Raw genomic sequence first — 113,765 nt, 5'->3', positions numbered from 1 at the left:
GCGAAGCAGGTCGATAATGCGGGTGCGGGTCGTCAGGTCCAGCGCGCTCACCACCTCGTCGGCAATGATCAGGTCGGGATTGGCGACGATCGCCCGCGCAATCGCGATGCGCTGGCGCTGGCCGCCGGAAAACTCGTGCGGATAGCGCCGCGCCGCATCGGCCGGCAGGTCCACATCCCGCAACGCCTGTTCGACGGCGGCGGCGATATCGGTCTCGATCTTCAGGGAACGCAGCGGCTCGGCGATGATGTCGAACACGCGCTGGCGCGGATCGAGCGAGGAATAGGGATCCTGGAAGACCGCCTGCACGCTGCGGCGAAAGCCCCGCATGAAGCCGCGATTGGCGGCGTCCAGCCGCTCGCCGCGGAACGAAACCGCCCCGGAGGATGCGCGCTCCAGCCCGAGCAGCAGCTTCAGCATGGTGGTCTTGCCCGAACCGGACTCGCCGACAATGCCGAGATTGCTGCCGGCCTCGACGGCAAGGTTGATATCCTGCAGCACCCTGCTGCCCCTGCCATAGGAAAAGGCAACGTCGGACAAGGCGAGAAGCGTCATGGTGCAAACTCCAGCGCGGCATCGAAGGCGCGGGCAGCCGCGACCAGGCCCTCGGTATAGGGATGGGTAGGCCGGCCGAAGAGTGTGCCGACAGGCCCCTCCTCGATCAGCGCGCCATGGCGCATCACCAGCGCCCGCTCCGCCACGGTCGCCACCACCGGCAGGTCATGGCTGATGAAGAGCAGGCCCATGCCCTCGTCGCACACCACCGTCTCCAGCAGTTTCAGGATTTCGGCCTGCGTGGTCACGTCGAGTGCGGTGGTCGGTTCGTCGGCGATCAGCAGCTTCGGCCGGCAGGCGAGTGCCATGGCGATGGCCCCGCGCTGGCGCTGGCCGCCGGAAATCTCATGCGGATAGGCGCGGGCGATGCGCGCGGGCTCTGGCAGGGCGACACGCTCCAGGAGGGCAAGGACGCGCGACGTGACCTCCGCCCTGCCCGGCTTTGTGCCGTCCCGCGATGCCCGGCGGCGCACCACCTCCGCCACCTGGTCGCCGATCCGCATCAGGGGATCGAGCGCCGTCATCGGCTCCTGGAACACCGCCGCGACGCTGCGCCCGCGCAGGGGAACGAGGTCGCGGTCGCGCGCGCCAATGACCGGATGACCGTCGAGGGTAATCGAGCCGGTGACGCGCATGGTTTCCGGCAGGAGCCCCAGCACGGCGAGCGCGGTCAGCGACTTGCCCGAGCCGGATTCGCCAATGAGGCCGACCCTTTCGCCGGCGGCGATGGAGAAGGAAATGCCGGACACGAGCGGGCGCCCGGCGGTGCGGATGTGGAGGTCCTCGACGGACAGCAAGGTGCTCACCGGCTCCTCCTGCGGGTGGGGTCGGCGGCCTCGCGCAGGCCGTCGGCGAACAGGTTGAGGCCGATGACCAGCGACACCAGCGCAAGGCCAGGCGCAATGGCCCCGAACGGCGCCGTGTAGACGGAGGCCTGCGCTTCCTGGAGAAGCCTGCCCCAGGAGGCATTGGGCGGCGGCGCGCCAAGCCCGAGATAGGAAAGCGAGGCTTCGGCGATGACCGCAAGACCGAATTGCAGGGCGAAATTGACGATCAGCGTCGGCCAGATGTTCGGCAGCACATGGATGCGCACGATGCCCGGCGAGGTGGTGCCGGAAATGCGCGCCGCCGTGATGTAGTCCATGGACAGGATGCGCTTGGCGAGAATGCGCGTCAGCCGCGCCACGATGGCCGATCCGGCAATGCCGATGGCGAGGATCGCGGTCCACAGGCTGGCGCCATCGCTGGAGGCGACGATCAGCATGGCAAGCAGCAGCGTCGGGAAGGCGATCAGGATGTCGAGTGCTGCGGCCAGCACGTCGTCGAGCGTGCGCGTGGCGAAGGCGGCCAGCACCCCGATGGTGACGCCGATCAGCGCGCCGAGCACAACCGCCCCGCAGCCGACGACGAGCGCGATGCGCGAGCCGATCATGATCTGGGTCATCAGGTCGCGGCCGAGCCGGTCCGTACCGGCCCAATGGACGAACGAGGGCCCTTCGAGACGCCCGCCGACCATGTCGCCCACCGCATAGGGCGTCCAGACCAGCGAGAGCAGCGCGACCACCAGATGCAGGCCGACCAGCAGGCCGCCGACCATGAGCGGCCAGGGCATGGAGGATTTTGAATGTGCGCCATCACCGGCGGCAACGGGCGTGTCGCTCATGCGCCTCCCCCGGTCACCCGGCCGCGCAGGCGGGGATCGATCAGCCGCTGGATGAGATCGGCGGCAAAGCCGACCAGCAGCACCAGCAGCGTGGAGACGAAGAGCACGCCCTGCACATTGGGATAATCACGTTGCTCTATGCCGAGCAGCAGCATGGAGCCGAGGCCCGGCAGGGCGAACACCCGCTCCACCACCACGGCGCCGAGCAGCGTCGAGGCGAGCTCGATGCCGAGGACGGAAATGACCGGCACCGCGCCGTTGCGGATGCCGTGGCGCACCAGCGCTTCGGAAAAGGTGGCACCGAGCGCGCGGGCGGTGCGCAGGTAATCACTGCCGAGCACATCCTCTGTCGCCGAGCGCACGTAGCGGATGAGCGAGGCCGACATGACGATGGCGATGGTCGCGACCGGCAGCACAAGCGCCTGGAAGGCCGCACCCGCCGACTGCCAGCCGCGCGAGGGGAAGCCGCCGGAGGGAAACAGCCGCAGGTTGACCGCAAAGACCGTGGCCAGCAGGATGCCGATCCAGAACACCGGAATGGCGATGCCGAGCTGCGAGACGACGGAAATCAGCCCGCCATACCAACGGTTCTGGCGCACGATCGAGAGGATGCCGAGCGGCACGGCAATGGCGACGGCGACGAGGAAGGCGAGCAGCGTCAGCGGCACGGTGACGACGAGGCGCTTGCCGATCTCGTCAAGCACCGGCGCACCGCTGACGAAGGAATTGCCAAGATCGAAGCGCGCGAGGTTTCCGGCAAAACGCAGGAACTGTTCGTAGAGCGGCAGGTCCGAGCCAACCTGCTTGCGGGCGGCCTCGATCTGCGCCGCGTCAGCACCCACGGAGACCAGCGCATTGGCGGGATCGCCCGGCAGAAGGCGCAGCAGCACAAACAGGATGACGGCGGCAATGACGACCGACAGCGCCAGGATGGCGGAGCGGCGGAGTATGTAGGAACGTATGGTCTTGACCTCTCAAGCGCGGACGCCGCCGGACCATAGGTCAGGCGGCGTATCGTGTCGAGCATGCCCCTTGCGGGTGGTGGTTACTCGGCTGCCTTGGTGATGCCGTAGGCGAAGAACTGCGAGTTCAGGCCGTTGAGCGGATAGCCGCTGACCGTCGCCTTCGACACCACGATCTGCGGATAGAGGTAGAACCAGTTGCTGGCCGCATCCTCCGCGATGATCGTGTTGGCTTCCTTGAGCTTTTCGACCTGCTCGGCGTCCGTGGCGCTGGATTCCGCCTGCTTGATCAGGTCCACGACCTTCGGATTATTGTAGCCCCAGTAGAAATCGGGGTTGCCGTAGAACACGATGTCGCGGTGGTTGACGTGCTCCTGCAAGGTCGCCTGGAAGTCATGCGCCTTGTAGATCTTGGTGTACCATTCGTTGGCCGTGATGACGTTGATCTCGACCTTCACGCCGATCTTGGCCAGCTCGCTCTGGATGAACTGCGCGGCAATCGGATGCGGGTCGTAGTTCGGCGTATCGATGGTGAAGGTGAAACCGTCGGGATAACCCGCTTCCTTGAGCAGCGCCTTGGCGCTTTCCGGATCATAGGCGTCGACCTTCGTCAGGTCGGCATACCATGCATCGGTCGGCGGCACGAAGGAGCCGATCAGCGTGCCATAGTCGCCCCACACGGCCTTCAGCAGCTTCTCGTCGTCGATGGCGCGGGCGAGCGCCTTGCGGACCTTCACATTGTCGAAGGGCGCGACGCGGTCGTTATAGGCGAGCAGCAGCTTCGTCGTGGACTTGCCTTCGCTGACGGTGAATTCAGGATTGTCCTTGAACTGCGCCAGCGAATCCGGGCTCTGCACGGAGGTGATGATATCGACCGAGCCGGTGAGGAGCGCGTTGTTCAGCGCCGTCGCCTCGGTGAAATACTGGAAGACGACCTCGCCGTTCTTCGGCTTCTCGCCCCAGTATTTGTCGAAGCGGGCGATCGCCAGCGACGAGCCGCGACGCCATTCCTGGAGCGCATAGGGGCCGGTGCCGTCTTCCTTCGCCTGAAGGTCCGTCGCCTCGTCGTTGACCACCCAGACGTAGCTCAGATTGTAGGGCAGCGAGATCGAGCGCGCGGCAAGTTTCACGACCACCGTCGCATCATCCGGCGTCTCGATGCCGGCGATGGTTTTCAGGCTGTTCTTGCGCGAGCTTTTCGAGGCTTCGGCGGTGACCCGCTCGATCGAGAATTTCACGTCCTTAGCCGTCAGGGGCGCGCCGGAATGGAAGGTCACGCCCGGTTGCAGCGTGAACGTATAGGTCAGTCCGTCCTCGCTGACCTTGGTGTCCTTCGCGAGCACCGGCTCCACCGTGCCGGCATCCGTCAGGCGGAAGAGCGCCTCGTAGACATTGCCGTTGAAGGCCTCGTTGATGCCCTGGCCGGCGCCCGCGGTGTTGTCGAGGTTCTGCGGCTCGTAGAGCGAACCGATATTGACGGTCGCGTCCGGATCGCTCTCCGCGGCAAGCGCCGGGCCGAAGGCACCCATGGCGAGAACGGCGGCAAGTGCCGTCGTCACAGCCCGGTTGCTGCGCCCTGCCGCCTGGTTGCGGGTTTCAAAACCGCTCATCTCGTTCTCCTGTTTCAAGCGAGCCGATGCAAAGGCCCATCATGGGCGGGGATTGTACGTATCCTCGCTGCCATGCGATATCCGGTTCCACTCCAATTTGCGGAATTTAAAGGGAATTGTCTTTCAACGATCGCCAAATCCATGGATAGTTTTCGCGCCCGCGGCCGGGCAGCATTGGGATGGGAACGAGGAACGAATGGGCGACGTGGACCGCACGAGGGCCGAGGCCCTGCTGGCATCGGACGGGCTGGACGGCATGGTGCTGTTCCGGCCGGAAGCATTTCGCTATGCGACCGGCCTTCAGGCGGGCGTCGCCACCATGTGGGGCCGCGCTGGCTCGGCCATCGCCCTGGTGCCGGCGCAGGCGACGGCACGGCTTGCCGCCGTCATCAGCGACCATGCCGCGCAGAGTGCAAAAACCCTTGCCGGGACGATCGATATCCGCACCCACCGCATCTGGATCGATGGCGTGACCGTCGACGGCGCCGGCTTGATCACCGATATCGATGCGGCCTATCGCGACAGCGGCAATATCGGCCCGCGCCCGGAAACCTTCGACCAGGCGGCCTGCTTCCGGCTTCTGGCCGATCTCCTCGCAGAACGCGGGCTTTCCAAAGCCGTGCTCGGCGTCGATCTCGATTTCATGCCCGCGGCCGATTTCGTCCGGCTGAAGGCGGCAATCCCCGGCGTCGAGTGGCGCGATGCGTCCGACGTGCTGCGGCGCCTGCGCCTCATCAAGAACGCGCGGGAGATCGACCGGCTGCGCAAGGCGGCGCACTGCGCCGAGGCGGGGCTCGAAAGCTTGATGCGCGCGGCTCGGCCCGGCGTGCGCGTGGCGGAGCTTTCGGCGGCATGGCTTTCCGGGGCGCGCCAGGCCGCTGTGGAGGGCGGGCACGGGCTGTCCGGCCATTGGGACTACATTTCCATTGGCCCCGACCTGCAGGATGCCGGTGCATCTCTGGGCGAAGGCGACCTCATCAAGGCCGACGTCGGCACGCTGGTCGATGGCTATTCCTCCGACGGGGCACGAACCTTCGTCTGGGGCAAGGCCTCGCCGCTTGCCGAGGACATCTACAAGGCACTGCTGGAGACGTTCCTCGCCGGCGTCGAGGTGCTGAAACCCGGCCGCCGCTTCGAAGAGGTGCATGAAACCATGCTCTCGACCATGCGCCGGCATGGCTTCCGGGAATATTCCCGCGGCCATTTCGGCCATTCCGTCGGCGCCGCCGCCGGCATCGAGGAATGGCCTTTCCTCTCCCATGGCAACGGGATCGTCATCGAACCCGGCATGGTGCTTGCCCTCGAAGCGCCGTTCTATGCCAATGGCATCGGCGCGCTGATGATCGAGGAGCAGTTCCTCATCACGCCGGAGGGCGCGCAGACCATGAACAGGCTGCCGCGCGAACTCGTCTCGCTTGGGTGAAACGCTCCAGATGCCGGGGCCGCGACATTCTTTCAGGCTTCACCCCGAAGTCGGAATTATTTTCCTTCTTAATTGATAGAATACATATATTTTAGAACGCGATCACGATGGGAAGGAGATCGCATGAGCCTCGACGTCCGCGCGACCGCCCGCGAAACATCCCGCCAGAATCACGAGCCGGCCCCCGACCTTCCCCGACAGGTCGTGCTTCCCGGCGACCAGGCGCTTTTTCTCAGCGAGAGCGTCGAGGGGCTGGATGAAGGGGCGCATTTCCTCGATGCCCTCACGCCCGAGGAACGGGAAAGGCTGAGGGCGCACGGCCGCAGGCTCTCCTTCCTGCCGGGCAAGGCGATCTTCACCCAGGGCGACGCGCATGGCGGCATCTTCATCATAGAAGCCGGCCAAGTGCGGGTGTTCTACACCGCGCCGTCCGGCCGCGAAATCACGCTGGCCTATTGGACAACCGGGCACTTCATCGGCGGTCCGGAAATGACCGGCGGCGGGGCGCATATCTGGTCGGCCGAGGCCTTGAGCGACTGCCGCATTCTGTTCCTTCCGGCCCCGACACTGAAGAGCCTGCTCGTCGAGATGCCGACCTTCGCCCTCTGTCTTCTGCAAGGGCTGGCCGCCAAGGGGCGGTGTTATTCGGCAATGGCGCAGATGCTGGGCACCCGCTCCGTCATCGAGCGCCTGGCGCAGTTCCTGATCAACCTCGGCGACCTGCATGGCGTGCGCGACGGCCGGGCGATCATCATCAACGCCAAGGTCACCCATGACCAGATCGCCGCCATGGTCGGCTCGACGCGCCAATGGGTGACGATGATGATGAAGCGGTTCCAGAAGGACGGCCTGTTGACCGTGACCCCGCGCCACATTCGCATCGAGCGCCCTCAGGCCCTGCTGGACATGGTGTCGAAGACCGGCAGCTAACGCCGCCTTCTAGCCGATCCGCGTCAAGGCCCAGCGCACGGTCTTGCGCACGTCGGGATCGGCATCGGATATATAGCCCATCAGCGCGTCCCGCGTGGCGGGATCGGCGATTTCGCCGAGCGCGGCTGCCGCCTCCTTGCGGAGCGAAGGCATGTCGCTCGCCAGCAGGGCCGCAATCTGCCGCGCCGCCGGCTGCGCCTTGAGCTTTCCGAGCGCGTTCAGGCATTTCTGCCGAACCTGCCAGAAGTCGTCGGCGAGCCCGGCGACCAGGCCGTCGATGGCCGAAACATGGCCGATCCGACCGAGCGATTCCGCCGCCGCCGCCCTCACCTGCCAGCTCGCATCCTGCAAGGCCGCGACGACCGCGAATGCCGCCGCAAGCTGGCTGGTGAACGACAATGCATTGACCGCGACGGCGCGGACCACGGCTTCCGCGTCCCGGGTCGCAGCGATGAGCGACGGCAGCGTTTCCTCCAGCTTGAGATAGGCGACCACGCCGAGCGCTTCCGCCCGCACATCGGCGCTCTCGTCGCGCATGGCGGCGAGTGCTGCGCCGAGTGCCGCAGGCGCGCGCAAGGCCCGCAACCCGCGAAAGCCGGCCGCCCGGACGAAGGCGCTGCCATGGGCAACCAGCGGCAGAATGGCGTTCGCGGCGGCGGCGTCCTTCAGTTCGGCGAGGCTATCGGCCGCAGCCTGGGCCACCGTCGCGTCCGCATCCGCCACCAGCGTGCAAAGCCCGGCCGCCGCCTCGACCGTGTCGAAATCGGCGAGCACGATGGCCACTTGCAGGCGCACGCTCGCATCTCCATCGGCGACAACGGCGAGAAGATGCGGCAGCACATCCGGGCTTGCGGTTTCGGCAAGGTCGATGACGGCAAGGCGCCTGACGGCCGCGTCGGCATCGCCAAGGCGCGCCGCGATCTCCTCGGTGTCACCGAAGTCCTCGAATGGATCGAAGGCACTCATGTCAGCGCAACAGGTAGGGAATGTTGACGCTGACCGCGCCGGTCGGGCAGTCGGTCTCGCAGGGCATGCAGTACCAGCATTCGTCGAACTTCATATAGGCCTTGCCGGTGAGATCGCTGATGCGCAGCACATCGAGCGGACAGACGTCGACGCAGACGGTGCATCCCTTGTCCGCGATGCATTTCGCATCGTCCACGAGAACAGGAACGGCAGTGGGGGAAAAGGCAAGCGGCATGGTTTTCCTCGTCAGGCTTGAGTGGAGACGCGCAAGCGATCGTAGGCTTGGCGCTCTTCGGTCTCGATCGGCACGATGTAGGGCTGGATGGCGCGCTTCTCGGAGGTCATCCGGCCGTCGCGCTTGCTCAAAAGCGTGTGACAGAACCAGTTCTCGTCGTCCTTCTCTGGATGATCGACGCGATTGTGGTAGAGGCCCCAGCGGCTTTCCGTCCGGTAGAGGGAGGCATGGGCCGCCATGTCGGCACAGTCGATGATGGACGACACTTCGAGCGCCCGCATCAATTCATGCGCATTGCGCGCGACCATCGCCGTTTCGAGATCGTCCCTCACCTCAGCAAGCCGCGCCTGGCCGATCCGCATCCGCGCCGTCACCTTGGGTGGCTGGAGGTAGTCGTTGACGAGGCGGCGGGCCTTGTATTCGAGCTGGTTCGGCGGAATGCCGTCCTCGCGCCGCGTCGGGGCGAGAACCCGCTCGCGCTCCAGGCGCACGAAATCCGCGTCGAAGGCCGGCAGGTCAACCTCCTGCGCCACCTCGGCGGCATGCTCGCCAGCGACGGCACCGTTGGTGAAGGCGCCGAGCATATAGTTGTGCGGCACGCTGGCCATGTCGCCGGCGGCATAGAGGCCGGGCACGGTCGTTCGCGCGTAATCGTCGACAAAGACGCCGGAAGCGCTGTGCCCGGAGCAGAAGCCGATTTCGGAAATGTGCATCTCGATCATCGTCTCGCGGTAATCGGTGCCCCGCGCCTCATGGAACCGCCCGCGCGACGGGCGCTCGACCTTGTGGAGGATGCCCTCGATCTCGCCGACCGTATCGGGATGCAGGTGATTGAGCTTCAGGAAGACCGGCCCCTTGCCCGATTGCAGTTCGTTGTAGAACTCCTGCATCATCTGGCCCGACCAGTAGTCGCTTTCGATGAAGCGCTTTCCTTCGCTGTTGGCCGTGTAGGCGCCGAACGGGCCGGCGACATAGGCGCAGGCCGGGCCGTTATAGTCCTTGATCAGCGGGTTGATCTGGTAGCATTCCAGATTGGCGAGCGCGGCACCCGCGTGATAGGCCATCGCATAGCCGTCGCCCGAATTGGTGGGGTTCTCATAGGTGCCGAACAGGTAGCCGGAATGCGGCAGCCCCAGCCTGCCCGCCGCCCCCATGCAGAGGATCACGGTCTTGGCGCGCAGCACCAGGAATTCGGCGGTGCGCGTGTTGACGGCGACGGCGCCAGCGATGCGTCCGTCCGCGGCGGTGAGAAGGCGCGTCGCCATGAACCGGTTCGAGATCAGGATGCGTTCGCGTTTGAGCTGGCGATAGAGCGCCTTCTTGACGGTATCGCCGTTCGGCATCGGCAGCACGTAGGTGCCGAGGTGGTGGACCTTCTTGAGGTCGTAGTCGCCATTGGCATTCTTCTGGAAGCGGATGCCGAAACGATCGAGTTCCTGGATGATGTCATAACAGCGCGAGGCATATTTGAAGACCGCCGCCTGGTCGACGATGCCGTCGTTGGCGATGGTGATCTCCTTGGTATATTGCTCCGGCGTCGCATAGCCCGGCACGACGGCATTGTTCAGGCCGTCCATGCCCATCGAGATCGCGCCCGACCGCTTCACATTGGCCTTTTCCAAGAGAACGACATTGAGGGCGGGGTTCTTCTGCTTCGCCTTGAGTGCGGCCATCGGCCCGGCGGTTCCGCCGCCGATCACCAGCACGTCGCAGGTAACCTCGGAAAGCCCGTCGACAAAGGTATCCATTTCTGACCTCAAAGTTGGGCTTCGGCGATGGTGCGCAGATAGCTCCAGGGATAGATGCCGCGATCATGGCCATCGGAGAAAACCAGCCGGACGGCATAGGCGCCGATCGGCTCCGCGCCGGTCAGCGTGACATCGTCGAACGTGCCCGCGGGGCCGTAAAGATCGGCGCGCACCTGAGCGGCGGCCCGGCTGTGCGCCCGCAGCACCGGCGCCGGCAAATGAGACACGACGCCATCGTCCCAGGTGACGGCGAGACTGCTGCGGGCTGCGTTGACCTTGAGGCTGAGGGCTATCATGGCGTTTCCTGATGGTTCGCCCCATCCTAGGGATCACGCAGACCGGCACACGCAATAAATTGCCAAGACCCCCGCTTTGTCGGGCAATCGCATCAAGGCGAAACGAAACCGGCGCCGGGCATGGCACCCGGCGCCGGATCATTCGGCATTGTGATGTGCAAGGCGTCAGCGACGCTAAACGGCTTCGAGTATCCGTCGCTGGAGATCGACGGCCCGCGGATCGGCAAGCTCCTGCCGGGGACGATCAAGGTCGATGTCGATATCGAGCGCGATGGCGCCCTGCCGGAGCACGACCACCCGGTCGGCGAGCGCCACCGCCTCGGCAACGTCATGGGTGATCAGCACCGTGGTGAAGCCCCGGCCGATCCAGATCCGTTCCAGCAGGCGGTGCATCTCGATACGGGTCAGTGCATCCAGCGCGCCGAAAGGTTCGTCGAGCAGCAGGATCTGCGGCTCGCTGACCAGCGCGCGGGCCAGCGCCACGCGCTGCCGCTGGCCGCCGGAAAGCACGCTCGGCCAGTCGTTCTCGCGGCCTTCGAGCCCGACATCCGCGAGCGCCCGGCGGGCTGTTTCCTGCCAGTTCGGACCGCGCGCGATGCCGACATTCTCGATGACCCGCTGCCAGGGCACCAGCCGCGCTTCCTGGAACAGCAGGCGCACGGAGGGATGCAGGCGTTCGACCTTGCGCCCCTCGATCGCCACCCGGCCGCTGCTTGCGGTATCGAGACCGGCGATCAGCCGCATCAGCGTGGACTTGCCGCCCCCCGAGCGCCCGACCACCGCGAGGAACTGGCCGGCCGGGATATCGATGTTGAAATTGCCGAGCACGTTGAGCTTGCCGAATGATTTTTCGACCCGCGAGAGCGAGATCGGCAGGCCGCCGGTGTTTTCCAGCGTGTGGAGTTCGGCAACGCTCATTGCCCGCCCCCTTCCTTCACTTGATAGGCGGGGTGCCAGACGAGGACGCGTTTCTCGATCGCCCGGGTCGCCACGTCGGCAAGCTTGCCGAGAAGCGCATAGACGATGATGCCGAGCAGCACGATGTCGGTCTGCAGGAACTCGCGGGCGTTCATCGTCATGTAGCCGATGCCGTCGGTGGCCGAGATCGTCTCCGCGACGATGAGCGTCAGCCACATGAAACCGAGCGCATAACGCAGGCCGATGAGAATGGACGGAAGCGCGCCCGGCAGGATGATGCGCTGGATCAGGGCCCGGCGGTCGAGGCCGTAGACCGAGGCCATCTCGACGAGCTGGGGATCGATCGTGCGCACGCCGTAGAAGGTGTTGATGTAGATCGGGAAGAAGACGCCGATCGAGACCAGGAACATCTTGGCCGTCTCGTCGATACCGAACCAGAGAATGACGAGCGGGATCAGTGCCAGATGCGGGATGTTGCGCACCATCTGGATCGTGCTGTCGAGCAGCGTCTCGGCCGGTTTCCAGAGGCCGTTGACGACGCCCGCGACAAAGCCGAGCCCGCCGCCGATGGCGAGGCCGATGAAGGCGCGCCGCGTGGACGAGAGCGTGTGGAAGATGAGCGATCCATCCAGCAGCGACCGCCAGAAGGCGGCGGCGATCGTCGTGGGCGCCGGCATCAGGCGGGCCGTGACAAGACCGGTGCGGGCCGCGATTTCCCAGACGATCAGGAGGACGATGGGAAGAGCCCAGGGCGCAAGCGCGCTCCCCAGGCCCTTCAGATTCGGTTTACGAGTTTCGCCGGTAGCAAAACCGGCCACCGACGTGTCTGCCATCAGGCACCGCCCTTGTGCACGACATCCGCAATCGAGATCTTGTTGGGGATGAGGCCGAGATCGAAGAACGTATCCGCGATCACCTGCTGCTGCTTCACCACGCTCTCGTCGAGCGGCTTGATGCCGTAGGATTGGCGCTCCAGCGCGACGGCAAGCACGTCCTCCGGAATGCCGACGGACGGGGCGAGCTCCGCGGCCGCGGCTGCGGTATTCGACTTAGCCCATGTGTCCACTTCTGCGATGGCTTCGATCAGGACGCTGATAACGTCCGGATTTGCGTCCACGAAGGGCTTGGCGCCAAGGTAGAACTGGTGGTTGGGAACGATGCCTTCGCCGTTGCGCAGTTCACGCGCCTCGATCGCCACTTCCGCGGCCGCCTGGAAGGGATCCCAGATCACCCAGGCATCGACCGCGCCCTGCTCGAAGGCGGCGCGCGCGTCTGCCGGCGGCAGGAAGGAGGTCTTGACGTCGCTGTATTGGAGGCCCGCCTCTTCCAGCGCCTTGACCAGCAGGAAGTGAACATTCGAGCCCTTGTTGAGCGCAACCGTCTTGCCCTTGAGTTCGGCGACGGTCTTGATGGGGCTGTCCTTCGGCACGAGGATCGCCTCGCCGCGCGGCGCCGGCGGTTCGTGCGCGATGTAGACGAGCGGCGCGCCGGCAGCCTGCGCGAAGATCGGCGGCGTCTCGCCGGTCGTGCCGAAATCGACCGCGCCGATGTTCAGCGCTTCCAGCAGCTGCGGGCCACCGGGGAACTCCGCCCAGGTGACCGCGTAGCCGATCTTTTCAAGCTTGGGCTCCAGGAGACCCTTGCCCTTGAGCAGCACCAGCGTGCCGTACTTCTGGTAGCCGATACGCACCACCTTGTCGGCGGCCGCGGCCGGGCCGAGCTTGAGGAAAGGCAGCGCGACAGACGCGGCCAGGGTCGTGGAAAACAGGCGTCGAGAAATCTTCATGGCGCTCCCCTGCGGCACATTCTTAGATTAGAATATATAATCTATAGATTTTGCCACGGCTCTAGAGCACGCATTCCAACCTTGCGCCGGTCCGTAGTTTTTTCTCCTAATTCCGGGCGGCCTTCCTGCCGTTTCACCCGTATCCGGCAGTTCGGCGATGGTCAGGCCGCATCGCGGGCTGCGCGAAACGAGCGGATCGCATCGATGTGCTCCGGCCCGATGCCGCAGCAGCCACCGACGACGGAGGCCCCATCCGCAAGCCAGCGCTCGATCCATTTCAGGTAGTTTTCCGGGTCGAGATCGGCGCGGATATCGGAGATGCCGGCATAGGGCGTATCGGAGGGCGGCTCCGGGGCGAAGGCGTTGGCGTAGACGCCGATGTAAGTTGATGCTCCCGCTTCGCTCGTCGCCTTGCGCGCGGCGCGCACCGCCTCGCCCATCACCTCCGGCTGGCTGCAATTGAAGAAAATCCCGCTTGCTCCTGCGGCAAGCGTCTTGCGCACGGCCTCTGAGACCGGCTCGCCCGAGCGCAGCTCCGTCGGCCCGGTGCGACCATCCTCGTCCTTCAGCGTGTAGGAAACATAGACCGGCTTGCCATCGCCGATCACCGCGGACAGCGCGGTCAGCGCTTCGACCGTCGAACTCTGCGTCTCGACCAGCCAGAGATCGACATGCGGCCGCAAGCCGGCGACGAGGCTCTCGATGATACGCGGCGCCTCGCCGGCCTGGAACCGTTCCGGCCGATAGCTTTCGAAGGGCGGCGGCAGGGAACCGGCGACGAGAACGCGCCGGCCGGCGGCGTCCGCCACCGCGCGGGCAAGCCGGCCGGCGCGGTCGGCCAGCGCACGGCCGTCGGCGCTGAAGCGTTCCTCGCCCAGCATGTGCGGCACGAGCCCGTAGGAATTCGTGGTGATGATATCCGCGCCGCTGTCGACATAGGCCTGATGGGCGCGCGTGACGTAATCCGGCGCCTCGATCAGCGAGAGCGCGGACCATTCCGGCAGCCGGAACGGCGCGCCGAGACGCTCCAGAAGGCGCCCCATGCCGCCATCGAGGATCGTGAAGGATGGATGTTCAAGTGCCATTATGCTCCTCCTTGCCGGCCGGCGGCGAACCCGCGGCCGAACCGTTTTTCAAGACGATTCTGCACCAGTTCGAGGCCGATCGACAGAAACCAGTAGATTGCCGCCGCCGTCAGCAGCATTTCCATATAATGATAGGTGGCGCGCCCGTAGGATTGCGCCAGGAAGTTCAACTCCCATAGCCCCATGATCGAGACGAGGGACGAATCCTTCAGCATCGAGATGAAGTGGCCGCCGGCGGGCGGAATGATGATGCGCATCGCCTGCGGCGCGATGATCTTGAAGGCGATGACGCCGCGCCCGAGCCCGAGCGCCATGGCCGCCTCCCCCTGCCCGCGCGGAACCGAGAGAATGCCGGCCCGGATCGTTTCCGCCAGATAGGCGCCATAGTTCAGCGACAGCGCCAGGATGCCCGATGCGAGGCCGGACAGCACGATGCCGAACTGCGGCAGGGCGAGATAGATGATCAGCACCTGCACCAGCAGCGGCGTCCCGCGGAAGAAGGACGCGTAGAAGGTGGCGACCCCGAAGGCGAGCGCATTGGACGATAGCCGCCCGAGCGCCGTCAGGATCGCCACGACCAGCGAGATCACCATCGACACGACGGTGATCAGCAGCGTCAGCGCCACACCCTGGATGAAACCATCCGGCGAGAGGCGCAGCCCCAGCATGAAGGGCAGCTTTTCGCCGATCAGGCCGAAATCCAGCCCGAGATTGTAGAAAAGGCTCACCAGCAGCGTGAGCAGACCCAGCCAGGTAAGCTGGACGCGCAGGCGAAAGCCCGCAGGCCCAGCGACGGAAAACCGCGGCCGGGCCTCAGGCGCTTTTGGAAGAGCGGGAAGACCGATCTCAGAATGCATATTTCGTGATGTCGACCTTGAACCACTTCTGCGAGATCTTCTCGAGCGTGCCGTCGTCCTTGAGTTCCGTGATGACGCGCTTGACCTCGGCGTCCCACTCCGAATCGCCCTTGTCGGTGACGACCGCGTTCGGCTCGGCAAACAGCGGCTCGCCGGCGAGCTTCAGCTTGCCCGTCGCATCGATCTGGCCCTGCGCTGTTCCGAGCGAGGCGACGATCGCGTCCAAGCGAACGCCCGCGCCGAGCGCGAGGTTCTGGAAGTTGACGGTCTCGTCGTTGGGCACAGCCTGGACTTCGCCGAAGGGGAAGGTGATGGCCGCCTGGCCGGGGATCGAGAAGGTGCGGCTGATATAGGCCTCATAGGACGAGCCCGTGCCGACGCCGACCCGCTTTCCCGTGAGATCGGCGGCTGACTTGATGATCTGCTCGTCCTTGTTGACGACGAGTACCGCCGGAACGCTGTAATAGTTCACGGGGAAGTTCACCACCTTCGCCCGCTCCTCCGTCGGCGTGGACGAGGTGATCGCAATGTCCCACCGGCCGGCCCAGCGGCCGCTGATGATCGTCTCCCAGCCTGGCGTTTCCAGGCGGAGCTTGACGCCGAGCTTCTCGGCAAAGGCCTTGGCGACGTCGACGTCGAAACCGTCAAGCTCGTTCTTGTCGTTGATATAGGCGAAGGGCGGATAGTCGTTGACGACGGCGTTGACCACCTCGCCCTTCTCCTTGACGCGATCGAGCACTTCGCCGGCAAGAGCGGTCGTGGCAAGGGTCGCAAAGGCCAGGGCCGCGGTTAAGGCGGTTTTGAACGGTTTCGACATGGTGAGCCTCCAGCTGTGTCGGGATGACTGAACCATAGCGCGCCGGGCCGGCGCCAAGTAGATTATTAATTCTATAATATTTATGTATTTTGAGATTGCATACGGAATCTCAGGATGTTTGGCCAAAGGCATTCCCCGGCCCACGCGGGAAGCAGCCCGGCCCCGGCATTTCGCGTGAAGCCCCGCAAGGCGAAAACTTTTCCCGCCTCATCGCTCATTTTGAATGGCCCTGCCTGTCAATCGCAGGGAAAGCATATAATTCTTATAGACAATCACGCAGGGGAAATTCATGGCAGCCGAGAGTGCGAAGATTGTTGATTTCCAGGCCTACCGCAATGCCCGCCGCAAGGCGGCCGAGCCTGCTGCGCCAACGCCGGCCATGATGCCTTTCAACGGCATGCAGCCGATGATGATGTGGGTTCCGGTCTGGACCTTCTTCCCCGTCATGGCGAGCCCGTGGGTCCATGCGCAGTGACGCCTTGGCAAGCCTGGCGACCGAAGAATTCCACGATCCGTCGGAAGCGATCTGCATCCGCACCGGCCGCAACCTGCGCAGGCTGAGGACGCGTCGCGGCTATTCGCTGGACAGGCTTGCGAAAGTCTCCGGCGTCAGCCGCGCCATGCTGGGACAGATCGAAACCGGAAAGAGCAGCCCGACCCTCAACGTGCTGGCAAAGATCGCCGCAGCGCTGGAGGTTTCCTGCGGCTCGCTGATCATTGAGGAAGACGAACCGACGACGGTGCTGCTCACCCGCGCGGCCTCCAAGACGCTCTCCTCCAGCGACGGCCGGTTCGAAACGCGCGCACTTTTCCCCTATGACGGCGACCGCACGGTCGAGTTCTACGAATTGCGCATCGCGCCGCACCATGCCGAACGGGCCGAGGCACACAGGCATGGCACCGTCGAAAATCTCGTCGTCGCGGAGGGTACGGTGGAAGTGGTCGTGGACAAGCAGCCCTACATCCTCGGCGAGGGCGATGCGCTGGTCTTCGAGGCGGACGTGCCGCACACCTACCGCAACATGACGGGCGGCCCCGCGGTCGTCTATCTCGTCTCGACCTACCAGGAAGCCATCCACATATGAAAAAGGCCTCCCGAAGGAGGCCTTGAAAGCGTGATGTCGGAGGCCTCAGGCGGCCATCGTGCAGCACATGGTCATGCCGCCGCACATCATCATCATCGGCATGCCGCCGTTCATCATGGCCATCATGCGCTTGCAGCATTCCATGAACATGGCTTCGTCCATGCCTGCCATCGGCTTCATTTCGCACATCATGCCGGTGTCGGTCATCTTGCAGGTCATCATGCCCATCATCGGCATGGGCATCGGCATCATCATGGGCATGCCGCCCATCATCGGCATCATGCCATTCATGGGCATCATGCCGTTCATCATCATCGGCGACATCATCGGCTGACCCATGCCACCCATCATGGCGTTCATCATCGGCATCATGTTCATTGCAGTGTTCATGAAAGTCTCCCGGCCCGCGGCCCGTGTTTCGCGCTTCAATGGATTGGTAGGTAATAAGTGCTCGAAACAAGCTCAAGAAGATAAATCATTCCAAGAATCTTTCCTCCAATAGAACGAGTGGCCAGCCTCGCAGGAGGCGCAAATCTGCGCACTATCGCGGAAAAACCTCCGTTATCTGAGAGAAGCGGGCACGCGGAAAGGCACGACACGGCTGCCGAGCGGCGCGGGCGAGCTTAGGTTTAGAGGATTCGGTGATTCACCCGCATTGTGACGGTGCTCAAGGCCGCTGGGGCCTGCACGCATGAAACGGCCGGCTCTCGCCGGCCGCCATGCAAAGGGTTCCTACCCTTCGTTCCGACCGGCCGGAGGCCCGCCATTGCGCGTTTCTGCGTCCTGAAGCGATGCGGCCAGAGCCTCGGCAGCGGCATAGGCCTGCACGACGATTTCCGGCACGAGGTCGATATCCGGAAGGCTGCCGAGACCAAGCGGCCCCATGGCGAAAAGCCCTTCGAAGATTTCCGGCTCGACGATCACCCGGCCAGCACGGTCGACAAAGATGCCGAGGTCGAGTTCGTCGCGCTGCACCAGGTTTCCGGCGATCAGCGCGCGAAACAGCGGCGAATCCAGATCGGTCGGGCGGATGCGACAATCGATCGTCCGGTCCGCGGGCAAGACCTGAAGCCCCACGGCCGTCGAAAGCAGCACGCCATTCGTCGCGATGCGTTCGACCTTGCCCTTGCGCACCGTGATGGCGCCGCCGGCGATCGCCCGGTGCAGGCGCTCGTATTGGCCCGGCGGCAGGCGGTTGCGGTGGCTGTCGTAGATCGGCTTCACATGGCGCTTGAAGCGGCGGCGTTCATCCGGCGTCAGCCCCTGCCAGAGGGCGCGGGCGCGCTGGCGGAAATCGTTCATGATCCCCTGCCAGCCGGACCCCTCCGCGGCCGCCCTGTTGGCCGCCTCGCGCAGATAGCGGAACGCGCCGCGCAGCGTGTGCGGGAAAGGCCGGTCGGACGTTACGGCCCCGACGGCGGAAGAGGTATGCGGCTGCGGCAGGAAGCCCGAAGCAGATATCAGCGTGACATGGGATGCCTCGCCTGCCGCGAGCAGCCGCAGCGCCCGGTCGACGGCATGGACGCCGCCGCCGATCACCAGCGCCTCCCCGACGCTGCCCTGGGTGGAGGCACAGTCGGCGCCGTCGCGCAGGCCGTAGCCGGTCGCCAGGAAAACCGCATCGAACCGCGTCTGGCCGTCGCTGGACAGAACCGAAAAGCCGCCCCCCGAATGCCGGCCAATCGCCGTCACGCTGTCGGCACGGACCTGCACCATGACATCCGTCCGCTCGCGCAGGGCCTCGGAAAAGCGCTGGTATACATAGGCGCTGAAGACCTCCCCCGGAACGAAGGCATGGTCGACATTGCCGGCAGGCGACGACGCGCGCTCGCGCCAGACATCGTCGGCTTCGAGCCACCGCCGGAAATCCTCCCGCGCCGCCGGATCGATCGAGAGGTCACGGACACGGCTGTTGAGCAGCGTCGAGGCGGAGCGGCCGGCAGCCTCCCCGCCGTCGATCTTGGGATAGGGATCGTAGAGCACGAGGTGAAAAGGCCCCTGGAACGCCTTGAGGAGCGCAATCGCCGTCATGAGGCCGGTGAAACCGCGGCCGACGATGGCGATCCTGACAAGCGAGCCGGCCTGCGGCGAGGGCGATGAGAATTGGGCGGGCACAAGCGTCATTGGTCGGCTCCTTTCCTGCATTTGCACCAGGCGGTCTTCCATCGGCGCTTCCTGCGGGCGCGCCGTGACACGGCATATCTCTACCAAAACAATAGAATTAGGACGGCGAAAGCAAGGGTGATTTTCAAGATATCCGCGCAATTGCGGACCGCACGCCGCCGGCCGTCCGGCCCTGCCTAGGCGAAAAACCGGTTCTGCGGGCGGGAAAGCCCAAGGTGCTCGCGCAGCGTCGTGCCCTCGTAATCGCTGCGGAAAAGACCGCGCCGCTGCAGTTCGGGCACCAGCTTTTCGACAACGTCGTCAAGGCCCTGCGGCAGATAGGGGAAGACGACGTTGAAGCCGTCCGAGCCCTCTTCCCACAACCATGCGGCCATCTCGTCGGCCACGGTTTCGACCGTGCCGACAAAGGCCAGTCCGGCGTAACCGCCATGGCGCTGGGCGAGCTGGCGCACCGTCAGCCCATCTTCCTCGGCAAGTTTCAGCACCTGCGCGCGGCCGGTCTTGCTGGCATTGGTCTGCGGGATCGGCGGCAGCGGCGCGTCGGGTTCGAAGCCCGATGCATCATGGCCAAGTGCTATGGAGAGCGACGCGATCGCGCTCTCGTAGTGCACGAGGCTATCGAGCGCCAGGCGCTTTGCCCGCGCCTCCTCGACCGTATCGCCGATGACGACGAAGGCGGCCGGCAGGATCTTCAACGCGCCGGGCTCGCGGCCGACGGCGGCAAGCCGCCCCTTGATATCGGCGTAGAGGCTGCGGCCGGCGGCAAGATCGCGCGGCGAACAGAAGACGACCTCGGCCGTCTCCGCCGCAAGCTGCCGCCCCGGCTCCGACTGTCCCGCCTGCACGATCACCGGCCAGCCCTGCGGTGGCCGCGCAATGTTGAGCGGACCGCGAACCTTCAGTTCCGGCCCGGAATGGTCGAGAACGTGCAGGCGGTCGGGATCGAAGAACAGGCCGCTTTCGACATCGCGAATGAAGGCGTCATCGGCAAAACTGTCCCACAGGCCGGTCACGACGTCGAAAAACTCCCGCGCCCGCGTATAGCGCTCGCCATGTTCCACATGATCGTCCAGCCCGAAATTGCGCGCGGCATCCGGGTTCGAGGTCGTGACGATGTTCCACCCCGCACGGCCCCCGCTGATATGGTCGAGCGAGGCGAACCGCCGGGCGATATGATAGGGCTGCTCGAAGGTGGTGGACGCGGTCGCCACCAGGCCGATCCGCTCGGTCACCGAGGCGAGCGCCGAGAGCAGCGTGAACGGCTCGAACGACGTGACGGTATGGCTGCGGCGCAGCGCCTCGATGGGCATGTTCAGCACCGCCAGATGGTCCGCCATGAAAAAGGCGTCGAACTTCGCGGCCTCGAGCTTCAGCGCGAAGGATTTCAGGTGCTGGAAATTGAAATTGGCGTCCGGATAGGCACCCGGATAGCGCCAGGCGCCCGTATGGAGGCTGACCGGGCGCATGAAGGCACCAAGATGCAACCTCTTTTCAGGCCTCATGCGATGCACTCCAGCTCGTCCGCGCTCCCGATGGAGGTAATTCCTGCATCGTCAGGCCGCAAGCCGCTCACCCATCGAAAGATGAGAATGGACCGCCCCGCTCAACTGGCCAAGCGTCGCAAACCGGCGCTGATCCAGATCGAAGACGTGGAACTTGACGGCGATGAACCGAAACAGCCCGTCTTCCGGCACCGCTATCCCGACGGGCACGCCCGCATATTCAATGGTTTGCTTGTTCATGATGCAATACGTCCCGCTCTATCGCTGAAACGCCCGAAAGGGCTTTAAGAGGCACATTCAACGCGAAGGCAAGCACGACACGACCGGCGGACAACAGCGCCACGACTATCGGCCAAGGGCATCAAAACGGAAACAATCATCCTGTCTTCTCCCTGATCATCGGGCCAATACTCTATAATTTATATGTACTATTTCCACCGATTCCGCTCAAGAGGAAATGCCGGCGAGATGGAAGAAAAATCCAATATTCTCCGTTTTGCCATTCAGGATAGGAAGATATTTTTTCTGCAAGAGCTCATGCAGCGCGTTTTTTGCCGTGCTATCAGTCCGTCAATTGGAAACAGCAGACTGTCGAATCGGGCCGGGCTCGCGCCGCAGCGTGGCGCGCAGGCTTGCCGCATCGTCGCTTGGCGTGAGGTTGAACAGGCGGCGGTAGTCGCGGTTGAATTGTGAGATGCTCTCATAGCCTACATCGTAGGCCACCGCCGAGATGGTGCTGGCTCCGGAGAGATTGCGGCGGGCTTCCTGAAGCCGCACCCGTTTGTGGAACTGCACGGGCGTCATGGATGTCACGGCCTTGAAATGCCGGTGGAAACTGGGAACGCTCATGTTCGCCTTCGCGGCGAGATCGGGAATGCTCAATGACTCGGTAAAGTTCTCCCTCAGCCACGTCGTTGCCCTCCCGATTCGGGCGGCGTGACCGTTGGCGAAGGCAAGCTGGCTCAGGATCGGGCCATGTTCATTGTGGAGCAATCTCCAGACGATTTCCCGCCGGATCAACGGCGCCACGACCGGAATGTCGCGTGGCCGCTCCAGCAGGGCGAGCAATCGCATGAAGGGTTCAAACAGTTCCGGATCGAGCCCGTATTTTCCCGCCACCCGATTGTCCGGCGCTTTCGGGCGAAAGCCGGGTTGCTGGCGCAGAAGGTCGGCCACGATCGACGGTTCGATTTCGAGGTGAATGGCAAGATAAGGCGCAGACCGACTTGCCTCGGTCACCTGCGATGTCACCGGGACATCCACGGCACAGAGCAGGGATTCACCCGCCGCATAGTGAAACGGCTTTTCGCCGACCATCATTTCCTTCACGCCGCGCCCGACCAGTCCGAAGGATGGCTGGTATATCGAGTGCGTCACTTCCGAAGGCACATCCGCACGGCCCACTTTCAGCCAGCCGATCGGCGTCACGTAGTCGTGTCGTGCATGATCTTCGATGGCTTTTACGAGGTCGGTAAATGTCGGCTTCATCATCGGCATAAGACATCCACAAGCCGAGGGCGTTATTTTGTAGTGATTAGCACATAAATTTTAGGAAGAGCCAAATCAACTATTTGTGTACCGATCAACTCAGAAATATAGGGCTCAGCTTTCCTGGGCGATGATGCCTTCGTCGTATTGCGGCAGGTCGTCCGTGATATCGAACCACGGCGCTTTGGAGCCGACAAACACATGGGCGCTTGGCCGTATGGATGGAGTGTCGACCAAGGTACCCATAGCGACATGGGCAAACGCCCCGTCCCGTACGACGGCAAAGAGGAACGAGCCACACACCTTGCATCGTTCGTCATGCCACCCGCCGGCGTCAAAAATCTGAATCTTGTCCGCCCCATTCGTGATGCGCAGCTTGTCGCGCGCTATGCCGGCAAGGGGCTTGAACGCCGCGCCTGTCGCGCGTCGGCAGAGTGAGCAATGACAGTTTACGGCGAAGACGAACGCGTCCGCGACCTCATAGGTCACGGATCCGCACTGGCATGACCCAGCGAGCTTGCGGATTTTGGCAGGCGCCTCGACGGGCATTGGGTTCATCCTTGCCGCACGCCACCGGCAGGCCAGCTGGAAAGCGCCTGCTCGGCGACGGCTTCCAGCATGTCGCGGCTGAAGCCGGCCTTGGCCTGCACCGCCATGCCGTGAAGCACAGCCATCAGGAAGGCGGCAAGGGCTTCCGGTTTGGCCGTCTCCGGCAAGTCACCCTCGGCCTTTGCCCGCTCGAAACGTTCACGAAACTGCACTTCACCGGCCGCGCGAACATCTATCAATGCCTGCCGCACGGATTCCGCCTCGTCCGATACGGCCAGGGCGCCGTTGATATTGAGGCAACCCGTATGGCTCGGATAGCGGGTGTTGAGGTCGGCGGCCCTGTAGAGCATGCGCTCCGCAACTTCACGCGATGTCGGGAGCTGAAGGGCATCCGGAATGTAGTCCAGATACCGCTCGTAGTAGCGCTCCAGCGCTCGCCGGAAGAGCGCCTCCTTGTTGCCGAATGCGGAATAGAGGGCCGGCCTCTCCACGCCGGCGGCCTCCGTCAGGTCGGCGTAGGACGCACCCTCATAGCCCTTGCGCCAGAACACGCAGAGGGCTGCATCGAGCACTTTTTCGACGTCAAATTCGCGATGGCGTCCCATCAGTTTAATCCGGCCTTTTTCATAACGAGCATTAATAAACCACTTGACAGCGATCGTCAATATTTCATACCAATCGTTATCGTAATGACTGTTACTTTAACGGTTCACGTCAGGAAGGAATATGTTTTGACGAAGATATTTGAAGGCAAGGTCGTGCTCATCACGGGTGGCTCGCGCGGCCTCGGTGCCGCCACGGCGGAAGCGTTTGCCCGTCAGGGGGCAGATGTTGCGATCACCTATGCGGCTTCGGCCGAAAAGGCCGAGGCTGTCGTGGAGGCACTCAAGGCGAAGGGTGTTCGCGCGATTGCGATCAAGAGCGACCAGGCTAATCTTTCCTCCGCCAGGCCGCTGATTGACAAGGTGATCGCCGAATTCGGTAAACTCGACATCCTGGTCAACAATGCCGGCATCGCCACCCAGGGCCAGTTGGTGGACGATCCGAACCTTGACGATGAAAAATACAATCGACAGTGGCAGGTCAACGTCCTGGGCTCGATCGCCAACACCCGCGCCGCCGCGTCCAGGCTGACGGACGGTGGCCGGATCATCTTCATCGGCTCTCTCCTCGGCTCCTACGTACCGTTCAAGGGTGTCGCCGACTATGCCGGAACCAAGGCGGCGCTGATCGGATATGCAAAGGGCATCGCGCGCGACCTCGGCCCCCGCAATATCACGGTGAACGTCCTCCAGCCGGGCGCCATGCCCACGGACATGAACAAGGACGTGGCCGGGGAGCTTCCTCCCCTCGACGCCTTCCTGGACCTGCATCCGATCCGCCGCTTTGCAACCCTTGAAGAGGTGGCGGAGGCCGTCTGCTTCCTCGCCGGCCCCCATGCGGGCTACATCACCGGCGAGACGATAAACATGGCCGGCGGCCTTGGAATCTGAGCGTTCAAAGAGACGCACGAAGCAGATCCGAATTTTTACAAGCCCAATCGAAGGACAGGAAATGACTGAGAAATTTGGTGCAAAATCGACCGCCGACGAGGTGCTTTCCGGCGTCGACCTCAAGGGAAAGCGGTTCCTCGTGACGGGCGCATCGTCGGGCATCGGGCTGGAGACCGCCCGCTCGCTGGTAGCCCATGGCGCCAGCGTCGTCGCCGCAGTCAGAGACCTCGCCAAGGCCGAGGCGGCCGCCGCTGCGGTTCGCGATGCCGCGTCGCAGGGCGGTGGTAGCCTGGAGCTGATCGCGCTCGATCTGGCCTCCCTGCAAAGCGTTCGTGCCAGCGCGGACGCGCTGTTGGCGGACGGACGGCCGTTCGATGCCATCATCGCCAATGCCGGCGTCATGGCAACGCCGTTCGGTCATACGGTCGATGGCTTCGAAGTCCAGTTCGGGACCAACCATCTCGGTCATTTCGCCTTGATCAATCGGATCGAGCCACTGCTCGCCGATGGCGGACGCCTGGTGGTGCTGTCGTCGCAGGCGCATCGTGTCGCCGATATTGACCTGGACGATCCGAACTTCGCGCAACAGGCCTATGATCCTTTTGTCGCTTACGGACGGTCGAAGACGGCCAATGCCCTTTTCGCTGTGGAATTCGACAGGCGGCACCGCGGCCGTGGCGTCCGGGCCGCCTCTGTGATGCCGGGCAACAGCCTGACGGATCTCCCGCGCAACTTCTCGCAGGAAGAGTTGCAGGGCCTGCTCGCGACCGTTGGCAAAGCGCGTGCCGATGCAGGACTTGCACCGGCAGAGCTGAAGGAAATCGCGCAGGCGGCCGCAACGTCGGTCTGGGCCGCAGTCGTTGCCGACAAGGAAGAGATCGGCGGACACTATCTTGAGGATTGCGCGATCACGCCCGTCAATGACACGCCCAATCCGTTTGCCGACGGTGTCCGGTCTTATGCGCTTGACGCCGACAGGGCTAGGCAGCTTTGGGCGAAAAGCGAAGACTTGATCAGCGCCGCATGATCGAAATGGGTGGGATGACCGAGGCTTCCTTCGTCATCCCACCCCCACACATATACCGCAGATCGATCACATCAACCATGCCAGTTCCTGACGACGACCGTCGTGCGCCCTCCCCCGGCCCGAACACCCTCAGCAAAGGCATCCCGGTCGCGCACACTTTGGTAGTGATACGGATAGGCGAAATCCGGGTTGAACGACGCCACGGCGGAGACGCCTTGCTCCGGCGTCAAAGTCCAGGGCGATATCGACAGGAAGGCAATATGGATGTCTTTCAGCGCCCGCACTTCCGGCGTGGCGTCGGTATCGCCTGATATGAAGATGCGGCGGCCATCGACGGTCAGCAGGTAGCCGTTGTCGCGGCCCTGTGGGTGATAATGCATGTATTCCGGCACCAGATGATAGGCCGGAATCGCCTCGATATGGACCGGGCCGACCGTTGTGGTCTCACCATTCGCCAGTGCCGTCGCCCTGGCCTTGAGCTCCACCGGCAGCTTGTCGATCGTGGCCGGATTGGCCACCAGCCTTGTCTCGGGGCCGATGACCTCTTGCAAGGTGGCCAGGTCGAAATGGTCGATATGTTCATGGCACATCAACACTAGCCCCGGCGTCGGCTGGCCCGCGAACAACGCCCGCCCACCGGCCGGATCGTTGTAGATCACCAGGCCGGGCACGGTCAGGACGAAGCTTGCATCCTCGATCGGAACGACGACGATCTCGCCGTTGTCCGTCCTGTATCTGTCACCCGCTTCCTCGGCCCACGCCTTCGATGAAGACAGTCCAGCGACCGGCAGGGAGGCGAGACATGCAAGTCCGATTTGCAGGGAGCGACGTCGTGTCAAATCCATCTCAATCACCTGTTTCTCCGTGTTTTTCCAGCAAGACGCATGCGGAGGCGCGCAAGGCGTCTCCGCATGCTTCGCTCTTCAGGCGTTGTACCCGCCATCCACCGTGACGACCGAACCGGTCATGAAGCTCGAAGCCGGGCTTGCCAGGAAGGCCACGACGGCCGCTATATCTGCGGGCTCGCCGTAGCGACCGAGTGATGTCAGCCGGCGGTTCATGAGGGCCAGTTCACTGCCATTGTCCGGGTTGAGGTCGGTGTCCGTCGGTCCCGGCTGAACCAGATTGATGGTGATGCCTTGCGGGCCGAGCTCGCGGGCGAGGTGGCGCGTCAAGCCGAGCAGCGCGGACTTGGTCAGCGAATATCCTGCGATGCCGGCAAACGGCGCGCGCTCTGCGGCATTTGAACCCGTGGTGATGATGCGGCCGCCTTGCCCGAGATGCGGGATCGCCGCCTGTGTGGCCAGCACGGCCGCACGGACGTTAACGGCCAGAAGCGTATCGATGTCGGCAAGCGTCAGGTCGGTGAATGCCCCGAAGCGGGCGTTGCCAACATTGTTGACCAGGATGTCGAGGCCACCCAGCCCTGCAACCGTTTCCTCGACCGAGCGCTTTACGGCCGCCGGGTCGCCGCTGTCGGCCTGAATGGCCAGACCGCGCCCGCCCTTTTCCTCGATCGCCCGGACAACCGCGGCGGCTTTGTCGGTCGATTTCAGATAGGTGATAGCCACATCGGCGCCTTTGTCTGCGAGCGCCAATGCGATTGCGGCACCGATACCGCGCGAGGCGCCCGTCACAAGCGCGCGCTTGCCAGCCAATTCCCCCTTCATGTCTTGATTGTCGCGACGCGTTTCTTGAGCGGCCATGGCGCCCGAAGCGACTGCCATTGCGGCAATTCCGGCGGACGCTCCAAGCACAATATTGCGCCTGCTGATTCCCAATTCGTGTTCGGTATGCATGATTCACTCCACAAGAGCTGACGAGTTTTCAGGGCATGTCTGCCGCTGCAAACTCTGTCCCCTGCCCGCCCTCATGGATATGCAGATCCGATCAGAGACTGGTGGGATACTCTCAATGACGCCGTTATCGACCGGAACGCGCTGCTCCCATCCTGACCATCCAAAGGAACTTTCGACGTCTCACCCCATTCCCTGTTCGATCCGTCTCATCCATCATTCCTTTGCGAAGGTCACCGCCATGTCATCGACAACGCTTCCCGACATTGCCCGCAAACTCAAGAAGATCGATTTTTGCATGATGTCGACGCATGGCGCGTTCGGTGCGATTACCAACCGGCCGATGAGCACCAACGGTGACGTCGACTACGACGGCGAATCCTGGTTCTTCTCCTTTGAGGATACGAACAAGGTCGCCGATATCGGCCGCGATCCGCAGGTTTCCCTTTCCTTCACGGAACCGCCAAGCCTGCTCGGCAAACCCGGCATGTTCATTTCCATCGAAGGTGAAGCCCGCATCATCCGCGACAAGGCCGAATTCGAGCGGCACTGGGTACCCGACCTCGAACGCTGGTTCGCGCAGGGAGCGGAAACGCCGGGGCTGGTGCTGATCAATGTCCGGGGTACGCGTGTTCAATACTGGGACGGCGAGGAAAACGGCACGATCCCGTTATAAAAGAATATGAAAGCCGCGCGCTTCGTCTCCGCAGAGTTACGGCTTGCGTTCGAAAAAGCGCACCCATATACCTCAAGTAGGTTACTTTTGGTATATACAATGTCGAACGCACCTACAGAAACGCCGGCTGCCGCGAAGCGAGTACGGCTCAGCCGGGAGGAGCGGCTGCACCAGCTTCTGGACGTGGCATGGAGGATCGTGCGCGAGGAAGGTACTGACGCGCTGACTTTGCCGCGCATGGCTGCGGAGGCTGGCGTTACCAAGCCGGTGATCTATGACCATTTTGGCACGCGAAACGGTCTACTGACTGCGCTCTATCAGGATTTCGACCTGCGCCAGACCGCGGTGATCGATGCTGCGATTGAGGCCAGCGCGCCGACCTTGGAGGCGATCGCGAGGGTCATCGCCTCGTCTTATGTCGAATGCGTCCTGTCCCAGGGACGCGAGATTCCCGGCGTTCTTGCGGGACTGGCCGGGTCGCCTGAACTGGCAACCGTCAAGTGGGACTATCAACTGGCTTTCATCGAGAAGTGCCGAAAGATATTCGCGCCCTTTACCGGCCCCAAGGGCATCTCGCGTGCCGCTTTCTGGGCCATGCTCGGGGCGGCTGATGCCTTGTCCAATGCCGCCACGACGGGCGAGATCACGGCCGAACAGGCGCAGGCGGAGCTTTACGATACCATCATCGCGATGATCGCAAGAAGCGATCGCTGAAGGCAGCTTTTTCCATGACCGGAGCCGGCTGGAAGGGCCGGACGAAAGCAGCGGTTAGAACACCCCTATATTGGGCGAGCTTGGTGGCCGTAAGACATTGTCAGCACACGCCCTATCGGTGAATGTGACAAGAATTGTTCTTTCCCATGCAAGCAGAGAATTTATGTTTTCATCCGCATTCGACCTGAAAAACTTCAGGCTTCCTGCCGCACGCGTACGACGCAAACCTTCAGACATCGTCTATGCCAATTCCGATCCGCTGCCGCGCGGCGCGCTTCTGGCGCTGGCGGGCCAACACGCGGTCATGGCCATCGCGCTGTCGACCTACGCGTTGGCCGCCGCCAAGCTCGGCGGGCTGTCTGTGGCGGAGACCCAGACCTTTCTCACCTGCTCGATCCTGGGCATGGCGATTGCGACATTCCTGCAAGCGTGGGGCGGGCGCATCGGTGCGGGAGCGCTGATCGTGCATATCCCCGGCCCGATCATGGTGCCCTTCGTCGCCGTCGTGCTGCGAGATTACGGTGTCGGCGGCATGCTGATGCTGGGCCTCGCCACGGGCCTGCCGGCCATGGGGCTCAGCCGGCTTATCCCGCATCTGCGCGCGCTGTTTCCGCCGACAGTGCTCGGCGTCGTCGTCTGCATGGGCGGTTTGTCGCTCATTCAAGGGGCCGCGCGACAGTCTTTAGGCATCAGCGAAAGCTTCCAGGTCGATCCGCTCAGCGCCCTGATCGCCGGCGTCACGCTGACGACGGTCGTGGTGCTGTCGGTGTGGGGCAGCAGCAAGATGAAGCTTTTCGGCCTTGCGGCCGGCATCGTCGCCGGCGTTGTCGTTGCCGCCCTGTGCGGACGGCTGACCGGGCTCGAATTGTTCGCCACCGCGCCGGTGCTCGCATTGCCCGTGCTCCCGGCGCCCGTCTTCAACTTCGATTTTGCCTTGCTCGCCGTCATCGTGGTCGTCGGCCTTCTTGGCCAATTCGACACCTTCGCCAGCACCGTCATCGTTGACCGCATGGACGACGCCGACTGGCACCGGCCGGATATGAAGACGGCCGGTGGTGGCGTGATGGCGAACGGCATCGGAAACGTGCTGTCGGGATTGCTGGGCGCCATGCCGACCGGCGCTTCCTCCGCCAATATCGGCTTGAGCCACGCCACCCGCTCGACCTCCCGCTGGATCGGCATCGTCTCGGCCGCGGCCATCGCCATCGTCGGCTTGCTGCCGCAAGCCACGCTGGCGCTGACGATCATTCCCACCCCGGTGATCGGGGCCATCCAGGTCTACGCCGCCGCCTTCCTCATCGTCTCCGGCATCGAGCTCGCCACGTCGCGTGCGATCGACAGCCGAAGCATCTTCATGATCGGGCTGTCGCTTTTCGTCGGCCTGACGGTCATGCTCATCCCAGAGCTTGCCCAAAGCGTTCCGGCTTCGGCACGCCATTTCGTCGGCAGCGGCTTCGTCATGGCGGGCTTCGTGGCGATCGTGCTCAACCTCTTGTTTCGCATCGGCACATCGATGGTTGCCCAGCGCGAGCTGGGTCAAGAGGCCGACCTCATCACCCCGGTCACCGAATTCGTCGAGGAACAGGGCGGCATATGGGCTGCGCGTCGCGACGTGGTCAGCCGGGCGGCCCTGGCGGCCATCGAAGCCACGGAACTCATTGCGGCCGCCGGCCAGGACCGGCGGGCATTGGCCGTTCGCGCCCGTTTCGACGAGTTGAACTTCGACGTGGAGATCCTGCACAGCGGCCCGCCGCTGGTGCTCGCCGGCGTCGAGGCGCCGGAGATCGAGGATTGGCTCGAAGCGGACGACGACGCCGTGGCGCGTGCGATGGCGAACGTATCCGCGGTTCTCGTCCAACGCCTCGCCGATCGCACGAATGTCGGCACCCGGAACGGCCAGGCTTTCGTTTTGCTGCATTTCGATCACTAGGGAGCGGCTCTCAAGGCCGCATCGACGTGTTCATTCTTGACGATGGAGGCCGAGCGTCTGCGCCCGGTGGCGCAGCGCATGATCCCGGAAATCATGTCGGCACGCTGATCGACCCATCTCCTAAAATGTCCATCGCGACCGACCGAAGGGCTGCTCCGTCGATTGCCTCTTCGCATTTTTTCGGTTTCTATAGGCAGCCTGATGAGCGGACCGAGGTGGCGCGCCTGCGAACCGGGTGCGCGTAATGCGGAGCAGAAAGCATGCTGGGACGCCCCGAAAGACATGCAGGTCTCCACTTTATCATCGCGCTATTCCTGCTTCTGATTGCCGGCGCATCGACCTCCAGAGCGCAGGTGTCCGCCTCGCATGGCGCATTCGATGGTGTTGCCCTCGTTATCGGAAACGCCACGTACCAATCGGCAAGCCGGCTCGCCAACCCGGCCAATGATGCCAAGGCGATGGCCGAAAAACTCGGCGGCCTCGGTTTTCGCCTGCACACGGCGATCGACCAGCCGAAGGATGCCCTGCAGGAGACGATCCGCCGCTTTGCCGAGGACCTTTCCAGCGCCGACGTGATCTTCGTCTTCTATGCCGGCCACGGCCTCCAGCTGGATGGTCGCAATTTCATCGTGCCGGTCGACCTCGCCCGCAACGGACGGCGGGACGACCTCATAGCAGTCGATACGATCCTCGCGGCCATCGAGGCGAAGGCAAAGCCGGATGCGGCCAAGATCATCGTACTCGATGCCTGCCGCGACAATCCGTTCAGCGGCCTGGTGCACGGCGCCGGCGGATCGCGCGGACTTGCCCGGATCGATCTGCCCAAGCCGGTGGCCGGGGCAGCGAGTGCCGGATATTTCCGCGTCGTGGCCTTTGCCACGGCGGCGGGCCAGGTCGCCTCCGATGGCCGCGGCGAGCACAGCCCCTATACCGAAAGCCTGCTGCGCTTCATCGACCAGCCCGGGCTGGAAGTGTCGGAAATGTTCCGCCTTGCCGCGGGCGACGTGCTGGCCAGCACCAACGGCGTGCAGAAGCCCGAATATCTGGTGCAGACCAGCCGCACGCTGTTCTTCCGCCCGCCGAGCATTACGGAGTGCGACCGGCTTGCGGTCGACGCGCGCAATTTCGTCGGCCTCAAGGGCATCACCTTCGAAGATATCGACGCCGTGAAGGCCGTGCCCGCCTGCCTCGAAGCCGTTGCCGGCGAACCGCAAAGCGCCCGGCTCCAGCACAATCTCGCCCGCGCCCTGGAAAAGGCCGAGCGCCTGACCGAGGCGTTGGAGCACTATCAGGCAGCCGCCGACAAGGGCCACCCGGCCGCCATCAACGCGCTCGGCATCATGTATCTCGCCGGATGCGGCATGGCGAAGCCGGATGTGGCGCACGCGCTCCAGCTGATTTCGAGAGCCCGCGATCTCGGCGACCTCGAAGCCGGATCGACGCTCACCTCGCAGGACCTGATGCCCTACCTCTCCGACCACGGGAAAACCGCGCTGACCCAAGCGCTGACGCAGACGGGAATCAACGTCGCCAGCCCGGAACAACTGCCCGACGCGGTCGGGGCCTTCCAGCGGCAGGCGCGGCTCAAGTCAGGCGGGCTGACGCTCGAAACGATCCACGCGCTCAAGATCTATGACGCCGTGCCGGCGGGGTTCCGATGCCATTGACGGTCTGCGAAGGGAGAAGACGATGAAACGCCTTTTCATAGCTATGCTTCTCGGCGCGCTCGCGGAACCGGCAGCGGCCGGCGGGATCGTCGAGAATTTCGAGACGCCGGCGGAATGCAAGGATACCGGCAACCTGAAAATCGAAGCCTGCCTGGCGGCCATGGGCGGCGGGCTGGACGGCGAGGTGGAAAGCCGGCTTGCCGCCGTGCTCGCCGCCTCCTCGGAACCGGACGCAGTGCGCGCCGCGCAGGAAGCCTGGCTCGCCTATCGCAAGGCAACCTGCGATTACTTCGCCGGGCAAGAGGGCATCGTCGGGGTCATCCAGGGCCTGCAATGCCTGCGCTGGACATCCTGGCAGCGGATGAAGGAACTCGACGGGCTTCTCGGCATCGTGCCGCCGGAAGAAGGCGAGGCGCAGGCGGAGGGCGGGCTCGAACCGGATTTCGACACGCTCGCCGACTCGCAATATTCCCCCCGCGCCTTCGGCTTCGGCGATTACACCTGGTACATAAAGAAGCGTTACGGCGCGACGCTGGTCGAGAAGGCGCTGGCGGCGCGCGGCTTCGAAGCGGAGACCGCGAAGGCCATCGCCACGGATTGGGACGCCTGGCGATACCACCCGGAAAACGGACAGCCCCTCATCGAGAGCGCACCGATCAGCGCCAGCGACGCCGACCTGCAGGCGCTCGCCGCCAGCTTCCCCGAATGCATGCGCGACCTCGGCAAGGCCGACTGCCGCATCAACTACTCCATAGAGCTCGGCTGCCGGCTCGATCCGCCCGTCGCCAAGGCCTGCCAGAGCGTCTTCGATATCAAACGCACTATTGCCGCCGGCTATCAGCGCGACGGCCGCACGGCGTCGCTGTTCTCCAGCTTCCAGGCCCATTCGGTCTACGGCATGGCGGGCTGCATCGCGGAAGGCGGCAAGGGTGCGGGCCTTGCGGTCTTCGCGCCGGACAATGCGGAAACCGTCAGCAAGCTCACCTTCATCGCCCAGCCGGCGGGCGGCGATGCGCAGGTGAAGACGGTCGATATCGAGACGCTTCCCGAGCGCGAAACGGCACTTTGCAGCACGCTCGTCGGCTGGACGTTCGACGAAAACAACAATGCGATCGGCTCGGGGGACACCGAACTTTACGCCCTCTCCATGGAAAGCGCGTTCTCGCAATATCGCGAGGATGCGGCTGTCTCCGATCCGGCACGCGACCCGGACTATGCCGACCACCTGCAACGCGTCGTCAAAGCCCTTGAGGAGGCCGGCCTATGAAGCGTTTTGCAACCGGCCTGGCCGTCGCCATGGTCTCGATGGCTGCCCCGGCGCTCGCCCAGGAGGTATCCGACTGCGAGAAACACGCCTTGGCACCGGAGCGGTGCGCGGCCTGGCGATCCGCCGCTCAAGCCGAAGCACTCGCCCTCACCCTTCGCCAGCTCGATGCCCATGTCGCGGACCTCGCCGCCACCGGCAAGATCGCGCAGGAGAAAGCCGAGGCACAACGTGCAAGACTGGCCGCATCGCAGGCCGCCTGGGAAACCTTCAGAGAACGCCAATGCGCGCTTGCCGGCGCGAATCCCGCCGGTCCCGAGGCCTGCCGCCAGGCGATGGTCGAGGCGCGGCTCGACGAATTGCTGGATCCCGACGTTGCGGAAGCGGGCCTTGCGGACAAGAGCTGGTCCGAACGGCGCGTGCAGCAGAGCACGTTCCAGCGCGACGCATGGGTCATGCTGCGGCTCGGCGTCCCGCCGATGCGCACCGTTGCCGATCGTGTGGCGCTCGCCACCGGGCCGCGCAAGGTGCAGGACTGGAGCTTCCGCAAGGATGTCAGCGAATTCCAGGCGAAGATCCGGCAGGTGAGCGGGTTCGGGCCGCTGACATCCGGCTTCATCGCCGCCGAATGGGACATGCTGCGCTACGACCCCGAGACCGGCGCGCGGCTGCACCAGTATCCGGAAACGATCGAGGGCAGCCCCGCCGACAACAACTGGGACAAGAACGAGGCCGAAGCCTTCGCCGGGCGGCTGCCGGCGTGCCTCAAGAACCTCGCCGAACCGCAGTGCAACGTGCAATATTCGACCGAACTCGGCTGCCGTTACGACGCGGACATGGCGGCATTCTGCCAGGCAAAGCTCGATGGGCTGCGCAGCGTTTTCCAATCCTTCTCGGCAACCAACCCGGAGCATCGCGACCGTTTCTACAAGGCGGTCGCCTGCCTGACGCCCGCTCCCTTCGATGACGGCTTTTCGCAATCCTTCCTCACCGGCATGCACCAGCAAACATCAAACCCGTCAGGCGGCGAGAACAGGCTATGTTCGGAACTCGGCCTCACAGCGGATGGCGACGGCTGGTCGGCCCGCAATGTGCCGGTCTTCGGCACGGCGATGGACCTGGAAATCCGCTGAGTTCGATCACCTGCACCAGCGTTCGACGGCGAGCGCTATGGCTTTCGTGCAGTCGACCAGGTCGCGCACGGAGACGCGTTCGTTCGGCTGATGCGATTGTGCCGGGTCGCCCGGCCCGAAATTGACCGTGGGGGTGTTGCCGAGCCCGCTCGGCAGGCCGATGTCGCTGTGGGCGCCAAAACCTGACAGGGCCGGAGAAAGGTTTGCGGCCTTTACCGCCTCCTGGAACGTCTGCACGAAGGGATTGTCGGCCGGGATTTCCGCGCAATCGGCATCGAGGATCCATTCCACCCGCGCCGGGTGAAGGCGAAGATAGGGATCGGCCTGGCAGACGTTGGAAACGTGTTCCTCGATCTCCCGCTTGACGTTTCCGCCAAGGGCGAACTCGTCCTTCTCGCTCGGCAGATATTGGGCGTCGATGATGATTTCCGCCCGACCGGCCATGGAGGACGGGTGTTCTCCGGCGCTCACCTGCGTCACGATGATCTGGTTCGGCTGGTCCATCAGCGGATGGTTCTTCTTGGGGTCGAACATCCAGCGACGGTTGAGGATGTCGATGCCATCGAGCATCTGCCGGCAAAGCTGCACCGCGTCCACTGGCCCGCCTGAATACCAGGCGTTCGGCGTCAGTTCCGCATGGCCGCCAATGCCGTCGATGATGATCTTGCCCCAAAGGATGCCGTGACAAAGGGGGGCGATCTTGTTGGCGGTCGGTTCCGTCATGATACCGGCATCGGCATGAAATCCGCGGTCGACCATGGCGAGCGAGCCCATGCCGCCGATCTCCTCGTCCACCACGGTGGTGAAGACGATATCGCCGGAAAGCGGCACATCGAGGCCCTTCAGGATTTCGACCGCCATCAGCATGCAGGCGACGCCGCCCTTCATGTCGATTGTGCCGCGGCCATGCACAAAGCCGTCCTTCAGGACCGGTTCGAAGGGGTCGGTCGCCCAGTGTTGTGCGGCACCCGGAGGCACCACGTCGATGTGGCCCGTCAGCATGATCGAGCGGCCGCCGCCGGTGCCTTTGAGGACGCCGCCGAGATTGGGCCGGCCCTCGAAGGTGCGGCCCTTGTTGGCGCCGGGACGGCCCTGGTATTTGGCGTAGAGGGCTGGGCCATCCGGATCCCAGAGGTCGGTGGTGAAGCCCAGTGCCTCCAGCCGACCCTGGAGATAGAGCTGACAATCGCGCTCGCCGGGGCCGGCTTCCTTCGGGTTCGATTTGACGATCGAGGGGAAGGCGACGAGAGCGCTCAGGGTTTCGACGATACGGTCGGCCTGGGCTTCGACCCGCTCGGCGATGGTTTCTTCAAGGGACGCCATGAACTATCTCCAGTGTTGCGAAAGGCGATCGGCAAGGAGCACGAAAATCAGCAGGGTGCCGACGATACCCACCTGCCAGACCGTATTGACGTTGAGCTGCAGGAGCCCGGTCCTGAGCGTGACCAGAAGGATGACGGCCGCGAGCACGCCGCCGACACCGCCCCGCCCGCCGGTGATCGCGATCCCGCCGAGCATGGCCGCCGCCAGCGATTCCAGTTCCAGGTTCTGGCCGATATTCGCCCTGGCGCTGCCAAGCCAGGCGACGGAGACGAGGGCCGCAGCCCCGCCCAGCGCGCCGCTTGCGGCATAGAGGATGAGGCGCGCGCGATCGACCGGGATGCCGACGAGCCGCGCCGAGCGTTCGTTGAAGCCCATGGCGTAGATCCAGCGCCCCCAGGCGGTCCAGACGAGGACGATGCCCGTCATGGCGAAGGCCGGGAGGGCGATGGTCAGGAAGGTCAGGGGGATGCCGGCGAGCGTGCCGCGCCCCCAGCCAAGCAGCCAGGCCGGCACGCCGGACTGCGCCGCCCCACCCGTCAGCGCCAGCGCCAGTCCGGAATAGATGAAGAAGGTGCCGAGCGTCGCGATCAGCGGCAGGAGGGTGAGCTTCGTGACCAGGATGCCGTTCAAGGCGCCCAGAAACGTGCCGATGAGAATGCAGGCAACCGGCAGCAGCACCGGCGGAAGGCCGAGCTTGACGAACAGCATGGCAACGATCGCGGATAGCGAAACGATACCGCCGACCGAAAGATCGATGCCGGCGCCGCCCGCCATGATCACCAGCGCCTGCCCGAGCGAGACCAGCGCGAGAATGGTGGAGAACTGGATGATCGATGTCATCGTGCCGAGGCTGAAAACCGTAGGTTTCAGCGCGAGCAGCATGACGAGCACGACGACCCAGAGAAGTGCGAGCAGGCTCAGCGTGAGGGCCGGACCTTGAAGCGTGCGAAGGCGGGTCATTTGCGCACCCATCCGGTTTGCGGGAAGGACAGGCGGCCGGCGGCAACTTCGAGCACGAGCACGCCGATCAACAACCCGCCGGTCAGGACCGGTTGCCAGAGCGACGGCACGCCGACGAGGAGCAGGCCGTTTTGCAGGATGCGCAGCAGGAGCACGCCGAGCACGGTGCCGAGCAGGCTGCATTTGCCGCCGAGAATGCTCGTGCCGCCCAGCACGACCGCAGCAATCGCATCGAGCGCCAGCGTCGTGCCGATCGTCATTTCCACATTGCGATAATTGGCGACGTAGAAGGTGGCGGCGAGCCCCGTCAGCGCGCCGCTGACGATGAAGGTGGCAAAGCGCACGCGCACGACCGGAATACCGGAGAGGCGCGCCTTTTCCTCCGAATTGCCGATCGCCAGCAGGTGGAGCCCATAGGGTGTGCGCCGGAGCGCCAGCCAGACAGCGAGGTAAGCGAGCGCGATCAGGAAGGCTGCGACCGGGATGCCGAGGAAGGTGGCTGCCAGGACGTCGGTGAGGCCGGTCGGCAGGCCGGACAGCCATTGCCCGCCGAGCAGCACGAAGATCGCGGTGCGATAGACCCCCAGCAGGCCGAGCGTACCGACGATGGCCGGCACGCGCCCGAGCACCACGACGGCCGCAGTCACGAGGCCGAGGCCGGCGCCGATGACCGGTCCTGCGAGCGCGGTGACACCGACCGGCAGGTCCGCGCCGAGCGCCCGCCCGACGCCGATTGCCGCCAGCCCCATGACGATGCCGACCGAAACGTCGATGCCGCCCATGGCGAGGAGAAGGGTCATGCCGAGCCCCACCAGCAACAGTTCCACACTGTTGCGCAGCAGGGTCGCGGCATTGCCCGACGTCGCGAAATAGGGCGATGCGACGGAGAAGACGATGATCGCCACGATACAGGCGGCCAATAGCGACCACTCCCGACCGTTCCTTGTCAAAACACCGTTCATCACCGGTCGCATCCTCCCGTCACGCCGCTCAGAAGTCGAACTTGTCGACGTTTTCCGCAGTAAAGACGGCCGGCGGTCCAAGCAGCAGGATGCCCGTGGTGGCATCGTAGGTGACCGGCTGGGCGAAGCCCGGCACCGTGTTCTCCGCCTCGAAGGCCTTGCCATCGATGAGCTGTTTGCCAGCCCAGACGGTGAGGTAACCGAGCTGTGCCGGATCCCACAGGACGGTGAAGCCGAACGCGCCGCTCTTCAGATAGGAACGGGCCGTGTTCGGGCTGCAATAGCCGGCACCGATGACGCTGCCGATCTTGCCGGCAGTCTCGATCGCCTGCGCGACGCCCGGGCATGTGGTCGAGGCGACCGCGATGATCGCCTTGATATCGGGATTGGCCGCCATCAGGTCGCCGGAGATCTGCGCTGCGCGCTGCGCCGTGCCGCCGGCATATTGCGGTTCGAGCAGTTGCAGCTTGGGATATTTTGCGGAAGCCTGCTTCTGCATGAAGCCGATCCAGGCATTCAGGTTGGAGGCCGTCGCCTCACCGGAGACGATGCCGATCTTCGCATCCTCGCCGACACGCTTGACGAGTTCGTCGATGATGGCGCTGCCAAGCCCCTCGTCGGTCGCCTGGGCGACATAGACGGCGCGGCCGCTATCGGGCGCATCGCTATCGCTGGTGAAGAGCTTGATGCCCTTGGCCGTCGCCGCCTCCACGACGGGGGCGATACTGGAGGCATCCAGCACGCTGACCGAAATGGCGCCGACGCCTTGGTCGATCAGGTTCTGGACGATCTGCAACTGGTCGACCGGGTTGGTATCGACCGGGCCGCTATAGATGAACTCGACGCCGAGTTCCTCGGCCGCCTTCTTTCCACCGGCCTCCATGGCATTGAAGTAGGGAATGCCGATGAGCTGCGGGACGAAGGCGACTTTCGGCTTGTCCTGGGCAAAGGCGGCGGTTGCAACGGCGAGCGACAGCGCGGACACCGTCAGCATGGTCTTGATCTGTTTCAGCATGGCGATTTTGAACCTCTCTGGACGTATTGGACGTGCTTTTTAGTTTGTTCTTTCCAGCGCCCGCACGTCGGGATGGGCGCCCGTTATCAGCGAAACGATCTCTTCGGGATTGGTGTCGGCGCGCAGCCTTTCGGCGACTTTGCGCCCGCGGCGGAACACCACCATGCGGTCGGCGACCTCGAAGACATCGGAAATGTTGTGGCTGATCAGCACGACCGCGCAGCCGCGCTCGGCAAGCCGCCGCGTCAGCGACAGGACCTTGCGGGTTTCGGCTACCGCGAGTGCCGCCGTCGGCTCGTCCATGATGACCAGCTTGGCGTTCAGGTTCAGCGCCCGGCAGATGGCGACCGCCTGCCGCTGGCCGCCCGAAAGGCTGCCGACCGGCGCTTCCGGATCGGAGATATGGGCGTCCAGCTCGGTCAAGAGCGCATCCACCCGCTTGCGCATCTCCCCGCGCTTCAGGAACGGGATGCCGAGGACCGAGCGTTTCAGCTCACGGCCGAGAAAGACGTTTTCGGCAATCGACAGGTTTTCCGAAAGCGCCAGTTCCTGGAAGATCGTGGCGATGCCCGAGGAGGCCGCATCCTTCGGCGAGGCGAAGGAGACCGGCGCGCCTTCCACCAGCAACTCGCCGCTGCTCTGGGCATGCGCCCCGGCGAGGATCTTGATGAAGGTGGATTTGCCCGCGCCGTTGTCGCCGAGAAGCGCCAGCACCTCGCCGGCATTGATGTCGAGATCGACGCCGGACAGCGCCGTCAGGGCGCCGAAACGCTTGGCGATACCTCTTGCTGCGAGAAAGGGAGCGGTCATGTCGGCAGCCCCTTACGATACCTGCTGGGCGGCCCAGCCCAGCACGTTCTTCCAGAGCTTCGCGTAACCCGGCCATTCGACGAAGGTGTTCGGCAGCCAGTGCGGGCCGATATCGGACGTCCAGGCGACGGTGCGGCCCTTGCCGTAAGTTCCGGTAACGAGCAGCGGATGTCCGCCCTGATCGTCGGGAAGGGAGGCCAGAACTTCGACATCGTCACGCTCGCGCGCAACGACTTCGTTTGCGCCGAGAAGCACCGGCCATTCACCATCGATACCGGCAAAGATCGCGTGGTCGGCGTTGATGACGGGGCGGAAACCTTCGGGGATTTCGAGGCGGTCGTCGTAGGGAAGGCAGGTGACGGGGAGCGCGTCCTCGACTGCCGTGCGGTGCCAGCGCGCCTTGCCATCGATGCCCTGAAAGCTGAAATAGCCGCCGATCATGATCAGCCCGCCGCCGGCCGCCGTCCAGTCGCGCAGGAGCTTCAGCCGGTTGGGAATGGTCTTGCCGTGCAGCCAGACGTCGGGATGGAGCAGTAAAGAATTCGCGCCGATATCCGACAGGATGATCACCGAATACTCGGAAAGGCCTTCGAGCGTGAACGGCAGCTTTTCAACGGCCTCGTGGGCGGTCATGTAGTGAAGGTCGAAATCGCTGTCCTTCAGCGCCGCGACCAGCGGCTCGGCGCCGAGATGAAAGGTCACACTGCCGAACTGGTCGAAACCCTTGTAGTGGGTCGCCGAACTCACCCAGCTCTCCCCTACCAACAGCACCTTGGTCTTCGTCATATCCATTCTCCTGTTCTCGACAGAGCGCCGGTGTGTTTCACCGGGCCATCTTTTCCCGTTCGGGCGCGCGGGCCGCTTCCAGTTGCGCGAAGCTCGCGATGTATCCCTGGGCGCCTTCCACCGTCGTGGTGAGGCTGCCGCCGATGGCGGCGTAGCGCGCGGCGTCTTCCAGCGAGGCGCCATGCAGCCAGAGACTGAGGAAGATGCCGGCAAAACTGTCGCCCGCGCCGGTGGCGTCGACCCGGTCGACCGGCAGGGCCGGAACCTCGATCTGCGGCGCTCCGGTCTTGCGGAAAACGACCGCGCCGAACTCGCCGAGCGTCAGCACCACGTCGCCGCGCTTGCGGATCTGCGAGAGCATGGCGTGCGTCTGCTCGATCATCGTCGCCATCGGCGTGCGGAAACCGAAAATCTCGCGCAACGTCACGTCGTTGATGAAGGTCAGGTCGATGCACTGGATCATCGCGGTAAAGGCATCCGGTGTGCGCACGCTCGCCGGCAGGCCGGCCGAATGCAGGCTGACCTTCCACCCGGCCTCGTGAAAGCGGGCGATGGAGCCGGTCATGCTTTCGTAGTGGAAACCCTCGATATGGAGGCACGCGGGTCGTGTCTCCCGCTGGATATCCAGGTTGGCCGTCAGGTCGACCTCGCTCAGCTCGAACGGTTCGCTGATGATCGTGCGGCTGCCGTTGCGCTCGATGATGACCACGGCCTGCGAGAGGCGGCTGTTGAAGGTCCGCCGCAGCGGTAGCGCATGCACGCCGAGCTTCGAAAGGGAAGCCAGCGCCCAGTCGCTTTCGGGATCGTCGCCGACGGCCGTCGCAAGCTCCACGTCGAGCGCATAGGGCTCGCCGACCGCCGCGGCCGCCACGGCAAGGTTCGCTGCCGGCCCGCCGAGCGCCTTCTCGATATGCTGGGCGGTGATGCGATCGTCGCGGTGCGGTAGCACATCCACCCGGCACAGGAAATCGACGCTGACGCGGCCGACGACCAGCAGGCGCGGCAATGTTGCAAGGCCGGGCTTGCGCAGGGTCTGGCCGGGAAGCGACCGGGCGATCGCGCTCGGCCGGTACATCAGGTCGGAAATCGCCTTCTCGATCCGCTCGCGCGTCGCCTGCTTGATCGTCGCCGTATCGTTGATGAAATTCGACACCGTGCCGATGGAAACACCGGCGGCATGGGCGACATCAGCAATGGTTGGACGCTTGCGTTGCATGGCGGTCGATCCAATTGAAGCGCTTCAACGCTAGTGCTGGAGCAGACCGAGGACAACAGAATTCTATTCTAAATCCCTCGGAAAACCGGACTGAAGAATCGAATTTCAAGCAAAGAACAGGGAATATTATACGGCAAGAAGGGCGTTTTTGAATTTATTTCAAAATCCGATTTCCAGCGCCCAATTATCATCGCGAGCGCGTCAGGACGTCGCCGGACGCGCTCATATCCGGCAACGGTTCTTGCAAGCGGTCACGCCACGATCAGCGCGCCAGTCGGATCGGGGTCTCCGTCGAAGAACAGGTAGACGGCAGCAATCCGTCCGTCTCTGGCCACGACGAAATCGGTGCCCGCATAGGCAGGCGGCTGGCCGGGATGGCCGGCGACCCACCGCAGCCGCCCCGCCAGCCCATGCAACTCCTCGGCCGGAGCGATGGGCGAATATCGGAACGTCGGATGGGTGGCGCGTATCACGCCCGCAATGCGGGAGATTTCGTCGCGGCCGCGATAGATGCCGTGCGGCTCGACGAAGACGGCATCCTCATGGAAGATCTCGTCGACCACGGCCCGGCGGCGGGCGGCATCGCCCTCGCCGAACACGTCCATAAGATTGCGCATCAGCAGCGTGGCGATGTCGTGGGACATGGCAGCTCTCCTATCCTCGCCGTTCAGATCTGCACCTGCCCGCCGTCGACGAAGAGCTCGACGCCGTTGACGAAGGAGGCTTCGTCCGAGGCTAGGAACAGGACGGCCTTGGCGATCTCCTCGGGCTGGCCGATCCGGCCTGACGGGATGAGGCCGGCCAGGTAGGTCTTCGTGCCGTCCGCCTGGTCGCCGCCGCCGAAGAGTTCGTTGAGGCCGGCCGTTTCCGTCACGCCGGGGCTGATCGCGTTGACGCGGATGCGACGATCCTTGAGATCGAGGATCCAGTTGCGGGCGAAGTTGCGCACGGCCGCCTTGGTGGCGGAATAGACGCTGAATGCCGGCGTGCCGGAGACGCCGGTGGTGGACGACGTCAGCACGATCGAGCCGCCGTCGCGCAGCAGGGGAAGCGCCTTCTGCACGGTGAACAGCACGCCCTTCACGTTCGTGTCGAAGGTCTTCTGGTAGTGCTCTTCCGTGATGGCGCCGAGCGGGGCGAATTCCCCGCCGCCGGCATTGGCGAACACCACATCGATATGGCTGTGCTTCTGCTGGACGGCGTCATAAAGACGGTCGATGTCGGCGAGCTTGCTCATGTCGCCCTGGACGGCCGTGACCCGGCCGCCGATCTCCTTGACGGCAGCGTCCAGCGCTTCCCTGCGGCGACCGGTGATGAAGACCGAAGCGCCTTCGGCAGCAAATGCCTTCGCGGTGGCCAGACCGATGCCACTGGTGCCGCCGGTGACGACGACGGTCTTGTTTTCAAACCTGTTTGTCATTGTCTTGCTCCTTTGTTTCAGCCCGTTGCTGATGAAAACAAGGTGCGTGCAGAACGCTGATGCGAATAGTCGGCAAATATGATACTCATCGTTCCATAAAAGGAACGATGGCATGCGAACGGATCTGAACGACCTCGTGTATTTCGCCGAAGTTGTCGCCCATGGCGGGTTCGCCGCCGCCGGGCGCGCGCTGCGCGAGCCGAAGTCGAAGCTGAGCCGGCGGGTGGCCGGCCTGGAGGAGCGCCTTGGCGTCCGTCTCATCGAGCGCTCAAGCCGCCGGTTCCGCGTGACGGATGTCGGCCAGAAATATTACGAGCGATGCCGCGCAATGCTGGCCGAGGCCGAACGCGCCGAAACGATCGTCGCCGAGGCCCATTCCGAGCCGCACGGCCTGATCCGGATGAGCTGCCCGACCGGGCTGGTGGAATCGGTCAGCCCTGTCGTGTCCCAGTTTCTGGAACGCTACCCGAAGGTGCACCTTCAGCTCGTCGCCGTCGACAGGGCCGTGGACCTGATCGAGGAACGGATCGATGTCGCGCTGCGCGTCCGCACCGCGCTCGACAGCGACGCCTCGCTGACGATGCGTTCGCTCGGCAATTCCATGCGCATCCTCGTCGCCGCGCCCCAATTGGCGAGCCGGATCGCCGACCTCGATCAACTGTCCGCCCTTCCGACGCTTGCGACCAGCGACGAGCAGGTCGAGGTCGACTGGCATCTCGAAACCGACGATGGCCGGACGCATGTGATGCGCCACACGCCGCGCATGGGCTGCGCCGATTTTTCCGCTATCCGCGCGGCGGCCATCGCTGGCCTGGGCATTGCACTTCTGCCCGACCATACCTGCCGGGAGGCGCTCGCCGCAGGGTCTCTGGTGCGCGTCCTTCCCGTCTGGCGCGGCGTGCAGGGCCTGGTCCACCTCGTCTTCACGACACGCCGCGGCCTTCCCCCGGCCGTCCGCAGTTTCATCGACAGTCTCGCGGCCGGGTTCCCGCGCGACGCATTGGTCCGGCATCCGCGATGAGATCGGTTGCGCAAAGTTTGGGTTGACCGCTTTCGATGGCGAGGCGACACTTCAACCAGCAGTGAGGTAGGAGAAAAAACGATGGATGAGCCAGACCGTTGGCGCCACATGGCGGGCGCGCCGAGAGACGGCAGCCGGATCCTCGTCACGGTCCGCTCGTCCGAGCAGGGACCGGCGGAAGTCGACGTCGCCTATTGGTCGAACGGCGACCAGTTCGGCGCGGAAGGCTGGCGCGCCTCCGATTCCTCCCCCGGCCGCATCGTCGAATATGCCGAACCGGAGCTGAAGTGTTGGATGCCGATGCCCTCGGCCAATCCCAACCGCGCCTCCGCACCCTCTCCCTGGGAAGGCGACGACGCCCAGCAGCTCGACGGGTCGGGGATCTGACAAGCCCGCTCCGCCGTGGAACCAGGAAACCCGGGCGGCCTGAGACCAGCCACCTACCGGATCGCGGCTCGAATGTGATATCCCATGCCCCAGCGTTCGATCGGCTGAGAGGCATGGCATGAAATTTCCTACAACGAATTTTGCTCGGCCTTTCGGGCTGCTGACACTCGCGGCCGGCATCCTCGCCTTGAGCGCGCCGGTGGTTCTGGCAAGTCAAAACGAATGCGGCACGCGCAGCGCCAGCATCATCCAGAAAGCCTACCCAGCCGCGAAAAGCACGTCCGAAGGAGTTTTCGAGGTCGGCGGCGAGACCATCAAGCTTCCGACGGACAGCGGCGACGACACCCATGCGATGATCTGCCGGATCTGGCCGGCGCGGCCTGAACTCACGTTGGTCGCCGTGCCGCTCATGCGCGAACAATCGGACGACGGCAATGAAGGGGATATCGAACTGCTCGTTGTCGATAGCGACCGTCTTGATCTCAAGGCACGCCTGCGGCTTCCGAAGCTGATGTCCGACGATGCCGTTTTCGTCTCAAGTGTCGCCTTCGATACCGCGCGCTATCACCTCGCTCCCGGCAAGACAGCCTTCGGGCTGCGCCTTTCGCTGCAGGGCAGTTCGCGTCCGAATCCTTTTGGCGAAACGGCGCTGTGGCTCTTTCTGCTCGACGACGATGCGCTCAAACCCGTGCTGGACAATATCGTGGTCGCCGAGGGCCAGGGCGAATGGGATACCAACTGCGCAGGCGAGTTTCACGATACGGCGCGCACGCTCTCGATGCGGCCCTCTGCACAAAGGGCATTCGCCGACATCGTCGTCAGCGAGAAGAAGACGACGACCGTCAGCACGCCGGACAAGGATGGCGAATGCATCGACAAGAAGCAGACGACCGCCGGCGAATATCGCCTGCGGTATGAAGGGGCTTCCTATAGCGTTCCTAAAGAGTTCCAGCGGATGGAATAAATGTCGTTGGGCGATCAGAACTTGACGTTGAGACTGCCCGTGATGTTGCGCCGCTCGCCGTAGTAGCAACCCTCGCCCGTGTAGCACGTCGCGAAATACTTCTTGTCGAACAGATTGGTGACGTTGATCGCCGCCTCCCACTGGTCGCGCTTGTAGCGCAACGCCGCGTCGGCGACGGTATAGCTCGGCACGCGAATGGTGTTGTCCTCGTCGCCGAACGAGGCGCCGATGTAACGTACGCCCGCGCCGGCGCTGAAGCCGGCAAGTCCGCTGTCCTCGTCGAACGTGTAGTTCGCCCAAAGCGCCGCGGTGTTCCTGGGAACCAGCGACGGCCGGTTTCCGGCATAACCATCGTTGCTCTTGGTGATTTCAGCATCCAGATAGGTGTAGGCGGCCGTCAGAGACAGGCCGAAATCAAGTTCCGCCTTCGTTTCGAGCTCAAAGCCTCTGTGCAGAACCTCACCCGTCTGGACGGAGAAATTCGAATCCGCAGGATCGGTGGTCAGCACATTGGATTTGCGCAGGTCGAAGATCGCTGCCGTCACGGAACCCGTGAAGAAGGTCGGTTCGTATTTGACACCGGCCTCGTACTGCCTGCCTTCCGAGGGTGCGAAATTGTCTCCCGTCCGGGTCTGGCCGAGATTGACGATGAAAGATTCCGCGTAGCTCACATAGGGCGTGAAGCCGTTGTCGAAGAGGTAGGCGATGCCCGCCTGCTTCACCAGCGAATCGTCGCGTTGAACGGATTTCTCGCCCGCCAGGCGATCGTCGATCTTGTTCTCGATCCATGCCTGCCGGACACCCAGGGAAACGACGAGATGATCGGCGATCTTGCTCTGGTTCTGGATATAAAGGCCGAGCTGGCCGACGGTCTGCTCCAGGTCTTCGTCGATATCGGGCCGGGGAACCGGCAGGGAAAAGTCCGGATCGAGGATGTCGAGATCCGGCCCGGGGCCATACCGGTTCACGCCATCGACGTTCCAGCGATTGTAGTCCAGCCCGACGAGGAGCTTGTTGTCGATCAGGTTCGAGGAGGCATCGTATTGAAGCTGGTTGTCGATCGTGAACATCGACGCGGTTTCATCAACGGTGTAGGCGGTGCGAGCTATCGTGTGGCCGTCCGGCCGCACGGCATTGTCGCCCGCGTAGTCGCCGAAATAGAGCTGCCGGTAATCGGTTGTCTGGCGCGCATACCGCACATTCTGCCGGACAGTCCAGTTTTCGTTGAACTCATGGCTGAACTGATAGCCGATCGAGCCGTGATCGGCGTCGAAACGATCGAAGCCGCGCGAGCCGGTGAAGAAGTCCCGCGAGACTTCGGGACCGGTATAGCCGCTCATTCCCGGCACTGGGACGGAATAGCCGGGCATCATCCGGTCCGACTGGTAGTTTGCAAGAATCGTAAGGGAGGTCGTGTCGTCGGGCCGCCATGTCAGCGCGGGTGCGAGGTAAATCCGATCGTTTTCCGTGTAGTCGATCGGCGTGCCGCCGTCGCGATAAAGTCCCGTAAAGCGGTAGGTCCAAAGATCGTCATCGCCGATCGGCCCTCCGAAATCGACGCCTGTCTCGATCGTATTGAAGCTGCCGTAGCTGACGAACGCCTCCCGCAACGGTTCGCTTGTGGGGCGCTTGGTCACCGCATTGACGAGGCCACCGACATCATTCTCGCCGTAGAGAACCGAGGCCGGCCCCTTCAGGACCTCGATGCGCTCCATGCCATAGGGCTCGATCTTGAATCCGGAATAGCCGATCAGGCGCTGGTTCAATCCGTCGCGGTAGAGATTGGACGTGCACAGGTCGAAGCCGCGAATGAGGCACTCGTCGAAGCGGTCGTCCATGCCCCAGGGCGATGCCACGACGCCCGACGTGTAGGCTATGGCATCTTCCAGCTGGGCGGGCCTGCGGTCGTCCATTTCCTGCCGCGTGATGACGGAGACCGACTGCGGTATTTCCGTCAAAGGCGTGTCGGTCTTGCTGCCCGTCGTCGTGTTGGTCACGAAATAGCTGTCACCCGTTAAAATCGGGCTGCCGGATTGTCCCTCGATGACGATGGGCGTCAAGGCGGTCTCCTGCGCAAGCGCGTGCGGCGCCTGATACAGGCAGCCGATGAGCCCTGCACCGATCAAAACCCGCAACCGGGCTTTTGAAGAGGCTTTTTCCCGACGCAGCACCGCTTTGCTGCCACCCGTGCTCCAAACCATTTCACGATCCCCATCACGGCATTTCACATAAATGTGATAACTAGACTAAAACTCTCATCTTTGTCCATGCCGCCAGGAGGTTTGCGCTCTCATTTCTTGAGCAACGCATTCAACTTCTATCGTCAGCCAAGGCGTCGCCCGCGCAAACCATGCGCTAATCCACCAAAATGGAGGCGCGCCGACCCGCTAAAACTGTTTTCGCTTCCGCATGAAAAAAATTGGGAGGTTCGTCGTCTTACGATCTGTGCGCCGATGGCGAAGCGGTTTCAGTTAACAGCCGGAGGGAAGATGCGTTCACGCTCGACCGACCAAGAACCACGCGAAACGAATAGCCACGCCCGGGATTATCGCGTCTCCACGCGCGTCCACGTTCCCCATACGACCGCCCAGGGCCTTGCCGCGCCGCCTGCCTAGCCGATGAACCTTTCCGGCACCCTTCCCGCCATGGCCATCCTGTAAACAGACCAGGTGAAGCATGCATACCACCCAGTTGATCGCTGAAAGGGCAACCTTCCAGAGTTTTGCCAACTGCTATCTGCGCGAAATCAATCCCGGCATGGCCGTCCGCCATGTCGACGGCGACGGCCGCACCGTCGAGGGCATCGAGTGGACGCTGGCGGCGGCACGCATTATCCTGCGCGCCGAGATCACCTCGCGCTCGGCCTGCGGCCCCTGCCATTTCGGCACGCTGTGGACCCGGCCAGTGACCGATCCGCAATGGCGCAGCGTCGAACCGATGAGCGCCCTGCCCTGGCTGGTGCAGGACGCCTGCCGCCTTTTCGAGGGCAGCCAGCGCGAAAGCGCACGGGCCTATGAACTCGGCCTCATGCTGCGCGTGCTGCAAAGCTACCAGCACACGGCGGAGAACATCGAGGTCGCGCGGCCGCTTTCGGCCGATCGTTTCACCTTCCTGGAGGCCGAACAGTCCATCGTCTACGGCCACTGGCTGCACCCGACGCCGAAAAGCCGCCAAGGCATGACCTTCTGGCAGCAGGAGACCTATGCGCCGGAATATTCCGGACGTTTTCGCCTCAGCTATTTCGCCGCCTCCGATCATCTCGTCCGCCAGGACAGCGCGCGGGCGCAGACGGCCGCGGCCATCGTGCGCTCGCTGGTACCGGCCGGCCTTGCGGAGGAGCGGCTGCGACCGGGCGAAACGCTGGTGCCCATGCATCCGCTTCAGGCCGACGCGCTGATGCTCGATCCGGACATCCCGGGGCTGATCGAAAGCGGCAGCCTGCGGGCGCTGGGCAGTTTCGGGCCAGCTTTTTCCGCCACCTCGTCGGTGCGCACCGTCTATAGCCCGGACCATCCCTGGATGCTGAAATTCTCGTTGCCGGTGCGCATCACCAATTCGCTGCGCATCAACCGCCGGCACGAGCTGGAGGCGGGTGTCGCGATCGCCAAACTGGTCGACCGGGCCGGCATCGCGGCGCGCTACGGTACGTTCGGTATCATCCAGGATCCGGCCTATATCACGCTCGATTTGCCGGGCCGCGAGGAAAGCGGCTTCGAGATCATCCTGCGCGAAAACCCGTTCGTGCAAGGTCGCGACAAGGGCATCGCGACGATTGCGGCGCTGACCGCCGATCCCCTGCCCGGCCAGGCCTCGCTTCTCTCGCAAATCGTGCATCGGCTGGCGGACGCGACGACGCAAAGTCTCTCCCGCGTCGCCACGATCTGGTTCGAGCGCTACCTCGACCATGCCCTCGAACCGCTGCTGCGCCTCTATGACGACTTCGGCATCGCGCTCGAAGCGCACCAGCAGAACAGCCTTGTCGACGTCTCCACCGGCTTTCCCTCCGCCTTCTACTACCGCGATAACCAGGGCTTCTACCTCGCCGAAAGCCATCGTGCGTCCCTTGCCGCCCTGGTGCCCGAGACGGAGCGCATCGACGGCCTCTATTTCGACGAGGCCGAAATCCGCGACCGTTTCGCCTATTACGCCATCGTCAACCAGATCTTCTCCATCATCAGCCGCATGGGCCATGACGGGCTGGCGGACGAGGAAGCGCTGCTTTCGCTGCTGCGCCGTCGGCTCGCAACGCTTGCGCTGGTCATGACCGGCGCCGGGCGGCGCTTTGCCGAAAGCCTGCTCCACGCACCAACCATCGCCTCCAAAGCGAATCTCCGGGCGCGGCTCTTCGGCGTCGACGAGCTTCAGGCGCACGATACGAGCTCGCTCTACCGCCGTATCAGCAATCCATTGTGGGACGGCGAACAGGCCGCGATCGAGAGGCAGGTCCATGCCATTGCCTCTTGAGAACCCGGCTGCGCCACGCGACCGCGTGCTGCGCCAGCTTGTCGCTGCGCTGATTTTCGAACGGCTGGTGACGATCGAAGACGCAGGAAGCCGGCTGACGTGGCAGCTCGGCGGACGGGACTACCGTTGCCGCGGCCACATCGGCCCCTTCGGGCGTCCGCGCATCGCGCCGGCATCGGTCGAGATGCGCGGAGACGACGGCGCGTGGATGCCCGCCGCCATGGCCGTGCTGCTCGGCGCCCTGCCCGGGCCGGAACGCAACCGACAGAAACTCCTGTCGGAACTGGAGCTGACCGTCTCCTTCGCCACCTGGAACCGGGCCAACATTGCCGCTCGCGACCGCCGCGGCCTCTCCTTCGCCGGCATCGAGGCGGCACTCGACGAGGGTCACCCCTACCATCCCTGCTACAAGGCGCGTGCCGGCTTTTCCTTCGAGGACAACCGCGCCTACGGGCCGGAAGCAGCGCAATCCTTCCAACTTCTCTGGCTGCTCGTCGCCCGCAAGCACTTGCGCCACGCCCTGCCGACGGCGGAGGACGCCTTCTGGAGCCGGGAATTGGGAGAAGAGACGTTCCGCGATCTCCAGACGCGACGCACCGCCCTCGGCCTTTCGCAAGAGGGTTTCGGCCTCGTCCCCATCCACCCCTGGCAATGGCAGCACCTGAAGGACGACCTCCTGGCCGAATGGCTGGCCAAGGGCGAGGTGCATATGCTGGGGCCGGCGGGCGACCGCTATCTCGCCAGCCAGTCGATCCGCTCGTTGCACAATCTCGACGCCCCGCACCGGGCGAGCGTCAAGCTCTCGCTCGGCATCGTCAACACCTCGTCGCGCCGCATCCTGACGCCGCATTCTGTCTGCACCGCGCCGGTGATTTCGGACTGGATCGGCCGCGTCGTCGCGGGCGATCCGCTCTTCGCGGAGCGCTATCCGCTGACGATCCTGAAGGAATATGCCGGCCTCATCGCCGACCGGCACGGGCCGCTTGCCGGCGAGATCGCGACGATCTGGCGCGACAGCGCGGAGGCGACGCTTGCGCCCGGCGAGGCCATCGTGCCCTTCAATGCGCTTGCCGTCTTCGAGGCGGATGGCAAACCGTTCATCGCGCCGTGGCTTGCCCGATACGGCCTTTCTGCCTGGTTCGAACGGCTGGTCGAGGTCGCCGTGCTGCCGGTCTGGCATCTGCTCGTCTGCCACGGCATCGCCGTGGAGACCCATGCGCAGAACATGCTGCTCGTCCACCGCGACGGATGGCCGGTGCGCCTCATCCTGCGCGATTTCCACGAGAGCATGGAATATGCCCGGCATTTCCTGCGCGAGCCGCATCTGGAGCCTGACTTTCCGGCGATAGATGCGGAATATGCGACGGCCAAGCCCGACGATTTCTACTGGACCGAGCAGCTCGACATGCTGCGCATGCTGGTGACGGACACGCTCTTCGTCCACAACCTTACCGACCTCACGCATCTGGTCGAAACGGCCTTCGGCACGCCCGAAGCCGCGCTCTGGGACAAGATCGGCCGGCGGCTCGAAACCTATGCCACCGAACACGGCCTTGCCGCCCGGCAGGCCCGGCTTGGCCACGTCGCGGCAAGCATCCGCACGGAATCGCTCGTCACGCGAAAGCTCTTCGCCGCCGCGCCCGAATATCACCACGACATTCCCAATCCCTTCGCCCCCGCCCGGGCGAGGAAAGGAGACCTCATGCTGCAAATCGACGACCGCGCCTATGAGCGTAACGCGTTCGAGACCCTCGTCGACGCCATGGCCGAGGCTGCCGGGCTCGACCGCGAACCCATCGGCCGCCTCGCCGTCTGCTTCCCGGAAACGGCCGACTGGCTGGCGCTGTTCTTCGCGATCCGCGCCCGGGGCGGCAGCGTGCTGCCCATCCATCCCGGCACGCCCTATGCCGCCGCGCTGAAACTCGCGCAGAATGCCGGCTGCGACCGGCTCTACTATAACAGCGTGACGCCCGAGAAGCTTGCCGACACCGTCACCTCCGACGGCGAGCTCCTGCAAATGAGCTCCGGCACGACAGGCGCGCCAAAATGCATCGCGCGCAGCTGGGCGGAGATCGACGCCGAGGTGGAGACCTATGTGCGCGCATTCCGCGAGCCCGAGGACATGACGCCGGTCGTCGCCTGCCCGACCACCCATTCCTACGGCCTCATCTGCGGCATCCTCGTCGCGCTGAAGCGCGGCCAGGCGCCCGTCGTCGTCAACACGGCAAACCCGAAATACCTGCTGCGGCGCCTGCGCGAGACCGAGCGTCCGCTGCTCTATTCCTCCCCCGCGATCCTGCACACGCTGGCGCGGCTGACGCCGGAAGGTGAGAAGATGCATGCGCTGATGACCTCGGGCACGCTCTTGCCCGACGCCTGGTTCACGGCGATCCGGTCGAAGACCACGCATATGTTCCAGCAATATGGCTGCTCGGAATCAGGCTGCATCGCCATCAACCCCGACCTCACCGCCGCGGGCGACATGGGTTACGTGCTGCCGCATCTCGCCCTTGAAACCGGCACCGGCATCGACGCGCCCGGCGAGATCGTGGTCACCGGCGGCGGCAAGCGCATCGAGACGCGCGACCTCGGCTATCGCCGGGCCGACGGCATGCTCGTCTTCATCTCCCGCCTCGACGACATGATCAACGTGTCCGGCCTCAACGTCTATCCGAAGGATGTCGAGGATGCGGTGATGGTCATGCCCGACGTCACCGATGCCGTCGCCTTCCGCCGCGAGGATCGCTTTGCCGGCGAACGGGTCGGCCTGCTGTTTTCCGCCAGCAAGGACGTGGCACCGAATGCGGTGCGCGCCTGGTGCGCCGAGCGCCTCGCCGGCCACCAGCTGCCGACCGAAATCCTCCAGGTGCCCGCCGTGCCGCGCCAGGCGAACGGCAAGATCAGCCGCCGCGACGTGGCGGCACGTTTTGCGGCCGGCGAATTCACCCCGAACAAGGAGGCCGCCGAATGAGCGAGGCCGATATCATCGCCGCCATCCGCACGGTGCTTGCCGAGCACATGGCGCATCCGCACATGCAGGCCTTCGCGCCCGATGCCAGGCTCAACGAGGATCTCTATCTCGATTCCGTGCTGGTGCTGCAGATCTTCCTCAACCTCGAACTGGAATTCGGCGTCAGCGTGCCGGAGGAAATCATCAACCGGCAGGATATTTCGACCGTCGCCGATCTCGCCGCCCTGCTCGCCCGTGGTTCGGCGCCTGCCGCACCGACCGTCACCACCGGCGAAGGCGTGCATGGCGAGCTCGATTACGACATCAAGGTCCATTGCTTCGTGAGCTGCGTCTGCGACGGCCTGAAACGCCGCGGGATTGACCACCGGCCCTACTATTTCGGCATCTGGGATACGGAATTCGCCGTCAGCGACCGCCACCAGATCCTCTACCACGCCCCCGGCATCACCCAGGATTTCTTCCACCGCTGGTACGAACGCCTCTACGGCGTCACGGTCGAAGACTGGTACGACCATGCGAAATCCAAGGACGAGAACGTCGCGACCCTGCTGGACCGTATCGAGAACCGGCCAGTCGCCGGCAGCGTGATGGTGATGCTCGACATGTTCCACCTGCCGGAGCGCGAGAACAAGTTCAACCAGAACCCCTTCCCGCACTTCCTGATGTTGGAGAAACACGAGGACCCCTCGCTGTTCCGCGTGCTGGACCCGGATTATCGCTGGGAGGGCGAGATCGCCCGAGACACCGTGCTAAACGCCGTGCGCCAGCCGACGGCCGCCGGCGGTTACGCCTTTGATTCCAGCGCGGCCCGGCCGCCGGAAGACGCCGATGTGCGCGACTATTTCGAGGCCTGCTTCAAGCCGCACGCGAACCCGCTTGCCGATCGCCTGCGCGAGATCGTTCGCGCGCATCTGACGGGAAAGAGCGGCCTGACGCTCGCCGACCTGCCGCTTGCCGTGCGCGAACTGCCGATCATCACCATCCGCAAATATGCCTATGAGCACGGTTTCGCCTATTTCTGGCGCGCGCTGAAGCTGCCGGCGGCAGAATTCGACCCGTGGTGCGACGAGATCGAGACGCTGATCCAGCTCCTGAAGTCGCTGCACTATGATTGCATGAAGCTCGGCCAGACGGCCGACCCGGCGCTCTCCGCCGCCGTCCTCAAGCGCATCGACGAGGCCGACGCGCAGGAATTCAAGCTTAAGCACAAGCTCGCCGAAATCTTCGACCTCTGGCGCGCCGCGCGCTTTCCCGCCGATGTTCACCGCCAAGCCCTGAAGGTGGCCCAATGAGACTTTCGCTCTGCACGATCACCTTCCGTCACCACCTGATCTCGCTCGACGAAATCGCCGCCTTCGCCCGCACCAATGGTTTTGACGGCATCGAACTCTGGGGCGTGCACGCCCGCAGCCTGGAACACCGCACCGACCGCGACGGCGAGTGGCTGGCGGGGCTCGGGCTCAACGTGCCCATGCTCAGCGACTACCTGCCGCTGGAGGCCGATCCGGTCGAGCTGCGCCGGCGCATGTTCGCGCTCATCCGCCTCGCCCGCCGCTGGCAGGCACGAAAGATCCGCACCTTTGCCGGCAGCAAGGGCAGTGCCGCCACCAGCGAGGACGAACGCCGCCTGATCGCGACGAGGCTTCGCGAGCTTTCGGCACTCGCCGACGATCACGGCCTGTCGCTGCTGGCCGAGACCCATCCGAACACGATCGCCGATTGCGGCGCCTCGACCCTGCGGCTGATCGAGGAGGTCGGCCATGACGCCTTCGGCATCAATTTCGATACTTTGCATGTCTGGGAGGGCGGCGACGACCCCGTGGCCTTCCACCGCACGATCCGCCCGCATGTGCGCCACTACCACTTCAAGAACATTCGTGCGCGCAACGATCTCGCGGTCTTCGAGCCAGCCAATGTCTATTTCCCGGCGGGCCGGCGCGAGGGCATGACACGGCTTTTCGAAGGCACCGTCGACTACCAGCCCTTCCTGGAGGAGATTTCGGGCGACGACACCGTCGAGGCGTCGCTGGAATGGTTCGGCGCCGATTGCATGGAGGTGCTGCGCCATGACCGCCGGGTGCTGGCGGAAACCGCCGCCCCCGGCCTGAGATTGCGGGCAAGCTAGCCGATGCACCCTTATTCATGCGCCTCCGCCCAATGGGGATATGTCACATAGGCGGTGAGCGCGCCCTCTCCGTCTGTCGTGATGGTCACCGCCTCGCCCTTGGGCATGTAGACAATCTCCCCTGGCCCCGCCGTGACCGTGCCGGCGCCGGTGGAAACGGCAAGCCGCCCTTCCAGAACGATCATGACGTCATCGACGGCCATCGTCTCGGTGAGGGTCTGGCCGGGCGCATAGCGGCCATAGCCGACGGTGATCGGCCCGCCGTGCCTCTCATCCACCAGGTTCCCGACGAATATATCCGCATCCTGTCCCGGTGATCGAACCAGGGTCGCGTCGGCAATACTGAACTTCTGAACCTTCATCGTTCTCTCCCTTTGTCTCTTGGGAGGTAGTGCAGCTGATGAGCGCGCCAAGGCCATTGCCACAGGCACCGTTGCCGTCGCGGCGAAAACGCGACATAACTCGGGTTGCCAGACCTCCGCCCGTCAGGTTGCGGTGGCAAAGGGTGGAGGAACGTTGGAGAAGCCCGTCAGCGAGGCGCCGGCACCGGGCGCGCCGGGGATTGCCGCCCGATGGACGTCCAGCGCGAAGAGCGGCGTCGGCACGGCCCTTTCGGCTGCTTCGCGCACCTGGTTCACCGTCAGCCACGGCATCCTCAACGAAGTCTATCATCCGCGCCTGGATCATGCCTGCACGCGCGATCTCGGCCTGATCGTCACGCGGGACGATGGCTATTTCTCCGAGGAGAAGCGCCACACCACGCATGATGTCGCCTGGTTCCAGGATGGCGTTCCCGCCTTCCACCTGACCAATACCGCGCTCGACGGCGCCTACCGGATCGAAAAGCGCGTTCTCGTCGATCCGCAGCGGCCGACCGTTCTGCAAAAGACCCACTTCACGCCGCTGGCCGGAAAGGCTGGCGACTACCGGGTGTATGCGCTACTGGCGCCGCATCTCGTCAACGCAGGAATGGGCAACTCCGCCTGGATCGGCGCGTACAAAGGCGTGCGTATGCTCTTCGCATCCGGCCGCGGACAATCGCTCGCGCTCGCATGCTCCCTGCCGTGGCGGGAGGCCTCTGCCGACTATGTCGGCGTTTCGGACGGCTGGCGGCGACTGTCGGCGTCGGGACGGCTCGGTCCCCAATACCAAAATGCGACGGACGGGAATGTCGCGCTGACCGGCGAAATTGGCTTTACGGCGGATGACGACGTCGCGGTGGTCGCCCTGTCCTTCGGCCCAACACCGGAGGAAGCGGGCTACAACGCGCTTGCGAGCCTCAACGACGGCTACGAACATGCCGCAACCGCCTATGTGGCGGGGTGGCGCGAGTGGCAGAAGGGGCTTTTGCCGCTCGACGGGCCTGGCCATAAAGGCCCGAACCTCTATCGCACCAGCACCGCCGTGCTCGGCACTCATCGGTCGCTCAGCTTTCCGGGACCGGCCGTTGCAAGCCTCTCGATCCCCTGGGGCTCCAGCAAGGGCGATGACGACCTCGGCGGCTACCATCTCGTCTGGCCGCGGGACCTGGTCGAAACGGCAGGCGGCTTCCTGGCCGCCGGCCTGACGGACGATGCGCTCCAGATCCTCGCCTATCTGCGCACCATACAGGAAGCCGACGGCCACTGGCCGCAAAACGCCTGGCTAGACGGCACGACCTATTGGGACGGCATCCAGATGGACGAGTGCGGCTTCCCCCTGCTGCTTGCCGATGGGCTGCACCGCATGGGCTGCCTTTCGGGCGAAGCGCTGGCGTCCTATCTCCCCATGGTGGAACGCGCCACCGCCTATCTCGTCCGCAACGGGCCGGTCACCGGCGAAGACCGGTGGGAAGAGGACAGCGGCTACTCACCCTTCACGCTCGCCGTGGAAATTGCCGCATTGCTCGCCGCCGCGGACATTCTAGACACCTGCGGCAAGGGGGATGCCGCGCACTTTGCCCGGCAGACCGCCGATTGCTGGAACGACCAGATCGAGAAATGGACCTATGTCCGCGGCACCGGTACCTGCGCCGAACTCGGCGTCGACGGCTATTATGTCCGCATCGCGCCGGCCGATCTCGCGGATGCCGCCTCTCCCAAGGACGGTTTCGTGCCGATCAAGAACCGTCCGCCCGACGACACGGACCGGGCGCCCGACCTGATCGTCAGCCCCGATGTTCTGGCGCTGGTTCGTTTCGGGCTGCGGGCGGCGGATGACCCGCGGATCGTCAACACCGTGATGGTCATCGACGCCCATCTGCGCGCCGACCTCCCGCAGGGGCCGGTCTGGTATCGCTACACCGACGACGGCTACGGCGAGCATGCCAATGGCGACCCCTTCGACGGGACGGGCCAGGGCAGGCCGTGGCCGCTATTGACGGGCGAGCGGGCGCATTACGAACTCGCCGCTGGCCGCCAGCAATCCGCCCTGGACCTGCTGGGGACCTTCGCCGCATCGGCAGGCACCGGCGGGCTTCTGCCCGAGCAGGTCTGGGACGGCGCCGAGATGCCGGAACGGGAATTGCGGCGGGGCGGCCCCTCCGGCAGCGCCATGCCGCTGGTCTGGGCGCATGCGGAATATGTCAAGCTTCTGCGCTCGCTTCGCGACGGCAAGGTTTTCGACATGCCGCCGCAAGGACCGGAACGCTATATCCGGAACAGGACCACCGCGCCCTTCCGGTCCTGGCGCTTCAACAACAAAATCCGCACGATCCCTGAGGGCAAGCTGCTGCGGATCGAACTGCTGGCCGCCGCGAGCGTCCGCTGGAGCGCGGATGGCTGGGCGACCGTGACCGACAGCGCGACGAGCGGCAATGCCTTCGGCATCCATGTCGTCGAAATCCCCACCTCCGGGCTCGCGGAGGGTGCGAGCGTCGAATTCACCTTCCGTTGGGTCGAAACGAGGCGCTGGGAGGGCATGAATTTCGCCATCATCATCGCGCCAGATTAAGACAGACAGGCCTCCGGCGGACACGCCATCTCTTCCAGAAAGGACGTTGCTATGCAGATCGGCATGATGGGTTTGGGACGCATGGGCGCCAACATGGTGCGGCGATTGATGAAGGACGGCCATGAATGCGTGGTCTACGACATCAATCCGGCAGCCGTCGCGGCGCTCGCTTCGGAAGGGGCTATCGGCGCGAACGCGCTGGAAGACTTCGTTGCCAAGCTTTCCAAGCCCGCCTGTGTATGGCTGATGCTGCCCGCCGCGATCACCGGCAGGATCGCCGACCAGGTTGCAGGCCTGATGCAGCCCGGCGACATCATCATCGACGGCGGCAACTCCCACTACCAGGACGCCGTCGACATCGCCGGCAAGCTTGCACCGAAGGACATCAGCTTCGTCGACGTCGGCACCAGCGGCGGCGTCTGGGGTCTCGACCGCGGCTACTGCCTGATGATCGGCGGCCCGGTGGCGGCAGTGCGCCATCTGGACCCCATTTTCGCGAGCCTTGCCCCCGGCGCGGAGGATGGCACGGCGCCCTCGGCGGGCACTGCTGCCTCCGGCTATCTTCATTGCGGACCGAGCGGCGCCGGCCACTTCGTCAAGATGATCCACAACGGCATCGAATACGGCATGATGGCGGCCTATGCCGAAGGCCTCAACATCCTGAAAGCCGCCAATGCCGGCAAGCGCAAGCGCGAGGCGGACGCGGAGACGAGCCCGCTCAAGAACCCGGAATATTATCAGTTCGACATCGACCTCGCCGCCGTCACGGAAGTATGGCGGCATGGCAGCGTGATCGGTTCATGGCTGCTCGACCTGACGGCGGGCGTCCTGAAGGAAGACCCGGCGCTTGCCAAATTCGGCGGACGCGTCTCGGATTCCGGCGAGGGCCGCTGGACGCTGAAAGCGGCAATCGACACGGGCGTGCCGGCGCCGGTGCTCTCTTCGGCGCTTTTCGACCGCTTCAGTTCGCAGGGCGAATCCGAGTTCGCCGACAAGCTCCTGTCCGCCATGCGCTTCGCCTTCGGCGGCCATGTCGAGAAGAAGAAGGACTGATCGCATTGCCGGAGATGACCGAAGATCCGATCGTTCTGTCGATCGACGTCGGCGGATCGCATGTGAAGATCAGGACCAGCGTCGGAGATGAGGAGCGGCGCGTCGAATCCGGCGCCGCCATGACCGCGGTCCAGATGGTGGATGCGGTCAAATCCCTTGCCGAGGGTTGGTCCTATGACGTGGTGTCCATCGGCTATCCGGGGCCGGTCGCGGACAACAGGCCTCTCAAAGATCCGATACATTTGGGCGCCGGCTGGGCGGGCCACGATTTCGCACAGGCCTTCGGCAAGCCGACCAAGGTCATCAACGATGCGTTGATGCAGGCGATCGGCAGCTATGAGGGCGGCCGCATGCTTTTCCTGGGCCTGGGCACGGGGCTTGGAACCGCGATGATCATCGAAAACGTCTGCCATGCGATGGAGGTCGGCCACCTGCCCTATAAGAACGGGAAGACCTTCGAGGACCATGTCGGCGAGCCGGCATTGGAAAAGCGCGGCAAGAAGAAATGGCGCAAGGCGGTGTTCGCGGTAACGGAGCGCCTGCGGGCCGCTCTGCTGCCGGGCTACGTCGTCATCGGCGGCGGCAATGTCGACCATCTCCACGATCTGCCGCCAAATTGCCTGCGTGGTGACAACACCCGTGCCTTCACCGGCGGTTTCCGGATCTGGAAGGACCCTTCCCTGCGCGTGTAACGGTTTTTATTCTTCATTTTCAGGACAGGCTTTATGGACGGCGTGAGGTTACTTTCGGACGAGGCACTGGTCACCCGGCTTCAACGCGCCGCCTTTTCCTATCTGGTCGACTATGCCGACGAGGATACCGGCCTTGTCGCGGACACATCCCGCCCGGGATCGCCCTGCAGCATCGCCGTCGTAGGCTTTGCCCTGTCCTGTTATCCCGTCGCCGTCCGGAACGGGTGGATGTCGCGCGCCGAGGCCGCGGCCCGCACGCTCAAGGTGCTGCGGTTCTTTGCCCTGAGCACGCAAAGCGAGGCGCCCGACGCCACCGGCTACAAGGGGTTCTACTATCACTTTCTCGACATGAGGACGGGCAAGCGCGTGTGGCAATGCGAACTGTCGCTTGTCGACAGCGCACTGCTGATGGCGGGCATCCTCGTGGCAGGGGGCTATTTCGACGGCGGCAACACCGAGGAAAGCGAGATCCGCGACCATGCCGACGCGCTCTACCGCCGGGTCGACTGGCACTGGGCGCAGAATGGAACCGCCGGCCTCTCGCAGGGCTGGAAACCTGAATGCGGATTTCTCCACTATGGCTGGGAAGGCTACAACGAGGCGCTGATCCTGTACGTGCTTGGGTTCGGCTCGCCGACCTTCCCGTTGACGTCCGAGTGCTACGAGACATGGAGCCTGACCTATCAGTGGGAGAACCTCATGGACCGGAACGTGCTCTATTCCGGCCCGCTCTTCACGCATCTCTTTTCGCATGCCTGGATCGACTTTCGCGGTATCCGCGATGCCTTCATGCGCGAGAAGAACAGCGACTATTTCGAGAACACCAAAAGAACGATCGCCATCCATCGCGACTATGGCGAGCGCAATCCCTACGAATTCGCGGGCTATTGCCGTGATTTCTGGGGTGTCACGGCGGGCGATGGCCCATCGGTGCCGGCCTTGCGCCAGAGCGGCAGGGATCGCCGGTTCTACGGCTACATGTCACGCGGCGTGCCCTATGGCCCGGACGACGGCACGATCTCGCCCTGGGCGATGCTGGCAACGCTGCCCTTTGCCCCCGATGCCGCGCTCTCCGGCACCCGCCACCTCCTCGAAACCTATCCGCAGGTCTGCCGAGAAGACCGGTTTTCCAGCGGCTTCAACCCGACGCTGCGCTGCGGTCCGGACGGGTGGCTTTCGGAAGGATGGTACGGGCTCGACCAGGGCCTGCTCGCGATGACGATCGAAAATCACCGCACGGGTCTGATCTGGGAAATCATGCGGCGCTGCACATATGTGCGTGACGGCCTCGCGCGGGCCGGGTTCAAGGGCGGGTGGTTATAGACATGCAAGGCAATGCACCATGGGCAAAGCCCGACGACGGCCTCTTTCTCCGGCGCGTGCGGCCGCGGGACTGGACCAATCCCGAACCGAAAAGCGTCTACGATCTCGTCATCGTCGGCGCCGGGCCGGCGGGCCTGACGGCTGCCGAATGCGCGGCGCGGGGCGGTTTTTCCGTGGCTCTCGTCGAGCGGGAGCGCATGGGCGGAGACTCGCTGAACACGGGGTCCGTGCCGTCGAAGGCGATCATCCGCAGCGCGCTCGCCTATGACCTGATGCGGGAGACCGACGGGTTCGGCGTGCCCATCCCGACCGAACCCGTTCTCGATTTTGCAGCGGTGATGGGGCGCATGCGCCGGATCCGCACGCGGCTTGCGGAATATCATTCGGTCCATGAACTCGCTGCCCTTGGCGTGCATATCTTCTTCGGCGCCGCCCGGTTTGCGGGCGCGAATGCACTCCTCGTCAACGACACCCGCCTGACCTTCAGGAAGGCGCTCATCGCCACGGGTGCGCGACCCAGAATCCCCGATATTCCGGGCCTCGACCGGATGGATTACCGCACGAGCGCGACGATTTTCGACATGACGGCGCTGCCGAAACGTCTCATCGTCATCGGCGGAGGACCGCTCGGCTGCGAACTGGCGCAGGCCTTCTGCCGGCTGGGCTCGCATGTGACGATCGTGCAGAAAAGTCCGAAATTCCTGCCCCGGGAGGGACGCGACGCGGCCGAGATCCTGTCCTGGTCCATGGCGCGCGACGGCATGGACATCCGCCTGAACACCACCGTCGTCGGGGCACGGCGCGAGGGTGACGCCAAGGTGCTGGAGACCCTCAATTACGATTTGAAAGGCGAGATCGTGGCCGATGAAATCCTCGTCTGCGCCGGGCGGTTGCCCAATGTCGAGGACCTCGACCTGGCGGCGGCCGGCGTGGCACTCGATCCCGACTGCGGCATCCGGGTCGACGATTCCCTGTGCAGCAGCAATCCCGACATATACGCCGCCGGCGATGTTTGCCTGCCGCTGAAGTTCACCAATGCCGCGCAATCCTCCGCGCGCATGGCGGTGCAGAATGCGCTGATGCAGGGGCGGCAGCGGCACGACAACTCGGTCATTCCCTGGTGTACGTTCTGCGACCCCGAGATCGCCCATATCGGCCTGCATGTCTGGGAAGCCCGCCGGCAATCGATTCCGATCCGGAGTTACACCGTGATGATGACCGATGTCGACCGCGCCGTCACGGACGGGCAGGAGGCCGGGTTCGTCAAGATCCACGTCGCGGAGGGCAGCGATAAAATCCTTGGCGCGACCATCGTCGCCTCGCGGGCGAGCGAGATGATCAATGAAATGGCGGTCATCATGAGCGCCGGCATCGGCATGAAAGCGCTCGCCGCGGTGGTGCACACCTATCCGGCGCAGTCCGGGGCGATCATGCTCGCGGCGCAGGCCTACCGGCGCGAAGTCGACCGTATGGCCCGGCAGGCCGAGGCCGGAGAGGCATCGGCCTGATCCGCTGGCTTATCCTCCGGCCGTCACCGGCAGGAGCCGCAGGGTGCGCGAAAACAGGTCGACGCGCCCTTCTCCCGTGCCCATCGCGATGATCGCCGCGCTCGCCAGTTCGTCGCGGAAGATGGAGGCGACCCGCTCGCCATTGTCGCCATTGGTCAGGTCGCCGATATCGTCGATCACGATCCAATCTGGATGGTGAAGGAGCAGTTGAGCGATGCTTAGCATCCGGCGCTCATCGTTACCGAACTCGTGTTCCCAGCGGGCCGTGCGATCCAGCGATGGCGACAGGCGCTCAAGCCCCGCCCGTTGCAGGCTGGCCAGGATGTCCTCCGTCGAGTAGGCATCGGCGTCGCGCGGATAACAAAGCGCCGCGCGCAGCGTACCGGCCGGCATGTAGGGATCACGCACCACGAACGCGATGCCACCCTCGCGCGGCAGGCTGATGCTGCCCCTGCCCCAGAACCACAGCCCGGCAATCGTGTGCGTCAAAAGCGTCTTGCCGGCGCCGAGCGCTCCGGTGACGAGCACGCGGTCGCCGGGATGAACCTCGACATGCGGTTCGGACAGCCGCACCGGCCCCGACGGCACATCGATTTCCAGGCCGTCGAAGACAATGACGGGGTCGGGCGACGGGACGAAAGCGATGCGGTCCGCCGTTCCGTCGGCCGTCTCGGCATCCATCAGGGCGAGCCGGAAGGCTGCGACCCGCCCGAGCGTCGCGCGCCAGTCCGCGATCGAGCCGATATTGTCGACGAACCAGCGCAGCGAGGCATGGAACTGGTTGAACGCGCCGACGGCCATCATCAGCCCGCCGAAGGTCATGTCGCCGCCGAAATAGACCGGCGCGGCAATGATGATGGGCGCAACGATCGTCACCCAGCCATAACCCGACGTGACCCAGGCAAGGCGCGTCATCGCGAAGACGATGCGGCGGGTTGCGGCCATGACCGCGGCGAGGTCCCGCTGAAGGCGCCGCGCCTCGTCCACCTCGCCGGAGGCGACCGAGATGGCGGCGAGCTGTTCGTTTACCCGCATCAGCGAAGAGCGCAGGTCCGCCTCGCGCGCATAGCGATCGCCGTTGAGAGCGATCAGCGGGCGGCCGACCATCCAGCTCAGCCATGACGCCGTCCCTGAATAGAGGATCGCGGCCCAGACCATGTAGCCGGGGATCAGGAACGAGTCGCCCCACAGATGGAAGACGAAGCCCGAGGACAGCGCCCAAAGAACGCCGACGAAGCTCAAGAGCAGGACGCCCGCCTGCAACAGGCCGACGCCCAGATCGACCGAGAGATCGCTCAACCGGTGCGCATCCTCGTGCAGCCGCTGGTCGGGATTGATACCGATCTGCCCGCGGCGCGCCACGCGGAAAGCGCGCCCGGGACGAAGCCACTCGTCGATCATGTCGCGCGTCAGCGCTTCCCTGAGCTTCAGGTGCAGCATCTGGTTGAGCCAGAGTTGCGCGACGTTGAGAACGAGCAGCGCGCCGGCGATCTCGAAGAAGACCAGCAACTGGGCGAGGAAGGCCGGCATGTTGCGCTGTTGCAGAGCGTCGTAGAACGGCTGGTTCCAGCGATTGAGGACAATCTGCCCGTAAGCCGTGGCAAGAATGACCACTAGGATGACCGCGGCCAGCAGCACCAGAACGCCGCGAAGCGGCGAGCCGTGGAAGGCGGCCGCCATGGTCGCCAAATATTGCCGAAGACGCGGTTCCTGCGCCGCGTCACGCACCGGATTCAGATCAGCCATGCCTGTCACCGATGTGTCGAGGGGTCGCAAGACCCGCTCCCGCGCGGTTTGCGCCTGTCTCTAGCGAAAGGAAACCTGACTAGACCAAGCCTTGAACGAACCGCGAGGGCGCCACCGGCCTGGATCATCGTTCGAGCTCCTTAAAAACACTGCGGCTAACCTATAGGCCGACATAGGGAGCGTCCATTCAATCGGCAACGTGCCGATGCCGAATTGCCGTCATCTTGATGGAGTCGTGGCACAGCGCCGCGCTTGCCGTCGGCGGATCAACCTTTCGAAGGATTTTTCACAAAGCTGCCTGCCTATAACACATAATATCTATGGATTTTATGTGAAACCTGCAACTTTGACCCCAGACCAACAGGAGAGCTTGGCCATGGGGATTATCGAGAAGCAGCCTATCGACTATACGCAGCATCCGCGCGTGAATTCGGACGACCCGGTTCCGCCGCGGCCGAGGCCGCTGACGCCCGCCCATATCATCAAGAGCGATGACGAGGCTATCGCCGTCGCCAAGCGCCTTGCCGCCGATTTCGCGCCGGGGGCCGCGCTGCGCGACAGGGAAGGCCTGCTTCCGCTGGTGGAAATCGACGCCTATTCCCAGAGCGGGCTCTGGGGGATCAATGTTCCGAAGGCCTATGGCGGTCCGGGTGTGTCCTACAAGACGCTCGCCCGCGTCATCGCGATCCTCGCTGCCGCCGATCCTTCGATCGCCCAGATCACCCAGAACCATCTTGCCATCAACGGCCATATCGACCTCGACGGCACGGAAGAGCAGAAGAAGGAGTTCTTCGGCTGGGTCCTGTCCGGCCTGCGCTTCGGCAATGCCTTTTCGGAACTGAACAGCAAGACCGTCTCCGCCTTCGAGACCCGCGTGACCCATGACGGCGACGAGGCGGTGGTGAACGGAGAGAAGTTCTACACCACCGGCGCCCTGCTCTCGCACATCATCCCGATCGTCGCCGTCGACGCCGACGAGAAGGGCTATCTCGTTTTCACGGAGAGGGACGCGCCGGGCATCACGGTGACGAACAACTGGTCGAGCTTCGGCCAGCGGACCACCGCATCCGGATCGGTCAAGATCGAGAACGTGCGCGTGCCGAAGAGCCGCCTGCTTCCGGTCGCCGCCTTCGACCGGCCGACCATCGCCGGCCCCGTCTCGCAGATCATCCAGGCCGCGATCGACGCGGGCATCGCGCGCGGCGCCATCGAGGATGCGATCGCCTTCATCAAGACGCAAAGCCGGCCATGGATCGACAGCGGCAAGGAGACGGCGGGCGAAGACCCCTTCACGATCGCCGCCATCGGCGACCTGAAGATCAGGCTGCATGCGGCGGAAGCCCTGCTCGGCATTGCGGGCGAAGCCATCGACGTCGGCCTCGAAAACCCGACGGAGGAGACGATTGCCGATGCGACCGTCAAGACCGCCGAGGCCAAGGTGCTGACGACAGAGATCGCGATCCTCGCCACGAACAAGCTGTTCGAACTGGCCGGCACGCGCTCGACGCTCGCCAAGCACAATCTCGACCGCCACTGGCGCAATGCACGGGCGCACACGCTGCATGATCCCGTGCGCTGGAAGTTCTTCCATGTCGGCAATTTCTACCTGAACGGGATCAATCCGCCGCGCCATCCGTGGAGCTGACCATCGACGCGGATGCCGGCCCCTGCGCCGGCATCCGCCTTGCAAGACCCGGGGGATCCTGACCATGCCGACGCCACGCCGCTTCTTCGTCGCCGATGCCGCCCCGCCGCCCGAGACGGCGCGGTATGCCCATGCCGTCGAGGTGGGCGACACGCTCTATGTCACGGGCCAACTGCCGATCGATTCCGACAATCCGAAGGCGCTTCTGCCGCCATCGATCGAGGCCCAGACCGAGCTTGTCTTCCGCAATCTGCTTCGCATTCTCGATGCCGCCGGATACCGGCTGGAAGACACCGCCTTCGCCCGCATCTACCTGTCGCATTTCGAACGAGACTATGCCGGCCTCAATGCGGTCTATCACCGGCATTTCAACGACGAGCGCCTCCCTGCCCGCACCACCGTCGGCGTCGCCGTGCTCGGGCGCAATGCCCTGGTGGAGATCGATCTGGTCGTTGCCAGGGGCTGAAAACCACGAATGCCGACCGGGCGGCAGAACGCTCTTCCTCGCCCGGCACTCCAAATAGTACATATTTTCTATCTATTTTATATGATTTTGCGATGCTGCTGCGGCAACCCGTGAAACAGCTTCTGAGCATGGACCTAAAATGAGCGACTACAGCAACGCCCTTTCGAGCACCGCCCGCTTCTACGCGCTTCGGCTGAAACCCGGCCAGGACGTGGTCGAGGAGCTGCGGAAGTTCGTCAACGCGAACAATCTCAAGGCGGTATCGATCGTTTCGGTCGTCGGCAGCCTCACCAAGGCCCTGCTGCGCTACGCCAATACCGGCGTGTGGAGCGAAATCAGCGGCCATTTCGAGATCGTCTCCCTCGTCGGCACGATCGACGAGAAGGGCGAGCACCTGCACATCTCGCTCTCCGACCGCACAGGCAAGACGACCGGCGCGCACTTCGGCGTGGGCTCGTCCGTCTACACCACGGCCGAAATCACGCTTGCGGAATTCCCCGACCTCTCCTTCCGCCGCGAACTGTGTTCGCTGTCGGGCTGGGAAGAGCTGATCGTCGAAAGCCGGGCGGACGCCTGAACGCATCAAATTCAACCGCGCACCCGCCGGCGGACATCAATCGCGGGTGCGCCATCATCGGGGGATAACGATGACCACAGCAGTAAAGAGCAAATATCTGGACACGAAAGTCCTGGCGCTGATTGCCGTCGCGATCGTGATCAACATCGTCGGCGGGCAGGTGAACGACCTCCTGCACCTGCCGATCTTCCTGGATTCGATCGGCACGATCCTCGTGGCGGTTCTCGCCGGGCCGGTTGCCGGCGGCGTGACGGGCGTGCTCACCAACCTGGTGATCGGCCTGCTGTTCGCCCCGGTCGCGGCGGCCTTTGCGCCGGTGGCGCTGGTCATCGGCGTCGTTGCCGGCCTTCTCGCGCGTGCCGGCTGGTTCAAGGCCATCTGGCAGGCGGCACTTTCCGGCGTCGCCATCGCCGCGGCACTGACGATCGTCGCCGTGCCGATCCGCATCTACCTGTTCGGCGGCGTGACAGGCTCCGGCGCCGATTTCTTCGTTGCCTACCTTTCCAGCGTCGGCCAGACCCTGGTGAGCTCGGTGGCACTCACGGTGTTCGGATCGAACGTCGCAGACAAGGTGCTGTCGGCTCTCCTCGTCTGGGGCCTGGTGCGCCAGCTTCCCGAGCGCCTGACGGCAGGATATGACTACCTGCACTATAGCCGCACCGCCTGATGCAGGCCTTTTTTTCACTGCATAGCCCGGGGAAGAGCCATCTTCACCGGGCAAATCCCATGACGAAACTGCTGCTCGTCGTTTTCTGCGTCGTGACGTCCTTCGTGCCGTCATGGCCCGCACTGTGGCTCCTGACGCTGGGCATCCTGGCGGTTGGCGCCGCGTCCGGCATCGGCCGCACGGTCGTCGTGCGCTACCTCGTCCTGTCGCTGCCCTTCACCTTCGCCGTCTTCGCCTTCCACGGGCTGGTCATGCCGCGCCCGGACTTTCGCCCCGTCTTCGGCTGGCTGCCCTACAGCGCCGCCGGGCTGGACTATGCGGCCCTTGTCGGCGGGCGGATTTCGGTGATGCTGGCGGCCTCGCTTCTCTTCGTGGCGACCACCCATCCGGCCGCGCTGCTGCGGGCCTTCGACGCCGCGCGCTGGCCTCCCGCCCTCTCCTTCCTCCTTGCAAGCCCCCTTCTGCTGCTCGAACAGTTTTCCGCGCGTGCAAACGCCATTCGGGACGCGCAGCAGACACGCGGGCTCGCGATCGGCGGCTCGCTCGCAGCGCGCCTCCAGGCATTGCGCATCCTGCTCGTTCCCCTGCTGACGCTGGCGCTCAGCGACGCCCAGGAGCGGGCACATGTGCTCACCGCGCGGGGATTCCGGGCGCTGCCTTACCGCACCGTCATCGATCCGCCCGCCGACAACGGGTTCGAAAGAACAGTCCGCATCGCGCTTACAGGCACGATGATCCTCGAAATCGCCTATGTGATCCTGCGATGATAGAGGTCCGCGGCCTGCATTTTTCCCACGGCGCGCGAACCGTGCTCGACGACGTTTCGCTCAGCATCGGCACGGGCGAGCGCGTCGCCATTCTCGGCGCGAACGGATCCGGCAAGTCCACGCTCGGCCAGCTGCTCGCCGGGTGGCTGGCGCCCAAGGGCGGATCGGTGCTCTGGCATGGCCGGGCATGGCAGGATCATGCCATCCTCGAACGCGCGAGCGCCGTCCAGCTCGTCGGCCAGATACCGGCCCAGCATCTTTCCGGCCGTGCCTTCACGGTCAGCGAGGAGATCACCTTCGGCCCGGAAAATCTCGGACTGCCGGCCGCGGAGGTCATCGCGCGCCGGGACCGCGTGCTTGCCGCCTGCCGGCTCGAAGCGCTGGCGGACCGCGATCCCTTCACCCTGTCCGGCGGCGAACAGCAGCGCCTGGTGATCGCCGCCTGCCTCGCCTTGAACCCCTCGTTGCTGATCCTCGACGAACCCTTCACCAATCTCGATCCCGAGGCACGGGTGCATCTCAGCGCGGTTTTGGCCGACCTGGAGGAGACGGTGACCCTCGTGCTGCTCGATACGAATACCGACAACGCGCTCGCCATCGCGAAGCGGGTCCTTCTGCTTGCCGAGGGGCGGATCGTGCTCGACAGCGATCCCCGCGCCACCTTGCTGGCTCCCGCCACCACCGAGCTGCTCGGCCTTCCCGCAATCGCCCGCGCCTTCCAGCAAAGGGCGGCGGGCAAGGGCAATCCGGCAGACCTGCCGCTGACGCTGGCGGAAGCAGCGGTCTTGCTGGAGGCGACCGTCCCATGCTGACGCTGAACGACCTGTCTTTTGCCTATCCCTCGCAAGGCCCACTCTTCGCCGGTCTGAACGCCGAGGTCGCGGCCGGCGAGGTTCTTGCGGTCGTCGGGCGGAATGGCGCGGGAAAGAGCACGCTGCTGCGCCTCCTGAACGGCCTCCTGCGCCCGGATACAGGCGAGGTTGCGGTGCGCGGCCGTTCGACCGCCGGTCTGAAAGTCCACGAAAACGCCCGCGATATCGGGACATTGTTCCAGACACCGGAACAGCAGCTTTTCGCAGCCCGCGTCCACGAGGAAGTGGCCTTCGGTCCGAGACAATTGCGGCTCGCCGACGCCGAGGTGAAGAGCCGCGTCGACCAGGCCTTGCAGCAAACGTTCCTCAGCGACCAGGCACAGCGCCATCCGCTCGACCTGTCGATGGCCGAGCGGCGCTTTACCGCGCTTGCATCCATCCTGGCCATGCACCCGGCCGTCCTTTTGCTCGACGAGCCGCAACGCGGCCTCGATCGTCGCTGGACCGAGCGCCTCGAAGCGATCATCGCCAACGAAAGGGAGGCCGGAAAGGCCATCGTGCTGATCTGCCACGACATGGATTTCGTCGACCGCAACGCGCAGAGCGTGCTGGCACTGGGCACCGGCGAGACGCCCGTCGTGCAGGCCGCGGAGGATTTCTTCTCCGACCCCCACCTCCTGCGCCGCGCCCATGTGGATCCGCCCGGCCGCATCCGGCTGGCTTCCCTTGGTCATTTCAACGACATGTTGCGATGAAACCGGTGCGCAGTGATCGATGGCCGTCGAGACGCCATCGCTCGGATGAACTTTCTCCATGTATTATATAAATTAAATAGACATTTCTGTTCCGCGTTCCGAATGCGGGTATTTTCAAGGGAGAAATTTCTTTCTTTGAAGCTACCGACATGTCCTCGCGCAAAATCGTTCTCGGCACCATCCTCTACCCCAGCGGCCATCACGTCGCCGCCTGGCGGCATCCGGCTACACAGGTGGATGCCAATATCGATGTCACCCACTATATCGACGCCGCGCGCGCGGCGGAGGCGGCCGGGTTCGAGATCGCCTTCATCTCCGATCGCCTCGGCGTGCCCAAGAGCCGGGCGGAGGCGCTGCGGCGCGTCGATGAGTGGTCGCACGGCTTCGAGGCTCTGACGCTTGCGGCGGCCGTCGCGACGGCGACGAAGACCATCGGCGTGGTGGCAACGGCCTCGACGACCTTCAACGAACCCTACAATCTTGCCCGCCAGCTCGCCTCGCTCGACCTCATCAGCAATGGCCGCATCGGCTGGAACATCGTCACCTCATCGCTCCAGCCGGAGAGCGACAACTTCAATCCCGGTCCCGATTTCGACCATGCCGCCCGCTATGCCCGCGCCGACGAATTCGTCGAAGCCGTGCAGTCGCTCTGGCAGAGCTGGAACCCGGAGGGTTTTGTCCGAGACAAGGAAAGCGGCGTCTTCTTCGAAGCGGATGCGGTGAAAAGCGTCGACTATCAGGGCCAGTATTTTCGCAGCAAGGGTCCGCTGAACATCCTGCCTTCACGGCAGGGCCGGCCCTTGCTGGTGCAGGCCGGTTCGTCGGATGCCGGCAAGGCGCTTGCGGCCAAGACGGCCGATGTCGTCTTCACGGCGCAGACCGATATCGTGGCGGCCCGCGGCTTTTACCAGGACATCAGGAAACGCCGCGCCGCCGCCGGCCGGAACGCCGACGACGTGCTCATCCTGCCCGGCATCTTCCCCGTGATCGGCGAAACGAGGTCGCAGGCCGAAGACAAATATGCCGAATTGCAGAACCTCATCCAGCCGGATGTCGCGCTTGCGCTGCTGGAAACCTATCTCGGCGACGTCGATCTTTCCGGCGTCGATATCGACGGTCCGCTGCCGGATTTGCCGGTCTCGAACTCCATTCGCAGCCGCCAGGCGCTGTTGACCGACCTTGCCCGCAAGGAGGGCCTGTCAGTCGGCGCGCTGGCGCGGCGCGTCGCCGGCGCGCGCGGTCACTGGCAGGTCATCGGCACGCCGGAGGAGATCGCGGGCCAGATCGAGGACTGGGCGGCCAGCGGCGCGGCCGACGGCTTCATGCTGCTTCCTCCGACATTCCCCGACGGCCAGGACGATTTCATCCGGACCGTCGTGCCCCTGCTGCGGGAGCGCGGACTTCTCGACGCAGGCCCCGCGACCGGCTCGCTGCGCGCGCGTCTCGGACTGCCAGACCTTGCGCGCAACCGGCCCGACGCGACCCGGAACCGCGCCTGAAACCAGACGAACACCCAACCCGAACGGACCCCAAGATGCACATAACCGTCAAAACCCTTCTCGCAACCTCGGCGGCCCTCGCCGCGCTCTGGCCGGCGCTCGCGCTGGCGGCCCCCATCACCGTCGCCGATCCCGGCTATGCCACCGCACAGGGCACGGCCTATGTCGTCAAGGTGCTGCTCGAAGAGCAGCTCGGCAAGGAAATCGAGGTGGTCAAGGCCGGCTCCGTTCCCGTCATCTGGGAAGCACTGAACCGCAATGGCGGCGAAATCGACATCTGGACGGACGTCTGGCTGCCGAACCAGCAGGGGCTCGTCGATCAGTATGCCGGTGAAGGCGGCAAGGTGAAGCTCGCCGCCAGCTCCTATGCCGGCACGCAGGGCTACTGCACGACGAAGGCGACCGCCGAGAAACACGGCATCCACTCCGTCTTCGATCTCTCCGACCCGGCGAAGGCCGCGGTGTTCTCGGCGGATGGCAAGGGCAAGGGCCGCATCTGGCTCGGTGCTGCCGGCTGGCTTTCCACCAACATCGAAACGGTACGCGCCCGCGACTACGGCTTTGCCGATTTCTTCGAGTTGCAGACGACGGACGAGGCGGTCGCGACCGCCGATCTCGATGCCGCCGTGAAGGCCGGAACCGGCTGGGTCGGCTATTGCTACGGCCCGCACCAGAATTTCGCCCGCTACGAGCTGGAAGTGCTGGAAGAGCCGGCGCATGACGACGCCACCTGGACCTTCGTGGAACCCTCCGATCCGAACTGGCTGGAAAAATCCACGATCAAATCCGCCTACAAGGACGCGGCCATCCACATCGCCTATTCCAAGTCGCTTGCGGATAGCGCGCCGGACGTCGCCGCCATCCTCGAAAAGGTGACCTTCACCACCGACGCCGTCAGCAAGCTCGCCTTCGCCATCGCCGTCGAAGGCAAGACGCCGGACGATGCGGCCCGCGACTGGATCGCCGCCAATCCGGACGTCGTTGCCGGCTGGACCGGAAACTGACCCCATGATCGAGCTTGAGGACGTCTGGAAGGTTTTCGGCACGGATGAGCGGGCGGTTCTCGAAGAGGCCCGCCGCGCCGCGCCGGACGATGCCGTCCTCAAGCGCCTTCGCGCCGTCGTCGGTGTCGGCGGCGCGAGCCTTTCGGTCGACAGGGGCGAGCTGGTCTGCCTCATGGGCCTTTCCGGCAGCGGCAAGTCGACGCTCGTGCGCCTGATCAACCGCCTGCTCGAACCGAGCGCCGGCAGGGTGCGGATCGACGGTGCCGACATCCTGTCGCTGGGCGACAAGGCGTTACGCGAGCTGCGTTCCCGGCGGATCGGCATGGTCTTCCAGTCGCATGCGCTGCTGGCGCATCTCTCCGTTCGCGACAATGTCGCCCTGCCCCTCGAAATCCGCGGCGTCGCCCGCACGAAACGCGAGGACCGGGCGGATGAGCTGCTTGTGCGCGTCGGGCTGGAAGGCCTCGGCGACCGGCGGGTCGGGGCCTTGTCCGGCGGCATGCAGCAGCGCGTGGGCCTCGCCCGGGCGCTTGCCGCCGATCCGGATATCCTGCTGATGGACGAGCCCTTCAGCGCGCTCGATCCGCTGATCCGCTACGATCTCCAGACCCAGTTCATGGCGCTTTCGCGCGAGCTCGGAAAGACGACGGTCTTCGTGACGCATGATGTCGACGAGGCGTTCCGGATCGCCGATCGCGTCCTCCTCATGCGGGCCGGCCGCATCGTGCAGGCAGGCACCGCGGAAACCCTCCTCAGCCAGCCCGCCGACGATTACGTCCGCCGCTTCGTGCAGAATGCCCGCCTGCCCGCGCAGCCGCAAACCTCTACAGTCAAAGCAAGAGCCATCGCATGAGCCCGCATACCGCACGCGGCGAAGCCATCGACCGCTTCGCCGGCCTCAACAGCGCCTATTACCAGCGGGCGTTCCACCGGATCGGCGAACGCCGCGGCTATGTGCCGTCCTTCAACATCGCCGCCGCCCTGCTCGGCCCCGTCTGGCTCGGCGGGCGCCGCCTCTGGTCGGCGTTCTGGCCGTTTCTCATCGCCGACCTGCTGGCCGTGGTGCTGATCGCCTTTGCGCTTTCCGGCGGTGCGGGAACGGAGCAGGGTGCCCGCGCGGACCGGCTGGAGACGCTCGCCGCAACACGCCTTCTGGAAGCGAAGGCGGCGAACGACAAGGACGCAACCTCGTCCATGGCCAAATCGCTGACACGCTCCGCCACGGCGCTGGAGCAAGCGGCAAAGGACGCACGGCAGGTGGCGGAAGAGGCGAAGAGCGGGGCATTGCTGATTGCAGCAATCGGCGCGGGCCTTCTTATTGCCACCCGCCTCACGGTCGGTGGACTGGCGAACCATCTTGCGGAACGGCGGTTCCGGGCCTGGCGGCTGGAGGGCGACAGCGGCGCGGCAGGATTCAGCCTGCCGCATGCACTCGCCGCCGCCGTCCTGCTCGCGGTTTTCATACCGATCGTCTTCGTCCATTTCGCCGACCGCACGCTTTTCGACGCTTTTCCGAGCGATCCGGCCTGGAACTCCGACGCTGCCGCCTGGCTGGACGCACTTGTCGCCTCGGTCAGCGGCGCGGTGTCGCCCGCGGCCGGCGCGCTGACGCGGGCAATCAACGGCATGCTGGGCCTGATGGAGGGTGTCCTCACCCAGACGCCGTGGCCCGTGGTGATGGCGCTCATTCTTGCGCTCGCCTGGCAACTCGCGGGCTTCCGGGTCTTCCTGCTGACCTTCGTCGCGGTGAGCTACCTCGCGATCCTCGGCTATTGGGAAAAGAGCATGCAGACCGTTGCCCTCCTCGGCACGGCGGCGCTCATCTCGATTGCCATCGGCATCCCGCTCGGCGTGCTCTGCGGCTATAACAAGCGGATCGCGGCGATCGTGCGTCCACTGCTCGATTTCATGCAGACCATGCCGGCCTTCGTCTACCTGATCCCGGTGATCGCGCTCTTCGGCATCGGCAAGCCGTCCGGCATCATCGCGACCGTCATCTTCGGCATTCCGCCGGTCGTGCGGCTGACCGCGCTCGGCATCGCCTCCGTGCCGGCCTCCGTGCGCGAGGCAGCCGTCGCCTTCGGGGCGTCGCGCACCTTCATCCTCTTCAAGGTCGACCTGCCGACCGCGGCACCCTCCATCATGGCCGGCGTCAGCCAGACCATCCTCATGTGCCTCTCCATGGTGGTGATCGCCGCCCTCATCGGCGCCAAGGGACTGGGCGAAGACGTGCTGCACGCCCTGCAATATGCCGCGCAAGGCCAAGGCCTGCTCGCCGGCCTCGCCATCCTGCTCTGCGCGATCGTTCTCGACCGCGTCGTCCAGGGACGGTCGTCTCAGTAAACCTGGGCCGCGGCGGCAAATCCCCGTTCCAGGTCCGCCTGGAGATCCTCGATATCTTCCAGCCCGATCTGCAACCGAAGAACGGGACCGTCGGCCGGCACCTCCGTCACCTTGCGCTCATCGAGCGAGACGTGGAGCGCGAGGGAGGCAAACCCACCCCAGGAATAGCCCAGCCCGAAGATGGACAGGCCGTCCAGGAAGGCCTGCGCCTTCGCCTTGAACTGCTCTTCACGCTCCGCACGCAGGACGAAGGAGAAGACGCCGCTCGCTCCCTTGAAATCCCGCTTCCAGATGTCGTGACCCGGAAAACTCGCAAGGGCCGGATGCAGCACGCGCGCGACGTCGGGGCGGGCCTCCAGCCATGTGGCGATTGCCAGAGCGCTTGCCTGGTGCCGCTCAAGCCGAATGCCGAGCGTGCGCAGGCCGCGTAGCACCTGGTAGGCATCGTCAGGGGCGGCGCAGAGGCCAAGCAGGCCGTTCGCCTTCCTTAGGCGCGGCCAGTGCTCGGCATTGGCCGAGACCGTGCCGAACAGGATATCGGCATGGCCGGCAGGATATTTGGTGGAGGCCTGAATAGAAACGTCCGCGCCGAAATCGAGCGGCCTGAAATAGAGCGGCGTCGCCCATGTATTGTCCATCGTCACCACGGCGCCGTGCCGGTGGGCAACGGCCGCGATGGCGGGAATATCCTGCATCTCGAACGTGTTGGACCCCGGCGCCTCGGTATGCACGAGCCGCGTGTTCGGCTTGAACAGCGCCTCGATCCCGGCACCGATGGTCGGATCGTAATAATCGACCTCGATGCCGAAGCCGCGCAGCATCGTGTCGCAGAAATGGCGGACATTGCCATAGACGGAATCGACGATCAGCGCATGGTCGCCGGCGGAAAGATAGGCGAGCAGCGGAACCGTGACGGCGGCAAGCCCGGACGGGACAAGGATCGTGCCCGCGGCCCCTTCGAGCTCGTTGATCGCCTCGCAAAGCGCGTCCGTCGTCGGCGTGCCGCGCGTGCCGTAGGTGTATTTCTGGCCGTGCGTTTCCATCGTGCGGGCATCGGGGAAAAGCACGGTAGACCCGTGCACGACCGGCGGATTGATGAAGCCCTGGTGGCTGCTCGGGTCATAACCCGTCCTGATCAGCCGCGTCTGCACGCCCTGCTCTTTTGCAGCGTCTGCCTTGTCGTTCATGATTTCCGTGCTCCCTGGAAGGTTCGATAGTGCCACACGAAACTAGGGCCTGTCCCCGGCCAGATGGCGCTCCAGGAAGGCCAGGCTGTCCTGACCCCAATAAAGCTCTCCATCGAAGCTGTATGTCGGAAACCCGAAGACACCGCTTTGGACAGCGTGATCGCGATCGGCGGCCCACTTTGCCCGGACATCGTCATGCGTTTCCCGCGCAACAAGGGCCGTGCCGTCGAAACCCGCGGCATCGGCAATTGCCGCGCGCACATGGGGATCGCCGATGTCCTTCGCCTCGGCCCAGAAGGCATGCTGCAGGGCACGCGTCAGGCCGACCCAGTCCTGGTCGTCGAGAAAGGCGGCGATCACGATCAGCGATGCCGGTGTCGGATCGCCGAGCGCCGGCCTGTTTTCAAGCAGCAGGTGTTTGCCGCGCACGCGCGCCCAGCGTTGCAGGTCGCGCGTCCCGTAGGCGCGGCGCGGCTCCGGGCGGTTTCGCGAGAAGATGCCGCCGTTCTCTTCCACGACGGTGGTCAGGAAGGGCTCGATCCGGGTGCCGCTGCGGGCGGCAAGATCGACGAAGGCTTCGAAACCGATATGGGACCAGGGAGAACCGATGGAGAAGAAATAGTCGACGCTTTTCGTCACTTACGCTGTTCCTGTTGCGAAGGCTTGAGCCCGGGCGGCTCGTTGTTGTTCACCCCGCTTCCCGGCGGACGGCTGGACCAGCCGAGTTCCGGCGCGATGCGCGTGACGAAGTCGTGCACGATCTGGCGGTATTCCTCGTCCTCGAATTCGTAGGGAAGCTCGAGCCGCAGTTCGCTGACATGCGGCAGGATCGGATCGGCAAACAGCCGCTCAAGGATCTCCTCCGAGGTGCCGACGATGTCTCTGGCATAGAGCGTTCGCCGCTCGCCCTGCGGGGTCAGCGTGCGCTCGGTGCGCCCGGCCGCATAGTCGCGGTAGCGCTGCCGGGTTTTCGCATCGGCGCCGTCCAGCGGAACGATCACGCGGCCGAGCGCGACGCGCAGCCCACCCTCGCCTGCCGCCCTGTAGGTTTCGAGCTGGCGCAACTGCGCGACGAAGAAGTCGTCGGTCTCCTCCCCCGTCGTGACATTGCCGATCAGCAGATTAAAACCGTTCCGCCCTGCCCAGCCGGCAGACCGCAGCGAACCGCCGCCATACCAGATGCGATCCGTCAGCCCCTTGGCATGCGGCTGCAAATGGGGCCGCTGGGGGCCGAAGGGCGTCTTGATGAAGGTGGTCTCATCGCCGATGAGAGGACTGCGCAGGTTTTCGACGAAACGCAGCACCCGTTCGTGCGAGAAATCGTAGCTCTCCCAGTCGCCATCGAAGGCGAGCGGCCCGATGAGATCGGCATGCAATGGGCGACCGGCGCTCAGGCCGACATTGAGCCGCCCGCCGGAAAGCACATCGACGGTCGAGAGATCCTCGGCGAGCCGGTACGGGCTCTCATAGCCGATCGGAATGACCGCTGTTCCGAGCTGGATGCGGCTCGTGCGCTGCGTCGCGGCGGCGAGGAACGCCGTTGCGGACGATATGCCGGGCTCCAGATGCCGCTGACGGACCCAGGCACTTTCGAAACCCAGCGCCTCGCCATATTCGAGGAGTTGCAGCGTCTTTTCCAACCCCGACAGCGGATCGGCGGCGGGATAGTTGCCGGGCGAAAGAAAGCCGATATGGCGGATGGCAGGTCTTGGGAGGCTCATCTTGCTGTCTTTGGTTCTGGAATTCCGATCGGACCGGCGCTGCAAGCAGCGCCGGTCCTCAGGCTTGGGAGATCAGGAGCCGCTCTTCGGCAGGCCGGCCGGGTTGGTGAAGGACTGGTCGATGCCTTCGGCTTCGAGGTTCCAGCGCTTCAGCACCTCGCCATATTTGCCGTTCTTGACGAGGCCGTTGATCGCGACAGTCACCGCATCGGCAAGGCCGGCGCCCTTGCGGGTGGTGACGGCGATTTCGGCGGTCAGCGGCCAGCCGCCGCTGACGATGCCGACGAGCTTGGTCTGGCCCTTGATGGCCGAGCCATAGGCCAGCGTCGCGTTCGGGTTGAACTCGACATCCGCGCGGCCCGACGACAGCGCCAGCTCGGCCGCCGCACGATCATCGAAATACTGCACTTCGATCGGCTTCAGGCCGGCGGCGACGTTCTGGCGGTCCCATTCCAGGATGATCTTCTCCTGGTTGGTGCCGGCGCCGGTGATGACCTTCAGGCCGGCGACATCCTTCGGTTCCTTGATCTCGGTGATCGGGCTGTCAGCCTTCACGTAGAAGCCGAGCACGTCCTTGCGGTAGGTGGAGAAATCGAACTTCTCCTTGCGCTCTTCGGTGACCGTGACGTTGCTGATCACCGCGTCGTACTTGCCGGAAGACACGCCGAGCGGCCAGTCCGCCCAGGCGACCGAAACGATCTCGACTTCAAGCCCCAGCGAATCCGCCAGAAGCGTCGCGAGATCGGGATCGGCGCCGACGATGGTCGTCGCATCGTTTGCGAAGGTGGCGATCGGCGGATCCCACGCATTGATGGCGACCGTGAACTTGCCGGGCGTCACGAACTTGAAATCGGGCGAGATCGCCTTGATCGCTTCCTCGTTCTTTTCCGCGCGCACGCGGTTGGAGGTATCCGGGCTGAGGTCGAACTTTTCAGCCGCCTGTGCCGTCGCCAGACCAAGCGCCGTCACCGCGACCGCACCTGCCATCAGAAGTTTTGCCTTGTGAAGAAATGTCATGTCCCGTCTCCTTTTTTCATCCTGGGGTTGTGGTTGCAGTCAATTCCATTCCGTCCCCGTTTCCGGCCCTGGAATTTTGCTAGAGGACTTTTGCGAGGAACTCGCGCGTGCGCGGGTGGTCGGCCCGGCTGAAGATGTGCGCCGGCGAGCCGGTTTCGAGAACCTGCCCGTCTTCCATGAAGACGACGGTATCGGCGACTTCGCGGGCAAAGCCGACCTCGTGGGTGACGATGACGAGCGTCGTGCCGGTGCGCGCCAGTTCCTTGATGACATCGAGCACTTCGCCGACGAGTTCCGGATCGAGCGCCGAGGTCGGCTCGTCGAAGAGCAGCACCTTGGGCTTCAAGGCGAGCGCGCGGGCAATCGCGACGCGCTGCTGCTGGCCGCCGGAGAGCTGGCGCGGATAGGCGTTGATCTTGTCGCTGAGACCGACGCGGGCGAGAAGCTCGCCGGCAAAGCGGATCGCCTCCTCGCGGCTCGTCCCGCGCACCTGGATCGGCGCCTCGATGAGGTTTTCGAGCACGGTCAGGTGCGGGAAGAGGTTGAAGCTCTGGAACACCATGCCGATATCGGCGCGGCGCTTCAGGATGTCCTTTTCCTTCAGCTCATAGAGCGTGTCGCCCTTCTGGCTGTAGCCGACCAGCTCGCCGTCGATGGCGATGAAACCGCTGTCGACCCGTTCGAGATGGTTGATCGTGCGCAGCAGCGTGGACTTGCCGGACCCGGACGGACCGAGAATGGCCGTGACACTTCCGGCCGGCAGGAGGAGGTCGACATTGTCGAGCACTTTCAGCGGACCGAAGCTTTTCGAGATCTTCTGGATCCGCACGGCGCCGCCGGTGCGCAGTTGCGCCGCATCCTGGAAGCCGGCCTGGCGGATCGCCGGGACAGCCACGATCTCCGGCAGTGCCGGGCCGCGGAAGCGGGCGAGGAAGGACTGGAAGGGCAGCGGCACCGGATTGCGCACGGCACCCTTGGAGAAATGGCGCTCGATATAGTGCTGGGCGATCGACAGCACCGTCATGATGACGAGATACCAGGCGGTCGCGACCATCAGCAGCGGAATGACTTCGAGATTGCGGCGGTAGATCACCTGGACCGTGTAGAACAGCTCCGGCAGCGCGAGCACGTAGACCATCGACGTGCTCTTGGCCAGGCCGATGATCTCGTTGAAGCCGGTCGGAAGGATGGAGCGCATGGCCTGCGGCAGCACGATGCGGAATGCCTGCCGGTGGCGTGGCAGACCGAGAGCGGCGGCGGCCTCGTGCTGGCCCTGGTCGACGGACAGGATGCCGCCGCGCACGATCTCGGCAAAGAAAGCCGACTGGTTGAGCGTCAGCCCGAGGAAGGCGGCGCCGAACGGCGTCACGAGCTGCACCATCGGATAATCGACCAGCACGGTATCGCTGAACGGAACGCCGATGCGGATCGTCTCGTAGAGATAGCCGAGATTGTTGAGCACCAGCAGCAGCACGATCAGCGGGATGGAGCGCAGAAGCCAGATATAGCCCCAGGACAGGCTGGAGAGCAGCGGCGACTTGGACACCCGTGCGAGCGCCAGCGCCGTGCCGAGGATGGAGCCGGAGATCGTGGCAAGTGCGGTCAGGAGCAGCGTCCTGCCGAGCCCGGCAAGGACCGGCTCGGCGAAGAACCATTCGGCAAAGACACCCCAGCCCCAGCGCGGATTGGTGAAGGTGGAGTAGAGCACGGCGGCGATGACGACGGCGGCGAAGACCGTGCCCACCAGGCGGCCAGGATGGCGGGCCGGCACGATGCGGTAGCGCGAATAATCCTGCTTTGGATGTTCGGCCGATCGGTGGTCGGCCCCGATCCCGGCGAAATCTGTCGTGAGTGCCATGATCTTCCCCTTATGGTTTTTGTCGGGAGCCGGTCAGCGGTGATCCGCTGCAAGCTGCAGCGATGGCTGCGCGGGAATGACGGCGGCCGCATGCGTGCCGAGCTGTTTTTCGAAGGGCAGCGACTTGTAGATTTCCGGGTCGGCATCCACGTCGAAAAGGGCGGTGTAGCCATATTTCAGATAGAGGCCGACGGCCTCCGGCTGGCGGAAACCGGTCGTCAGGTAGATGCGCGAATAGCCCTGCCGCACCGCCTGCTGCTCCAGCTCGATCAGCACCTTGACCGCAAGCCCCTGGCGGCGCAGGTCGGAGCGCGTCCAGATGCGTTTGAACTCGGCGGTGTGATCGTCGTAGTGCTTGAAGGCGCCGCCGCCGACCGCCTCACCATTGCGCAGGAGAAGCAGGAAATTGCCATAGGGCGGCGCGAAGGCCTCGGCCGGGTAGCGGTTCATCTCCTCGACGGCGCCCGCCTCGCTGAAATAGGAACCGTAGCGCTTGTCATATTCGTAGGTCAGTTCGTCGATCAGCGGCTTGGCGCGGGGATCGAGGGGCGTGGTGTAGAGGAACGTATCGCTCATGTCGCCGGTCCTGTTGCTGACGTCACTGGAGGAAGGTTTCGGTGAGGCGCACCCAGTAGCGGGCGGCGGGCGCGATGATCGCGTCGTTGAAATCATAGCGGGCGCTGTGCAGCGGCGCCGTGTCGCCATTGCCGACGAAGACGTAGCTTCCCGTCTGCGCCTGCAACATGAAGGCAAAGTCTTCGCTTGCAGTGCGCGGCTTGAAGCCTTCCTCGACCTGCACCGGGCCGAACGTATCGAGCGCCACCTTGCGCGCCAGCGCCGTCGAGCCGGCATCGTTGATCAGGGCGGGGAAGCCGAGGCGGTAGTCCACCTCCGCCACCGCGCCGAAACTTTCCGCCTGCGCCCGGGCGAGCGACGGAATGCGCGCCCGGAGCTGCTCCCGCACGCCTTCGGTGAAAGCCCGCATCGTCAGCTTCAGCTCGACGCTTTCCGGGATCACGTTCGAGGCGGAGCCGGCATGGATGGAGCCGACCGTCACCACGGCCATCTCCTGCGGATCGACATTGCGGGAGACGACGCTCTGCAAAGCCGTGATGAGGGACGCGGTCGCCACCACCGGATCGACGGCGTTCTGCGGCTCGGCGCCATGGCCGCCCCTGCCGACGATGCGGATATTCGCCTGGTCGACCGAGGCCATCGCCGGGCCGGGGACGAAACCGAACTGCCCAGCCGGCACGCCCGGCCAGTTGTGCAGCCCGAAGACCGCATCGACCGGGAAGCGCTCGAACAGGCCTTCCGAAAGCATCTTCCGGGCGCCGGCGCCGATCTCTTCGGCGGGCTGGAAGATGAGATGCAGGGTGCCGTTGAACGCGCGGGTTTGCGCAAGATAGCGGGCGGCCGCGAGCAGGATCGCCGTATGTCCATCATGCCCGCAGGCATGCATGACGCCGGGATTGCTGCTGGCATAGGCGAGATCCGTCGCCTCCTCGATCGGCAGCGCGTCCATATCGGCGCGGATGCCGAGCCGCCGCTCGCCCTTTCCGTTCGAAAGCGTTGCCACAAGGCCCGTCCCGGCAATGCCGGTCGTCACCTCATAGCCCCAGGAGGAAAGCTGCGAGGCGATGAGCTTGCTGGTGCGGCGCTCCTGGAAGGCGAGCTCCGGATATTGGTGAAGGTCGCGACGCAGCGCGACGATCTCGTCGAGAAAGGCGGCGATGCCCTGTTCCACGGGATCGTTCAGACGTGGAGGAGGTGTGATAGCGTTCATGACTTTTCCCCGGCGCTCACGCGCCGACCGCCTTTCCGGGTTCGACGGCGTCCTCGCCGGCCGCATAGCGGCTTTCGCGGTAAGGCAGGCCCAGATGGTCGCGCAGCGTCTGGCCTTCGAGCAACGGGTTGAAATATCCGCGGGCCGCAAGGACGGGCAGGACATGCGCTGCGAAATCGTCGAGGCCTTCGGCGATCACCTGGAAGCCGAGGATGAAGCCGTCGGCGGCACCGCCATCGACCCAGCGGACGATCTCGTCGGCGATATGGTCGGCCGTTCCGATGAAGGCGGTGCGGGGCGTCGCGACGTCGAGCGCGATCTCGCGGAGCGTGAGGTTTTGCTCGCGCGCCGTCTTCTTGATACGGTCGGTCGTGGCGCGAAAACTGTTCTTGCCGATTTCGCCGAGGTCCGGAAAGGCCTCGTCGAGCGGATAGGCACTGAAATCATGGTGGTCGAAGAAGCGGCCGAGATAGAGCAGCGCCTCCTCGACGGTCACGAGATTGCGGATCGCCAGGTATTTCTGCTCCGCCTCCTCGGCCGTCGCGCCGACGATGGGCGCGATGCCGGGGAAGATGCGCACGTCGGCCGCGCGGCGGCCCTGCGCGATCGCGCTCCGCTTCACCTGCTTGTAAAAGACCGCCGCATCCTCGAAGGGGCCGCCATTGGTGAAAACGGCATCGGCGTGTTTGCCGGCCAGTTTCACGCCGGAATCCGAAGCGCCCGCCTGGAAGACGACCGGCTGCCCCTGTTTCGAGCGGCCGATGTTGAGCGGCCCCTCGACGCGGAAGAACCGCCCCTTGTGGCCGAGCCGGCGGAGCTTGGTCTTGTCGACATAGACGCCCGTCTCGCGGTTGCGGAGGAAGGCGTCGTCGTCCCAGGAATCCCACAGGCCCTTGACGACATCGAGATATTCGTCGGCGATCTCGTAGCGCAGCTCGTGTTCGGGATGCTCACGGCTATAGTTGCGGCCCGAGCCTTCGAGCGGCGTCGTCACGGCATTCCACCCTGCCCGGCCGCCGCTGATCAGATCGATCGTGGCGAACTGGCGCGCGACGGTGAAGGGATCGCTGTAGGAGGTCGAGACCGTGCCGACGAGGCCGATCTTCGAGGTCGATGCGGCCAGCGCCGAAAGGATCGAGATCGGCTCGAACCGGTTGAGGAAATGCGGGATGGACTGCTCGTTGATGTAGAGACCGTCGGCGACGAAGGCGAAGGCGATGCCGGCCTTCTCGGCCTTGCGGGCCGTTTCCACGAAGAAGGGGAAATTGACGCTCGCATCGGCCGGTCCGCTCGGATGTTTCCAGGCGTTCATGTGGCCGCCCGGCCCTTGCAGCATGATGCCGAAAGTGACGTTTTTCTGGGACATGAGATCATCCTTTCCGGAAAATTCAGGCTGCGAGCGACAAGCGTTCCTTGGCCAGCAGCTCGATGGACTGGAAGCGTTCGGCCGCCGTCAGCGCCGGCGTTTCGATGATGAATTCCGAGACGCCGTAGCGGCGGTGGAGATCGTCGAGTTCGGCGCGCACCTGCACCGGCGTGCCATGCAGGATGCTCGGCACCTTCTCCTCGACGCGGTAATCGGTGACGCCGGATTGCCGCGCGAACTCGGCCGCCTGCTCCTCGCTGCCGACATTGACGCTCTGGCCGGTCGAGAGGAAAACCTTGAAGATCCTGAGCCCCGAAACGCGCTCGCGCGCCTGCGCCTCGTCCTCCGCGACGAAGGCCGCGAGCGCTAGGATCGGCGCTTTGCCGCCGCTCGCTTCGCGATACGCATCGAAGGTCTTGCGCAGGTTTTCCGGGTCGCCGTTCAGATGACCGGCGAAGACCAGCTGCCAGCCCTTGTCTGCCGCAAGCTTGGCGCTTTCGACGCTTGCGCCGAGCAGGAAGCGCTCGGGTGCTACGGTCGGGAACGGCGTCGCGGCGAGATCCGTCGCATCGGGCGCAACCGACAGGTAGCGGTTGAGATCGGAAAGCTGCTCGTCGAATTTCGGCTTGCGCGCGGGATCGACGGCCGCCTGCAAGGCGTTGGTCGAAACCGGAAAGCCGCCGGGTGCCTTACCGACGCCGAGATCGACCCGCCCAGGCGCCAGGGAGGCCAGAAGATTGAAGGTTTCGGCGACCTTGTAGGCGCTGTAATGCTGCAACATGACGCCGCCGGAGCCGACGCGAATGCGCGAGGTCCGCGCCAGGAGATAGGCGATCAGCGCCTCCGGCGCCGAGCTGGCGAGGCCGGCCATATTGTGGTGTTCGGCCACCCAATACCTGTGATAGCCCAGCGCTTCGGCCCGCAAGGCCAGCTTCACCGTCGTCTGCAACGCCTCCGCCGTGGTCTGGCCGGTTTCGACCGGGCTTTTGTCGAGGAGGCTGAGATGATAGGACATGAACGCACCAGTGCTGGGACAGATGCATTAATAGTCTATAGTTTTTGTAGAAAATTAAGGAACGACATTCTCTTCGCGCACTCGGATGCGGAAAATCCTTGTCAATTCGAAGGGAAATCTGTCCGCTCAGGCCAGCCGCAGGCACCTAGATCGTGTCGCATCGGGCGAAACCTCACCTCAGCTCGACGCAGCGCCGTAACAATTTAGTGGCGAACTCGATCTCGTCCTCGTTCGATGCGGCAAAACCGATGAGAAGTGCTTTCCGGGGCGATTTTCGGTTGGCAAAATAATAGGATAGCTGCTCGACACCGAGATTGTGCTCCCGGCACCGGATCAGGACCGCATCTTCATCGATCGATTGGTCTCTGTAATAGCAGAGGTTGTAGAACCCCGCCGTGAACTCGGGCGGTTCGAAGACGTCGGCGAAGTCGGAGCGGAGGACCTGCAAGAGCCGGTTCTGGCGTTTGGCGTAGATCCGGCGCATCCGGTGAAGGTGCCGGGCATAGTGGCCATCCTCGATGAGGCGCGCGACGATCTGCTCGGTGAACTGGGGAAGCGCGCGGTAGCGAACCTGGATCAGCCGCCGGCATTTTTCGGCAAGCGCCCGCGGCATGATCATATAGCCGACGCGCAGGGATTGCAGCAGCGTCATGCTGAAAGCGCCGACATAGATGACCTGGCCGGCCTGATCCAGAGCCTTCAGCGGGGGAATGGGGCCGCCCTGATAGCGGAACTCGCTGCCCAGGTCGTCCTCGATGATCAGCGTGTCGCGGTCGGCCGCCCAATGCAGCATTTCCAGCTTGCGTTTCATCGGCATGGCGATCGTCATCGGCTGCTGCTTGGCAGCCGTGACGAAGGCCAGCTTGACGTCGCGACTGTCGATCGTGTGCGGGTTGGGACCGGAGGCATCGACATGCATCGGCTCGATCCTGCTGCCGTAGGATTGGAAAATCGACCGGATCGCCGCCATTCCCGGCTCCTCGAAGGCGACCGTATCACCCGGATCGAGCAGCAGTTCTGCAAGAAGGTTGACGGCATGATGGGCGCCGAGCGTGGTGACCACCTCTTCCGGCTCGCATCGAATGCCGCGGCTGACGGCGATGTGCCTGGCGATCTGCTCTTCAAGCAGGGAGGGGCGAAGGATCTCGCGATAATTGACGATGCGAAAGTCGCCCTCGGCAAAAACCTCCTTCGTCAGCCGCGACCAGATGTGCACCGGGAAGAGGCGGTGATCGGGCGTGGCCATGTGGAGATGCTGCGACCCGTCGTTGAGGGTCAGGGAATTGCGCCATGTCAACGCCTGGCCGCGATGCGAAACCAGCTTCTCGAACCGGTCGGAGAGCACAACGCCCTCCGGATGCGCCCTGGCCTTGCCGGCATCGCGCCTCGGCACGGTCTCCACATAGGTGCCGCTGCCACGCGCGGAATTGAGGTATCCTTCCGCCACGAGCTGATCGAGCGCCGTCACGACGGTGAAACGGGAAACCCCCAGGCTTTCCGACAGAACGCGCGACGAGGGTATGCGCGTACCGCCCGGTATTGCACCGGAGAGGATCATCTGTCGCAACCCGTCATAGAGTTGCAGGTACAATGGCCTCGCGCTGTCGGCGTCGAGGATCAATCCGTCCAGGCTGGACCCGTCGATCGTGCGTGCGATGATGCGCCTCCCCGGTATGTCACGGGCGTGACAAGTGGACTGGTCGAATTTGCGATTTCTGGCCATGTATACAGCACGCTTACCGGTTCATATCCATCCCGGATTTCACAAAGGCGCCACCGGACGGGCCAAGCCCGTCTCACCTGGCCGTATCGGGGGATTATCGATGGATGAACTTGCCTACCTCTCCAGCCTCGTTGCAAAGGGCCGGATGTCGCGTCGGGATTTTCTCGGACGCAGTGCTGTCCTGGGTCTCAGCGTCGCCGCCGCCGGCTCTCTGCTGTCGACTGCCGTGCGGGCCGAAGGCCCCGTGCGCGGCGGAACGATCAAGGTCGGCATGCAGGGCGGCGCATCGAGCGACAGCCTCGACCCCGGCCTCGCCACCAATCAGGTCACCGCAATGGTCGACCACCTGTGGGGCGAGACGCTTGTCTGGCTGGCGCCGGACGGCTCGCCCATTCCCGTCCTCGCCGAAGAATGGCGCTCGTCGCCCGACGCAAAGACGTGGACGTTCAAAATTCGCAAGGGCGTGCAGTTTCACGATGGCAAGACGCTGACGCCCGATGACGTGGTCGCAACGATCGAACGGCATTCGGACGAAAACGCAAAGTCCGGCGCGCTCGGCATTCTCAAGGGCATCGAGACAGTCAAGGCGGAAGGCGATAGCGTCGTCTTCACGCTGAAGGAAGGCAATGCCGACATGCCCTTCCTGATGATCGACTATCATCTGGTGATCCAGCCGAACGGCGGGAAGGACAATCCGGCCGCTGCGATCGGCACCGGCCCCTACAGGATTGTCGGCAGCGAGGCAGGCGTGCGCTACAACGCCGCCCGTTTCGACGGCTACTGGGACAACGGCAAGGTCGGTTTTGCCGAACAGGTGGAAATCGTCGTCATCAACGATGCGACGGCGCGTATCGCGGCCATGCAGAGCGGCCAGGTGCACATGATCAACCGCATCGAGCCGAAAACCGTTGCCCTGCTCAAGAACATGCAGAAGGTGACGATCAAGAACATTTCCGGTCGCGGCTTTTATCCCTTCAACATGTTCTGCGACACGGCGCCCTTCGACAATGCGGACCTGCGCCTCGCCCTGAAATATGCGATGGACCGCGAGACGATGATCGAGCGCATCCTGCAAGGCTACGGCTCGCTCGGCAACGACACGCCGATCAACAGGGCCTATCCGCTCTACGAGGAAATCGAGCAGCGCACCTACGATCCGGAAAAGGCCGCCTTCCATTTCAAGAAGTCGGGGCATGACGGCAGCATCCTGCTGCGCACGTCGGAGGTCGCCTTTCCGGGCGCGGTCGACGCCGCCGTCCTCTATCAGGAAAGCGCCAAGAAGGCCGGCATCGACATCGAGGTCAAGCGCGAGCCCGGCGACGGATATTGGTCGAATGTCTGGAACGTCCAGCCCTTCGCCACCTCCTATTGGGGTGGCCGGCCGACACAGGACCAGATGTATTCCACCGGCTATATCTCGACGGCGGACTGGAACGATACACGCTTCAAAAACGAGGCCTTCGACAAACTGGTGATTGCCGCGCGCGCAGAACTGGACGAGGCGAAGCGGCGCGCGATGTACCGCGACATGTCGGTGATGATGCGCGATGAAGGCGGACTGATCGTGCCGATGTTCAACGACTTCATCGATGGGGTCAGCGAGAGCATCCAGGGTTGGGTGGACAATCCCGCCGGCGAACTGATGAACGGTGACGCACCGCTGCGGTGCTGGCTCAGCGCCTGAACAGGCATGCAAAACACCGCCTCAATGCGCCGCCTTGCCTGGCGGCGCATCCTGCCAGCACCCTTCATGGACAGCCAATGCCCCTTCGCAACAAACTCCTGCTCATCATCCTCGACGGCCAGCCCTGGCGCAACGCCCGACGGCTGATGGGCAATCTGGAAGGCTGGGTGCAGGCCGGCGAGGCGCGCGTGTGGAAGATGCGCTCCGTGCTCCCGTCCACATCGGCATCCTGCTACGCCTCGATCCACACCGGCGTGCCGCCGCAGGTCCATGGTGTTCTTTCGAACGAAACGCTCTTTCGTGTCGAGCAGCCGGATATCTTTTCCGAAGTGACCAAAGCCGGCGGCAAAACCGGCGCGGTGACCCATTCCTTCTGGTCGACCTTCTTCCAGCGTGCGCCCTTCGACATGGTGCAGGACATCGAATACGACAATTCGGAAGGCCCGATCCACCACGGCCGTTTCCATACGATGGCGGGCTACAACCACCAGAACCAGATGACGCCGAGCGACCTCGATCTCTTCGCGACGCTCACCATGCTGACCGAGCGCCACGCCATCGACTACGGCATCCTGCATACCTGCACGCTCGACAGCATGGGCCATCGTTACGGCCAGGATTGTGGGCAGATGGACGTTGCCTGCTTCACCATCGATGCCCAGCTCGCCGCTTTCCTGCCGCGCTGGCGCAAGGCGGGTTACGAGGTGATCGTCACGGCCGACCACGGCCAGTCGAACCGCGGCCACCACGGCGGCCACGACGACGAGATGCAGGACGTCGCCTTCTACTGGTTCGGTGGCGGCGAAGGGCCGCCCGAAGATACGCTCCTCGACCAGCTGCAACTCGCGCCAACGGTGCTGTCACGGCTTGGCGTCCCGGTTCCGGCGAGCATGAAGGCGAAGCCGTTCCTGTTCTGAATTGCCTGGCAAATCTTCGAAACAGGCCCTAGCGAGCAACGCTATAGTCGATCGCCTTGCGGGTACCAGAAGCATCCGATTGTTCGATGGCGTCCATCAGACGGTGGCGGCGGAGGGCGACCTCGAAGTCCGGCGCGAGGTTTGTTCCGTTCGACAGATCGGCGGCAAACTGCATGTAGAGCGCGGCGACATTGTCCGCCGGCATCGCCACGTCCTCTGGAGCAAGCCGGTAGGCCGGCGGGATCGGCATGTCGGCAGGCGCCTCGCCCGCGCGCCGCGCGGTGACGGTGGCGGCGGTCATGTTTGCGAAACCGCCGTCTGACGAGACCAGGATATCGCCCGCCGTGCCATTGATCTCCCAGACGAAATCGGGACCGATCGCCGCGCCGCCGTGGAAATGGACCGTGGCAAGCGCGCCGTTTTCGAGGCTGCCCGCAAAGGCGATGGGATCTTTCGCGGTCGTCGGAATGCGCTTGCCGTCGCGCAGGCGCAGGACCTCGCCACGGCGCGCGACCATGGTCGCCGACACGTCGACGAAATCCCCCAGAACGAAGGCCAGCATGTCGAGCACATGGCCTGCCGGAATCGAGAGCAGGGTCGCCCCGTTGGCCGGCTCCGCATGAAATTCGTACCGACGATCCAGAACGCCGGCCCAGACCTCGTGGGGCGCCGAGCCGCGGATGTTGGAGCCGAGCAGCTTGCCCACAAAACCGTCGCCCACCAGATCGCGGACGTAGCGGATGGCCGGTCCGAAGCGGCCCTGAAGCCCTATCAAGGTTTTCACGCCTGCCTTGCGGGCGAGCGCCGCTATCTCCTCGGCCTCGGCGAGGTTGCGGCCGAGCGGCCATTCGCTGAACACCATCTTGCCGGCGGCGATCGTGGGGATGGCGATCTCGTGATGGTGCATGACGTTCACGGCGATGACGACAAGGTCGATATCGGGCAAGGCCAGAAGGTCGTGGTGATTGTCGAAAGCGTGCAAAGCGCCAATGGACCGGGCACAGTGTTCGGCACTCTCCCGGCGGGTCGTGCTGACCGCGCGGATTTCATAGTCCGGTAGCGCTTGCAGCGCGGGAATATGCGCCGCCTGCGCCCAGCCGCGCTCGCCCGCACCGATGATGCCGACCCTGATCCTGTCCGTCATGTCCGTCTCCGTCCCATCCCGTTTTAGGTTGATGAAACGTCGGAGGTTCGGCCTTGGCTTTCCATGACAGCCCGTCGGAAATGCTTGATCGTTCGTCCGAGTCTCGCCTTCTCTCCCGTCATGTTGACGCGGCGATGCGTTTTGCCACGAGAGCCGACCGCTCCTTGCCGGGGAACGATCAAGGATTTACAGTGCGGCCTCCTGGAACACGGTACTTTCTTTTGGCCAATCCCCCCGACACTGACGTCAAACCCGCGCCTCGAAGACAGGCGCGCGGTGAGCTTCGGATTGCCCAGATCCTGGAGGTGGCGGCCGAGGTGTTCGTGGCGCAGGGCTATTCGGCGGCGACGACGAACGGTATTGCCGCGCAGGCCGGCATCAGCCCCGGATCGCTTTATCGGTTCTTCCGGAACAAGGAAGAGATCGCCCAGGCCTTGGCCCGCCAATATGCGGCCGAGCTTGCCCGCGTTCACACCCTGGCCTTCGATCCCGCCTTCGCGACGGCGCCTGCCGCGCAGTTCATCGACAGCGCCATCGATCCCCTCGTCGCCTTCCTGTTGAAAAACCCTGCCTTCAAGCAGCTTCTCGGTGGGGCGGACGTGCCGCCTGGACTGCGGGAAGCGACGGCACCCCTGCATGACATCATCGTCAATCGCGCCCAGTCCCTTCTGGCCGCACGCTACCCCGATCGGTCAGCCGCCGAACTGCGCCTGAGTGCGGACCTTCTGGTGCACCTGTTTCGGGGCGGCATGCCACTGGTGGCCGCGGCAAAACCGCAGGCGCGCGCGGCGGTCGGCCGTCATCTGAAGATGGCGATGGCCGGCTATATCGAGATCCTCGATCGCACCTGACAGGCTTTTAGCAAAATCGCACTGGCGAATGTGCCGCTATAGCGAGCGAATGCTCGCGATCAGCGACTATTTCCTTCCACTTCAGTCGGTAATTTTATCGTTACCTCGCAGTGATTTTACGTTATAATGCGAGCATTGACTCGCATATATTCGTCGCGATAGCTTGGCGCACAGGCAAAGCCCCTCCGGCTATCCGCGCAGGCTCGGCAGCGTCGGATCGCCCATATCTTTTGCCAAAAATCGATCTTGAAGGAGACTTCCATGCGTGACGAAGAGCTTCAGAAACCGGGCCGCCGCGCCCTGATCACCTCGGGCGTTGTCGCCGTTGCAGGCGCGGGGCTTGCCACCGCGCTCGCCGCGGGCGTGGCGATCGGCCATGAGGCCACGCTGCCTGAGGCCGTACAGCCTTCCGGCGGCAAGCGGTTTGCGGGCAAGGCCATCCTGGTGACCGGCGGCACGTCCGGCATCGGCCGGGCCACCGTCATCGCCTTTGCCGACGAGGGCGCGCGCGTCGTTTTCTGCGGCCGGCGCGAGGCGCTCGGCCGCGAGGTCGAAGCGCTCGCGCGCTCGCGCGGCGGCGACGTCACCTACAGGCGGGCCGATGTCCGCAACGCCGGAGACGTCGAGGAGTTGACGGCTTTTGCGACACGCCATCTCGGCCGGCTCGATATCGCATTCAACAATGCTGGCGTTTCCGTGTCCCGGCCGTTCCACGAGATCACGCTGGACGACTTCGAGAATGTCCAGAGCACCAATGTACGCGGCACCTTCCTCTGCATGAAGGCGCAATTGCCGATCATGGCGGCGCAGGGCTCCGGCTCGATCGTCGTCACCTCCTCGGTGCAGTCGATCGCCACGCGCGCCGGCAGCGCCGCCTATTCCGCCAGCAAGCGCGCCTTGGTCGGGCTCGTCCAGGTGGCGGCGCTCGAATATGGCGCGCAGGGCATCCGGATCAACGCCCTCTGCCCCGGAACCGTCGACACCGAATTGGTGCGACGCCAGGCCGGCGCGGACAACCTGCCGGAAGAGGCCTGGGCCGTCGCTGCCCAGCGCTGGGGGCAGGCAAATGCCCACGGCATCCAGCGCATGGCGACACCCGGGGAAATGGCGCAAGCCGCCCTCTGGCTGGCGTCTGACGAGATGGTCTACCTCAACGGCGCCGCCATCGTCGTCGATGGCGGAATGACCGCGGCGCTGTAAAGCACCTGAGCAGACGGGAGCGCAAAATACCGGACGGGGTCTAGTAGATGCGCAAGATGTCGCCTGACGACCGTCGTGCGACCGCCCGGACATAGGCCGAGACCAGTTCATCGATCGGGACCGGCCGCATGCCGGGAAAAAGGTGTCCATATGCCTCGAACGACGAGGACACCATTCCCGGGCTGACGATATTGATCCGCAGCCTTCGCGGAAGCTCGATGGCGGCGGACAGACAAAAGCTGTGCAGCCCGCCGCTGATGACCGCACCGCTCGTGACATTCGGCCAGGCTTCGTCGGCGAAGATTCCGCTCGTCAGGACGAAGCATCCCCCGTCCCCCAGGAACCGCTGGCCGATCAGGACGACGTTCATCTGACCGAAGAGCTTTCCGCGCATATTCTCCAGCATGACAGCTTCGGTGAGCTCACCGAAGCTGTCCATCGGACCGGATGCCGCCACGCAAATACAGGCGTCGAGCCGGCCAGCCTGCTGGTACATGCGCTCGATCTGATCGGCATCGCGAATATCGACGCGAAGGTCGCCGCTGCGTCTTCCGGCGGTGACGACCTCGCCCAACGACGCCAGCCGATCACACAGCGGGCGGCCGATCGTCCCGTCTCCCCCGACAACCAAAATTCGCATCGATACCTCCAACAGTAAGAATTCCCTGCTGGAGGTGGCGGCTTTTCGCTGATAACTGAATACGCAATAATCTTATTGGCCTATTAAGATGAACGACATAATCGACGACGTGAATTTTGCCGATCTCAAGGCCTTCCTGCACATCGCCCGGCGCGAAAGCTTCGTTCAGGCCGCCCGCGACCTTTCCATTTCACCCCCGGCCTTGAGCCAGACCCTCAAGCGCCTCGAAAGCCGCCTGGGCGTCCGGCTCGTCAACCGGACGACCCGCAGCGTGGCGCTCACGGAAGCGGGGCGGCAGCTTTACGAGCGCGTGCTGCCGCTGATGAACGAACTCGGCGCCACATTGACGGATGTCACCGCATCGGCATCGCAACCGGCCGGGCTGCTGCGAGTGACCCTCTCCCGTGTCGCCGCGAAACATCTGATCCTGCCGAATATTTCATCCTTTGCAGCCCTCTACCCGCGCATCGTGATTGACCTGAACATAGAGGACCGGCTGACCGACATCGTGGCAGGCCGCTTCGACGCGGGCATCCGTCTTGGCGACCAGATCGAACCGGATCTCATTGCCTTGCGCCTCGGGCCGCAACGCAAATGCTGCGTCGTGGCGGCGCCGTCCCTGCTCGCGAGTGCGGGCGTGCCTGCGCACCCGCGCGAGCTGATGGACAAGCCTTGCCTGCGTTTTCGCTGGCCGGGCGGCGAGGATGTCTACAAATGGGAGTTTGAAAAGACCGATGAACAGTTCACGCTCGACCTGGCCGGTAGCCTGATCGTCAACGACACCGATGTGATGCTGAACCTGGCGGCGAAAGGCCTCGGCTTCGCCTATGCGCTGGATTGCGAGGCCGCGCCGTTGCTTCGTTCCGGAGACCTCGTCCCGGTGCTCGACGACTGGCTTGCCCCCTTCAACGGCTTTCACCTTTACCACTCCAGCCGGCGCCACGTGCCGATGCCGCTCCGTCTTTTCATCGACTTCATGAAGGCGCAGGCCTTTGATTGAGCTTGCCAGTGGCGTTGGCGCCAGTGCACTGGATCAACAGGGGAATTCGTTGCCGCGGCAATAGGGCTTCAACGTCTCGACCAGGGCGCCGAGATTCTCCTTCAGAAAGTAGCCAGCGACATTCTTCTCATAGGCTGCCTTTCGATCGGTCTCGTATCCCGACGTCGTCAGCATGAAGACGATGCTTTGCTTGAAGCTGTCGTCGCGGCGCAATTCGTCGAGCAGGGTAATGCCGTCCATCCGCGGCATGTTGATGTCCAGGAGGATGAGGCAGGGCTGGGGCAGCTTCGGCCGGCCATGGTTGCCCCGGAGCATGTCGAGGGCCTCCTCGCCATCGCAGGCGCTGTGGGTCGGGTTTGCGAAGTCCGCCCGTCGGAAGGCCCGTCTCACTGCTTCCGTGTCGATATCGTTGTCTTCGACAATGAGCACGTCGATGAGCCTGTCCGTCATTTCGTTTCTTGTCCTCGGTTTCGGGGCGCACCCTTGGGCCAGGTAAAACAGAATCGAGCCCCCTTACCGGGCTCCGATTCCACGGTAATCTGGCCACCGTGCGCGTCAATATGCTTCTTCGTCAACGCCAGACCCATCCCGCTTCCGTCTTTTTGCGACTCTGGTTTCAGCGTCTGAAACATCTCGAATATCTTTTGATGATACTTCGAATCGATGCCTGGTCCGTCGTCCTCCACCGTGAAGGCGAACCGGTCGCCGATGTCGAAGACGCCGACGTCGATGCGCCCGGAGGCTCCACGATGATGCTTGACGGCGTTTTGAATGAGGTTGTGGAAAATCTGCTGAAGCGGCATTCGCGGCAGCGCAATTCCCTTGAAGCGCTCATCGACGCTCACGACGAAGCCGGGCGGGGGATCGACCAGGTTGACCACGTCCTGCACGAGCGCCGTTGCGTCGACTTCCTGATCGCCGGCGGCCCCGTCGCCCTGGTCGATCCTGGCATAGTTGAGGATATCCTGGAGCAGCCTTTCCATACGGCGCGCCTGGGCACGCAGCTTCTGCAGGTGCTCCACGCTTTGCTGCGGCAATAGCCCTGCAGCGTCCTCGTGGATCCATTCGGCCAGGACATCGATGGACCGCAGGGGAGACCGAAGATCATGCGCGGTCGCATAGGCGAACCGTTCGAGGTCGCGGTTCGACCGCTGGAGTTTTTCGACGAGGACCGCCCGGTCTGCCGCCACCCTGCGCCGCTCCGCAATCAGCCGCTCGATCTTGATCTCAAGCTCCTGTGCGGAGAACGGCTTTGCAATATAGTCCCGAACGCCTTCCCGAAGGAGTTCCATTTTCAACGGGTCATCCATCTTCGCAGTCAGCATCAGGATGGGAATATCTTTCGTGGCGGGGTCGTCGAGCAGAGCGCGCGCCATCTCGTCGCCGGTCATGACCGGCATCATGACGTCGGTGATGATGAGATCGGGAATGAGGTCGCAGGCGGCGGCGAGGCCAGCGCCACCGTCGGCCGCCGTCTCGACGCGATAGCGTTCCGCAAGCAGGCTGGCGATATGGCCGCGCATATCCGCATTGTCATCCACGACGAGAATGCGGGCGCCGCTTCCAGGGTTTGGCACATTCACCGCATCGGCCGGGATTCTTGCCAATTCATGGCCAAACATATCGGGGCTGCCGATCTGCTGTGCCGGATCGTCGCTTTCAAGGACCGAAAATCCGGCAGGTGCGGCGAGCGGAATCGCAACGCTGAAGCGCGCGCCACCCTGCGCGCTGGCATCCACCCAAACGCGGCCCCGCAACAGCGCTGCGAATTCCTTGACGATGGCAAGACCCAATCCCGTTCCGCCCTTCATCCGCTGCTTGCCGGCCTCCAGTTGCCGGAAGCGCTCAAACACGACACCGCGATCCTCTTCGGGAATCCCCGGCCCGGTATCGTCGACGCGGAAGATTGCCTGATCGCCAGAGCGTTCGAGGGAAAGTTCCACGCCGCCGCCTGACGGCGTGAACTTGAAGGCGTTCGAAAGCAAGTTGAGCAGAATCCGCTGTAATTTGCCTGCATCGACCTCCATGTCGAGTTGGGCGGATTCACCCAATCGGAAGGAGATCCCCCGTTCGCGCGCCAGACCGTCGAAGTTCGATGCCAGCATCCTTGCGAACCGCGCAGCATCCAGCCGCGTGTAGACGAGATCGAACTTGCCGGCTTCGAGCTTCGCGACGTCGAGCAGGTCGTTGACCTGCCCGAGCAGGATCAACGCATTCCGCTCGACGAGTTCGAGATCCTGGCGATCGGCGGTTGACAATGATTCAGCCGAAAGAACCTTCCGGACCGGACCGAGGATAAGGGTCAGCGGCGTGCGCAGTTCATGGCTGATATTCGCGAAGAAATCGGTTCTGAGCCTGTCCAGATCACGCAGCTTGCGGTTCGCCTCGGCGACTTCCTGCGCGCGCTGAAATATTTCCAGCTCCATTTTCTGCGCGCGGCTGCGCAGCTGCTCGTTGGCCTCGACCTGGGCACTGTCCCTGTTTTTCAGGCCGATGAATTCGGTCACATCCTCGACCCGGTGAATGACGTAGGCGACCTTGCCGTCCTCATCCAGCACGGGCTTGTTGAAGGGGCTCCAGAAGCGTGCCTCGAAGCCGCTCCCATCGGGTCTCCGCACGTCGTACTTTTGGACAGCCATCGTGTCGCCGGCTCCGGTCTCGACAACCCGTTGCAGAGATTCCCTGAGATTTCTCACCCCGGTCGCGTCTGAATCGTCGGGATTGTCCGGGAAGACATCAAAGATACTGCGACCGACGATTGCGGCCCTGTCCGTCATGGTGGCGTTCAGATAGGCATCGCTTACCGCGACGATTACCAAGTTTCGGTCGAGAACGAGATACAGGCCGGGGGCAGATTCGAACAGCATCCGAAAGTCCGGCAGCATGACATGCACCCCCATCCAAACTGTGATTCGCTACGTTTAGCCTGTCCGTATTTCGGATATATTGGCGTAAGCGGCAGCTTGGCGGAAGAGCCTCTGGCGGTTCACAACAGGCGCGACCGGCAAGCTCAAACGGCCGGAAAGAACAATTCCACCGTCGTTCCCTTCCCGACTACGGAGTGAATGCGCGCGTCACCGCCGCTCTGGCGCATGAAGCCGTAGACGACCGCAAGGCCAAGACCCGCGCCACCTTCCTCGTCGCGCGTGGTGAAATAGGGCTCGAAGGCCTTGTCGACGGCGTCCGCCGACATGCCGATGCCGTCATCGATGACGCAAACCGCGATGCCCGTTTCGATGCCCATGCAACGGATGAGGATTGTCCCGCCCTCGGGCATGGCGGCGGCGGCGTTGAGGCAGAGATTGAGGATCGACTGCTCGAAGAGGGCGGCGTCGAGCTGCACCGTCGGCAGGTCGTCCGCGATGTCGAAGGCCAGGCGGCGGTGTTCGCCGATGGCGATCTCCAGCACATCGGCCATGCCGCGCAAGAGCGCGCCGATCTCCACCGCGCCGGGATGGATCGGTTGCTGGCTGCCAATGGACAGCATGCTGCCCGCAAGCGACCGGCCCCGGTCGGCCGCCTTGCGGATGCGGGCGAGATGGCGCTTCTGGCGGTCGTTGAAACCGGTTTCGCGTTCGAGAAGACCGAGACTGCCGGTGATGATGCCGATCATGTTGCCGACCTCATGGCTCACCTGGTGGGTCATGCGCATGATGCCATCGAGGCGCTGGATCCTGGCCGCTTCCGCCTCCTGCCGGTCGAGGTCGGTAATGTCGCGCGCCAGGAGCACGATGCCGCCATCCGGCTGGCGCGACAGCGACACTTCCGTCACCCGTCCCGCCTCGGAACGATGGCGCAGCACGGACCGCGCACCGAGCAGGCCGGCGTCGGTCTCGGCGGGCAGAAGTGCTGGATCGATCTCCGGCAAGGGCGCCACGAATTTGCGCAGCGGCAGTTTTCGCGCCGAGCCCGACCAGCCGACAAGCTCGATGACGCGCCGGTTCATGGTGATCGGCCGGCCGCGCGGGTCGAACAGCGCAATGCCTTCGTTCATGGTGCGGAAGGTGGAGCGGATGGTGCGGGCGGCGGCTTCCGCCGTGCGCCGGAGCCGCGAGACGCGTTCGACGCTTTCGCGAAATGCGCGGAAGGCTTCGAGCAGCCGCACCAGCTCCGTCTCCGTGCCGTTATAGGCCGGTGCATCCACATCCTTGCGCCCTTCCGCCAGCGCGTTCATGCCCGTGGAAAGCGCCACGATGCCGCGCGAGACGCGCATGACCGAGCGGATGGAGAAGATCGCCATCACAAGCACCAGCAGGGACGCGAAGGCGACGATGACGAGCAGGCGGCTCAGTGCGTCGGAGGTCGAGACGAGGTCCTCGTTGAGGCCGCGGGCGACGGCCTCGCTCTGGGTTTCGGTCGCATGGGACAGATCGCGGGAAACGGAATGCAACCGCGCCACGGCAGCGCGGATGGCGAACATTTCAAGCAGATAGCGGGTCTGCGCCTCGAAGACGCGCTCGTAAGGCATGAGTTCGGCAGCAGAAACCCGCGCATCCGGGGACGCACGGTCGAGGCGTGGCGCGGTTTCGGCGACATAGCGGCGGCGCAGCTCGCCCAGCTGGAAAAGGCTGTCGGAATTGGAGGCCGACTGCACGATGCCGTTGAGCCGCCGGCGGAAATCGGTTTCGGTTATGCCGCTGCCCGTCGCGATCTCGCCAAGCGCGGCCGCGGCTTCCGCCTTGTGCTGCTGGGCGGCTTCCGCGTCGGCTGCGAGCATCGTCGTCTGCGTGCGGATCGTCTCCAGCAGTTCGACGATGCGCGCGCCCGCAAACCCTTTCACGGCCGTGCCTTCGCGTTCCGGCTGCATGGTGCGCAGCAGCACGTCGACCTGCGCGACGACGGCGCGGCTCTCGCTGGAGACCCGGTAGGGAGACGTCGCGTTCATAAGAAAGGGCGCGCTCGACACGAGGTCGGAGACCTGTCGCGAGACCAGCGACGCCTTGGCGAGGCTGGAAAAGGCTTGCAGGCCATAGGCGGCCATCTCCTCGCGCGCCCGTTGCAGGCCGTAAACCGCGATGGTCGCCAGGCTGAACACGAGCACGCAGATGAAGGCGATAGCGAAGGGAAGGCGAAAGGCGATCGAGGAGAGGAAGGGACGATTGATCACGGCGAGAGCTCACCCTCGTCCGTGCTCAGCACGTACCCCTTGCCGCGCCGGGTCTGGATGTGGCGCGGCAGATCCGGATTGCGCTCGATCTTGCGGCGAAGGCGCAGCACGAGCACGTCCACATTGCGATCGATGTAGCGTTCGCTTTCCGCTCCGAGCCGGTCGAGAATATGCGCGCGGCTGACGGGTATGTTCGGGGTCTCGGCAAGGATTTCGAGCAGGGCGAATTCAGCGCTGGTGAGCGATTTGGCGGGATCGGTGAGGCAGACGGCCCGGCGGTTCTTCAGATCGACCGACCAGTCGCCCAGCTTCAGTGCCGCCGGTTCGTGCTCGCGCTCAGTCTCGCGTTCGGGCTTCAGCGAGGGGATCGTCCGGCGCAGCACGGCCTTGATGCGCGCCGTCAATTCGATCGGCTCGAAGGGCTTTACGACATAGTCGTCCGCCGCGGTCTCCAGCCCCAGCACCCGGTCCGCGGCACTGCCCGCCGCCGTCACCATGACGATGCCGACATTGGTCTGCGCGCGCAGGCGCTGCGCGAAGGTGCGGCCGGAGGTGCCGGGCAGGTTATGGTCGACGAGCACCAGATGCACCGTCTCGCGCGCCAGCACGCCCATGGCCGCCTCTGCCGATGGCGCGGTCAGGGGCGTCCAGCCCTCCGCCTCCACCAGATCGGAGATAAGCTCCGCCATGTCCGGATCGTCCTCGACGATCAGAATCCTGATCCTCTCATTCAACACATGCACGTCCTCCCGTGCGCATCATAGGCAGGCCTGTCACAATCTTCAAAGCGGGCTCGCGTTATGCGCCTTGTCACATTTGTAACCTTTGTCATTTTTGCCCGGCCGATGGCGCGCCAGGCTGTAAGAACGGTAACCATTCTTCGATTGCGGCGCGCGGCAGATATGACATCCTGACTGCGGAGATTGGGACGTTCGTCGTTCCAAAGGGAGGAACATCGTGAGAGGCATCACCGCTTTCAGCGCGGGCGTGGCTTTGTGGCTCATGAGCGCCACGGTCGGCACGGCAGCCCAATCGCTCACCGTCTTGTGCGGTGTCGACGAGGCGTGGTGCGCCGCGATGAAGACGGCTTATGAGGCAAAGACCGGCCTCGACATTTCGATGACCCGCAAGAGCACCGGCGACATCCTCAACCAGATCCGCGCAGAAAAGGCCGCCCCGACCGTCGATGTCTGGTGGGGCGGGACGGGTGATACCCATTTGCAGGGCGGATCGGAAGACCTGCTGGAACCCTACCAGCCGGCGCACGAGCGCGACATGCTGCCCTGGGCGCAGAACTTTTTCGCCATGTCCGGTGGCCGCTCCGCCGGCATCTATGCCGGGGCGCTCGGCTTTGCCTACAACTCCGATCTGCTGCGCGAACTGAAGCTGCCGGCCCCGACCTGCTGGAAGGACCTGACGGACATCGCCTATCGCGGCCGCATCCGCAGCGGCAATCCGAACTCTTCCGGCACCGCTTTCACGACGCTCGCGACGCTGGTGCAGCTCTTCGGCGAGGAGGAAGCCTTCCGCTATCTCGCCGCGCTCAACCGCAATATCGACCAGTACACGACCGCGGGTTCCGCCCCCGTCAAGGCGGCCGCGCGCGGCGAAACGCTGATCGGCATTTCCTTCATGCATGATGCCGTCACGCAGAAGCAGGCGGGCTCGCCCCTGATCATCGTCGCGCCCTGCGAAGGCACGGGGTATGAGATCGGCGCCGTTAGCATCGTCAAGGGTGCGCAGCATATCGAAGAGGCGAAACGCTTCGTCGATTTTGCGCTGAGCCCGGAAGGACAGGGCACGGGCGCGGCCTCGGGCCAGAACCAGGTGCCGTCCAATGCGAAATCGGCCCTGCCGCTCGCGGCGCCCGATATCTCGCTCATCAAGATGGTGGACTACGACTTCGCCACCTTCGGCTCTCCGGAGGAACGAAGTCGGCTGCTCGAACGGTTCGACGCGGTGATATCCGCGACGAACTAACCACCAACACAAACCACGATCCGAATTTCGTGAACGCGCCGCTCACAGGCAGGCCGATGGCCGCGCCGTGTCTCGTTCGCGCCAAAAATCCAAAACCAGGCAACAGGAGGATGCCCCATGAAACAGACCCTTTCCCTCATGCTCTTCGCTGGAACGGCGCTTGCCGCCCTGCCGGCACAGGCGGCCGGCGAACTCAACCTCATCTGCTCGGCGGATGTCGTCATCTGCGAGCAGATGAAGGGCGATTTCGAGAAGTCGCACAGCGACATCAAGGTGAACATGGTTCGCCTGTCCTCTGGCGAGACCTATGCCAAGGTGCGTGCCGAAGCCCGCAACCCGAAGACGGACATCTGGTGGGCCGGCACCGGCGACCCGCATCTTCAGGCCGCTTCTGAAAATCTGACGCTGGAATACAAGTCGCCGAAGCTCGACGAGTTGAACGACTGGGCGAAGAGCCAGGCGGAAAGCTCCGGCTACAAGACGGTCGGCGTCTATGCCGGTGCGCTCGGCTGGGGCTACAATACGGAGATCTTCAAGTCGAAGGGCTTCAAGGAGCCGGTCTGCTGGGCCGACCTGCTGGCGCCGGAACTAAAGGGCGAAATCCAGATCGCCAATCCGAATTCGTCGGGCACCGCCTATACGGCGCTCGCCTCCCTCGTGCAGATCATGGGCGAGGACCCGGCCTTCGACTACCTGAAGAAGCTCAACGACAATATCTCGCAATACACCAAGTCCGGCTCCGCACCCGTCAAGGCGGCGGCGCGCGGCGAGACGGCGCTTGGCATCGTCTTCGTGCACGATGCGGTGGCGCAGACCTCGGAAGGCTTCCCGGTCAAGTCGATCACGCCCTGCGAGGGCACCGGCTACGAAATCGGCTCCATGTCGATCATCAAGGGCGCCCGCAACCTCGACAATGCCAAGGTCTGGTACGACTGGGCGCTGACCGCGGAAGTCCAGTCGCGCATGAAGGATGCCAAGTCCTTCCAGCTTCCGTCCAACAAGAACGCTGAAATCCCCAAGGAAGCCCCGCGCTTCGAGGACATCAAGCTGATCGACTACGACTTCAAGACCTATGGCGACCCGGAAAAGCGCAAGGCGCTGCTGGAGCGCTGGGATCGTGAAGTCGGCGCTGTCGCCAACTGACGATGTCCTGAGCAGCGGCGCCCGTCTCCTCCGGGCGCCGCCTTTCCCCAAACACCAATGACAGCGAGGTCGGCCATGACGAATGGCAATCGCAGGCTGGACATGGTCCTGATCCTGGGCGCGGTCGCTTTGACCCTTCTGCCCTGGTATCGGATCGAGGGCGGCCTCTTCGGGTTCGGCTGGCTCGCCGGTTTTCCCCTTTCTTCCGAGGCGGCACCCAGTCTGCTGCAGATCGCCGTGCATGGCCGGCTTTGGCTTGCCGGTGCCGTGCTTCTCCTCCTCATCGCCGGTGTGGCGCGCGGCATGGCGGACCCGATGCGCCGCGGCGCCGTGCTGGCATGGGTGGGCGCCATCGGCGTGCTGTTCCTCTCGCTGCAAGGCCTCGCCATCAGCTTTACCGGCTGGACATGGACGATCAGCGAAACGCTCTTCGGGCCGCTTTCCGACGGCCAGTCATCGATGGGCGCAGGCGCTGTTCTTTCTGCCGTCTCCTTCGTGCTGCTCTTTGCCTTCGGTCTTGCCGAGCGCGGCGTGATGAAGGGCGATGCCTTCGTCGTCAGCGCGATCTCGCTGCTCGTCTTCCTCGTCGCCGTCTTCGTCTTCTACCCGATCGGCAGCATGTTCATCGGCGCTGTGCAGGACTTCGACGGCTCGTTCAACCCGGACAATTTCATCCGCAACATGCAGGACCCCGGCATCTGGAGCCTCGGCTGCCTTACCGGCGGCGCGCGTTGCGGCGTGGCGTGGCGCACGCTGTGGCTCGCCATCATGACCGGCCTCGGCTCGACCCTGCTCGGCCTCGCCTTCGCGCTCGTCGCCACCCGCACGCGGTTCCCCTACAAGAAGGGCCTGCGCCTTTTGACCATCCTGCCGATCATCACGCCGCCCTTCGTCATCGGGCTGGCTCTGACGCTGCTCTTCGGCCGCGCCGGTGTCATCACGCAGGGCCTTTCCGATCTCTTTGGCATCGAGCCGGGCCGCTGGCTCTATGGCCTCACCGGCATCTGGATCGCGCAGGTCCTGTCCTTCACGCCGATCTCCTTCCTCGTTCTGATCGGTGTGGTTGAAGGCGTCAGCCCGTCGATGGAGGAGGCTTCCCAGACGCTTCGCGCCGACCGCTGGCGCACCTTCTGGCGCGTCTCGCTGCCGCTGATGAAACCGGGCCTCGCCAACGCCTTCCTCATCGGCTTCATCGAGAGCATGGCCGACTTCGGCAATCCGCTGGTGCTCGGCGGCAGCCATGGCGTGCTCTCGACGGAAATCTTCTTCGCCGTCGTCGGCTCGCAGAACGATCCGTCGCGCGCCGCCGTGCTCGCAACCGTCCTCCTGTGCTTCACGCTTTCGGCCTTCCTTGCCCAGCGCCTGTGGCTCTCCGGCAAGAACTTCGCGACGGTGACGGGCAAGGGCGACAGCGGCGCGCACATCGCCCTGCCCCGCGGCGTCTCGATCGGCGTGCACGCTCTCGTCATTCCGTGGGGCCTCTTCACGCTCGTCATCTACGGCATGATCCTCGTCGGCGGCTTCGTGAAGACCTGGGGGCTCGACAATTCCCTGACCCTCGATCACTACGCAAAGGCCTTCTCGATCAGCTTCGACAACGGCATTGCCTGGACGGGCGTCGCCTGGAACTCCTTCTGGACGACGATGGAGATCGCGCTGATCTCCGCGCCGCTGACGGCCATCGTCGGCCTGCTGACGGCCTACATCATCGTGCGCCAGAAATTCGCCGGCAAGAATGCCTTCGAATTCGCCCTCATGATGAGCTTCGCCATTCCCGGCACGGTCATCGGCGTCAGCTACATCATGGCCTTCAACCTGCCGCCGCTCGAAATGACCGGCTCGGCGCTGATCCTGATCGCCTGCTTCGTCTTCCGCAACATGCCGGTCGGCGTGCGCGGCGGCATCGCGGCGATGAGCCAGCTCGACAAGAGCCTGGACGAGGCGTCGCTGACGCTACGCGCCAACAGCTTCCGCACGATCCGCAAGGTCATCCTGCCGCTGCTTCGCCCCGCGATCACAGCCGCACTCGTCTATTCGTTCGTGCGGGCCATCACCTCGATCAGCGCCGTCATCTTCCTCGTCAGCGCAGAATACAACATGGCGACCTCCTATATCGTCGGCCTCGTCGAGAATGGCGAATACGGCGTGGCGATCGCCTATTCCTCCATGCTGATCATTGTGATGATCACCGTCATCAGCGGCTTCCAGCTTCTCGTGGGCGAACGCCGCCTCCGGCGCGAAAACCGCGTCGCCGGCATCACCCCATCCGCTTCCTCCCATCAGGAGAAAATCGCATGATCACCCCGAAAGCCGGATCCGTCGTCTTCCAGAACGTGAAGAAGGTGTTTGGCGCCTTCACCGCCATTCCCGACCTGTCGCTCACCATCGAGCCCGGCACGCTCGTCACCCTGCTCGGGCCCTCCGGCTGCGGCAAGACGACGACACTCCGGATGCTCGCGGGCCTCGAACATCCGACGGCGGGAAAAATCCTCATCGGCGGCAAGGACGTCACCATGCTGCCGGCCAACGAGCGCGACGTTTCGATGGTGTTCCAGTCCTACGCGCTCTTTCCTCATATGAGTTCGCTCGAAAATGTCGCCTACGGCCTCGAATCGTCCGGCCTTTCGCGTAAGGAAGCGCGGGAGAGAGCGGAGGAAGGGCTGGCGCTCGTCGGCCTCGCCGGCATGGGCCAGCGCCTGCCGGCCGAGCTTTCCGGTGGCCAGCAGCAGCGCGTCGCCGTCGCCCGCGCGCTGGTGCTGGAGCCGCAGGTCCTGTTGCTCGACGAACCCCTCTCGAACCTCGATGCGCGGCTGCGCCGCCGGGTGCGCACGGAAATCCGCGAACTCCAGCAACGCCTCGGCTTCACCGCGGTCTATGTCACGCACGATCAGGACGAGGCGCTCGCCGTCTCCGACCGCATCATCATCATGAAGGACGGCGAGATCGCCCAGTCGGGCGCGCCGCGCGAACTCTACGAAACGCCGGCCTCCTCCTTCATCGCCGACTTCATGGGAGAGGCGAATGTGATTGCCTGCGAGGTGCTCGGCATCGATGGCAACGAGGCACAGATCCGCGTCGGCGGCGTCGAGCATCGCGTGCCCGCCGGCAGGGCCAAGCTTGGGGCCGCAAGCCTTGCCGTGCGCCCCGGCGCCGTGACGCTCGCCGAAGGGCGTGGACCAGGTCTTGCCGGCCGCATCCTTCATTCGGCCTATCTCGGCGACCATGTCGAATACGAGGTCGAAACCGACGTCGGCACGCTCTTCATCGTCGACCACGCCGTCGACCGCATCCTTCCCGCCGCCTCCGATGCCACGCTCGGCTTCAAGACCCGCGGCATTGCCCTCATCAACGCCTAATATTGCAAGGAATACGGAATGACATCGCAAGAAACCGGACTGGACAGACGCTACGTTCTCGCCAAGGCCATCGCCCAGGAGGCCGGCGCCATGGCGCTGGATTATTTCAACCGGCGCGATTCCCTGGTGATCGAGACCAAGCGCGATTTGCAGGACGTCGTCTCCATCGCCGATCGCAACGTCGAGAATCTGATCCGCCAGCGCGTCGAGGCGACGTTCCCGGAAGACGGCTTCCTCGGCGAGGAATTCGGCCATACGCCGGGAACCTCAGGCTACACCTGGGTCGTCGACCCGATCGACGGCACCGCGCCCTTCGTCAACGGCATGCCGAACTGGTGCGTCTCGATCGCCGTGCTGCATGACAATACGCCGGTCATCGGCGTCATCGGCGCGCCGTGCCACAACGAACTCTACACGGCAGCGAGCGGCAAGGGCGCCAAGCTTAATGGCAAGGTGCTGACGCTCGACCCCTCCCGCACGATCCAGAACGCCATGACCGGCATCGGCGCCAACAGCTACGTGACGCCGGAAAGGGTGGGCAACATCGTCAGCCAGCTGCTCCACGCCGGCGGCAATTTCGTGCGCAACGGCTCCGGCGCGCTGATGCTCGCCTATGTCGCCGCGGGCCGGCTGGTCGGCTATTACGAACCCTATATGCATGCCTGGGATTGCCTTGCAGGCTACTGCCTCGTGAAAGAGGCCGGCGGCTGGTATCACCCCTTCCCGACGCAAGGCGAGGGGCTGACCAAGGGCGCACCGGTCGTCGCCGCCGGACTGGGCGCGCGGGCCGAGCTCGAAAAATTGGCAGGACTGGCCTGACGCTTCCCATTTCTCGATAGGAATGCCTGCTGCAACTTGCGCGCCGCCGCGCCGTCGGCGGCGTAAGCGCGTGCCAACCAGCTGCGGCCGCGCGACGCCCTGAAAACAATCTGGCCATGCAGCAGCCCGATACCACCTCCTCGACTCCGTATAGGCTATATTGCCCGCTGGTAGGGGTGTGAAAATGTGGTACCCTTTTGCCATAATCGAGTGCGAAAATGCGCTTTGACTGAATCTGGGAGGGTTCATGGTCGAGATATTTTCGAAGCAGGACGGACCGCGTCGGGAGGACGCGCAAGTCAGACGGCTGATAGAGCAGAACCGCGGCGTCATCACGAAACTCGCCGATCACTTCAGCGGCGGCCTCTACTCGGAATCGAAAAAGCCGAAGATCGGCCCGCAGGCGGAAGGCCTGATCATCCATATCGGCGGCACGGCACCGGTCCACGCACCGGAGCCGAAAATCCGCGTGACCGCCAATGGCCGCGTGATCGCCGTCGATGTCGGCACCGGGCGGCAGCTGCACCACTTTGGCAATCTTCGCAGCCAGGACGGCGTGACAATGTTTGCCTTGGCGACGAAGGCCAATGGTTTCATTGCACCGCTCGATGACACGATGGCCGATGCGCTGTCGGATATGAATGACGTTCCGGTCGGGGCGTCCTACGGAACCGCAGACCTGGCGGCCGACATCGGCCTGCGGCTTGGCATTCCTCCCGAGACGTGAGGACGAGGCGCACGCCTCCATCCGCGTAGACCCGTTTTGGCGTCAAGTTCCCTCGAACGTGGAATGTGAACAGCCGTATGAACCGAGATGTAAACACGCCGCGACATTCCGCGAAGGGCCGCCTTCCCGCGGCCGGCGATGTGATGCTGATGTCCGCCTACGACGAGCGCGTCACGATGCGCGCGTGGGAATCGCTGCTGGAGGGCCGGAACCCTTCGAATCGGTCCTCGCTGCCCGTGCGTTCCACGATCAACGATTCCTGGCAGCGCTGCGCCACGGGCGGTATCGACGCCCAGCGAAACGAGGCGCCGATCGAAACGGACAAGGATGCGGTCGAAGCCCTCGCCAGAAGCAGGCCGGAACTGCTGGCCGCCGCACGCCGCCCCTTCCGGGCGATCGGCAAGCTGTTGGACGGCACGGGCGCGATGCTGATGCTCGCCGACGGCGAAGGCGTCCTGATCGACGTCATCGGCGACAAGAAGACCATTTCCGACGGGATGGACATTCATCTCGGCGTCGGCGGAAAATGGACGGAAGACGTCGTCGGAACCAACGGCATAGGGACGGCGCTTTGGACCGGGGAGCCGGTCTTCGTCCATGCCGCCGAACATTTTTGCGCCGGCATAAAAGCCTGGACCTGCGCCGGGGCGCCCATTCGCGATCCTTATGACGGCAAGGTCATCGGGGTCGTCGACCTGTCGGGCTATCCCGATATCTTCCGGCCGCACAACATCGCCCTCGTCACGGCGGCCGCGCGGGAAATCGAACAGGCGCTCGCCGACGCGCAGAACGAAGAGCGGACGCGATTGCTCGAAGCCTTCATTGCATCGGCGAGCCGCTATCGCTCGAACGATGGCGTCATGATCATCGACCGCCATGGCCGCGCCATCTACAGCAGCAACGTGCCGGCCGCGGAAAGAAAGCGGTTCGGCGACATGATCCGCGGCGGCCCGGAGAGCTGTCGGTTGCCGGAGCTGAGCAACTCCGGCTTTCTCGACAGCATCGTCACCACGCTGCCCAAGGATATGCAATCCTGCCACATCTGCCCGCTGGAGCTGGACGGCGACGTGCGCGGCGCGGCCTTCGTGTTCCCTAAGAGCGATGACGGCAGGACCGTCGCGATCGGCAGCAGAATTGCGTCACAACAGGTCAAGGACGAAAGCGCGCTCATCATCGGGGAGAGCCCGGCCCTGCGCGCGGCCGTCGATATCGCCTGCAAGATCGGCGAGACGGAAGACGTCACATCGCTCTTGATCGAAGGGGAAACAGGCGTCGGCAAGGAACTCTTCGCCCGGCTCATTCACGCCGCAAGCCGCAAATCGGCGGGCAGTCCCTTCATCGCGCTCAACTGCGGCGCCGTCACCAAAGAGCTTTTCGGCAGCGAGCTGTTCGGCCATGTCGGCGGCGCTTTCACGGGCGCTTCCCGCGAGGGCAAGCCCGGCGTCTTCGAACTCGCCAGCGGCGGCGTCCTCAGCCTCGACGAAATCGGCGAGATGCCGCTCGACATGCAGCCCTTCCTGTTGCGCGTGCTCGAAGAGCGGGCGGTCAACCGGCTCGGCGACAGCCGGCTGCGGCCGGTCGACGTGCGGCTTGTCGCCTCCACGAACCGCGACCTCAAGGTGGAAGTCGCAAACGGCCGCTTCCGCAAGGATCTGTTCTACCGGATCAGCACGGTCTCCATATGCGTTCCGCCGTTGAGAGAGCGCGGCAGCGACAGCCTGCTGCTGATCGAGCATTTCAACCGCAAACTGGCGGATCGCAGGGCAAGCCCGCCGCTGCGCTTCTCGAACCAGGCGCTGGACGCCCTGCTCGCCTATCGCTGGCCGGGTAATGTGCGCGAATTGCGCAACCTCGTCGAACGGCTGCACTTGCTTTCGAACACCGGGCTGGTGGGTCTCGAGGACCTGCCCTCCGATGTGACCGAGCCCGCGCAGGACCGGACAACGCCCCAGACGGATGCAACCGACGCCGTCTTCAGCCTGGAGGATGCGGAACGCCAGGCAATCCGCTCCGCGCTGAGAGCCGAACACGGCAATCTCAGCAAGGTTGCCCAGCGCCTCGGCGTCTCACGGCCGACGCTCTACCGCAAGCTCGAGCAATTCGGCATCAAGCGCGGTTTCATCTGAACAAGACACCCTGCGGCAATCGCTTGCCGCAGGGTGTCACGCCATCCGTCACGCGCGGCCGAGCTTCTCCGCACCGCCGCCGAGCGCCGGTCCTTCGGTCGGGTCCTCGTCTTCTTCCAGATCACCGATCAGGGTTTCGGTGGTCAGGATCAGCGTGGCGACGGAGGCGGCGTTTCGCAGCGCGGTGTAGGTGACGCGGACAGGATCGATGATGCCGGCCTCGATCATGTTCTGGTATTTGCCGACAGCAGCATTGTAGCCATATCCGCTGTTGACCCGCGTCACCTCCGCGATGATGGCATCCGGATCGCCGCCCGCATTGGTGGCGATGCGCCACAGCGGGCGCGACAGGACGGACTGGACGAGCTTCACCCCTTCCGCGACATCGCCGCTGACGGTCGCCAGCACCGCGTCGAGCACCGGGGCGATCTGCGCCAGCGCCGAACCGCCGCCGGCGACCACGCCCTCCTCGGCCGCCGCGCGCACGGCATGCAGCGAATCCTCGATGAGTTGGATGGTCCGCTTCTGCTCGACGGGTGTCACGCCGCCGGCATAGAGGATGGCGGAGCCGCCGGAGAGTTTTGCAAGCCGTTCGCGCAGCTTGTCCTGTTCGATATTCGGCGGGGCCGCCTCGAACTGGCGCTGCACCTGGGCGCGGCGTGCGGTGATCGCCGCCTCGTTGCCGCCGCCGCGCACGACGGTCGTGTAGGACGCGCTGGTTCTCACCCGCTCGGCCGTGCCGAGATCTTCCGCCGTCACGTCCTCGATACGCCCGCCGAGGTCGCGCGCAATCACGCGTCCGCCGGTCAGGATCGCCAGGTCCTCCATCATGCCCTTGCGCCAATGGCCGTATTCCGGCGGATGGACGACGAGATACTTTCCGGTCTCCTGCTTGCCGAGAAGAGCGAGCACCGCCTCGGGCGAAACCTCCTCCGCCACGATCAGGAGCGGCCGGCCGGCCGCATCAGCAAGGCGCCGGACGGCATCGAGGGATTGGGGATCCTTGATCTTCAGGTCGGTCATCAGGATATAGGGCCGGTCGAGAACCGCCTCCATCTTCTCCTGATCGGTGACCATGTGATGGGAAAGATAGCCGCGCTCGAACGACATGCCTTCCACGACCTCCAGCGTCGTTTCGGTCGTCACGCTGAACTCGGTCGAAATGGCACCCTTGGTGCCGACGCGCTCATAGGCCTCGGCAACCAGCGCGCCGAGCGCCGGGTCGGTGGCGGCGATGTTGGCGACGGCGGCGAGGCTGCCGTTGCGTGCCGGCTTGGCACTCGCCTTCAGCGCGTCCACGACCCTTGCCACCGCGAGATCGATGCCCCGGCACAGATCGACGGATTTGGCACCGCGTTCTCCGGCCTCTATGCCCTTCTGGACGAGCGCATTGGCCAGCACGATCGCGGTCGTCGTGCCGTCACCGGCGATTTCGTTCGTCTGCATCGAGACTTCGCGAACGACCTGCGCGCCCATGTTCTCGAACCGGTCGTGCAGCTCGATCTCGGAGGCGATGCTGACGCCGTCGCGGGTGACCATCGGCGTGCCGAGCGGCCGGTCGATCATGGCGTTCATGCCTTTCGGGCCGAGCGTCGGTTCGACGGCGGCGGCGAGTTTGCCGACGCCGCGGGCAAGCGCGCGACGGGCCTCGGAATTGTGGAGCATAATCTTGGGCATAGGTCCTCCTTCCGCCTTACGGGCGGTTTGTTGATTTGGCGCCTCTTGCAGAAAGGCGTTGTTTTCAGTGCAAGCGTTTCAGGTCGCGTGCGCGGGAGCCGGCACGCGATCCATGATGAAGTCGACAAGCGTCGGCTCACCGTCGATCACGTCCATTTCCTTGTATCGCGTGTGCTTCAGTCCCCGGCAGAGCGCGCCGTTGAACTCCATGTTGATGCGCACGCTGCGCAGGTCGGCGAGATAGGCACCGAGCGCATCCACCGCGATCCGGTCGCCCTCCCAGGTGACGAAGGCAGCGTCATCCGCCCGCCTGTCCGGCCAGCGGCCGAGCAGCACCTCCCGATAACGCGGTTTCTGCTTTGCCGCCTCGCCGGCATCGAAGCCCGCGGCATCGAACTCCGACAGGTCCATGCCGACAATCTCGCCGTCCGTAAGGCCCTGCTGACGCAGACCAAGCAACACGGCCTCCTGGCGCCGCTTGAAGGCCTTCGCCCGGAAGATCGCGCGCAGGCTTTCGAGATCCTGATCGCCGGCGAGCTCGCCGAAGATTTCGCCAAACGCCTTCCCTTCGGCGATGCCCCTGTTCACCTCTTCGGCGAACATGTGATCGTGCAGCGTCACGCGGTAGGCGGGCGACCACGAGAGGGAATCGAGCGCCTGGCGCACGCCGTCCAGCATCAGGAAGGCGAAGTTCGGCGAGCACCAGTAGGTGGGCAGGCGGAAATCGATCTCCACGCTGCCGTCGAGCTTGATAAGGACGCGCTCGACGAACCCCATGGCGGTGACCGGCTCGTCCAGTTCCGGGTCGTTCACCTGTTCGAGACGCCGCCAGAGCTCCTCGCTCTGGCGGGCTGCGGACATACGGACCGGCGTCATCGCCCCTACTCCGCCGCGACGCTGAAGGGCGAATTGGCGAGCGCCGCCTTCTTGGCCTCGATGTCGATATCGTAGAGGCGGGCCGCATTCAGGCCGAGGATCTTTTCCTTGATCTCCGGCGTGAGATCGACGCCGCGCTCCTGCTTGATGTCCTCGGGCAGTTCGAAGGCCCAGAACTTCTCGACCAGCCAGCGCGGGGTCCAGATCGCGTAATCCGACCCGAACAGGATCTTTTCCGGACCGGCCCAGAACAGCAGTTCGGAGATGACTTCGGCGAAATAACGCGGCCGCGAGTGGATGAAGGGCAGCGCGACGGCGAGGCCGCCATAGACATTGGTTTCCTGCACGGCGATCCAGCAGAAATCGTCGAGGCGCGGCAGGCCGCAATGCTCGACGATCCAGTTGAGGTTCTGGAAATCCGTCGCCGCATAGTCGACGTCATGCACGTCGAACGCGTCCTTGTTGAGCGGGATGATGGTCGGTCCCTTGTGGACGTGCACGTTCTTGATGCCGAGTTTTTCGCACAGCTCGAAGCACCGGTAGGCGTCCGGATCGTTGAGCTTCCATCCCTTGGAGGCGCCGTTCCACTCGGCCGTGTACATCTTCACGCCCTTGATGTCGTAGGTCTCCTTCATGAAATGGATGTATTCCAGCGCCTTTTCACCGTCGCGCGGATCGAAGGAGCCGTTGACGATGAAGCGCTCGGGATAGCGCTTGGCCATCTCGGCATTCTTCTCCACCGTGTTGAAGCCGTTCTTGTAAAAATCCTTCAGATAGGTCGACTGCACGATCGCCACGTCGTCCGGCCCGTCGATGAAGAGGTCGTGATAAAGGTCGTCGGCGGTGTATTTTTCGAACTTGCTCTTTTCCCAGAGCTGCTCCTTGGGACTGAGCGCCGTGTGATAGGCGTAGAAACATTCGACGAACTGCTTGCCGTGAATGTTGCGCTGGTTTTCCGGGCTCCCGTCCCAGAAATGCGTGTGGCCGTCGACGATGAAGATTTCCTTGCCTTCCGGTGTCCTGAACATTCTCTGCCTCCAAAACGAATGTGTTGAGCAATCCGGCGCACCGGCAGGGCGGCGCGCCGGTCAAGGGGTCGTCAGATGTATTCGAAGACCTCGTCCATATCGCCGAACAGGATCACCTCGTTGTCGTCGATGCGCACCATCCGGCCGTAATGGGTGGAGGTGTTCACCTCGAAGATTTCCGCGGTCATCTCGCGGCCGAGATATTCGCTGATGTCGTCCATCTTGAAGATCAGCTTGCCATTGCCGTCGATGCGGATCATCGCCGGCTGGTAGGTGACGGTGACGCCGGGCTTCTTGCCCATGAACTCGGCGATGGCCCTCGCCTCGACGGAATCGTTCATGGTGACGCCACACTGGTGGGAGATCGTCTGTTCGAAGGTGATGTCCTTCATCGCCTTGAAGATGTTGGACTGCGACGCGTCGCGTGCTGCGGTAGACATGCTGAATTCTCCCTTGATTAGCGCTTGAGGCCGAGTTCGCCGAGGATCTGTGCGATGCGCTCTTCGGAAGAGGCGCGCACGTCCTGGAAGGAAATCGGCTTGGAATGCGGCATCGACCAGATCGGCTGGAGGCCGATGGCTGCCTTGTCGGCGAGCGCGCCGTGCTTCTTGATCCAGCCCTGGAACAGCGCCTTGTTGGCGGCACCATGGACCTCGTCATTGGCGAGCAGGTAGATGAGGTCGATCGTGTTGGCGAGGTTGCGCTCGTAGTCGGCTTCCGCGGCCGACACCACCGGCGGGGTGATGAAGTCGTGATTGGCGGCCGAGGCCTGCATCAGGAAGCCGGAGCGGAACAGTTCGCCGACCAACGGTTCGAAGACGATGTTGATCGCGAAATACTGCTCCAGATAGTCGGTCGCGCCCATGATGGTCTCGATCGCTTCGCGCGTGCCCTGCCAGACGCTGTCTTCCAGCCAGTGCTTCTTGCCCAGCTCGTCGTCCCAGCCGGGAATATCCATGCCGATTTCGGCGAGATAGAGCGTGATGTCCTGCGCGAGCCGGAGCTTGTAGGAGGAGTTGGTCAGCGTGGCGTTGTTGATCATCTGGGTATAGCCGTAGCGCTGCGCCTGCATCAGCGAGGTGCCCAGCCCGAATTCGGCATGTTTCCAAGCGCCCAGATGCGCCTGCAGGATCTTGATCCAGGTCTTGTCGAAGGTTTTCGGCGCGCCGGCCCTGCGGGCGTTGGCGATGACGCTCTGTACCATCGTCTCGATCTTCGACTGGCGCTGATAGTGGGTGCGCTCCCATTCCTGGTCCGGCGCGCGGAACGCATGCCAGTTGGAGCTTTTCGCCGCCGTGTTGTCCTT

The 113,765-nt window shown here is 64.2% G+C and carries 104 protein-coding genes (2 of these 104 only partly in view); 47 read left to right on the top strand and 57 right to left on the bottom strand.

The features are described from left to right. From AC1RWL_RS02345 to AC1RWL_RS02325, 5 genes are all read right to left on the bottom strand, one after another. Positions 1-555, bottom strand: partial view of an ABC transporter ATP-binding protein gene (locus AC1RWL_RS02345; RefSeq protein ID WP_493093431.1) — the 5' portion only. The gene continues 198 nt to the left of window position 1, outside the view; only the first 555 of its 753 coding nucleotides appear in the window; it begins with the start codon at positions 553-555; the stop codon falls past the left edge of the window. Next, complete coding sequence (locus AC1RWL_RS02340; protein WP_493093432.1) at positions 552-1,361, bottom strand: ATP-binding cassette domain-containing protein; 810 nt, start codon at positions 1,359-1,361, stop codon at positions 552-554. The genes AC1RWL_RS02345 and AC1RWL_RS02340 overlap by 4 nt, the downstream gene beginning before the upstream one ends. Next, positions 1,358-2,218, bottom strand: a complete 861-nt coding sequence (locus AC1RWL_RS02335) for an ABC transporter permease (protein WP_493093433.1) — start codon at positions 2,216-2,218, stop codon at positions 1,358-1,360. Before AC1RWL_RS02335 ends, AC1RWL_RS02340 begins: the two co-directional genes overlap by 4 nt. Then, positions 2,215-3,168 carry an ABC transporter permease gene (locus tag AC1RWL_RS02330; RefSeq protein ID WP_493093846.1) on the bottom strand — a complete coding sequence of 318 codons (954 nt, stop codon included), beginning with the start codon at positions 3,166-3,168 and terminating at the stop codon, positions 2,215-2,217. Before AC1RWL_RS02330 ends, AC1RWL_RS02335 begins: the two co-directional genes overlap by 4 nt. 95 nt (positions 3,169-3,263) lie before the next feature. Continuing rightward, positions 3,264-4,790, bottom strand: a complete 1,527-nt coding sequence (locus AC1RWL_RS02325; RefSeq protein ID WP_493093434.1) for an ABC transporter substrate-binding protein — start codon at positions 4,788-4,790, stop codon at positions 3,264-3,266. Between the two features lie 196 nt (positions 4,791-4,986). On the opposite strand from AC1RWL_RS02325, the gene AC1RWL_RS02320 reads away from it, so the two are divergent. Next, complete coding sequence (locus tag AC1RWL_RS02320) at positions 4,987-6,213, top strand: M24 family metallopeptidase (protein ID WP_493093435.1); 1,227 nt, start codon at positions 4,987-4,989, stop codon at positions 6,211-6,213. Positions 6,214-6,336: 123 nt separating this feature from the next. After that, positions 6,337-7,143, top strand: a complete 807-nt coding sequence (locus AC1RWL_RS02315) for a Crp/Fnr family transcriptional regulator (RefSeq protein ID WP_493093436.1) — start codon at positions 6,337-6,339, stop codon at positions 7,141-7,143. 9 nt (positions 7,144-7,152) lie between these two features. Here the strand turns inward: AC1RWL_RS02315 and AC1RWL_RS02310 are convergent, their stop codons facing one another. The 10 genes from AC1RWL_RS02310 to AC1RWL_RS02265 form a co-directional block, all read right to left on the bottom strand. After that, on the bottom strand, positions 7,153-8,109 hold the full coding sequence (locus tag AC1RWL_RS02310) for a HEAT repeat domain-containing protein (RefSeq protein WP_493093437.1): 957 nt from the start codon (positions 8,107-8,109) through the stop codon (positions 7,153-7,155). A 1-nt stretch (position 8,110) separates the two neighbouring features. Beyond that, a complete protein-coding gene (locus tag AC1RWL_RS02305) occupies positions 8,111-8,344 on the bottom strand; it encodes a 4Fe-4S dicluster domain-containing protein (protein ID WP_493093438.1) in 234 nt (77 codons plus the stop codon). Positions 8,345-8,355: 11 nt separating this feature from the next. After that, complete coding sequence (locus AC1RWL_RS02300; RefSeq protein WP_493093439.1) at positions 8,356-10,092, bottom strand: fumarate reductase/succinate dehydrogenase flavoprotein subunit; 1,737 nt, start codon at positions 10,090-10,092, stop codon at positions 8,356-8,358. Positions 10,093-10,100: 8 nt separating this feature from the next. Further along, positions 10,101-10,388 (bottom strand): gamma-butyrobetaine hydroxylase-like domain-containing protein, encoded by a 288-nt coding sequence (locus tag AC1RWL_RS02295; RefSeq protein ID WP_493093440.1) that lies wholly within the window; start codon positions 10,386-10,388, stop codon positions 10,101-10,103. Between the two features lie 174 nt (positions 10,389-10,562). After that, positions 10,563-11,306: an ABC transporter ATP-binding protein gene (locus AC1RWL_RS02290; RefSeq protein WP_493093441.1), complete on the bottom strand. Its 744-nt coding sequence runs from the start codon at positions 11,304-11,306 to the stop codon at positions 10,563-10,565. Then, positions 11,303-12,139, bottom strand: coding sequence for an ABC transporter permease subunit (locus AC1RWL_RS02285; protein ID WP_439623302.1), 837 nt, complete (start codon positions 12,137-12,139; stop codon positions 11,303-11,305). Before AC1RWL_RS02285 ends, AC1RWL_RS02290 begins: the two co-directional genes overlap by 4 nt. Beyond that, the gene (locus AC1RWL_RS02280; protein ID WP_493093442.1) at positions 12,139-13,092 is read right to left on the bottom strand and encodes a sulfonate ABC transporter substrate-binding protein; all 954 of its coding nucleotides are present in this window, start codon (positions 13,090-13,092) and stop codon (positions 12,139-12,141) included. Before AC1RWL_RS02280 ends, AC1RWL_RS02285 begins: the two co-directional genes overlap by 1 nt. Before the next feature lie 161 nt (positions 13,093-13,253). Further along, positions 13,254-14,177, bottom strand: coding sequence for a homocysteine S-methyltransferase family protein (locus AC1RWL_RS02275; protein ID WP_493093443.1), 924 nt, complete (start codon positions 14,175-14,177; stop codon positions 13,254-13,256). Beyond that, positions 14,177-15,034 carry an amino acid ABC transporter permease gene (locus tag AC1RWL_RS02270; RefSeq protein WP_493093444.1) on the bottom strand — a complete coding sequence of 286 codons (858 nt, stop codon included), beginning with the start codon at positions 15,032-15,034 and terminating at the stop codon, positions 14,177-14,179. Before AC1RWL_RS02270 ends, AC1RWL_RS02275 begins: the two co-directional genes overlap by 1 nt. After that, the gene (locus tag AC1RWL_RS02265) at positions 15,024-15,851 is read right to left on the bottom strand and encodes a transporter substrate-binding domain-containing protein (protein WP_493093445.1); all 828 of its coding nucleotides are present in this window, start codon (positions 15,849-15,851) and stop codon (positions 15,024-15,026) included. The genes AC1RWL_RS02270 and AC1RWL_RS02265 overlap by 11 nt, the downstream gene beginning before the upstream one ends. A 289-nt stretch (positions 15,852-16,140) precedes the next feature. Here AC1RWL_RS02265 and AC1RWL_RS02260 point away from each other — a divergent pair, with 289 nt between their 5' ends. Next, entirely contained in the window at positions 16,141-16,326 is a 186-nt protein-coding gene (locus AC1RWL_RS02260; protein ID WP_493093446.1) for a hypothetical protein, read from the top strand. After that, positions 16,316-16,936: a helix-turn-helix domain-containing protein gene (locus AC1RWL_RS02255; RefSeq protein WP_439623314.1), complete on the top strand. Its 621-nt coding sequence runs from the start codon at positions 16,316-16,318 to the stop codon at positions 16,934-16,936. Before AC1RWL_RS02260 ends, AC1RWL_RS02255 begins: the two co-directional genes overlap by 11 nt. Positions 16,937-16,981: 45 nt before the next feature. On the opposite strand, the gene AC1RWL_RS02250 is transcribed toward AC1RWL_RS02255, so the two are convergent. The 7 genes from AC1RWL_RS02250 to AC1RWL_RS02220 form a co-directional block, all read right to left on the bottom strand. Continuing rightward, positions 16,982-17,326: a hypothetical protein gene (locus AC1RWL_RS02250; RefSeq protein WP_439623316.1), complete on the bottom strand. Its 345-nt coding sequence runs from the start codon at positions 17,324-17,326 to the stop codon at positions 16,982-16,984. Between the two features lie 342 nt (positions 17,327-17,668). Further along, complete coding sequence (locus AC1RWL_RS02245) at positions 17,669-19,060, bottom strand: FAD/NAD(P)-binding protein (RefSeq protein WP_493093447.1); 1,392 nt, start codon at positions 19,058-19,060, stop codon at positions 17,669-17,671. A gap of 176 nt (positions 19,061-19,236) precedes the next feature. Continuing rightward, on the bottom strand, positions 19,237-20,562 hold the full coding sequence (locus tag AC1RWL_RS02240) for an LLM class flavin-dependent oxidoreductase (protein ID WP_493093448.1): 1,326 nt from the start codon (positions 20,560-20,562) through the stop codon (positions 19,237-19,239). A gap of 51 nt (positions 20,563-20,613) precedes the next feature. After that, complete coding sequence (locus AC1RWL_RS02235; RefSeq protein WP_493093449.1) at positions 20,614-20,802, bottom strand: hypothetical protein; 189 nt, start codon at positions 20,800-20,802, stop codon at positions 20,614-20,616. Between the two features lie 330 nt (positions 20,803-21,132). Next, positions 21,133-22,053 (bottom strand): AraC family transcriptional regulator, encoded by a 921-nt coding sequence (locus AC1RWL_RS02230; RefSeq protein WP_493158201.1) that lies wholly within the window; start codon positions 22,051-22,053, stop codon positions 21,133-21,135. Between the two features lie 111 nt (positions 22,054-22,164). Continuing rightward, positions 22,165-22,599, bottom strand: coding sequence for a GFA family protein (locus AC1RWL_RS02225; protein ID WP_493093451.1), 435 nt, complete (start codon positions 22,597-22,599; stop codon positions 22,165-22,167). Between the two features lie 5 nt (positions 22,600-22,604). Continuing rightward, positions 22,605-23,204, bottom strand: a complete 600-nt coding sequence (locus AC1RWL_RS02220) for a TetR/AcrR family transcriptional regulator (protein ID WP_493093452.1) — start codon at positions 23,202-23,204, stop codon at positions 22,605-22,607. Between the two features lie 126 nt (positions 23,205-23,330). On the opposite strand from AC1RWL_RS02220, the gene AC1RWL_RS02215 reads away from it, so the two are divergent. Both AC1RWL_RS02215 and AC1RWL_RS02210 read left to right on the top strand, forming a co-directional pair. Beyond that, on the top strand, positions 23,331-24,092 hold the full coding sequence (locus AC1RWL_RS02215; protein WP_493158199.1) for an SDR family NAD(P)-dependent oxidoreductase: 762 nt from the start codon (positions 23,331-23,333) through the stop codon (positions 24,090-24,092). A 61-nt stretch (positions 24,093-24,153) separates the two neighbouring features. Next, a complete protein-coding gene (locus AC1RWL_RS02210) occupies positions 24,154-25,119 on the top strand; it encodes an SDR family NAD(P)-dependent oxidoreductase (RefSeq protein WP_493093848.1) in 966 nt (321 codons plus the stop codon). Between the two features lie 71 nt (positions 25,120-25,190). Here AC1RWL_RS02210 and AC1RWL_RS02205 read toward each other — a convergent pair whose 3' ends face one another. Beyond that, the gene (locus tag AC1RWL_RS02205; protein ID WP_493093849.1) at positions 25,191-25,964 is read right to left on the bottom strand and encodes an MBL fold metallo-hydrolase; all 774 of its coding nucleotides are present in this window, start codon (positions 25,962-25,964) and stop codon (positions 25,191-25,193) included. Positions 25,965-26,042: 78 nt separating this feature from the next. Next, complete coding sequence (locus tag AC1RWL_RS02200; RefSeq protein WP_493093850.1) at positions 26,043-26,789, bottom strand: SDR family NAD(P)-dependent oxidoreductase; 747 nt, start codon at positions 26,787-26,789, stop codon at positions 26,043-26,045. Between the two features lie 367 nt (positions 26,790-27,156). Here AC1RWL_RS02200 and AC1RWL_RS02195 point away from each other — a divergent pair, with 367 nt between their 5' ends. The 6 genes from AC1RWL_RS02195 (at position 27,157) to AC1RWL_RS02170 (ending at position 34,299) form a co-directional block, all read left to right on the top strand. Then, a complete protein-coding gene (locus AC1RWL_RS02195; protein ID WP_493093851.1) occupies positions 27,157-27,591 on the top strand; it encodes a pyridoxamine 5'-phosphate oxidase family protein in 435 nt (144 codons plus the stop codon). A 99-nt stretch (positions 27,592-27,690) separates the two neighbouring features. After that, positions 27,691-28,305, top strand: coding sequence for a TetR/AcrR family transcriptional regulator (locus tag AC1RWL_RS02190; RefSeq protein WP_493093453.1), 615 nt, complete (start codon positions 27,691-27,693; stop codon positions 28,303-28,305). Positions 28,306-28,468: 163 nt separating this feature from the next. Then, positions 28,469-30,235, top strand: coding sequence for a uracil-xanthine permease family protein (locus AC1RWL_RS02185; protein WP_493093454.1), 1,767 nt, complete (start codon positions 28,469-28,471; stop codon positions 30,233-30,235). A gap of 260 nt (positions 30,236-30,495) precedes the next feature. After that, positions 30,496-31,902, top strand: a complete 1,407-nt coding sequence (locus AC1RWL_RS02180) for a caspase family protein (RefSeq protein WP_435264416.1) — start codon at positions 30,496-30,498, stop codon at positions 31,900-31,902. Positions 31,903-31,924: 22 nt separating this feature from the next. Further along, positions 31,925-33,169, top strand: a complete 1,245-nt coding sequence (locus AC1RWL_RS02175; RefSeq protein WP_493093455.1) for a lysozyme inhibitor LprI family protein — start codon at positions 31,925-31,927, stop codon at positions 33,167-33,169. Continuing rightward, positions 33,166-34,299, top strand: a complete 1,134-nt coding sequence (locus tag AC1RWL_RS02170; protein WP_493093456.1) for a lysozyme inhibitor LprI family protein — start codon at positions 33,166-33,168, stop codon at positions 34,297-34,299. Before AC1RWL_RS02175 ends, AC1RWL_RS02170 begins: the two co-directional genes overlap by 4 nt. 6 nt (positions 34,300-34,305) lie before the next feature. Here the strand turns inward: AC1RWL_RS02170 and AC1RWL_RS02165 are convergent, their stop codons facing one another. The 9 genes from AC1RWL_RS02165 to AC1RWL_RS02125 all read right to left on the bottom strand — a co-directional run bounded on the left by AC1RWL_RS02165 (position 34,306) and on the right by AC1RWL_RS02125 (position 42,791). Further along, the gene (locus AC1RWL_RS02165; RefSeq protein ID WP_493093457.1) at positions 34,306-35,622 is read right to left on the bottom strand and encodes a M20 family metallopeptidase; all 1,317 of its coding nucleotides are present in this window, start codon (positions 35,620-35,622) and stop codon (positions 34,306-34,308) included. A 3-nt stretch (positions 35,623-35,625) separates the two neighbouring features. Beyond that, the gene (locus AC1RWL_RS02160; protein WP_493093458.1) at positions 35,626-36,582 is read right to left on the bottom strand and encodes an ABC transporter permease; all 957 of its coding nucleotides are present in this window, start codon (positions 36,580-36,582) and stop codon (positions 35,626-35,628) included. Further along, positions 36,579-37,502, bottom strand: a complete 924-nt coding sequence (locus AC1RWL_RS02155) for an ABC transporter permease (RefSeq protein WP_493093459.1) — start codon at positions 37,500-37,502, stop codon at positions 36,579-36,581. Before AC1RWL_RS02155 ends, AC1RWL_RS02160 begins: the two co-directional genes overlap by 4 nt. A gap of 70 nt (positions 37,503-37,572) precedes the next feature. Beyond that, positions 37,573-38,559, bottom strand: coding sequence for an autoinducer 2 ABC transporter substrate-binding protein (locus AC1RWL_RS02150; protein WP_493093460.1), 987 nt, complete (start codon positions 38,557-38,559; stop codon positions 37,573-37,575). A gap of 39 nt (positions 38,560-38,598) precedes the next feature. After that, entirely contained in the window at positions 38,599-39,369 is a 771-nt protein-coding gene (locus AC1RWL_RS02145) for an ATP-binding cassette domain-containing protein (protein WP_256115209.1), read from the bottom strand. 12 nt (positions 39,370-39,381) lie between these two features. Next, on the bottom strand, positions 39,382-40,155 hold the full coding sequence (locus tag AC1RWL_RS02140) for a glutamine amidotransferase (protein WP_493093461.1): 774 nt from the start codon (positions 40,153-40,155) through the stop codon (positions 39,382-39,384). 37 nt (positions 40,156-40,192) lie between these two features. Continuing rightward, a complete protein-coding gene (locus AC1RWL_RS02135; protein ID WP_493093462.1) occupies positions 40,193-41,371 on the bottom strand; it encodes a carbohydrate kinase family protein in 1,179 nt (392 codons plus the stop codon). A gap of 251 nt (positions 41,372-41,622) precedes the next feature. After that, positions 41,623-42,015 carry a nuclear transport factor 2 family protein gene (locus AC1RWL_RS02130; RefSeq protein WP_493093463.1) on the bottom strand — a complete coding sequence of 131 codons (393 nt, stop codon included), beginning with the start codon at positions 42,013-42,015 and terminating at the stop codon, positions 41,623-41,625. Positions 42,016-42,038: 23 nt separating this feature from the next. Beyond that, positions 42,039-42,791, bottom strand: coding sequence for an SDR family NAD(P)-dependent oxidoreductase (locus AC1RWL_RS02125; protein ID WP_439623404.1), 753 nt, complete (start codon positions 42,789-42,791; stop codon positions 42,039-42,041). Between the two features lie 112 nt (positions 42,792-42,903). On the opposite strand from AC1RWL_RS02125, the gene AC1RWL_RS02120 reads away from it, so the two are divergent. The 3 genes from AC1RWL_RS02120 to AC1RWL_RS02110 all read left to right on the top strand — a co-directional run bounded on the left by AC1RWL_RS02120 (position 42,904) and on the right by AC1RWL_RS02110 (position 45,163). Beyond that, positions 42,904-43,812, top strand: coding sequence for a LysR substrate-binding domain-containing protein (locus AC1RWL_RS02120; RefSeq protein ID WP_493093464.1), 909 nt, complete (start codon positions 42,904-42,906; stop codon positions 43,810-43,812). 81 nt (positions 43,813-43,893) lie between these two features. Continuing rightward, entirely contained in the window at positions 43,894-44,199 is a 306-nt protein-coding gene (locus AC1RWL_RS02115) for a hypothetical protein (RefSeq protein WP_493093465.1), read from the top strand. A 187-nt stretch (positions 44,200-44,386) separates the two neighbouring features. After that, complete coding sequence (locus tag AC1RWL_RS02110; RefSeq protein ID WP_493093466.1) at positions 44,387-45,163, top strand: PA3715 family protein; 777 nt, start codon at positions 44,387-44,389, stop codon at positions 45,161-45,163. Between the two features lie 14 nt (positions 45,164-45,177). Here AC1RWL_RS02110 and AC1RWL_RS02105 read toward each other — a convergent pair whose 3' ends face one another. After that, on the bottom strand, positions 45,178-47,223 hold the full coding sequence (locus AC1RWL_RS02105) for a TonB-dependent siderophore receptor (RefSeq protein ID WP_493093467.1): 2,046 nt from the start codon (positions 47,221-47,223) through the stop codon (positions 45,178-45,180). 616 nt (positions 47,224-47,839) lie between these two features. Here AC1RWL_RS02105 and AC1RWL_RS02100 point away from each other — a divergent pair. From AC1RWL_RS02100 to AC1RWL_RS02085, 4 genes are read left to right on the top strand one after another with little or no spacing between them, the layout of a single operon-like run. Further along, positions 47,840-49,627: an IucA/IucC family protein gene (locus AC1RWL_RS02100; RefSeq protein WP_493093468.1), complete on the top strand. Its 1,788-nt coding sequence runs from the start codon at positions 47,840-47,842 to the stop codon at positions 49,625-49,627. After that, positions 49,611-52,598, top strand: a complete 2,988-nt coding sequence (locus tag AC1RWL_RS02095) for an IucA/IucC family protein (protein ID WP_493093469.1) — start codon at positions 49,611-49,613, stop codon at positions 52,596-52,598. Before AC1RWL_RS02100 ends, AC1RWL_RS02095 begins: the two co-directional genes overlap by 17 nt. Beyond that, the gene (locus AC1RWL_RS02090) at positions 52,595-53,890 is read left to right on the top strand and encodes a DUF6005 family protein (protein WP_493093470.1); all 1,296 of its coding nucleotides are present in this window, start codon (positions 52,595-52,597) and stop codon (positions 53,888-53,890) included. The genes AC1RWL_RS02095 and AC1RWL_RS02090 overlap by 4 nt, the downstream gene beginning before the upstream one ends. Next, positions 53,887-54,723: a sugar phosphate isomerase/epimerase family protein gene (locus AC1RWL_RS02085; protein ID WP_493093471.1), complete on the top strand. Its 837-nt coding sequence runs from the start codon at positions 53,887-53,889 to the stop codon at positions 54,721-54,723. The genes AC1RWL_RS02090 and AC1RWL_RS02085 overlap by 4 nt, the downstream gene beginning before the upstream one ends. A gap of 11 nt (positions 54,724-54,734) precedes the next feature. On the opposite strand, the gene AC1RWL_RS02080 is transcribed toward AC1RWL_RS02085, so the two are convergent. Next, positions 54,735-55,085, bottom strand: coding sequence for an ethanolamine utilization protein (locus AC1RWL_RS02080; RefSeq protein ID WP_493093472.1), 351 nt, complete (start codon positions 55,083-55,085; stop codon positions 54,735-54,737). A gap of 154 nt (positions 55,086-55,239) precedes the next feature. On the opposite strand from AC1RWL_RS02080, the gene AC1RWL_RS02075 reads away from it, so the two are divergent. From AC1RWL_RS02075 to AC1RWL_RS02055, 5 genes are read left to right on the top strand one after another with little or no spacing between them, the layout of a single operon-like run. Further along, positions 55,240-57,654, top strand: coding sequence for a glucan 1,4-alpha-glucosidase (locus AC1RWL_RS02075; RefSeq protein WP_493093473.1), 2,415 nt, complete (start codon positions 55,240-55,242; stop codon positions 57,652-57,654). A gap of 51 nt (positions 57,655-57,705) precedes the next feature. Continuing rightward, positions 57,706-58,707 carry a phosphogluconate dehydrogenase (NAD(+)-dependent, decarboxylating) gene (gene gnd / locus AC1RWL_RS02070; protein WP_493093474.1) on the top strand — a complete coding sequence of 334 codons (1,002 nt, stop codon included), beginning with the start codon at positions 57,706-57,708 and terminating at the stop codon, positions 58,705-58,707. Positions 58,708-58,721: 14 nt separating this feature from the next. Beyond that, the gene (locus AC1RWL_RS02065) at positions 58,722-59,399 is read left to right on the top strand and encodes an ROK family protein (protein ID WP_493093852.1); all 678 of its coding nucleotides are present in this window, start codon (positions 58,722-58,724) and stop codon (positions 59,397-59,399) included. A 33-nt stretch (positions 59,400-59,432) separates the two neighbouring features. Further along, positions 59,433-60,722 (top strand): glucoamylase family protein, encoded by a 1,290-nt coding sequence (locus AC1RWL_RS02060; RefSeq protein WP_493093475.1) that lies wholly within the window; start codon positions 59,433-59,435, stop codon positions 60,720-60,722. 2 nt (positions 60,723-60,724) lie between these two features. Then, the gene (locus AC1RWL_RS02055) at positions 60,725-62,230 is read left to right on the top strand and encodes a mercuric reductase (RefSeq protein ID WP_493093476.1); all 1,506 of its coding nucleotides are present in this window, start codon (positions 60,725-60,727) and stop codon (positions 62,228-62,230) included. 9 nt (positions 62,231-62,239) lie between these two features. Here the strand turns inward: AC1RWL_RS02055 and AC1RWL_RS02050 are convergent, their stop codons facing one another. Continuing rightward, on the bottom strand, positions 62,240-63,976 hold the full coding sequence (locus AC1RWL_RS02050) for an ABC transporter ATP-binding protein/permease (RefSeq protein ID WP_493093477.1): 1,737 nt from the start codon (positions 63,974-63,976) through the stop codon (positions 62,240-62,242). Positions 63,977-64,352: 376 nt separating this feature from the next. On the opposite strand from AC1RWL_RS02050, the gene AC1RWL_RS02045 reads away from it, so the two are divergent. The 11 genes from AC1RWL_RS02045 to AC1RWL_RS01995 all read left to right on the top strand — a co-directional run bounded on the left by AC1RWL_RS02045 (position 64,353) and on the right by AC1RWL_RS01995 (position 74,511). Further along, positions 64,353-65,621, top strand: a complete 1,269-nt coding sequence (locus AC1RWL_RS02045) for an SfnB family sulfur acquisition oxidoreductase (protein WP_493093478.1) — start codon at positions 64,353-64,355, stop codon at positions 65,619-65,621. A gap of 64 nt (positions 65,622-65,685) precedes the next feature. Next, positions 65,686-66,087: a RidA family protein gene (locus AC1RWL_RS02040; RefSeq protein WP_493093479.1), complete on the top strand. Its 402-nt coding sequence runs from the start codon at positions 65,686-65,688 to the stop codon at positions 66,085-66,087. A 139-nt stretch (positions 66,088-66,226) separates the two neighbouring features. Continuing rightward, positions 66,227-66,664, top strand: coding sequence for a PPC domain-containing DNA-binding protein (locus AC1RWL_RS02035; RefSeq protein ID WP_493093480.1), 438 nt, complete (start codon positions 66,227-66,229; stop codon positions 66,662-66,664). A gap of 70 nt (positions 66,665-66,734) precedes the next feature. Continuing rightward, positions 66,735-67,331 (top strand): hypothetical protein, encoded by a 597-nt coding sequence (locus AC1RWL_RS02030; protein ID WP_439623437.1) that lies wholly within the window; start codon positions 66,735-66,737, stop codon positions 67,329-67,331. Next, positions 67,331-68,098 carry an energy-coupling factor transporter transmembrane component T family protein gene (locus AC1RWL_RS02025; RefSeq protein ID WP_493093481.1) on the top strand — a complete coding sequence of 256 codons (768 nt, stop codon included), beginning with the start codon at positions 67,331-67,333 and terminating at the stop codon, positions 68,096-68,098. Before AC1RWL_RS02030 ends, AC1RWL_RS02025 begins: the two co-directional genes overlap by 1 nt. Then, a complete protein-coding gene (locus AC1RWL_RS02020; RefSeq protein WP_493093482.1) occupies positions 68,095-68,910 on the top strand; it encodes an energy-coupling factor ABC transporter ATP-binding protein in 816 nt (271 codons plus the stop codon). Before AC1RWL_RS02025 ends, AC1RWL_RS02020 begins: the two co-directional genes overlap by 4 nt. Then, positions 68,904-69,665, top strand: a complete 762-nt coding sequence (locus AC1RWL_RS02015; protein WP_493093483.1) for an energy-coupling factor ABC transporter ATP-binding protein — start codon at positions 68,904-68,906, stop codon at positions 69,663-69,665. The genes AC1RWL_RS02020 and AC1RWL_RS02015 overlap by 7 nt, the downstream gene beginning before the upstream one ends. A 149-nt stretch (positions 69,666-69,814) precedes the next feature. After that, positions 69,815-71,164, top strand: a complete 1,350-nt coding sequence (locus AC1RWL_RS02010; RefSeq protein ID WP_493093484.1) for an LLM class flavin-dependent oxidoreductase — start codon at positions 69,815-69,817, stop codon at positions 71,162-71,164. Between the two features lie 35 nt (positions 71,165-71,199). Beyond that, positions 71,200-72,168 carry an ABC transporter substrate-binding protein gene (locus AC1RWL_RS02005; RefSeq protein WP_493093485.1) on the top strand — a complete coding sequence of 323 codons (969 nt, stop codon included), beginning with the start codon at positions 71,200-71,202 and terminating at the stop codon, positions 72,166-72,168. 4 nt (positions 72,169-72,172) lie between these two features. Next, entirely contained in the window at positions 72,173-73,021 is an 849-nt protein-coding gene (locus AC1RWL_RS02000; RefSeq protein ID WP_493093486.1) for an ATP-binding cassette domain-containing protein, read from the top strand. After that, positions 73,018-74,511: an ABC transporter permease subunit gene (locus tag AC1RWL_RS01995; protein ID WP_493093487.1), complete on the top strand. Its 1,494-nt coding sequence runs from the start codon at positions 73,018-73,020 to the stop codon at positions 74,509-74,511. The genes AC1RWL_RS02000 and AC1RWL_RS01995 overlap by 4 nt, the downstream gene beginning before the upstream one ends. Here the strand turns inward: AC1RWL_RS01995 and AC1RWL_RS01990 are convergent. The 10 genes from AC1RWL_RS01990 to pdxR all read right to left on the bottom strand — a co-directional run bounded on the left by AC1RWL_RS01990 (position 74,505) and on the right by pdxR (position 86,184). Next, positions 74,505-75,698: a cystathionine beta-lyase gene (locus tag AC1RWL_RS01990; RefSeq protein ID WP_493093488.1), complete on the bottom strand. Its 1,194-nt coding sequence runs from the start codon at positions 75,696-75,698 to the stop codon at positions 74,505-74,507. The genes AC1RWL_RS01995 and AC1RWL_RS01990 overlap by 7 nt on opposite strands. Before the next feature lie 42 nt (positions 75,699-75,740). Then, the gene (locus AC1RWL_RS01985) at positions 75,741-76,337 is read right to left on the bottom strand and encodes a 2-hydroxychromene-2-carboxylate isomerase (protein WP_493093489.1); all 597 of its coding nucleotides are present in this window, start codon (positions 76,335-76,337) and stop codon (positions 75,741-75,743) included. Further along, entirely contained in the window at positions 76,334-77,419 is a 1,086-nt protein-coding gene (locus AC1RWL_RS01980) for an LLM class flavin-dependent oxidoreductase (RefSeq protein WP_493093490.1), read from the bottom strand. Before AC1RWL_RS01980 ends, AC1RWL_RS01985 begins: the two co-directional genes overlap by 4 nt. 72 nt (positions 77,420-77,491) lie before the next feature. Next, on the bottom strand, positions 77,492-78,436 hold the full coding sequence (locus tag AC1RWL_RS01975) for an ABC transporter substrate-binding protein (RefSeq protein ID WP_439623459.1): 945 nt from the start codon (positions 78,434-78,436) through the stop codon (positions 77,492-77,494). A gap of 79 nt (positions 78,437-78,515) precedes the next feature. Further along, complete coding sequence (locus AC1RWL_RS01970) at positions 78,516-80,294, bottom strand: amino acid ABC transporter permease/ATP-binding protein (protein ID WP_493093491.1); 1,779 nt, start codon at positions 80,292-80,294, stop codon at positions 78,516-78,518. 33 nt (positions 80,295-80,327) lie between these two features. Next, entirely contained in the window at positions 80,328-80,870 is a 543-nt protein-coding gene (locus tag AC1RWL_RS01965) for a GNAT family N-acetyltransferase (RefSeq protein ID WP_493093492.1), read from the bottom strand. A 22-nt stretch (positions 80,871-80,892) separates the two neighbouring features. Continuing rightward, positions 80,893-82,080: a M20 aminoacylase family protein gene (locus tag AC1RWL_RS01960; RefSeq protein ID WP_493093493.1), complete on the bottom strand. Its 1,188-nt coding sequence runs from the start codon at positions 82,078-82,080 to the stop codon at positions 80,893-80,895. Positions 82,081-82,096: 16 nt separating this feature from the next. After that, positions 82,097-83,446, bottom strand: a complete 1,350-nt coding sequence (locus AC1RWL_RS01955) for an LLM class flavin-dependent oxidoreductase (RefSeq protein ID WP_493093494.1) — start codon at positions 83,444-83,446, stop codon at positions 82,097-82,099. Between the two features lie 22 nt (positions 83,447-83,468). Beyond that, positions 83,469-84,461 carry an LLM class flavin-dependent oxidoreductase gene (locus tag AC1RWL_RS01950; protein WP_493093495.1) on the bottom strand — a complete coding sequence of 331 codons (993 nt, stop codon included), beginning with the start codon at positions 84,459-84,461 and terminating at the stop codon, positions 83,469-83,471. Between the two features lie 172 nt (positions 84,462-84,633). Beyond that, positions 84,634-86,184, bottom strand: coding sequence for a MocR-like pyridoxine biosynthesis transcription factor PdxR (gene pdxR / locus AC1RWL_RS01945; protein ID WP_493093496.1), 1,551 nt, complete (start codon positions 86,182-86,184; stop codon positions 84,634-84,636). A 100-nt stretch (positions 86,185-86,284) separates the two neighbouring features. Between pdxR and AC1RWL_RS01940 the strand changes: the two genes are divergently transcribed. Both AC1RWL_RS01940 and AC1RWL_RS01935 read left to right on the top strand, forming a co-directional pair. Then, positions 86,285-87,868, top strand: a complete 1,584-nt coding sequence (locus tag AC1RWL_RS01940; RefSeq protein ID WP_493093497.1) for an ABC transporter substrate-binding protein — start codon at positions 86,285-86,287, stop codon at positions 87,866-87,868. A gap of 77 nt (positions 87,869-87,945) precedes the next feature. Beyond that, positions 87,946-88,785 (top strand): alkaline phosphatase family protein, encoded by an 840-nt coding sequence (locus AC1RWL_RS01935; protein ID WP_493093498.1) that lies wholly within the window; start codon positions 87,946-87,948, stop codon positions 88,783-88,785. Positions 88,786-88,813: 28 nt separating this feature from the next. Here the strand turns inward: AC1RWL_RS01935 and AC1RWL_RS01930 are convergent, their stop codons facing one another. After that, complete coding sequence (locus AC1RWL_RS01930) at positions 88,814-89,929, bottom strand: Gfo/Idh/MocA family protein (protein WP_493093499.1); 1,116 nt, start codon at positions 89,927-89,929, stop codon at positions 88,814-88,816. Between the two features lie 53 nt (positions 89,930-89,982). Here AC1RWL_RS01930 and AC1RWL_RS01925 point away from each other — a divergent pair, with 53 nt between their 5' ends. Together AC1RWL_RS01925 and AC1RWL_RS01920 are read left to right on the top strand one after the other, a co-directional pair. Further along, positions 89,983-90,780: a TetR/AcrR family transcriptional regulator gene (locus AC1RWL_RS01925; protein ID WP_493093500.1), complete on the top strand. Its 798-nt coding sequence runs from the start codon at positions 89,983-89,985 to the stop codon at positions 90,778-90,780. 261 nt (positions 90,781-91,041) lie between these two features. Further along, entirely contained in the window at positions 91,042-91,980 is a 939-nt protein-coding gene (locus tag AC1RWL_RS01920) for an SDR family NAD(P)-dependent oxidoreductase (RefSeq protein WP_493093501.1), read from the top strand. Between the two features lie 40 nt (positions 91,981-92,020). Here AC1RWL_RS01920 and AC1RWL_RS01915 read toward each other — a convergent pair whose 3' ends face one another. Next, on the bottom strand, positions 92,021-92,620 hold the full coding sequence (locus AC1RWL_RS01915) for a short chain dehydrogenase (protein WP_493093502.1): 600 nt from the start codon (positions 92,618-92,620) through the stop codon (positions 92,021-92,023). Between the two features lie 88 nt (positions 92,621-92,708). On the opposite strand from AC1RWL_RS01915, the gene AC1RWL_RS01910 reads away from it, so the two are divergent. Beyond that, on the top strand, positions 92,709-93,620 hold the full coding sequence (locus tag AC1RWL_RS01910; protein WP_493093503.1) for a LysR family transcriptional regulator: 912 nt from the start codon (positions 92,709-92,711) through the stop codon (positions 93,618-93,620). A 33-nt stretch (positions 93,621-93,653) separates the two neighbouring features. Here AC1RWL_RS01910 and AC1RWL_RS01905 read toward each other — a convergent pair whose 3' ends face one another. The 4 genes from AC1RWL_RS01905 to AC1RWL_RS01890 form a co-directional block, all read right to left on the bottom strand. Continuing rightward, the gene (locus AC1RWL_RS01905; protein WP_493093504.1) at positions 93,654-94,070 is read right to left on the bottom strand and encodes a response regulator; all 417 of its coding nucleotides are present in this window, start codon (positions 94,068-94,070) and stop codon (positions 93,654-93,656) included. Then, positions 94,067-96,505 (bottom strand): ATP-binding protein, encoded by a 2,439-nt coding sequence (locus AC1RWL_RS01900; protein WP_493093505.1) that lies wholly within the window; start codon positions 96,503-96,505, stop codon positions 94,067-94,069. The genes AC1RWL_RS01905 and AC1RWL_RS01900 overlap by 4 nt, the downstream gene beginning before the upstream one ends. 125 nt (positions 96,506-96,630) lie before the next feature. Continuing rightward, the gene (locus AC1RWL_RS01895) at positions 96,631-98,727 is read right to left on the bottom strand and encodes an ATP-binding protein (protein ID WP_493093506.1); all 2,097 of its coding nucleotides are present in this window, start codon (positions 98,725-98,727) and stop codon (positions 96,631-96,633) included. Next, a complete protein-coding gene (locus AC1RWL_RS01890; protein WP_493093507.1) occupies positions 98,724-99,464 on the bottom strand; it encodes a response regulator in 741 nt (246 codons plus the stop codon). Before AC1RWL_RS01890 ends, AC1RWL_RS01895 begins: the two co-directional genes overlap by 4 nt. 220 nt (positions 99,465-99,684) lie before the next feature. Between AC1RWL_RS01890 and AC1RWL_RS01885 the strand changes: the two genes are divergently transcribed. The 7 genes from AC1RWL_RS01885 to AC1RWL_RS01855 all read left to right on the top strand — a co-directional run bounded on the left by AC1RWL_RS01885 (position 99,685) and on the right by AC1RWL_RS01855 (position 108,878). Continuing rightward, the gene (locus tag AC1RWL_RS01885) at positions 99,685-100,707 is read left to right on the top strand and encodes an ABC transporter substrate-binding protein (RefSeq protein WP_493093508.1); all 1,023 of its coding nucleotides are present in this window, start codon (positions 99,685-99,687) and stop codon (positions 100,705-100,707) included. Between the two features lie 117 nt (positions 100,708-100,824). Further along, positions 100,825-101,850, top strand: a complete 1,026-nt coding sequence (locus tag AC1RWL_RS01880) for an ABC transporter substrate-binding protein (RefSeq protein ID WP_493093509.1) — start codon at positions 100,825-100,827, stop codon at positions 101,848-101,850. Positions 101,851-101,925: 75 nt separating this feature from the next. Continuing rightward, entirely contained in the window at positions 101,926-104,148 is a 2,223-nt protein-coding gene (locus tag AC1RWL_RS01875; RefSeq protein WP_493093510.1) for an ABC transporter permease, read from the top strand. Beyond that, positions 104,145-105,206, top strand: a complete 1,062-nt coding sequence (locus AC1RWL_RS01870; protein ID WP_493093511.1) for an ABC transporter ATP-binding protein — start codon at positions 104,145-104,147, stop codon at positions 105,204-105,206. The genes AC1RWL_RS01875 and AC1RWL_RS01870 overlap by 4 nt, the downstream gene beginning before the upstream one ends. 18 nt (positions 105,207-105,224) lie before the next feature. Then, positions 105,225-106,025, top strand: a complete 801-nt coding sequence (locus AC1RWL_RS01865) for an inositol monophosphatase family protein (protein WP_493093512.1) — start codon at positions 105,225-105,227, stop codon at positions 106,023-106,025. Between the two features lie 247 nt (positions 106,026-106,272). Then, positions 106,273-106,752, top strand: coding sequence for a hypothetical protein (locus tag AC1RWL_RS01860; protein ID WP_493093513.1), 480 nt, complete (start codon positions 106,273-106,275; stop codon positions 106,750-106,752). A gap of 77 nt (positions 106,753-106,829) precedes the next feature. Further along, on the top strand, positions 106,830-108,878 hold the full coding sequence (locus AC1RWL_RS01855; protein WP_493158196.1) for a sigma-54-dependent Fis family transcriptional regulator: 2,049 nt from the start codon (positions 106,830-106,832) through the stop codon (positions 108,876-108,878). A gap of 48 nt (positions 108,879-108,926) precedes the next feature. On the opposite strand, the gene AC1RWL_RS01850 is transcribed toward AC1RWL_RS01855, so the two are convergent. The 5 genes from AC1RWL_RS01850 to AC1RWL_RS01830 all read right to left on the bottom strand — a co-directional run. Next, positions 108,927-110,555, bottom strand: coding sequence for a molecular chaperone GroEL (locus AC1RWL_RS01850; RefSeq protein WP_493093515.1), 1,629 nt, complete (start codon positions 110,553-110,555; stop codon positions 108,927-108,929). Between the two features lie 78 nt (positions 110,556-110,633). Continuing rightward, positions 110,634-111,431 carry an iron-sulfur cluster assembly protein gene (locus AC1RWL_RS01845; RefSeq protein ID WP_493093516.1) on the bottom strand — a complete coding sequence of 266 codons (798 nt, stop codon included), beginning with the start codon at positions 111,429-111,431 and terminating at the stop codon, positions 110,634-110,636. A gap of 5 nt (positions 111,432-111,436) precedes the next feature. Further along, entirely contained in the window at positions 111,437-112,459 is a 1,023-nt protein-coding gene (locus AC1RWL_RS01840) for an amidohydrolase family protein (RefSeq protein WP_439617863.1), read from the bottom strand. Between the two features lie 71 nt (positions 112,460-112,530). Further along, on the bottom strand, positions 112,531-112,899 hold the full coding sequence (locus tag AC1RWL_RS01835; RefSeq protein WP_256115241.1) for an MmoB/DmpM family protein: 369 nt from the start codon (positions 112,897-112,899) through the stop codon (positions 112,531-112,533). Positions 112,900-112,916: 17 nt separating this feature from the next. Further along, positions 112,917-113,765, bottom strand: the 3' portion of a protein-coding gene (locus AC1RWL_RS01830) for an aromatic/alkene monooxygenase hydroxylase subunit beta (protein ID WP_439623503.1). Its footprint extends 210 nt past the window's final position; 849 of the gene's 1,059 nt are visible here — the last part of the coding sequence; the start codon falls outside the window, past its right edge; the stop codon is at positions 112,917-112,919.

Source organism: Shinella sp. GW821-FHT10F02 (assembly GCF_058809275.1).
The sequence above is the reverse complement of the archived record's forward strand: the minus strand, read 5'-3'. Positions and strand labels throughout refer to the sequence as shown.

Bases quoted from the DNA above. Each gene is read 5' to 3' on its own strand.
- AC1RWL_RS02335 (WP_493093433.1), bottom strand. From the start codon at position 2,218: ATGAGCGACACGCCCGTTGCCGCCGGTGATGGCGCACATTCAAAATCC.
- AC1RWL_RS02325 (WP_493093434.1), bottom strand. From the start codon at position 4,790: ATGAGCGGTTTTGAAACCCGCAACCAGGCGGCAGGGCGCAGCAACCGG.
- AC1RWL_RS02320 (WP_493093435.1), top strand. From the start codon at position 4,987: ATGGGCGACGTGGACCGCACGAGGGCCGAGGCCCTGCTGGCATCGGAC.
- AC1RWL_RS02315 (WP_493093436.1), top strand. From the start codon at position 6,337: ATGAGCCTCGACGTCCGCGCGACCGCCCGCGAAACATCCCGCCAGAAT.
- AC1RWL_RS02310 (WP_493093437.1), bottom strand. From the start codon at position 8,109: ATGAGTGCCTTCGATCCATTCGAGGACTTCGGTGACACCGAGGAGATC.
- AC1RWL_RS02305 (WP_493093438.1), bottom strand. From the start codon at position 8,344: ATGCCGCTTGCCTTTTCCCCCACTGCCGTTCCTGTTCTCGTGGACGAT.
- AC1RWL_RS02300 (WP_493093439.1), bottom strand. From the start codon at position 10,092: ATGGATACCTTTGTCGACGGGCTTTCCGAGGTTACCTGCGACGTGCTG.
- AC1RWL_RS02295 (WP_493093440.1), bottom strand. From the start codon at position 10,388: ATGATAGCCCTCAGCCTCAAGGTCAACGCAGCCCGCAGCAGTCTCGCC.
- AC1RWL_RS02290 (WP_493093441.1), bottom strand. From the start codon at position 11,306: ATGAGCGTTGCCGAACTCCACACGCTGGAAAACACCGGCGGCCTGCCG.
- AC1RWL_RS02285 (WP_439623302.1), bottom strand. From the start codon at position 12,139: ATGGCAGACACGTCGGTGGCCGGTTTTGCTACCGGCGAAACTCGTAAA.
- AC1RWL_RS02280 (WP_493093442.1), bottom strand. From the start codon at position 13,092: ATGAAGATTTCTCGACGCCTGTTTTCCACGACCCTGGCCGCGTCTGTC.
- AC1RWL_RS02275 (WP_493093443.1), bottom strand. From the start codon at position 14,177: ATGGCACTTGAACATCCATCCTTCACGATCCTCGATGGCGGCATGGGG.
- AC1RWL_RS02270 (WP_493093444.1), bottom strand. From the start codon at position 15,034: ATGCATTCTGAGATCGGTCTTCCCGCTCTTCCAAAAGCGCCTGAGGCC.
- AC1RWL_RS02265 (WP_493093445.1), bottom strand. From the start codon at position 15,851: ATGTCGAAACCGTTCAAAACCGCCTTAACCGCGGCCCTGGCCTTTGCG.
- AC1RWL_RS02260 (WP_493093446.1), top strand. From the start codon at position 16,141: ATGGCAGCCGAGAGTGCGAAGATTGTTGATTTCCAGGCCTACCGCAAT.
- AC1RWL_RS02255 (WP_439623314.1), top strand. From the start codon at position 16,316: ATGCGCAGTGACGCCTTGGCAAGCCTGGCGACCGAAGAATTCCACGAT.
- AC1RWL_RS02250 (WP_439623316.1), bottom strand. From the start codon at position 17,326: ATGAACACTGCAATGAACATGATGCCGATGATGAACGCCATGATGGGT.
- AC1RWL_RS02245 (WP_493093447.1), bottom strand. From the start codon at position 19,060: ATGACGCTTGTGCCCGCCCAATTCTCATCGCCCTCGCCGCAGGCCGGC.
- AC1RWL_RS02240 (WP_493093448.1), bottom strand. From the start codon at position 20,562: ATGAGGCCTGAAAAGAGGTTGCATCTTGGTGCCTTCATGCGCCCGGTC.
- AC1RWL_RS02235 (WP_493093449.1), bottom strand. From the start codon at position 20,802: ATGAACAAGCAAACCATTGAATATGCGGGCGTGCCCGTCGGGATAGCG.
- AC1RWL_RS02230 (WP_493158201.1), bottom strand. From the start codon at position 22,053: ATGATGAAGCCGACATTTACCGACCTCGTAAAAGCCATCGAAGATCAT.
- AC1RWL_RS02225 (WP_493093451.1), bottom strand. From the start codon at position 22,599: ATGCCCGTCGAGGCGCCTGCCAAAATCCGCAAGCTCGCTGGGTCATGC.
- AC1RWL_RS02220 (WP_493093452.1), bottom strand. From the start codon at position 23,204: ATGGGACGCCATCGCGAATTTGACGTCGAAAAAGTGCTCGATGCAGCC.
- AC1RWL_RS02210 (WP_493093848.1), top strand. From the start codon at position 24,154: ATGACTGAGAAATTTGGTGCAAAATCGACCGCCGACGAGGTGCTTTCC.
- AC1RWL_RS02205 (WP_493093849.1), bottom strand. From the start codon at position 25,964: ATGGATTTGACACGACGTCGCTCCCTGCAAATCGGACTTGCATGTCTC.
- AC1RWL_RS02200 (WP_493093850.1), bottom strand. From the start codon at position 26,789: ATGAAGGGGGAATTGGCTGGCAAGCGCGCGCTTGTGACGGGCGCCTCG.
- AC1RWL_RS02195 (WP_493093851.1), top strand. From the start codon at position 27,157: ATGTCATCGACAACGCTTCCCGACATTGCCCGCAAACTCAAGAAGATC.
- AC1RWL_RS02190 (WP_493093453.1), top strand. From the start codon at position 27,691: ATGTCGAACGCACCTACAGAAACGCCGGCTGCCGCGAAGCGAGTACGG.
- AC1RWL_RS02185 (WP_493093454.1), top strand. From the start codon at position 28,469: ATGTTTTCATCCGCATTCGACCTGAAAAACTTCAGGCTTCCTGCCGCA.
- AC1RWL_RS02180 (WP_435264416.1), top strand. From the start codon at position 30,496: ATGCTGGGACGCCCCGAAAGACATGCAGGTCTCCACTTTATCATCGCG.
- AC1RWL_RS02175 (WP_493093455.1), top strand. From the start codon at position 31,925: ATGAAACGCCTTTTCATAGCTATGCTTCTCGGCGCGCTCGCGGAACCG.
- AC1RWL_RS02170 (WP_493093456.1), top strand. From the start codon at position 33,166: ATGAAGCGTTTTGCAACCGGCCTGGCCGTCGCCATGGTCTCGATGGCT.
- AC1RWL_RS02165 (WP_493093457.1), bottom strand. From the start codon at position 35,622: ATGGCGTCCCTTGAAGAAACCATCGCCGAGCGGGTCGAAGCCCAGGCC.
- AC1RWL_RS02160 (WP_493093458.1), bottom strand. From the start codon at position 36,582: ATGACCCGCCTTCGCACGCTTCAAGGTCCGGCCCTCACGCTGAGCCTG.
- AC1RWL_RS02150 (WP_493093460.1), bottom strand. From the start codon at position 38,559: ATGCTGAAACAGATCAAGACCATGCTGACGGTGTCCGCGCTGTCGCTC.
- AC1RWL_RS02145 (WP_256115209.1), bottom strand. From the start codon at position 39,369: ATGACCGCTCCCTTTCTCGCAGCAAGAGGTATCGCCAAGCGTTTCGGC.
- AC1RWL_RS02140 (WP_493093461.1), bottom strand. From the start codon at position 40,155: ATGACGAAGACCAAGGTGCTGTTGGTAGGGGAGAGCTGGGTGAGTTCG.
- AC1RWL_RS02135 (WP_493093462.1), bottom strand. From the start codon at position 41,371: ATGCAACGCAAGCGTCCAACCATTGCTGATGTCGCCCATGCCGCCGGT.
- AC1RWL_RS02130 (WP_493093463.1), bottom strand. From the start codon at position 42,015: ATGTCCCACGACATCGCCACGCTGCTGATGCGCAATCTTATGGACGTG.
- AC1RWL_RS02125 (WP_439623404.1), bottom strand. From the start codon at position 42,791: ATGACAAACAGGTTTGAAAACAAGACCGTCGTCGTCACCGGCGGCACC.
- AC1RWL_RS02120 (WP_493093464.1), top strand. From the start codon at position 42,904: ATGCGAACGGATCTGAACGACCTCGTGTATTTCGCCGAAGTTGTCGCC.
- AC1RWL_RS02115 (WP_493093465.1), top strand. From the start codon at position 43,894: ATGGATGAGCCAGACCGTTGGCGCCACATGGCGGGCGCGCCGAGAGAC.
- AC1RWL_RS02100 (WP_493093468.1), top strand. From the start codon at position 47,840: ATGCATACCACCCAGTTGATCGCTGAAAGGGCAACCTTCCAGAGTTTT.
- AC1RWL_RS02095 (WP_493093469.1), top strand. From the start codon at position 49,611: ATGCCATTGCCTCTTGAGAACCCGGCTGCGCCACGCGACCGCGTGCTG.
- AC1RWL_RS02090 (WP_493093470.1), top strand. From the start codon at position 52,595: ATGAGCGAGGCCGATATCATCGCCGCCATCCGCACGGTGCTTGCCGAG.
- AC1RWL_RS02085 (WP_493093471.1), top strand. From the start codon at position 53,887: ATGAGACTTTCGCTCTGCACGATCACCTTCCGTCACCACCTGATCTCG.
- AC1RWL_RS02080 (WP_493093472.1), bottom strand. From the start codon at position 55,085: ATGAAGGTTCAGAAGTTCAGTATTGCCGACGCGACCCTGGTTCGATCA.
- gnd (WP_493093474.1), top strand. From the start codon at position 57,706: ATGCAGATCGGCATGATGGGTTTGGGACGCATGGGCGCCAACATGGTG.
- AC1RWL_RS02065 (WP_493093852.1), top strand. From the start codon at position 58,722: ATGACCGAAGATCCGATCGTTCTGTCGATCGACGTCGGCGGATCGCAT.
- AC1RWL_RS02060 (WP_493093475.1), top strand. From the start codon at position 59,433: ATGGACGGCGTGAGGTTACTTTCGGACGAGGCACTGGTCACCCGGCTT.
- AC1RWL_RS02055 (WP_493093476.1), top strand. From the start codon at position 60,725: ATGCAAGGCAATGCACCATGGGCAAAGCCCGACGACGGCCTCTTTCTC.
- AC1RWL_RS02050 (WP_493093477.1), bottom strand. From the start codon at position 63,976: ATGGCTGATCTGAATCCGGTGCGTGACGCGGCGCAGGAACCGCGTCTT.
- AC1RWL_RS02045 (WP_493093478.1), top strand. From the start codon at position 64,353: ATGGGGATTATCGAGAAGCAGCCTATCGACTATACGCAGCATCCGCGC.
- AC1RWL_RS02040 (WP_493093479.1), top strand. From the start codon at position 65,686: ATGCCGACGCCACGCCGCTTCTTCGTCGCCGATGCCGCCCCGCCGCCC.
- AC1RWL_RS02035 (WP_493093480.1), top strand. From the start codon at position 66,227: ATGAGCGACTACAGCAACGCCCTTTCGAGCACCGCCCGCTTCTACGCG.
- AC1RWL_RS02030 (WP_439623437.1), top strand. From the start codon at position 66,735: ATGACCACAGCAGTAAAGAGCAAATATCTGGACACGAAAGTCCTGGCG.
- AC1RWL_RS02025 (WP_493093481.1), top strand. From the start codon at position 67,331: ATGCAGGCCTTTTTTTCACTGCATAGCCCGGGGAAGAGCCATCTTCAC.
- AC1RWL_RS02020 (WP_493093482.1), top strand. From the start codon at position 68,095: ATGATAGAGGTCCGCGGCCTGCATTTTTCCCACGGCGCGCGAACCGTG.
- AC1RWL_RS02015 (WP_493093483.1), top strand. From the start codon at position 68,904: ATGCTGACGCTGAACGACCTGTCTTTTGCCTATCCCTCGCAAGGCCCA.
- AC1RWL_RS02010 (WP_493093484.1), top strand. From the start codon at position 69,815: ATGTCCTCGCGCAAAATCGTTCTCGGCACCATCCTCTACCCCAGCGGC.
- AC1RWL_RS02005 (WP_493093485.1), top strand. From the start codon at position 71,200: ATGCACATAACCGTCAAAACCCTTCTCGCAACCTCGGCGGCCCTCGCC.
- AC1RWL_RS02000 (WP_493093486.1), top strand. From the start codon at position 72,173: ATGATCGAGCTTGAGGACGTCTGGAAGGTTTTCGGCACGGATGAGCGG.
- AC1RWL_RS01995 (WP_493093487.1), top strand. From the start codon at position 73,018: ATGAGCCCGCATACCGCACGCGGCGAAGCCATCGACCGCTTCGCCGGC.
- AC1RWL_RS01990 (WP_493093488.1), bottom strand. From the start codon at position 75,698: ATGAACGACAAGGCAGACGCTGCAAAAGAGCAGGGCGTGCAGACGCGG.
- AC1RWL_RS01980 (WP_493093490.1), bottom strand. From the start codon at position 77,419: ATGAGCCTCCCAAGACCTGCCATCCGCCATATCGGCTTTCTTTCGCCC.
- AC1RWL_RS01975 (WP_439623459.1), bottom strand. From the start codon at position 78,436: ATGACATTTCTTCACAAGGCAAAACTTCTGATGGCAGGTGCGGTCGCG.
- AC1RWL_RS01970 (WP_493093491.1), bottom strand. From the start codon at position 80,294: ATGGCACTCACGACAGATTTCGCCGGGATCGGGGCCGACCACCGATCG.
- AC1RWL_RS01965 (WP_493093492.1), bottom strand. From the start codon at position 80,870: ATGAGCGATACGTTCCTCTACACCACGCCCCTCGATCCCCGCGCCAAG.
- AC1RWL_RS01960 (WP_493093493.1), bottom strand. From the start codon at position 82,080: ATGAACGCTATCACACCTCCTCCACGTCTGAACGATCCCGTGGAACAG.
- AC1RWL_RS01955 (WP_493093494.1), bottom strand. From the start codon at position 83,446: ATGTCCCAGAAAAACGTCACTTTCGGCATCATGCTGCAAGGGCCGGGC.
- AC1RWL_RS01950 (WP_493093495.1), bottom strand. From the start codon at position 84,461: ATGTCCTATCATCTCAGCCTCCTCGACAAAAGCCCGGTCGAAACCGGC.
- pdxR (WP_493093496.1), bottom strand. From the start codon at position 86,184: ATGGCCAGAAATCGCAAATTCGACCAGTCCACTTGTCACGCCCGTGAC.
- AC1RWL_RS01940 (WP_493093497.1), top strand. From the start codon at position 86,285: ATGGATGAACTTGCCTACCTCTCCAGCCTCGTTGCAAAGGGCCGGATG.
- AC1RWL_RS01935 (WP_493093498.1), top strand. From the start codon at position 87,946: ATGCCCCTTCGCAACAAACTCCTGCTCATCATCCTCGACGGCCAGCCC.
- AC1RWL_RS01930 (WP_493093499.1), bottom strand. From the start codon at position 89,929: ATGACGGACAGGATCAGGGTCGGCATCATCGGTGCGGGCGAGCGCGGC.
- AC1RWL_RS01920 (WP_493093501.1), top strand. From the start codon at position 91,042: ATGCGTGACGAAGAGCTTCAGAAACCGGGCCGCCGCGCCCTGATCACC.
- AC1RWL_RS01915 (WP_493093502.1), bottom strand. From the start codon at position 92,620: ATGCGAATTTTGGTTGTCGGGGGAGACGGGACGATCGGCCGCCCGCTG.
- AC1RWL_RS01910 (WP_493093503.1), top strand. From the start codon at position 92,709: ATGAACGACATAATCGACGACGTGAATTTTGCCGATCTCAAGGCCTTC.
- AC1RWL_RS01905 (WP_493093504.1), bottom strand. From the start codon at position 94,070: ATGACGGACAGGCTCATCGACGTGCTCATTGTCGAAGACAACGATATC.
- AC1RWL_RS01900 (WP_493093505.1), bottom strand. From the start codon at position 96,505: ATGCTGCCGGACTTTCGGATGCTGTTCGAATCTGCCCCCGGCCTGTAT.
- AC1RWL_RS01880 (WP_493093509.1), top strand. From the start codon at position 100,825: ATGAAACAGACCCTTTCCCTCATGCTCTTCGCTGGAACGGCGCTTGCC.
- AC1RWL_RS01875 (WP_493093510.1), top strand. From the start codon at position 101,926: ATGACGAATGGCAATCGCAGGCTGGACATGGTCCTGATCCTGGGCGCG.
- AC1RWL_RS01870 (WP_493093511.1), top strand. From the start codon at position 104,145: ATGATCACCCCGAAAGCCGGATCCGTCGTCTTCCAGAACGTGAAGAAG.
- AC1RWL_RS01865 (WP_493093512.1), top strand. From the start codon at position 105,225: ATGACATCGCAAGAAACCGGACTGGACAGACGCTACGTTCTCGCCAAG.
- AC1RWL_RS01860 (WP_493093513.1), top strand. From the start codon at position 106,273: ATGGTCGAGATATTTTCGAAGCAGGACGGACCGCGTCGGGAGGACGCG.
- AC1RWL_RS01855 (WP_493158196.1), top strand. From the start codon at position 106,830: ATGAACCGAGATGTAAACACGCCGCGACATTCCGCGAAGGGCCGCCTT.
- AC1RWL_RS01850 (WP_493093515.1), bottom strand. From the start codon at position 110,555: ATGCCCAAGATTATGCTCCACAATTCCGAGGCCCGTCGCGCGCTTGCC.
- AC1RWL_RS01845 (WP_493093516.1), bottom strand. From the start codon at position 111,431: ATGACGCCGGTCCGTATGTCCGCAGCCCGCCAGAGCGAGGAGCTCTGG.
- AC1RWL_RS01840 (WP_439617863.1), bottom strand. From the start codon at position 112,459: ATGTTCAGGACACCGGAAGGCAAGGAAATCTTCATCGTCGACGGCCAC.
- AC1RWL_RS01835 (WP_256115241.1), bottom strand. From the start codon at position 112,899: ATGTCTACCGCAGCACGCGACGCGTCGCAGTCCAACATCTTCAAGGCG.